This is a genomic window from Streptomyces sp. NPDC059452 (genome assembly GCF_042750035.1).
In the GTDB taxonomy this organism is placed as follows: Bacteria; Actinomycetota; Actinomycetes; order Streptomycetales; family Streptomycetaceae; genus Streptomyces.
The window spans coordinates 55,519-137,262 of the sequence record NZ_JBHYVE010000019.1 but is presented as its reverse complement, the minus strand read 5'-3'; the positions used below and the strand labels follow the sequence as shown (position 1 = coordinate 137,262).

General features: G+C 71.9%; 87 protein-coding genes and 1 pseudogene (1 of these 88 only partly in view). 48 read left to right on the top strand and 40 right to left on the bottom strand.

Going from position 1 to position 81,744, the window contains the following annotated elements; translation table 11 throughout:
• Window positions 1-157: 157 nt before the first annotated feature.
• From ACFW9Z_RS24385 to ACFW9Z_RS24375, 3 genes are all read right to left on the bottom strand, one after another.
• Complete coding sequence (locus ACFW9Z_RS24385; protein ID WP_384644387.1) at window positions 158-1,162, bottom strand: sporulation-delaying protein SdpB family protein; 1,005 nt, start codon at window positions 1,160-1,162, stop codon at window positions 158-160.
• Window positions 1,162-1,755, bottom strand: a complete 594-nt coding sequence (locus ACFW9Z_RS24380; protein ID WP_384644385.1) for an SdpA family antimicrobial peptide system protein — start codon at window positions 1,753-1,755, stop codon at window positions 1,162-1,164. Before ACFW9Z_RS24380 ends, ACFW9Z_RS24385 begins: the two co-directional genes overlap by 1 nt.
• A 140-nt stretch (window positions 1,756-1,895) precedes the next feature.
• Window positions 1,896-2,543 carry a hypothetical protein gene (locus ACFW9Z_RS24375; RefSeq protein WP_384644383.1) on the bottom strand — a complete coding sequence of 216 codons (648 nt, stop codon included), beginning with the start codon at window positions 2,541-2,543 and terminating at the stop codon, window positions 1,896-1,898.
• 517 nt (window positions 2,544-3,060) lie between these two features.
• Between ACFW9Z_RS24375 and ACFW9Z_RS24370 the strand changes: the two are divergent.
• The 3 genes and pseudogenes from ACFW9Z_RS24370 to ACFW9Z_RS24360 all read left to right on the top strand — a co-directional run.
• Window positions 3,061-3,342 (top strand): annotated as a pseudogene (locus ACFW9Z_RS24370) (alkene reductase); the annotation flags it as partial.
• A gap of 98 nt (window positions 3,343-3,440) precedes the next feature.
• A complete protein-coding gene (locus tag ACFW9Z_RS24365) occupies window positions 3,441-3,851 on the top strand; it encodes a RidA family protein (protein WP_384644381.1) in 411 nt (136 codons plus the stop codon).
• A 222-nt stretch (window positions 3,852-4,073) separates the two neighbouring features.
• On the top strand, window positions 4,074-5,006 hold the full coding sequence (locus ACFW9Z_RS24360) for a phosphatidylinositol-specific phospholipase C (protein WP_384644379.1): 933 nt from the start codon (window positions 4,074-4,076) through the stop codon (window positions 5,004-5,006).
• 29 nt (window positions 5,007-5,035) lie between these two features.
• On the opposite strand, the gene ACFW9Z_RS24355 is transcribed toward ACFW9Z_RS24360, so the two are convergent.
• The 7 genes from ACFW9Z_RS24355 to ACFW9Z_RS24325 form a co-directional block, all read right to left on the bottom strand.
• The gene (locus tag ACFW9Z_RS24355) at window positions 5,036-7,441 is read right to left on the bottom strand and encodes a protein kinase (protein ID WP_384644377.1); all 2,406 of its coding nucleotides are present in this window, start codon (window positions 7,439-7,441) and stop codon (window positions 5,036-5,038) included.
• Between the two features lie 120 nt (window positions 7,442-7,561).
• Complete coding sequence (locus ACFW9Z_RS24350) at window positions 7,562-10,024, bottom strand: protein kinase (protein ID WP_384644375.1); 2,463 nt, start codon at window positions 10,022-10,024, stop codon at window positions 7,562-7,564.
• Window positions 10,025-10,230: 206 nt separating this feature from the next.
• Entirely contained in the window at window positions 10,231-11,628 is a 1,398-nt protein-coding gene (locus ACFW9Z_RS24345; RefSeq protein WP_384644477.1) for an ATP-binding protein, read from the bottom strand.
• Between the two features lie 131 nt (window positions 11,629-11,759).
• Window positions 11,760-12,500 (bottom strand): response regulator transcription factor, encoded by a 741-nt coding sequence (locus ACFW9Z_RS24340; protein ID WP_384644373.1) that lies wholly within the window; start codon window positions 12,498-12,500, stop codon window positions 11,760-11,762.
• A gap of 78 nt (window positions 12,501-12,578) precedes the next feature.
• The gene (locus ACFW9Z_RS24335) at window positions 12,579-13,586 is read right to left on the bottom strand and encodes a S1C family serine protease (RefSeq protein WP_384644371.1); all 1,008 of its coding nucleotides are present in this window, start codon (window positions 13,584-13,586) and stop codon (window positions 12,579-12,581) included.
• Between the two features lie 100 nt (window positions 13,587-13,686).
• Window positions 13,687-14,721, bottom strand: coding sequence for a LacI family DNA-binding transcriptional regulator (locus ACFW9Z_RS24330; protein ID WP_384644369.1), 1,035 nt, complete (start codon window positions 14,719-14,721; stop codon window positions 13,687-13,689).
• Window positions 14,722-14,745: 24 nt separating this feature from the next.
• Entirely contained in the window at window positions 14,746-15,570 is an 825-nt protein-coding gene (locus tag ACFW9Z_RS24325) for a response regulator transcription factor (protein WP_384644367.1), read from the bottom strand.
• 303 nt (window positions 15,571-15,873) lie between these two features.
• On the opposite strand from ACFW9Z_RS24325, the gene ACFW9Z_RS24320 reads away from it, so the two are divergent.
• From ACFW9Z_RS24320 to ACFW9Z_RS24285, 8 genes are all read left to right on the top strand, one after another.
• Window positions 15,874-16,806, top strand: a complete 933-nt coding sequence (locus tag ACFW9Z_RS24320; protein ID WP_384644365.1) for an alpha/beta hydrolase — start codon at window positions 15,874-15,876, stop codon at window positions 16,804-16,806.
• 59 nt (window positions 16,807-16,865) lie between these two features.
• Window positions 16,866-17,120: a MoaD/ThiS family protein gene (locus ACFW9Z_RS24315; protein WP_384644363.1), complete on the top strand. Its 255-nt coding sequence runs from the start codon at window positions 16,866-16,868 to the stop codon at window positions 17,118-17,120.
• A 10-nt stretch (window positions 17,121-17,130) separates the two neighbouring features.
• Complete coding sequence (locus tag ACFW9Z_RS24310) at window positions 17,131-18,540, top strand: hypothetical protein (protein WP_384644361.1); 1,410 nt, start codon at window positions 17,131-17,133, stop codon at window positions 18,538-18,540.
• 193 nt (window positions 18,541-18,733) lie between these two features.
• On the top strand, window positions 18,734-19,420 hold the full coding sequence (locus tag ACFW9Z_RS24305) for a DUF2993 domain-containing protein (protein WP_384644359.1): 687 nt from the start codon (window positions 18,734-18,736) through the stop codon (window positions 19,418-19,420).
• 244 nt (window positions 19,421-19,664) lie between these two features.
• Window positions 19,665-19,745 carry a putative leader peptide gene (locus ACFW9Z_RS24300; protein WP_350240574.1) on the top strand — a complete coding sequence of 27 codons (81 nt, stop codon included), beginning with the start codon at window positions 19,665-19,667 and terminating at the stop codon, window positions 19,743-19,745.
• Window positions 19,746-19,923: 178 nt separating this feature from the next.
• The gene (locus tag ACFW9Z_RS24295) at window positions 19,924-20,763 is read left to right on the top strand and encodes a sulfurtransferase (protein WP_384644357.1); all 840 of its coding nucleotides are present in this window, start codon (window positions 19,924-19,926) and stop codon (window positions 20,761-20,763) included.
• Window positions 20,764-20,800: 37 nt separating this feature from the next.
• Window positions 20,801-21,088: a DUF1416 domain-containing protein gene (locus ACFW9Z_RS24290; RefSeq protein WP_097868095.1), complete on the top strand. Its 288-nt coding sequence runs from the start codon at window positions 20,801-20,803 to the stop codon at window positions 21,086-21,088.
• A gap of 129 nt (window positions 21,089-21,217) precedes the next feature.
• Window positions 21,218-21,475, top strand: coding sequence for a DUF3099 domain-containing protein (locus ACFW9Z_RS24285; RefSeq protein ID WP_384644355.1), 258 nt, complete (start codon window positions 21,218-21,220; stop codon window positions 21,473-21,475).
• A 93-nt stretch (window positions 21,476-21,568) separates the two neighbouring features.
• On the opposite strand, the gene ACFW9Z_RS24280 is transcribed toward ACFW9Z_RS24285, so the two are convergent.
• Window positions 21,569-21,931: a DsrE family protein gene (locus ACFW9Z_RS24280; protein WP_128846292.1), complete on the bottom strand. Its 363-nt coding sequence runs from the start codon at window positions 21,929-21,931 to the stop codon at window positions 21,569-21,571.
• A 115-nt stretch (window positions 21,932-22,046) separates the two neighbouring features.
• Here ACFW9Z_RS24280 and ACFW9Z_RS24275 point away from each other — a divergent pair, with 115 nt between their 5' ends.
• The 6 genes from ACFW9Z_RS24275 (at window position 22,047) to ACFW9Z_RS24250 (ending at window position 26,962) form a co-directional block, all read left to right on the top strand.
• A complete protein-coding gene (locus tag ACFW9Z_RS24275) occupies window positions 22,047-22,817 on the top strand; it encodes a hypothetical protein (RefSeq protein ID WP_384644353.1) in 771 nt (256 codons plus the stop codon).
• Window positions 22,814-23,662 (top strand): hypothetical protein, encoded by an 849-nt coding sequence (locus ACFW9Z_RS24270; protein WP_384644351.1) that lies wholly within the window; start codon window positions 22,814-22,816, stop codon window positions 23,660-23,662. Before ACFW9Z_RS24275 ends, ACFW9Z_RS24270 begins: the two co-directional genes overlap by 4 nt.
• Window positions 23,659-24,549 carry a hypothetical protein gene (locus tag ACFW9Z_RS24265; protein ID WP_384644349.1) on the top strand — a complete coding sequence of 297 codons (891 nt, stop codon included), beginning with the start codon at window positions 23,659-23,661 and terminating at the stop codon, window positions 24,547-24,549. Before ACFW9Z_RS24270 ends, ACFW9Z_RS24265 begins: the two co-directional genes overlap by 4 nt.
• Window positions 24,550-24,867: 318 nt before the next feature.
• Window positions 24,868-25,440: an FABP family protein gene (locus tag ACFW9Z_RS24260; protein WP_384644347.1), complete on the top strand. Its 573-nt coding sequence runs from the start codon at window positions 24,868-24,870 to the stop codon at window positions 25,438-25,440.
• A 58-nt stretch (window positions 25,441-25,498) separates the two neighbouring features.
• Window positions 25,499-25,987 carry a Fur family transcriptional regulator gene (locus ACFW9Z_RS24255; protein ID WP_384644346.1) on the top strand — a complete coding sequence of 163 codons (489 nt, stop codon included), beginning with the start codon at window positions 25,499-25,501 and terminating at the stop codon, window positions 25,985-25,987.
• Window positions 25,988-25,996: 9 nt separating this feature from the next.
• A complete protein-coding gene (locus ACFW9Z_RS24250; protein ID WP_384644344.1) occupies window positions 25,997-26,962 on the top strand; it encodes a YgfZ/GcvT domain-containing protein in 966 nt (321 codons plus the stop codon).
• Between the two features lie 111 nt (window positions 26,963-27,073).
• Here the strand turns inward: ACFW9Z_RS24250 and ACFW9Z_RS24245 are convergent, their stop codons facing one another.
• Complete coding sequence (locus tag ACFW9Z_RS24245) at window positions 27,074-27,280, bottom strand: DUF397 domain-containing protein (RefSeq protein WP_384644342.1); 207 nt, start codon at window positions 27,278-27,280, stop codon at window positions 27,074-27,076.
• Window positions 27,277-28,182, bottom strand: coding sequence for a Scr1 family TA system antitoxin-like transcriptional regulator (locus ACFW9Z_RS24240; RefSeq protein ID WP_384644340.1), 906 nt, complete (start codon window positions 28,180-28,182; stop codon window positions 27,277-27,279). Before ACFW9Z_RS24240 ends, ACFW9Z_RS24245 begins: the two co-directional genes overlap by 4 nt.
• Before the next feature lie 43 nt (window positions 28,183-28,225).
• On the opposite strand from ACFW9Z_RS24240, the gene ACFW9Z_RS24235 reads away from it, so the two are divergent.
• The 3 genes from ACFW9Z_RS24235 (at window position 28,226) to ACFW9Z_RS24225 (ending at window position 30,510) form a co-directional block, all read left to right on the top strand.
• Window positions 28,226-28,711: a hypothetical protein gene (locus ACFW9Z_RS24235; RefSeq protein WP_384644338.1), complete on the top strand. Its 486-nt coding sequence runs from the start codon at window positions 28,226-28,228 to the stop codon at window positions 28,709-28,711.
• Window positions 28,708-28,929, top strand: a complete 222-nt coding sequence (locus ACFW9Z_RS24230) for a hypothetical protein (RefSeq protein ID WP_384644336.1) — start codon at window positions 28,708-28,710, stop codon at window positions 28,927-28,929. Before ACFW9Z_RS24235 ends, ACFW9Z_RS24230 begins: the two co-directional genes overlap by 4 nt.
• 420 nt (window positions 28,930-29,349) lie before the next feature.
• The gene (locus ACFW9Z_RS24225; RefSeq protein ID WP_384644475.1) at window positions 29,350-30,510 is read left to right on the top strand and encodes a methyltransferase domain-containing protein; all 1,161 of its coding nucleotides are present in this window, start codon (window positions 29,350-29,352) and stop codon (window positions 30,508-30,510) included.
• 23 nt (window positions 30,511-30,533) lie between these two features.
• Here the strand turns inward: ACFW9Z_RS24225 and dtd are convergent, their stop codons facing one another.
• Window positions 30,534-30,983 carry a D-aminoacyl-tRNA deacylase gene (gene dtd / locus ACFW9Z_RS24220; RefSeq protein ID WP_384644335.1) on the bottom strand — a complete coding sequence of 150 codons (450 nt, stop codon included), beginning with the start codon at window positions 30,981-30,983 and terminating at the stop codon, window positions 30,534-30,536.
• 115 nt (window positions 30,984-31,098) lie between these two features.
• On the opposite strand from dtd, the gene ACFW9Z_RS24215 reads away from it, so the two are divergent.
• From ACFW9Z_RS24215 to ACFW9Z_RS24205, 3 genes are all read left to right on the top strand, one after another.
• Complete coding sequence (locus tag ACFW9Z_RS24215) at window positions 31,099-31,743, top strand: ABC transporter substrate-binding protein (protein WP_384644333.1); 645 nt, start codon at window positions 31,099-31,101, stop codon at window positions 31,741-31,743.
• A gap of 125 nt (window positions 31,744-31,868) precedes the next feature.
• Window positions 31,869-32,843 (top strand): asparaginase, encoded by a 975-nt coding sequence (locus ACFW9Z_RS24210; protein WP_384644331.1) that lies wholly within the window; start codon window positions 31,869-31,871, stop codon window positions 32,841-32,843.
• A gap of 24 nt (window positions 32,844-32,867) precedes the next feature.
• Window positions 32,868-34,121 (top strand): GNAT family N-acetyltransferase, encoded by a 1,254-nt coding sequence (locus ACFW9Z_RS24205; RefSeq protein ID WP_384644329.1) that lies wholly within the window; start codon window positions 32,868-32,870, stop codon window positions 34,119-34,121.
• 152 nt (window positions 34,122-34,273) lie between these two features.
• On the opposite strand, the gene ACFW9Z_RS24200 is transcribed toward ACFW9Z_RS24205, so the two are convergent.
• Both ACFW9Z_RS24200 and ACFW9Z_RS24195 read right to left on the bottom strand, forming a co-directional pair.
• On the bottom strand, window positions 34,274-35,059 hold the full coding sequence (locus tag ACFW9Z_RS24200) for an ABC transporter permease (protein WP_384644327.1): 786 nt from the start codon (window positions 35,057-35,059) through the stop codon (window positions 34,274-34,276).
• A complete protein-coding gene (locus ACFW9Z_RS24195) occupies window positions 35,052-36,011 on the bottom strand; it encodes an ATP-binding cassette domain-containing protein (RefSeq protein ID WP_384644325.1) in 960 nt (319 codons plus the stop codon). Before ACFW9Z_RS24195 ends, ACFW9Z_RS24200 begins: the two co-directional genes overlap by 8 nt.
• Window positions 36,012-36,142: 131 nt before the next feature.
• Here ACFW9Z_RS24195 and ACFW9Z_RS24190 point away from each other — a divergent pair, with 131 nt between their 5' ends.
• Entirely contained in the window at window positions 36,143-36,919 is a 777-nt protein-coding gene (locus tag ACFW9Z_RS24190) for a TetR/AcrR family transcriptional regulator C-terminal domain-containing protein (RefSeq protein WP_384644323.1), read from the top strand.
• Between the two features lie 66 nt (window positions 36,920-36,985).
• Entirely contained in the window at window positions 36,986-37,843 is an 858-nt protein-coding gene (locus tag ACFW9Z_RS24185; RefSeq protein WP_384644321.1) for a TetR/AcrR family transcriptional regulator, read from the top strand.
• Between the two features lie 49 nt (window positions 37,844-37,892).
• Here the strand turns inward: ACFW9Z_RS24185 and ACFW9Z_RS24180 are convergent, their stop codons facing one another.
• From ACFW9Z_RS24180 to ACFW9Z_RS24165, 4 genes are all read right to left on the bottom strand, one after another.
• Window positions 37,893-38,354, bottom strand: coding sequence for a hypothetical protein (locus ACFW9Z_RS24180; protein WP_384644319.1), 462 nt, complete (start codon window positions 38,352-38,354; stop codon window positions 37,893-37,895).
• Between the two features lie 330 nt (window positions 38,355-38,684).
• Window positions 38,685-39,572, bottom strand: coding sequence for a serine/threonine-protein kinase (locus ACFW9Z_RS24175; protein ID WP_384644317.1), 888 nt, complete (start codon window positions 39,570-39,572; stop codon window positions 38,685-38,687).
• A 43-nt stretch (window positions 39,573-39,615) separates the two neighbouring features.
• Window positions 39,616-41,127 carry an MFS transporter gene (locus tag ACFW9Z_RS24170; protein ID WP_384644315.1) on the bottom strand — a complete coding sequence of 504 codons (1,512 nt, stop codon included), beginning with the start codon at window positions 41,125-41,127 and terminating at the stop codon, window positions 39,616-39,618.
• 124 nt (window positions 41,128-41,251) lie between these two features.
• The gene (locus ACFW9Z_RS24165) at window positions 41,252-41,740 is read right to left on the bottom strand and encodes a MarR family winged helix-turn-helix transcriptional regulator (protein WP_384644313.1); all 489 of its coding nucleotides are present in this window, start codon (window positions 41,738-41,740) and stop codon (window positions 41,252-41,254) included.
• Window positions 41,741-41,967: 227 nt separating this feature from the next.
• On the opposite strand from ACFW9Z_RS24165, the gene ACFW9Z_RS24160 reads away from it, so the two are divergent.
• The 3 genes from ACFW9Z_RS24160 to ACFW9Z_RS24150 all read left to right on the top strand — a co-directional run bounded on the left by ACFW9Z_RS24160 (window position 41,968) and on the right by ACFW9Z_RS24150 (window position 45,483).
• Window positions 41,968-42,624, top strand: coding sequence for a hemerythrin domain-containing protein (locus ACFW9Z_RS24160; RefSeq protein WP_384644311.1), 657 nt, complete (start codon window positions 41,968-41,970; stop codon window positions 42,622-42,624).
• Between the two features lie 52 nt (window positions 42,625-42,676).
• On the top strand, window positions 42,677-44,209 hold the full coding sequence (locus tag ACFW9Z_RS24155) for an MFS transporter (protein WP_384644310.1): 1,533 nt from the start codon (window positions 42,677-42,679) through the stop codon (window positions 44,207-44,209).
• A 284-nt stretch (window positions 44,210-44,493) separates the two neighbouring features.
• Entirely contained in the window at window positions 44,494-45,483 is a 990-nt protein-coding gene (locus ACFW9Z_RS24150; protein WP_384644308.1) for a MarR family winged helix-turn-helix transcriptional regulator, read from the top strand.
• A gap of 48 nt (window positions 45,484-45,531) precedes the next feature.
• Here ACFW9Z_RS24150 and ACFW9Z_RS24145 read toward each other — a convergent pair whose 3' ends face one another.
• Both ACFW9Z_RS24145 and ACFW9Z_RS24140 read right to left on the bottom strand, forming a co-directional pair.
• The gene (locus ACFW9Z_RS24145; RefSeq protein WP_384644306.1) at window positions 45,532-46,665 is read right to left on the bottom strand and encodes a winged helix DNA-binding domain-containing protein; all 1,134 of its coding nucleotides are present in this window, start codon (window positions 46,663-46,665) and stop codon (window positions 45,532-45,534) included.
• Window positions 46,662-47,249: a DinB family protein gene (locus ACFW9Z_RS24140; RefSeq protein WP_384644304.1), complete on the bottom strand. Its 588-nt coding sequence runs from the start codon at window positions 47,247-47,249 to the stop codon at window positions 46,662-46,664. Before ACFW9Z_RS24140 ends, ACFW9Z_RS24145 begins: the two co-directional genes overlap by 4 nt.
• Before the next feature lie 176 nt (window positions 47,250-47,425).
• On the opposite strand from ACFW9Z_RS24140, the gene ACFW9Z_RS24135 reads away from it, so the two are divergent.
• Entirely contained in the window at window positions 47,426-48,535 is a 1,110-nt protein-coding gene (locus ACFW9Z_RS24135; RefSeq protein WP_384644302.1) for a helix-turn-helix transcriptional regulator, read from the top strand.
• A gap of 45 nt (window positions 48,536-48,580) precedes the next feature.
• Here the strand turns inward: ACFW9Z_RS24135 and ACFW9Z_RS24130 are convergent, their stop codons facing one another.
• Window positions 48,581-49,507: an LLM class F420-dependent oxidoreductase gene (locus ACFW9Z_RS24130; protein ID WP_384644300.1), complete on the bottom strand. Its 927-nt coding sequence runs from the start codon at window positions 49,505-49,507 to the stop codon at window positions 48,581-48,583.
• Window positions 49,508-49,700: 193 nt separating this feature from the next.
• Window positions 49,701-50,651 carry an NAD(P)-dependent oxidoreductase gene (locus tag ACFW9Z_RS24125; RefSeq protein ID WP_384644298.1) on the bottom strand — a complete coding sequence of 317 codons (951 nt, stop codon included), beginning with the start codon at window positions 50,649-50,651 and terminating at the stop codon, window positions 49,701-49,703.
• Window positions 50,652-50,700: 49 nt separating this feature from the next.
• Between ACFW9Z_RS24125 and ACFW9Z_RS24120 the strand changes: the two genes are divergently transcribed.
• On the top strand, window positions 50,701-51,051 hold the full coding sequence (locus ACFW9Z_RS24120) for a winged helix-turn-helix transcriptional regulator (RefSeq protein WP_384644296.1): 351 nt from the start codon (window positions 50,701-50,703) through the stop codon (window positions 51,049-51,051).
• A gap of 109 nt (window positions 51,052-51,160) precedes the next feature.
• Here the strand turns inward: ACFW9Z_RS24120 and ACFW9Z_RS24115 are convergent, their stop codons facing one another.
• Both ACFW9Z_RS24115 and ACFW9Z_RS24110 read right to left on the bottom strand, forming a co-directional pair.
• Entirely contained in the window at window positions 51,161-52,312 is a 1,152-nt protein-coding gene (locus tag ACFW9Z_RS24115) for a protein phosphatase 2C domain-containing protein (RefSeq protein ID WP_384644473.1), read from the bottom strand.
• Window positions 52,313-52,433: 121 nt separating this feature from the next.
• Window positions 52,434-53,240: a DUF5710 domain-containing protein gene (locus ACFW9Z_RS24110; protein ID WP_384644294.1), complete on the bottom strand. Its 807-nt coding sequence runs from the start codon at window positions 53,238-53,240 to the stop codon at window positions 52,434-52,436.
• A gap of 293 nt (window positions 53,241-53,533) precedes the next feature.
• Here ACFW9Z_RS24110 and ACFW9Z_RS24105 point away from each other — a divergent pair, with 293 nt between their 5' ends.
• Window positions 53,534-55,120, top strand: coding sequence for a RodZ domain-containing protein (locus ACFW9Z_RS24105; protein WP_384644292.1), 1,587 nt, complete (start codon window positions 53,534-53,536; stop codon window positions 55,118-55,120).
• A gap of 59 nt (window positions 55,121-55,179) precedes the next feature.
• On the opposite strand, the gene ACFW9Z_RS24100 is transcribed toward ACFW9Z_RS24105, so the two are convergent.
• Window positions 55,180-55,977 (bottom strand): hypothetical protein, encoded by a 798-nt coding sequence (locus ACFW9Z_RS24100; RefSeq protein ID WP_384644290.1) that lies wholly within the window; start codon window positions 55,975-55,977, stop codon window positions 55,180-55,182.
• Between the two features lie 108 nt (window positions 55,978-56,085).
• Between ACFW9Z_RS24100 and ACFW9Z_RS24095 the strand changes: the two genes are divergently transcribed.
• The 3 genes from ACFW9Z_RS24095 (at window position 56,086) to ACFW9Z_RS24085 (ending at window position 57,813) form a co-directional block, all read left to right on the top strand.
• Window positions 56,086-56,616 carry a helix-turn-helix domain-containing protein gene (locus ACFW9Z_RS24095; RefSeq protein ID WP_384644288.1) on the top strand — a complete coding sequence of 177 codons (531 nt, stop codon included), beginning with the start codon at window positions 56,086-56,088 and terminating at the stop codon, window positions 56,614-56,616.
• A 34-nt stretch (window positions 56,617-56,650) separates the two neighbouring features.
• Window positions 56,651-57,337, top strand: a complete 687-nt coding sequence (locus ACFW9Z_RS24090; RefSeq protein WP_384644286.1) for a hypothetical protein — start codon at window positions 56,651-56,653, stop codon at window positions 57,335-57,337.
• Between the two features lie 134 nt (window positions 57,338-57,471).
• On the top strand, window positions 57,472-57,813 hold the full coding sequence (locus ACFW9Z_RS24085; RefSeq protein WP_384644284.1) for a DUF2516 family protein: 342 nt from the start codon (window positions 57,472-57,474) through the stop codon (window positions 57,811-57,813).
• Window positions 57,814-57,872: 59 nt separating this feature from the next.
• On the opposite strand, the gene ACFW9Z_RS24080 is transcribed toward ACFW9Z_RS24085, so the two are convergent.
• The 3 genes from ACFW9Z_RS24080 to ACFW9Z_RS24070 form a co-directional block, all read right to left on the bottom strand.
• Window positions 57,873-59,432, bottom strand: coding sequence for a PP2C family protein-serine/threonine phosphatase (locus tag ACFW9Z_RS24080; RefSeq protein WP_384644282.1), 1,560 nt, complete (start codon window positions 59,430-59,432; stop codon window positions 57,873-57,875).
• A 216-nt stretch (window positions 59,433-59,648) separates the two neighbouring features.
• Window positions 59,649-60,788 (bottom strand): NlpC/P60 family protein, encoded by a 1,140-nt coding sequence (locus ACFW9Z_RS24075; RefSeq protein ID WP_384644280.1) that lies wholly within the window; start codon window positions 60,786-60,788, stop codon window positions 59,649-59,651.
• Window positions 60,789-61,077: 289 nt separating this feature from the next.
• Window positions 61,078-61,863 (bottom strand): class I SAM-dependent methyltransferase, encoded by a 786-nt coding sequence (locus tag ACFW9Z_RS24070; protein ID WP_384644278.1) that lies wholly within the window; start codon window positions 61,861-61,863, stop codon window positions 61,078-61,080.
• Between the two features lie 309 nt (window positions 61,864-62,172).
• Between ACFW9Z_RS24070 and mshA the strand changes: the two genes are divergently transcribed.
• The 3 genes from mshA (at window position 62,173) to ACFW9Z_RS24055 (ending at window position 65,210) form a co-directional block, all read left to right on the top strand.
• Entirely contained in the window at window positions 62,173-63,525 is a 1,353-nt protein-coding gene (mshA, locus tag ACFW9Z_RS24065; protein WP_384644276.1) for a D-inositol-3-phosphate glycosyltransferase, read from the top strand.
• Between the two features lie 42 nt (window positions 63,526-63,567).
• Window positions 63,568-64,080, top strand: a complete 513-nt coding sequence (locus ACFW9Z_RS24060) for a YbjN domain-containing protein (RefSeq protein ID WP_384644274.1) — start codon at window positions 63,568-63,570, stop codon at window positions 64,078-64,080.
• A 308-nt stretch (window positions 64,081-64,388) separates the two neighbouring features.
• Window positions 64,389-65,210: a hypothetical protein gene (locus ACFW9Z_RS24055; protein ID WP_384644272.1), complete on the top strand. Its 822-nt coding sequence runs from the start codon at window positions 64,389-64,391 to the stop codon at window positions 65,208-65,210.
• Window positions 65,211-65,287: 77 nt separating this feature from the next.
• Here ACFW9Z_RS24055 and ACFW9Z_RS24050 read toward each other — a convergent pair whose 3' ends face one another.
• Both ACFW9Z_RS24050 and ACFW9Z_RS24045 read right to left on the bottom strand, forming a co-directional pair.
• Entirely contained in the window at window positions 65,288-65,530 is a 243-nt protein-coding gene (locus ACFW9Z_RS24050) for a hypothetical protein (protein WP_384644270.1), read from the bottom strand.
• Complete coding sequence (locus tag ACFW9Z_RS24045; protein WP_084748079.1) at window positions 65,527-65,775, bottom strand: hypothetical protein; 249 nt, start codon at window positions 65,773-65,775, stop codon at window positions 65,527-65,529. Before ACFW9Z_RS24045 ends, ACFW9Z_RS24050 begins: the two co-directional genes overlap by 4 nt.
• Window positions 65,776-66,020: 245 nt before the next feature.
• On the opposite strand from ACFW9Z_RS24045, the gene ACFW9Z_RS24040 reads away from it, so the two are divergent.
• Complete coding sequence (locus ACFW9Z_RS24040) at window positions 66,021-66,422, top strand: hypothetical protein (RefSeq protein WP_384644268.1); 402 nt, start codon at window positions 66,021-66,023, stop codon at window positions 66,420-66,422.
• 74 nt (window positions 66,423-66,496) lie between these two features.
• Here the strand turns inward: ACFW9Z_RS24040 and ACFW9Z_RS24035 are convergent, their stop codons facing one another.
• The 5 genes from ACFW9Z_RS24035 to ACFW9Z_RS24015 all read right to left on the bottom strand — a co-directional run bounded on the left by ACFW9Z_RS24035 (window position 66,497) and on the right by ACFW9Z_RS24015 (window position 69,165).
• Window positions 66,497-66,709, bottom strand: a complete 213-nt coding sequence (locus ACFW9Z_RS24035) for a hypothetical protein (RefSeq protein WP_384644266.1) — start codon at window positions 66,707-66,709, stop codon at window positions 66,497-66,499.
• An 85-nt stretch (window positions 66,710-66,794) separates the two neighbouring features.
• Window positions 66,795-67,079 carry a hypothetical protein gene (locus ACFW9Z_RS24030; RefSeq protein WP_384644264.1) on the bottom strand — a complete coding sequence of 95 codons (285 nt, stop codon included), beginning with the start codon at window positions 67,077-67,079 and terminating at the stop codon, window positions 66,795-66,797.
• A gap of 14 nt (window positions 67,080-67,093) precedes the next feature.
• The gene (locus ACFW9Z_RS24025) at window positions 67,094-67,318 is read right to left on the bottom strand and encodes a cold-shock protein (RefSeq protein ID WP_384644262.1); all 225 of its coding nucleotides are present in this window, start codon (window positions 67,316-67,318) and stop codon (window positions 67,094-67,096) included.
• A 389-nt stretch (window positions 67,319-67,707) separates the two neighbouring features.
• Window positions 67,708-68,223 carry a hypothetical protein gene (locus ACFW9Z_RS24020; protein ID WP_384644260.1) on the bottom strand — a complete coding sequence of 172 codons (516 nt, stop codon included), beginning with the start codon at window positions 68,221-68,223 and terminating at the stop codon, window positions 67,708-67,710.
• 180 nt (window positions 68,224-68,403) lie between these two features.
• Window positions 68,404-69,165 (bottom strand): phosphoglyceromutase, encoded by a 762-nt coding sequence (locus tag ACFW9Z_RS24015; protein WP_384644258.1) that lies wholly within the window; start codon window positions 69,163-69,165, stop codon window positions 68,404-68,406.
• Window positions 69,166-69,371: 206 nt separating this feature from the next.
• On the opposite strand from ACFW9Z_RS24015, the gene ACFW9Z_RS24010 reads away from it, so the two are divergent.
• Window positions 69,372-70,718 (top strand): MDR family MFS transporter, encoded by a 1,347-nt coding sequence (locus ACFW9Z_RS24010; RefSeq protein ID WP_384644256.1) that lies wholly within the window; start codon window positions 69,372-69,374, stop codon window positions 70,716-70,718.
• A gap of 221 nt (window positions 70,719-70,939) precedes the next feature.
• Here the strand turns inward: ACFW9Z_RS24010 and ACFW9Z_RS24005 are convergent, their stop codons facing one another.
• Both ACFW9Z_RS24005 and phoU read right to left on the bottom strand, forming a co-directional pair.
• Window positions 70,940-71,089, bottom strand: coding sequence for a hypothetical protein (locus ACFW9Z_RS24005; RefSeq protein WP_384644254.1), 150 nt, complete (start codon window positions 71,087-71,089; stop codon window positions 70,940-70,942).
• 252 nt (window positions 71,090-71,341) lie between these two features.
• Window positions 71,342-72,019 carry a phosphate signaling complex protein PhoU gene (phoU, locus tag ACFW9Z_RS24000; protein ID WP_384644252.1) on the bottom strand — a complete coding sequence of 226 codons (678 nt, stop codon included), beginning with the start codon at window positions 72,017-72,019 and terminating at the stop codon, window positions 71,342-71,344.
• Between the two features lie 197 nt (window positions 72,020-72,216).
• On the opposite strand from phoU, the gene ACFW9Z_RS23995 reads away from it, so the two are divergent.
• Entirely contained in the window at window positions 72,217-73,497 is a 1,281-nt protein-coding gene (locus tag ACFW9Z_RS23995) for a sensor histidine kinase (RefSeq protein WP_384644250.1), read from the top strand.
• Window positions 73,494-74,174, top strand: a complete 681-nt coding sequence (locus ACFW9Z_RS23990) for a response regulator transcription factor (protein ID WP_003968183.1) — start codon at window positions 73,494-73,496, stop codon at window positions 74,172-74,174. The genes ACFW9Z_RS23995 and ACFW9Z_RS23990 overlap by 4 nt, the downstream gene beginning before the upstream one ends.
• A gap of 251 nt (window positions 74,175-74,425) precedes the next feature.
• On the opposite strand, the gene ACFW9Z_RS23985 is transcribed toward ACFW9Z_RS23990, so the two are convergent.
• Window positions 74,426-75,103, bottom strand: coding sequence for a DUF461 domain-containing protein (locus tag ACFW9Z_RS23985; RefSeq protein WP_384644248.1), 678 nt, complete (start codon window positions 75,101-75,103; stop codon window positions 74,426-74,428).
• 685 nt (window positions 75,104-75,788) lie between these two features.
• Between ACFW9Z_RS23985 and ACFW9Z_RS23980 the strand changes: the two genes are divergently transcribed.
• The 7 genes from ACFW9Z_RS23980 to ACFW9Z_RS23950 all read left to right on the top strand — a co-directional run.
• Complete coding sequence (locus tag ACFW9Z_RS23980) at window positions 75,789-76,271, top strand: CarD family transcriptional regulator (RefSeq protein WP_003953493.1); 483 nt, start codon at window positions 75,789-75,791, stop codon at window positions 76,269-76,271.
• 394 nt (window positions 76,272-76,665) lie between these two features.
• Window positions 76,666-77,433: a 2-C-methyl-D-erythritol 4-phosphate cytidylyltransferase gene (gene ispD / locus ACFW9Z_RS23975; protein ID WP_384644246.1), complete on the top strand. Its 768-nt coding sequence runs from the start codon at window positions 76,666-76,668 to the stop codon at window positions 77,431-77,433.
• Entirely contained in the window at window positions 77,423-77,941 is a 519-nt protein-coding gene (gene ispF, locus ACFW9Z_RS23970) for a 2-C-methyl-D-erythritol 2,4-cyclodiphosphate synthase (protein ID WP_384644244.1), read from the top strand. The genes ispD and ispF overlap by 11 nt, the downstream gene beginning before the upstream one ends.
• Before the next feature lie 292 nt (window positions 77,942-78,233).
• Window positions 78,234-78,638 carry a PPOX class F420-dependent oxidoreductase gene (locus ACFW9Z_RS23965; protein WP_384644242.1) on the top strand — a complete coding sequence of 135 codons (405 nt, stop codon included), beginning with the start codon at window positions 78,234-78,236 and terminating at the stop codon, window positions 78,636-78,638.
• 165 nt (window positions 78,639-78,803) lie between these two features.
• The gene (gene cysS / locus ACFW9Z_RS23960) at window positions 78,804-80,204 is read left to right on the top strand and encodes a cysteine--tRNA ligase (RefSeq protein WP_384644240.1); all 1,401 of its coding nucleotides are present in this window, start codon (window positions 78,804-78,806) and stop codon (window positions 80,202-80,204) included.
• 112 nt (window positions 80,205-80,316) lie between these two features.
• Entirely contained in the window at window positions 80,317-81,273 is a 957-nt protein-coding gene (rlmB, locus tag ACFW9Z_RS23955) for a 23S rRNA (guanosine(2251)-2'-O)-methyltransferase RlmB (protein ID WP_384644238.1), read from the top strand.
• A gap of 241 nt (window positions 81,274-81,514) precedes the next feature.
• Window positions 81,515-81,744, top strand: partial view of a DoxX family membrane protein gene (locus ACFW9Z_RS23950; protein WP_384644236.1) — the beginning only. The gene runs 1,408 nt beyond the window's last position; only the first 230 of its 1,638 coding nucleotides appear in the window; it begins with the start codon at window positions 81,515-81,517; its stop codon lies off the right edge, out of view.

Below are 81,744 nucleotides of genomic sequence, written 5' to 3'. Positions count from 1 at the left end.
TACCCCGTGGCTGTGCTCGCCGGGGTTGTGGGGCTGGCGGTTGTTTTGGTACGGTTTGGGTGGGTGGCGGTTGGGTGGGGGCGGCTGGGGCGGGTCGGGGAGGCCCGGGCCCGGGCCTCCCCTTCCGACGTGCTGCTCGCGTTGCGCGCGCGTCCGGTCAGACCCGTACGGGGGAAGCAGGGTCATGGCCGGTGCCGGTGCCGGTGCCGGTGTTGGGCGTGGCCTCGGCCTCGGCTTCGTTGGAGTCCTTCGGGCGGGCCGGCTCGGGTGCCGGTGGGGCAGGCGACCGGCGCCGGGTGATCGTGGAGCCGTGGGGCAGGCACAGCACGATGAGCCCGCCCGCCATGGCCAGACCGAAGCTCCAGAGCCCCATCATCAGCCCGATCGAGGCGTGGAAGAGCAGCCCCGCCCACAGCGCCTGATAGCGGATCCGCTGCGGCAGCAGCAACGCGGCGGCGAGCGAGAGCTCGATGAGCAGCGGCAGCCACGTCATGAGGGCGACCCCCAGAGACGTGGAGACGACGGGGCGTACGAAGGCATCCAGCCACGGCGGGGCCCCGAAGCTCGCGTTGGTGGACCAGTACCACATGGCCGAGCCGTCGTACCACTCCGCGTGGGGCAGCTTGGCGACGGACGCGTTGAAGTAGACGAGCGACATCTGCAGGCGCAGCATCACCAGGCCCGAGGTGCCGATCAGGGCCCAGCTGCGGTAGGCGGAGGTGTCGGTGTGCGGCGGCGGCGCCTGCCAGTGCCAGCGGCGGGGGTCGCCCAGGGCGGGCAGGACGAAGAGCATCGACAGGACGAGGCCGATCTGGTCGCCGCCGTCACTGATCGCGATCCCGGAGAAGACGCTGTAGTTGACGTAGGCGTGCGGAAGGGCCGTGAAGCGGGGCCGCCATCCGGAGGCCGCGATCAGCAGGACCAGCACACACAGCCACTTCAGCCAGGTGAGCCCGCCGCTGTCGCCGTCGGCGAGACAGAACACGGAGGCGGAGGTCGCCCCTTCACAGGTCGGGAAGGCGCCGATCGTGGCGACGGGCCGGAAGAGGGTGTCCGCGCTGGAGAGGGCGAGGGTTCCCGCGGTGCCGAGGGCGACGAGGGTACGGGCGACGCCGTACACGTTGGTCCACGGCGGGGTGACGAGACGGTCGGCTGCCGTCATCAGCACGTCACCTCCCACACAGCGGCGCGTACGGGGGTGTGGGTCAGGGGAAGCAGGTCGCGCCAGGCCCAGGGGACGGGCTTCATCTCGACCAGGGCCGCCCGCCCGCAGATGGTCGGCGACGGCGAACGGTTCGTCATCTTCCGGGTCACCGGGGCGTCCTTGAGGCAGTCGGCGGCCGTCGTGTCATCCCCGCAGTCCCGCCAGACGATGCCCTTCTCGTGCAGCAGCAGGGCTCCTTCGATGCCCTGGGAACGGGAGGCCCGGTCGAACCCGAAGGCGTTGGAGGGCTTGGCATGGGGAGCCAGTCGTACGTCGCGCCAAGCCCCGTCCCGGAAGCGGAAGGGCACGAACTCGGTGCTCTTGGCGGACTTGGTGAAGAAGGCCCACCCTTGCGGTGCCACCACCAGGGCCGCCTCGTGCACCGTCTCCTGTCCGGGGAAGTGCAGGACGTTCTTCGGCAGGAACACCTGGGCCGTGTACAGAACGACCAGGACCCATACGCCGACCACCGCGATGAACCGGGAACGCGGGACGGGGACACGGGATGTCGACTCGGTGGTCTGTAGGGGTATGCGTTCGATGAATCTCATGGGCAGGTGACTGGCTTTCCCACAGGGCACGCGGTGGCGAAGGGGCAACGGACACGTGCGGAACGGGCAAGGGCGGCCGGACCGCCCCCGGTGGCCCCGGGGACGGTCCGGCCGATGGTCAGCGGGCGGGGTGGGACACGTCAGACGGCAACGAGCCGGGTGATGTCCGCGACCTGCTGTTCCTTGGTGATGTCGTAGTCCCCGCCGCTGGGTGCGACGGAGGCGTTGACGACGTACTTCCACGCCTGGAGGTTGATCGCGACGGAGACGTTCACGGCGCCACCCGCGTTCACGACGATCAGCACGTTCAGCGCCAGGACGGCGCAGTAGCCGGTCCCGGCACCGATGTCCTTGGCGTTCCCGGCCTCCTCGGCGTCCACCGTGACCTTGGTCAGCAGCTTCACCGCGGCGTTCATACCGGCCTCGACCTTGCGCGGGTCGCCGGAACGGAGCTGGGAGGAGAAGGTGGAGAAGAAGCCGCTGTCCTTCGCGGCGATGATGTCGAGCAGCTCGCCGACGGCCTTGCGGGACTCGGCGTTGGCGTTCTCGCGGTAGGCGTCCTTCGCGCCGGTGTACGAGCGGAGCTCGGTGAACTTCTTGCCGGTCTCGCCCTGGAGGAAGAACAGGCCGGCGAGCAGCTCGCGGCCGTCGGCCTCGGTGCCGACCGCCGAGCGCGACGCCTCGGCGGCGGCCGCGACGGAACCGGTACCCACGGAGGGGACGGGCGCCGCGTTCGCGGCGGACACGCCGAATACGCCGACGAGGGCGACAGCTGCGACGGCGCTCACTGCACGTCTGTTTATCACGTTGCTCCTTCATGAATGACTGATGGGCAGGCGGCAGCAAGGGGTCGATTAACCCCCCTGCCGCCTTGGTGCGGACCAAATCTCTCCGAGGGGGTGAAGCGATTCAAGGGGTTTGCTGCTCGGTTAAATTCCCTGCTTTTTCGCCTCGGTCGGGAATATCTGAGGCAGGGCATGGGTGAGTGCGCACGCGTGTGGCTCGGGTCATTTCCGGACCGGCGTGGGGTGGGGTGGTGATGGCGCCCAGAGGGCTGTGGCAGGCATGAAGGTGCTGGTGGGATGGGGTGGAGGGAGAGTGGGTGAGGGTGGGGAAGCTGTCTCGAAGTGGAGGAACACAAGCTTCGTATATTGGTGTGGTCGGGCATCTCGGGGTGAATGGACAATTCCGGTATGCTGAATTCCGTATTCCGTGCCGGATGCCCCGCCGGAGTGCTCGGGAGAGGGTCGAATGGTGGGAAAACAGGCCCGTCGCAGGGTCTTGCGGTGCGCCCGGGCCGTGGCCATCAGTGCGACGGACACGACCGGGACGGTGCCGGTCGGGCCCTCGGTCGTACCGGCGTCCGGGGACGTCTTCACGCCGACCGGGCCCCAGCCCGTGCCGGTGCCGTGTGCCCTGGCCACCGAAGAAGTGCCCGAGCGCGCGGAGTCGTACGCGGCCGCCGCCCGCCGGGCCGTCGACGCCGGGTTCGACGGGGTCGAACCGCACGGCGCCAACGGCTACTTGATCTCCCGGTTCCTCTCCTCCGACGCCGACCGGCGGACCGGCCGGTACGGGGGTTCCGTAACCCCGACCTGGTCGGGCGGTTGCGGGGCGGGCTGCCGCTCGCGCCGGTGGCGGGAAACCCCGTGCGGGGCGGCGGCGCGCTTGGCAGACTCGGGGGCATGACGGAGAAGATCACCCGCATCAATCCCGAGAACATGCATGAGACACCCGGCTACCACCACATCACCGTCGTGGAGGCCGGTCGTACGGCCTACCTGTCGGGGCAGTGCCCGCTCGACATGGACGGCGATGTCGTCGGCCGGGGCTCCCCCGAGAAGCAGGCGGACCAGGTCGCCGCCAACGCCCTCGCCGCCCTGGCAGCCGTGAACGCCGGGCCGCACGACGTGGTGCGGTCGGTGATCTACGTGAAGAGTGACCACGGGCCGGTGCTCACGTCGGTGTGGGCCCGGCTCAACGCCTCCGGCCTCGGCCCGGCGTTCACCACCGCGAGCACCCTCCTGGGCGTCGCACAACTGGGCTATCCCGGGCAGATCGTGGAGGTGGACCTGACGGTGGCGCTGCCGGACTGAGGCCCTGGGCGCGAGCCCTGGTGGGCGGAAGACGCAGAACTCGTTTCCCTCCGGGGCGGCCAGAGCCGTCCATGGGAGGTCGCCCCAACCCCTGTCCACAGGGTGTGAACGGAAGTTGGAGTGCCAGGGGGCCTCAAGTCCCCGCCGCCTCCCCCTTCCCGGTGTGACGTGTGCGCGTCAGAATCCAAGGGCCTGCCCCCCACGGCCCTTGGAGGCGCCCCCATGTCCACCGCTCCCGAACGCCCCGCGCAGTCAAGCGCGTTGAGTACGCGCAGAGGCTTCCTGGCCGGTGCGCTCGCCGTCTCCGCCACCGCGATCGTCGGGGCCGCCCCCGCCGTCGCCGCCACCCGGTCCACGGCCCGGGCCGCCGTCCGGGGAACGCAGGACTGGATGGGCGGCCTCCCCGACGGCACCGCGCTCCAGCGGCTCACGATCCCGGGTACGCACGACTCGGGGGCGCGGTTCGGCGGGCCGTGGTCGGAGTGCCAGAACACCACGATCGCCCAGCAGTTGCAGAGCGGCATCCGCTTTCTCGACGTGCGGTGCCGGATCACCGGGGGCTCGTTCGCGATCCACCACGGGGCCGCGTTCCAGAACATGATGTTCGGCGATGTCCTCATCGCCTGCCGGGACTTCCTGGCCGCGCGGCCGAGCGAGACCGTACTGATGCGGGTCAAGCAGGAGTACTCCTCCGAGAGCGACGCCGCGTTCCGGGCGGTCTTCGACGACTACCTGGACGGGCGCGGGTGGCGGTCCCTGTTCCGGCTGGACCCCGCGCTGCCCTCGCTCGGCGGGGCCCGGGGCAAGGTGGTGCTGCTGGCGGACAACGGCGGTCTGCCCGGGGTGCGTTACGGCGATCCGGCCGTTTTCGACATCCAGGACGACTACATGGCCGAGCCGTTCGCCAAGTACCGCAAGATCGAAGCCCAGTTCCGCAAGGCCGCCCAGCAGCCGGGCAAGTTCTTCATGAACTACGTCTCCACCGCCGCCCTGATGCCGCCCCGCTGGAACGCCGACCGGCTCAACCCGCAGGTGCACTCCTTCCTGGAACGTTCCGAGACCGCCGGGTGGACCGGGCTCGGCATCGTCCCGCTCGACTACCCGAACAACCGGTCCCGGCTGGTGGAGTCGCTGATCCGGCACAACCCGGCCTGATCGGGGCGGAAGCCGTCGGGTGTCCGGGCTCAGGGGGCGTACACGGAGAGCACCGTGCCGTCGTCGAAGGTGGCGAACAGGGCGCCGCCGGACAGGATGACGGTGGTGGGGCGCTCGGCGGCGTCCCGCTCCTCCCGGGGCCAGTCGTTGTACGCGAGCGAGCGCGTCTCCTTGCCGGTGGCGAGGGCGAGGAGGCGCGCCCCGGACCGCCCCAGCGTCAGTACGGTGTCCCCGGCCACCAGCACCGGGTCGTCGGACGCCCATGGCATCCACCACTTCGCCCGCCCGGTCCGCAGGTCCACAGCCTCCAGGTAGGGAGAGCCCTCCCGGACTCCCGTGCCCCGGCCGAGGGCGACGCCGTCACGGCTGACGGCGTACGGCAGGCCCAGCCGCGCGTTGCTGACCTTCTTCAGGGTGGCCGCCTCCCGTACGTCGTCCGGGCAGAAGGCGTGCACCGCGCCCCGGGAGGGGAGTTGGCAGTGGTCCGGCACCTCGGCCAGCGACTTCCCGGTCGCCCGGTCCAGCGCGTGGCTCCCCGTCGGGCCGTCCACCCAGACGCGGTCCCCCACGACGCCCAGGGACTGCGCGAAGGCCCCCGGGATCACGCGTTCCCACTGCTGCTCGCGGTCCCGGAGCGCATGGGCCCGGAGCAGGACCCGGGTCGATGGACCCTCGCCGTCCCGCTCCACGTACGACACGAAGACCTGGTCCTCGTGGACCCGGGCGTGCGACGGGCGGTAGCCGCTCCGGCCGGGCAGTTCGGCCACCTGCTTGCCGGTGTCCAGGCTCAGTACGGCGAAGCGTTCCCCGTCCGCCGACGACACATAGGCGTGCCGCGCGTCCAGGTCGAGACCGCTCACCGAGGTGTTCCCGGTCGTCGCCCCCTCTGCCGGGTAGCGCCACAGGGCGCTGCCGTCGGACGCGTCCCGGGCCTCCAGCCACAGCAGCCGTCGGCCCTCGTCGTGCAGCCGGCAGACCAGGACCGTACCGCCGAGCATGCACTCCAGCGGTTTGCCCGCGCCCTCGAAGGAGGAGGACCACGGCGACCAGCCCTCCGGGAGGTGGTTACGGTCCCGGGCTCCGGGGCCGAAGTCGGTCATCGTGCTGGCCACGGCCGGGGCGGCGGGCGGGGCGGGTTCGGCGGGGGCGGAGCTGCGGGGAGAGGCGCTTCCCGTTCCCGTTCCCGCGCCCGGGGGCGCGCTCGCGCTGCCGCCCGTGTCGCCCGCGCTGCCCGCGCCGGGCAGCAGTGGCGGCACCAGTACGGCGGCCAGGGCGGCGGCCACCAGCCCCGCGCCGATGCCCAGGGCCCACCGGAGGCGGCGGGAGCGGCGGGGGCCGGGCGGCGGCGGGGTACGGGGCGCCTCCGGGGCGTCCGATGATGCGGGCGATCGCGCGGGCGCGAGTCCGGGTGCGAGTCCGGGCGTCTCCGGGGCGTCCGATGGCGCGAGTCCGGGCGCAGGCGCAGGCGGTCCGGGCGGGGGCGGAGGCGCGATCAGGGCCCGGCCGACGGCGTACTCGTACTCCCCGATCACCGTCCGCACCCCGTCCGGCCAGCCGAACGGGCCGGTGGGCGGGGGCGGCGAGGCTCCGGGGCGGGGTGCTGCCGCCGCCGGGTCGAGCGCCCGGATCAGCTCGCCGGTGGTCGGCCGCCGCGCCGGGTCCCGGTCCAGACAGGCGCCGACCACCTCCGCCAACTCGTCCGGCAGCCGGGAGAGATCGGCGTTCCCCTGGGCGATGCGGTGCACCACGGCAGCCAACTCGCTGTCCTGGAAGGGTCCTTGACCGGTCGCGGCGAAACAGAGGACGGCCCCGAGACAGAACACGTCCGACGCGGCCGTCACCGAACGGTCGCCCGCCACATGCTCGGGCGACATGAAGCCCGGCGAGCCCACCATGATCCCGGTCGCGGTCAGCGCGGTCGCGTCGTACGCCTGGGCGATGCCGAAGTCGATGAGGCGCGGGCCGTGCGCCCCGAGCACCACATTGGCGGGCTTCAGGTCCCGGTGCACCAGCCGGGCGCCGTGGACGGCGGCGAGGCCCCGGGCGAGGGCCACGCCGAGCTTCCGTACGACCGGTACGGGCAGGGCGCCCGCCCGGGTCACCGCCTCGTCGAGCGAGGGGCCGACGACGTACTCGGTGGCCAGCCAGGGCCGTTGGGCCTCCGGGTCGGCGGCGACGAGCGCCGAGACGTACGGGCTCCGCACCGCGCGGGCCGCCTGCGCCTCACGCCGGAAGCGGAGCCGGAAGTCGCCCTCCAGCTCCAGGTCCGCGCGGACCGTCTTCAGGGCCACGAGGTCATCGGGGCCGCCGCCGGGAGGAAGGGCGAGGTGGACCGTGCCCATGCCGCCGGAGCCGAGACCGGCGAGCAGCCGGTAGGGGCCGACGTCGTACGGGGCGTGGGCGTCGAGCGGGCGCAGCACGGTGGGCGGCTCCAAGTCGCGTGCGATCAGGTGGACTTCAGCGGGACGTCGGTGGGGCGGGCGCGGTTCCGGCAGGCGTACGTACGGTGGGGGCGCGGGTGCGGTCCTGGCAGAGGCCGCCCCCCCCCGCCCCCGTCAGCTAGGGATCTCCATCGAGCGCAGGGTCCCGTCGTGGAAGGCGAGGAAGAGCACCCCGCCGAGCGAGAGAAGCTGCGGGTCCCAACTCTGTGCGGCGGTGTCGTCGAAGTCGCCCGCGTCGCCCGCGTCGTCGGCGGGGTCGGCCGGACCGTCGCCCGGCGCCCCCTCGATCCCGGTTCGCCTCCGCTCGCCGCCCTTGACCGGCAGCGTGTACAGGTAGCGGTTGTCGGCGAACATCGCCGTGGCCCCGGCGATCGTCGCCTCGGAGCTCCCCCCGGTGGGGGTGCCGAGACTGCGCGGCCCGCCCTCGGAGGGCGGGACGCCCAGGGCGGTGAGGGTCACCTCGGAAGAGGATTCCCCTTGCCCCAGCCGGTACTGGCCGGAGCCGGTCGAGATCGCGCCCCGGGCCGGTGCGGCGGCGTCGCCGAGCTTCCGTTCCGCGATGGGCACCTGCTTCAGCGTCTTGGCGTCGAGCACCTTGGTGCCGTCGCCCTCGACATCGCACAGCACCCGGCCGTCGTGTTCGCGGACCGCCGTGCAGTCGGCGCCGCTGGGGAGGGACAGATAGGTCGGCTTTCCGGTCCGCGCCTCGAAGGCGGTCAGCCCGCCCTCGGTCCGGGCGATGAGCCGTCCGGCCACGAACGAGTCGGCCGCGTACATCCCGTCCGCGGCCCGCGGGCCCGCGGCCGAGGCCAGGGAACGCGTCCAGAGCTCCTTGCCCGTGGCGGCGTCATAGGCGGTGACCCCCTGGCTGCCCACGCTGACGGTGCTGAAGAAGGCGACGCCGTCACCGAGGAAGACGTCCGGGGCGTAGCCCGTGTCCTCCTGCCGGGGGTCCGTGCTCAGGTCCTTCTCCCAGCGGACCGTGCCGTCCGCCACGTTCCTGCCCCGCAGGACCGTCCCCTCGGCGGAGACGACCGTGTCGGCGTGGATCACCGGGTGGGTGGGGTTGCCGGGCAGGGCCAGGCCACGGGTGCCCGTCATGATCGGTCTGTCGCCGGGAGAGGACGAGGGCGCCGTCCAGAGCGGCTTGCCGTCGGACGCGCGCACGGCCTCCAGGCCGCCGTGGAAGGTCCGGCAGACCAGGGCCTTGCTGTTGAGCGCGCAGGACCAGGGGCGGCCCTTCATCTTCGTGCCCCACGCCTGCCAGCCGTCCGGGCGGGCGGCCTTGTCGGCGGGGAAGTACCGGGTGCGTTCGGCGCCGTACTGGTCCACGCCCGCCGGGGGCGCGGGGGCCCGGGAGGGGGACGGCCCGGCGGCGGGCGGGGTGGCGCCCGCGTCGTTCCGGTTCTCCCGGCTGTCCTGCCACGATCGCAGGCCGACCGCGCCGAGCACGCCGACCACGAGGGCCCCGGCGACGACGACCGCGACCGTACGGCGGCTGAAGCCACGGCGGGCCGGGGCGGCCGGGGGAGCGGTGGCCGGTGGCGGGGGCGGGCCGGTGACGGTCTGCGCGCTGTGGACCGGGGCGGCGCCCGGCATCGTCGGGACGACGGGTCCGGCGAGCGGGCCCGCCGAGGCGACGGTCCGGGCCAGGTCGTCCTCGTACCGCGTGATCAGCGCCGCGACCTCCGGCGGCCAGACGAGGGCACCGTCCGTCCCGGCCCCCGCCGCCTCCTCCGCCGCCCGGAACCGGGACTCCAGGACGGCCGCGTCCGGGCGGGACGACGGGTCGGGGCTCAGGCAGTCCTCGATCAGCTCGCGCAACTCGGCCGGTACGTCGGTGAGTTCGGCCTCCGCCTGCGAGATCCGGTACAGCACCGCACCCACCGGGCCGCTCCCGAACGGGCTCTCCCCGGTGGCGGCGAAGCAGAGCACGGAGGCGAGGCAGAAGACGTCCGACGAGGCGACCACATGCTGTCCGCCGAGGACGTGCTCGGGGGACATGTAGCCCGGCGAGCCGATCATCGCGCCGGTCGCCGTCATCGTGGTGGCGCCGAACGCGCGGGCGATCCCGAAGTCGATGACCTTGGGGCCGTCGGCGCCGAGGAGGACGTTCGCCGGTTTCAGGTCGCGGTGCTGGACCCGGGCGTGGTGGATGGAGCGCAGGGCGCGGGCGAGCCGCAGGCCAAGGCCCCGGACCGTCGCGAGGGGCAGCGGACCCGCCACGCGTACCGCCCGGTCCAGCGTCGGGCCCGCCACGTACTCGGTGGCCAGCCAGGGCACCGGCGCGTCCGCGTCACCGGCCAGCAGCCGGGCGGTGGAGCGGCTGTCGACGGAGCGGGCCGTCACGATCTCGCGGCGGAAGCGGTCGCGGAAGGCGGGGTCGTCGGCCAGCTCCGCCCGGATCGTCTTGACGGCGGCGAGCCGGGGCCCACCGCCCGGACCGCCCGCCTGCCCGGGGCCGGGCCGGAGGTCGGCACCGAGGTGGACCTCGCCCATGCCGCCCGCCCCCAGCCGCGCGAGGATGCGGTACGGGCCGACCTGGCGCGGGGAGCGGTCGCCGAGCTCACCGATCATGGTGGCGCACCGCCCGGTCGCGCGAGGTGTGCTGGTGGTTCCTGCTGCCCCGGTCGCACGCGGAGCGGCCGGTGGCCGTTCCGGCCCCGGTGGTGCGGACGCGCATACGACATCCCCCTGTTGACGATGTGTCCGGTGATCTACCTTCACATCCGTCGGGGGCCCAGTCCAGGGCAGGGCCGGGGGCGATGCGCCGCCCCCGGGACCTACATCCCCGGCGGAGGCGTAGGCGCCCCCGGCAGCCTGATCGCCGCGACCGTGCCGGGGCCGCCGTCCGGGGCGGGGCGCAGCGCGATCTCGCCGCCCGCCTGCTGGACCGTACGGGCCACGATGGACAGGCCGAGACCCGAGCCGGGGAGCTGCCGGGCCGAGGGCGAGCGCCAGAAGCGTTCGAAGACGTGCGGGAGCTCCTCGGCGGGGATGCCGGGGCCCCGGTCCCGTACCGTCAGCTCGCCCCGGTGCAGGTGCACGTCGATCGTGGCGCGGGGCGGGCTGAACTTCACCGCGTTGTCCAGGACGTTGACGATCGCCCGCTCCAGGGCCGCCGGTTCGGCCCGTACGTACCAGGGGGCCAGCTCGTCGGTGATCGTCAGCTCGGGGCCGCGCAGACGGGCGCGCTGGAGGGCGGTACGGGTGATGTCGTGCAGGGCCACCACCTGGAGCGGGCCGGGCTGGGCGGCGTCGGGGCGGGCCAGCTCCTGGAGGTCGCCGATGAGGGCGGCCAGCTCCGTCATCTGGGCCTTGACCGAGGCCATCAGCGCCTTGCGGTCGTCCGGCGGGATCACCCGGCCCGTCTCGTCGCTGCGGGCCAGCAGCTCCACATTGGTCCGCAGCGAGGTGAGCGGGGTGCGCAGCTCATGGCCCGCGTCCGCGATCAGCTGGGCCTGGCGGTCGCGGGAGGAGGCGAGCTGCGCCGCCATGGAGTTGAAGGAGTTCGACAGGCGGGCGATCTCGTCCTCGCCGTCGACCGGGATCCGTACGGTCAGGTCCTCGGTGCGCGCCACGTGTTCGACGGCCTCGGTCAGCTCGTCGACCGGGCGCAGCCCCGCCCGCGCCACCCAGAGCCCGGCCGCTCCCGCGCCGATCACGCCGATGCCGCCGACGAGGACCAGGACCCAGGCGAGCGTGGAGAGCGGTGCGTCGATCTCGCTCAGCGGGCGGGCCACCGAGACCGCGAGCCGGTTGTTGGCCGAGCCGGTGCTGATCACCGGGGGCAGCTTGCGGGTGTAGACCCGCATCTCCTGGCCGTCGTCGTTCTCCGTCGTGTGCAGCGCGTCGGCCTGCCTGCCCGCCGCCACGGAGACGTCGTCCGGCCGGGCCGGGACGGGCGTGGTGTTCGGGGCCGTGCAGTAGCTGCCGTCCGCCGCGACGATCTGCACGGTGTACTGGCCGGGGAACTCCTCGGCAGGCAACTGCCCGCCGCTCAGGCACGCGGTCAGCAGCTCGCGCATCGCCATGTTGTCCATCTTGGCGTTGCGCAGCGAGTCGTCGAGCTGCTGCTCCAACTGGGCCCGGGTCACGAACCAGCAGGCCGCCGCCACCGCCGCGACCGCCACCGCGACCGCCGTGGCGACCAGCATCGCGAGCCGGGAGCGCAGGGGCAGCGCCCGGAACCGGCGTACGAGCCCGCCCCGGGCCTTCCGCCCGGGCTCCGCGGAGGAATTCGCGGAGGAATTCGCGGAGGAATTCGTGGAGGAATTCGTGGAGGAAGAGGAAGAGGAAGGGGACAGGGTGCTCACGCCTCGCCGTTCCCGCCCGTGCGGAGCGCGTAGCCGACACCACGCACGGTGTGGACGAGGCGCGGTTCGCCGCCCGCCTCCGTCTTGCGGCGCAGGTACATCACGTACACATCGAGGGAGTTGGAGCTCGGCTCGAAGTCGAAGCCCCACACCGCCTTGAGGATCTGCTCCCGGGTCAGCACCTGTCGCGGGTGGGCCAGGAACATCTCCAGGAGCGTGAATTCGGTACGGGTCAGCTCCACCCGCCGTTCGCCCCGGGTGACCTCGCGGGTGGCCAGGTCCATCCGCAGGTCGGCGAAGGAGAGTACGTCGTCGTCGGGTGCCTCCGCGCCCGCCGCCGCTGCCGACGCGTACGAGCTGCGGCGCAGCAGGGCCCGGATGCGGGCGAAGAGTTCGTCCAGCTCGAACGGCTTGACCAGGTAGTCGTCCGCGCCCGCGTCGAGCCCGGTGACCCGGTCGCCGACGGTGTCGCGGGCGGTGAGCATGAGGATGGGGGTGGTGGAGCCGGTGGCGCGGATGCGGCGGGCGGCGGTGAGGCCGTCCATGCGGGGCATCTGGATGTCCAGGACGATGAGGTCGGGGGCGTACGCCTCGGTCATGGCCAGGGCGTCGTACCCGTCGACCGCGACCTGGGTGCCGTACCCCTCGAAGGCGAGGCTGCGTTGCAGCGCCTCCCGTACGGCCGGTTCGTCGTCGACGATCAGGATGCGCTGGGGATCGTCTTCGGCGGGGCTCATCGCTGCTGGTCCTCTTCTCGTGTCGGCCCGGTCTGCGGGGGTGGTCCCAGCCTCGCACGGGGCGTGCCGTGCGCGGGATCAGGAGCCGTCGCCCGCGCGCAGGGTGTCCAGGTCGGCCTTGAGTGTGTTCACCGGGATCGCGAAGCCGAGGCCCACGCTGCCCGCCGTCGAACCGCTGCCGGACGCCGACGAACTGGGCGAGTACATCGCGGAGTTGATGCCGATGATCTCGCCGTCCATGTTGATCAGCGCACCGCCGGAGTTGCCGGGGTTGAGCGAGGCGTCGGTCTGGAGCGCCTTGTACGTGGTCGTCCGCTCGCCCGTGTCACCGTTGAACTGCTGCCCGCCGAACTCGAAGGGCCACCGGTCACCGTCGCCTCGGCCCGAGCTGCCGGAGTCGTCCTTCGCCACCGTCACGTCCCGGTCCAGCGCGGAGATGATCCCGCTGGTGACCGTCCCGGTCAGCCCCTCAGGCGAGCCGATCGCCACGACCTGGTCGCCCACCTTGACCTGCGAGGAGTCGCCGAGCGTGGCCGTCTTCAGCCCGCTCGCGCCGCGCAGCTTGATGAGCGCGAGGTCCTTGTCGGGGTCGGTGCCCACGACGTCGGCGGTGTAGGTCTTCCCGGTGGAGAGGGTGACCTGGATCTGCTGGGCGCCGGAGATCACGTGGTTGTTGGTGACGATCTCGCCGTCCTCGGTGATCACGACCCCGGACCCGGTGGACTTGCCCGCCGACGAGGCCGCGCCGATCTCGACGATGGCGGGGGAGACCGCCTCGGCCACGCCCGCGACCGTGCCCTTGCTGCTCTGCGAGACGGTGGTGCCCTGGACCACCCCGGACGAGCCGGTGGCCTGGGGGCCGCCGCTGTTCAGCTGCCCGACGAGGGCCGCCGTACCGCCGCCGATCATCGCCGCCACGAGGGCGACCGCCGTCAGCAGCACCACCGGCCGCTTCGCCCGGCGCTGGTGGCGCCCGGGGGCGTACGGGGGCGGCGGCGGGTAGCCGTCGTACGCAGTCGAGTACGAGTACGGGTTGGGGTCCTGGTCCGTCGTGTACGCGCCGCTCGGGCGAAGGTTCTCCGTCATGTCCACCAGGCTGGCCAGCGAACATGAGAAGGACCTGAGTGCGTCCTGAGAAGCCCGGAAGAACGGCGTATGCCCGCTGTAAAGACCGACGTTCCCGAGGCTACGGCGTCGGCTCCCCGCAGCCGCACGAGCGCCGGATCACCAGCGCCGAGGGGAACTGCTTCAGCCGCTCCCGCCGCGAGCCGACGACCCGGAGCGAATCGTCGAGCACCAGGTCCACGGCGGCCCGCGCCATCGCCGGGCGGTCGGAGAAAACCGTGGTCAGCGGCGGATCGGTGAGACCGGCTTCCTTCACGTCGTCGAAGCCCGCGACCGCCAGGTCACCCGGCACGTCGATGCGCAGTTCACGGGCGGCGCGGAGCACCCCGATGGCCTGGTCGTCCGTGGCGCAGAAGATCGCCGGGGGGCGGTCCGGGCCGGAGAGCAGGCCGAGGGCGACCTGATAGGCGTCGTAACGGTTGTACGGGGCCTGGAACAGCCGGCCCTCCGTCGAGCGGCCGGACTCCTGCATCGCCCGGCGCCACCCCTCGACGTGGTCCGCGACCGGGTCGCCGACCGCCGGGGTCTCCTCGGTGCCGCCGAGGCACGCCACGTACGGGTGGCCGTGCTCCAGGAGGTGGCGGGTGGCGAGCTGGGCGCCGCCGACGTCGTCCGTGACCACCGCCACGTCGTCGATCGCCTCCGGGCGCTCGTGCAGCAGCACGACCCGGGCGTCCCAGGCCTCGATCTCGGCCGCCGCCCGCTCGCTGGGGCCCTGGCTGACCAGGATCAGCCCGGAGACGCGCATCCCGAGGAAGGCGCGGAGGTAGTGGACCTCGCGCTCGTCCCGGTAGTCGGAGTTGCCGACGAGCACCATCTTCCCGCGCTCGGCGGCGGCCTGTTCGACCGCGTGCGCCATCTCCGCGAAGAAGGGCTGCCGGGCGTCGGGGACGATCATGCCTATGAGGTCGGTCCGCCGCGAGGCCATGGCCTGGGCGACCCGGTCGGGCCGGTAGCCCAGCTCCTTGATCGCGGCGAGCACCCGCTCGCGCGTGGCCGGGGCGACCGGCCGGGGTCCGTTGTTGATGACGTAACTGACCACCGCGGTCGACGTACCCGCCAGTCTCGCCACATCGTCCCGCGTCACCTTGGCCACGCGCGGCAGTCTACGCGGATGGACCTATCCCTTGGCAGCCCGGACCGGGGCTTCTTCCGCTTCGGTGGCCGGGGCCGACTGCTCCGAACGGGCGACGGCTTCTCCGGCCCGCCGCTGGGCGGCCGCCCGCTCCTTCGCCTCCTCGGCGGCGCGGGCCTCCTCCGCCGCGCGCTCCACCTTCTCCGGGGTGACGAAGCGGTAGCCGACGTTACGCACGGTGCCGATCAGCGACTCGTGCTCGGGGCCGAGCTTGGCGCGCAGCCGCCGGACGTGGACGTCGACCGTCCGCGTACCGCCGAAGTAGTCGTACCCCCAGACCTCCTGGAGGAGCTGGGCACGGGTGAAAACCCGGCCCGGATGCTGGGCCAGGTATTTCAGCAGTTCGAATTCCTTGAAGGTCAGGTCCAGGACCCGGCCCTTGAGTTTCGCGCTGTAGGTGGCCTCGTCGACGGAGAGATCGCCGTTGCGGATCTCCATCGGGGAGTCGTCGGAGGTGATCTGCTGCCGGCCGGTGGCCAGCCGCAGCCGGGCCTCGACCTCGGCGGGTCCCGCGGTGTCCAGGAGGACGTCGTCGATGCCCCAGTCGGCGGTGACGGCCGCGAGGCCGCCCTCGGTGACGACGAGGATCAGCGGACAGCCCGGCCCGGTGGACCGCAGCAGCTGACAGAGCGAGCGGACCTGGGGGAGGTCGCGGCGTCCGTCGACGAGGATCACGTCGGCGCCCGGGGTGTCCACCAGGGCCGGGCCCTCGGCGGGGGCCACCCGCACGCTGTGGAGCAGGAGCCCGAGCGCGGGGAGCACCTCCGTCGACGGCTGGAGTGCGTTCGTCAGAAGCAGCAGTGAACTCATCGCCGCCCACCTGCCTGGTTCGGTCGATCGTGTTGCACGGTTCGCTCGCCCATTACGTCGGTCCTCCTCGTTCCCTGCGAGAGGGGCACTCCCGGGTCGGACCCGGGGGAGTATGCGGCACTGCTTCGTACGTCATGCGTTCTTGCGTTCGTCATGCGTTCATGCGTCATACGGGTTTTACGGTGCGGTCCCGCGCCCTGGGACCGCTGAGCTTGTCGAAACGTCTCCGTAACAACGTCCGGGAAGCACAAAAGGACCCGGGGGCTGCATTGCCCAGGTCCTCTTCGCAGCAGAATAGCCCACATGAGTTCTGGGTCCGAGGGTCGTTTCGTGAGTTCTTCTGTTCCCTTGCTCACGCGGGTCCCACGATTCGCCACATTGCTGACCGATGACGGCGTACCGGTCGAGGCGGTGTACGACCCGTGTACGGGAGGTTTCGGGGCGCCGGGCGGCGGCCCGGGTGCCCCGGTGGCGGACACCCCCGTGATCGTGGTGGCGCACGGCTTCACGGGCTCGGCCGACCGCCCCGCCGTACGCCGGGCCGTCCGGGTGTTCTCCCAGCGTGCGGCCGTGATCACGTTCTCGTTCCGGGGGCACGGACGGTCCGGCGGGCGGTCCACGGTGGGCGACCGCGAGGTGCTGGATCTGGCCGCCGCGGTGGCCTGGGCGCGGACCCTCGGGCACACCCGGGTCGTTACGGTCGGGTTCTCCATGGGCGGTTCCGTGGTGCTGCGGCACGGCGCTCTGTATACGGACGGTTCCGGGGCAGAGGACGCGGCCGTACGTGTTCCGGTGCGCGACCGGCGCACGGAGGAGCGCTTGGGGGCGCACTTCGGTGCCCATGCCGATGCGGTGGTTTCCGTGAGCGCCCCCGCCCGCTGGTACTACCGGGGTACGGCCCCGATGCGCCGACTGCACTGGGTGGTCACCCGGCCCTCGGGGCGGCTCGTCGGGCGGTACGGATTCCGTACCCGCATCGCCACCGAGGACTGGGACCCCGTCCCGCTCTCCCCGGTCGAGGCGGTGCCGCTCATCGCCCCGGCCCCGCTGCTGCTCGTGCACGGCGACCGGGACCCGTACTTCCCGCTGGACCACCCGAGGATGCTGGCCGGGGCGGCGGGGCCGGGCGGTGCGGAGCTGTGGCTGGAGCGGGGGATGGGGCACGCGGAGAACGCGGCGGACGACGCCCTCCTGGCCCGTATCGCCGACTGGGCGACGGCGCCGCCGCCCGCGTGACCCATCATGGAGAGCTGACGTACGACATCGACTCACGAACCGACCGAAGGAGTGGCGCCATGGCAGCGGGGACGATCCGCTACTGGGCCGCGGCCAAGGCCGCGGCGGGCACGGCGGAGGAGCCGTACGCTGCGGCGACCCTCGCCGAGGCGCTCGCCGGGGCGCGGGAGAGGCACCCCGGCGAGCTGAGCCAGGTGCTCCGGCGGTGCTCGTTCCTGGTCGACGGCAATCCCGTCGGTACCCGTGGGCATGAGACCGTACGCCTTGCCGAGGGCGGCACGGTCGAGGTGCTCCCGCCGTTCGCAGGAGGGTGAGCCGCAGGCCATGAGCAGCAGCGACCAGCAGTACCCGTATCCGTACGACCCCCAGCAGCAGCCCCAGCAGCCGTACTGGCCCGACGGGACGGCCGGGCAGTCCGCCGTACCCCAGGAGCCGGGCGCGTACGACCAGGGCGCGACGCAGACGTGGCAGGCGCCGACCTGGGACACGCAGTACCAGCCGACGATCCGGCGGGGCGAGGAGCCGTACCAGGGGCAGGAGCAGGGGCAGGTCCAGGCTCAGGGGTACGGGCAGCCGCAGCCGGATGCGTACGGGACCGGGCAGCCGGATCCGTACGGGGCTCCGCAGCCGCGGTACCAGGAGCCGTACCAGGAGGCTCCGCAGCCGCAGTACCAGCAGCCGTACCAGGAGCCCCGGCAGCCGCACCCCGGTCATCAGCTCCACCAGCCCCAGCAGCCGTACGGGTCCGACACCGGGGCCGCCCACCTGCCCCCGCAGACCCCCTCCTCCGGCTCCCTCCCCCTCCCGCCCGAGGTCCCGGCCGCCGCCGCCCCCGTACCCCCGGCCGTACAGCAGCCACAGCCGGGTCAGCCGTCGCACCCGGGACAGCCAGGCCACCCAGGCCACCCAGGCCCGCCGTCGCAGCCCGGACTCGACGCCTCCGGGTACAGCGCCCCCACCACCCTCGGCAACGCCCGGATCACCGACGCCCAGCGGGCCCGGGCCGAGGGGCGGTCGCCGATCATCGCGCCCGGGACGCAGCCCGCCGCGCTCACCGCCGTGCTCGGCCTGCTCCTCGCGGGCGGCGCGGCCATCGGCTCGTACGCCCTGCTCGTCCCGCTCGTCCTCCTCCAGGCGGTGACGGCGGCGGGCTGGTTCCGGCTCAACGGCATGTGGCCGGCCCGCCAGGGCATCGCGCTCGCCTTCGCGGGCGGTCTCGTCGCCGATGTCGCCCTCCTCGCGGCGGGCCGGGAGCACGGGCCCGCCGCCCTCCTGGGCACCCTGGGGGTCTGGGTGCTGCTCACCGTGGTGCTCCAGCTCCGCAGCCACGCGGACGCCGACGACCGGCTGCACGGGCTGATGGCCACGGTCGTCTCGGCGGCCCTCGCGGTCCTCGCCGCCGGGCACCTCGCGGCGGCCCCGGACGCGGTGGTGGTCGGCGGGATCGCGGTCGCGGCGGCCACCCTCGCCCGCGCGCTGCCGCTCCCCGGCGCCGCCTCCGTCGTGGTGGCGCTGCTCGCGGGCGCGGGCGCCGGTATCGCGGCGGGCGGCCTCACGGAGTACGGCACCGAGGGGGCGCTGCTCGGCCTCGCGGCGGCCGTCTGCGCCCTGATCGGGCTGCGGGTGGCGAGCTACGACTACCCGTCGCGCTTCGTCCACATGACGGCGGGCGTGGCGCTGCCGCTCACGGCGGCGGCCCCGGCGGTGTACCTGATCGGCCGCGCCCTCGTCTGACGCGTACGCGAACGGGTCCGACGGCCCTCGACCGGTATCTCCCGCCTGACGTGCCCTCACCAGGGGTACCCGCTCCGGGAACCGATCGGGGGCCGTCGCTCGTCGATCACCCAGGGGGGGTCCCCTGCCGCCGCAGTAGGCTCGCGGACGCCGGGGGGACCGACCGTACGGCCGAGGTGGGGAAACGACACACATGCGCGCACTGCGAATACTGCTGGTCCTGCTGGTGGTGGTCGGCGGTCTCTTCGTCGCCGTCGACCGGGCGGCGGTGTACTACGCCGAGTCCGAGGCCGAGGACCGGGTCAGCATCAGCGGTGGCGCCGGGACGACCGAGATAGCGATCAAGGGGTTCCCCTTCCTCACCCAGCTCGCCGCGTCGGAGCTCGACCGGGTCGACATCACCCTCACCGACATGAAGACCGAGGCGGCGGGCCGTGCGATACGGGTCGGTGAGGTACGGGCGCGGCTCCACGACGTGAAGCTCGGCTCCGGCTACTCCACCGCCACGGCGGCCCGCGCCACCGGCACCGCCGTCGTCTCGTACGAGGACCTGACGGCGGCGGCGGAGGACGGCGTCACCGTCGCGTACGGCGGCGACGGCAAGGTGAAGGTCACCGGCTCGGTCACCGTCCTCGGCACCCCGGTCTCCCGCAGCGTGCTCTCCACCGTGACCCGGGTCGACGGCCGGACGATCGAGGTGCGCGCGGACGAGGTGCCGGGGGAGGGCATCCCGGGGATCGAGCGACTGGTGCGGAGCAGGACGGACTTCGAGGGCGAGGTCGACGGTCTGCCGAAGGGCCTGGAGCTCCGGCAGGTCCAGGTGACCGAGAACGGCCTGGAGATCGAGCTGAACGGCTCGGACGTCTCACTGACGGGCTGACCTCTCGCTGACGGGCTGACCTCGTCACCGACGGGCTGACCCCCGCGTCCGAACTCACCCACGGCGGCCGATCCGGATAGTGAGACGCCGGTGTCCGGTCCATAGATGGGTGGCGGGCGAAGTGCGACGCGGAACCGGCCGCGCGGCGTGCCTCCCCTTCTCGTGTCTCGCATCATGGATGATCGCGTCTCACCATGCGACACGACGGTGACATCTCCGCCCGTACCTCCCTACGATCGGACCCATGAAGCGACAGGCGGATCTCACGAAGCGGCGGGCAGTAGACCTGTGCCGCGTCGCCGCCATGCTCTGTCGCACCTCCTGAGCGGGGCGTTCGTTCCGCCCCGCTTCTCCCTGGCCCTTCGACCACTGTCAGGGCCGGACCCCGTGCCCCGTACGCGCCGCGCTCCGTCCATCCGCGTGTATACCCGCACCCCCGCACCACCACTCCGCATCTCGCACTTCGCACCACCCCGCCGCAGACTGCCCCGGAGGAGAACAACATGAGCCGCAGCGACGTCCTGGTAGACGCCGACTGGGTCGAGGCCCACATCGATGACCCGCAGGTCGCCATCGTCGAGGTCGACGAGGACACCTCGGCGTACGAGAAGAACCACATCAAGAACGCGATCCGGATCGACTGGACCAAGGACCTCCAGGACCCGGTCCGCCGTGACTTCGTGGACCAGGCCGGCTTCGAGAAGCTGCTCAGCGAGAAGGGCATCGGCAACGACACGCTGGTCGTCCTCTACGGCGGCAACAACAACTGGTTCGCGTCCTACGCCTACTGGTACTTCAAGCTCTACGGCCACGAGAACGTCAAGCTCCTCGACGGCGGCCGCAAGAAGTGGGAGCTGGACTCCCGCGACCTGACCGACGCCGTCCCGACGCGCCCGGCCACCGAGTACAAGGCCAAGCCGCAGGACGAGTCGATCCGCGCCTACCGCGACGACGTCGTGAAGGCCATCGGCAGCCAGAACCTGGTCGACGTGCGCTCGCCCGACGAGTTCAGCGGCAAGCTGCTCGCCCCGGCACACCTCCCGCAGGAGCAGTCGCAGCGCCCCGGCCACGTGCCGAGCGCCCGCAACATCCCGTGGTCGAAGAACGCCAACGACGACGGCACCTTCAAGTCGGACGACGAGCTCAAGGCCCTCTACGAGGAGGAGCAGGTCGACCTGTCGAAGGACACCATCGCGTACTGCCGCATCGGTGAGCGCTCCGCGCTCACCTGGTTCGTGCTGCACGAGCTGCTGGGCCAGGAGAACGTCAAGAACTACGACGGTTCCTGGACCGAGTACGGCTCCCTCGTCGGCGTGCCGATCGAGCTCGGCGCCAACAAGTAACCGACCAGCACCACTTCGACCCGAAGGACAGAACCCCATGTGTGGAGCACAGGCCGGCGGCCCCGACGCTTCGACGATCAAGCCCGGTGAGACCACCATCCAGGGCAGCGTGACCCGCGACGGCGAGCCCGTCACCGGCTACGTGCGTCTGCTGGACTCGACCGGCGAGTTCACCGCCGAGGTCCCGACCTCGGCGACCGGACAGTTCCGCTTCTACGCGGCCGAGGGCACCTGGACGCTCCGCGCCCTGGTCCCGGGCGGCAGCGCGGACCGCACGGTCGTCGCGCAGACCGGTGGGCTCGCCGAGGTCGCGATCGCCGTCTGATCCACGGCATGGCCGGTCCACGGCACAGAACGGCCGGAGGGCCGCACCCCAGGGGGTTGGACGCCACCTGACGCGGGGTGCGGCCCTTCGTGCCGTCCGGAAACCGTCCCGCGGTTCTACGCTGGAGGCATGTACGCCCGACGCCGGCGCGGCTACATCTGGATGATGGGCGGCTGCGTCGCCCTCTTCGTCTCCGCCTGGGCGGTCGTCCGCCTGTGGTCGATGTCGGCCGCCGTCGCGATGTGCCTGGTCGCGATGGTGATCCCGCCCGTCGCCGCGGTGCTGGCCAACCGGCGGGGCCCGGAGGACGGTTGGTGGGACGACCCCTCCGGCGACCCGAAGTCCGACGAGTGGTGGGACGAGCTGGACGGCAGGAAGCGGTACTGACGGCCGTCACCGACAGCAGTACGGGCCGGGCTCACGCCGCTCGGGCCGGGCTCACGCGGTACGAGCCGGGCTCACGCGGTCCTGGGGGCGGGCTCAGTAGACGAGCGCCTGCGTCCCGTCCGTCATGGCCTCCTGTACGAAAACCTGCGCGCCCGCGATCCGTACGCCCTCCAGCACGTCCTTCTCGGTGATCTCGCGCCGCGCCGCGCACTGCGTGCAGAGGGTGACCCGCCCGCCCGCGAGGATCGAGTCGAGCAGATCGGGCAGCGGGGCGGCGTGCGGCAGCTCGAACTCGGCGGCCCGGCCCGGCAGCGCGAACCACGAGGACTCCCCGGTCAGCCAGAGCGAGACCTCCACACCACTGGCGACGGCCACCGCCGCGACGGTGAAGGCCTGCGAGCAGCGCTCGGCGGCTTCGGGCCCGGCGGTCACCTTGATCACGAGCTTCTTCGGCATATACCGAATATACCGAACTGTAATCGTCCGGGAGGCAACCTCCTTGCTGCCCTGGGGGTCACTTGTGCGCGCAGGTGAGGGAAACCCGCGCCTCAGGTCATTCAGGGGGGCCCTTTTGGAACCGAACGACACCATTCCCGCACCGCCCGTGCGCCGCAGGCCACGCGGCCGTACCACGCTGATCATCACCGCGGCCGCGCTGCTCGGGATCTCGGGCGGCGCGGCCGTGGGCTACGGCATCCAGGCCGAGCGGCCGCCGACGCCGCTGCCCGCCCTCTCCCAGCCCGGTCTCGGCTACCCGGCGAAGCCGCTGCCCACGGCCCCGGCCCCGCTGCCCGCCGCCCAGGACCGCCAGGTCACGACCGACGGCGACCTGCGCAAGCTGCTCGTCGACCGGCCCAAGGGGGCCAAGAAGCCGCTCGCCGGTGAGCTGGGCATCGGTGACGGCTGGGCGAGCCTCCCCGAGTACGCCCAGACCTACTACGACGACCCGAACTACATGTTCGAGACGTTCGCCGGGGCCGATCTCCGGCGGGTGGCCTCGGTCGGGTGGCGGCAGGGGCAGCACCGCACGATCAACGTCCAGCTGATCCAGTTCCGGTCCGGCGACACGCTCGGAGCCTCCGACCACCTCGCCGGCCAGCTGGACTACATGGACGAGGAGGAGGACGGCGCGGGCAACCCGGGCCAGCCGGTCAAGGGCAGCGGCGAGGGCCGCTCCTACCTGTTCCCGGTCGAACGGAAGGCCGGGTACCTCCCGTCCTACCGGGCCCGTGCCCTGGCGGCACGCGGAGACATCGTGCTGGACATCAACATCTTCGACACCGTCCCGATCAAGGCGAAGGACATCCGGACGCTGGCCGAACGACAGCTGGAGCGGCTGTGAACGACGAGACGAACCGCACCCCGGAGCCGACGGCCGCCCCCTCGGCCACCACCCCCTCGTCGGTCCCTTCAGCCGTTCCCGCGGCCGTCCCCTCGCCCGCCCCCGCCCGCCGGGTGCGCCGTGTGCTGCTGACCGCGCTGCCCGTCGGCCTGGTGCTCGCGGCGATCGGCGGTGCGGCCGGCTACACCAACGCCACCGTGGGAACCGCCGACCGGAAGGTCACGACGACCGTCTGGGACGAGGACCACGCGCCGACCGGGAAGGACCCGGCGGGCGCCCCGTTCCGGGGCCGCCACGACACCGAGCTGTCCAGGCTCCTGCTGCCGGTGCCCCAGGGCTACCGGCTCGGCCCGGACATCGGCGAGCACGGCAACGACAACGAGATCAGCGGCGCGAAGGCCGCCGCCGCGATGAAGGAGACGGGGCGCGGTCTGGCCGGCAAGGACCGCCGGAAGCTGGCCGAGCTCGTCGACCGGCTCCGTATCCAGGGCATCGCGCAGCGCTCGTACACCTCGGAGGAGAACGACCTCGTCGCGAACATCCAGGTCGTGAAGATGGAGGACAGGCAGGCGGTGCGGAAGTCCTTCACGGAACGCAAGGCGCTGATGGACTCCTTCGGCGTCTTCCGTAAGGGGCCGAGGATCGAGGGCCACAAGAACGCCGTCTGCCACCGCCTGCCCAAGGGCGACAAGGACACCCTCGACGGCGTTTTCTGCTTCGCGTACGAGGGCGAGGTCTCGGTCTCCTTCCAGGCGCAGGGCAGCAAGCCCTTCAGCCCGTCCGACGCCGGGGACCTGCTGAAGGACCAGCTCGACCACATCACGTCCCCGGGGGAGTACATATGAACGAGCAGACCGTGACGCCCGGGGCAGCCGGGGAGGCCGAGGCCCCCGCGGTCCCCGAAGCGGCCCCCGCGACCTCCGACACGCAGGTCGCGCCCGAGGCCCAGGCCGAGCCGGCACCGGTGCCCAAGCCGCCCCGGCGGGTGCTGCGGGCCGTGGGGCGCTGGACGGCCGCCGTGCTGGCGCTCGGGGTGCTCGGTACCGGTACGGCCTTCGGGATCGCCTCCCTGGAGCGGACGGACGTACCCGGGCTCGCCACCGAGGGCGACGGCCGCTGGGAGTACCCGAAGCTGTCCCTGCCCGCGCTCCCGGCCGGGTCGCCGCGCCCGTTCAGTACCGGCAACACGGCCGAGATCCACCACGCCGACCTGCGCGACCTGCTGCTGCCCGCCCCGGCCGGAGCGGTGCCGGACAAGAAGCTGACCGGCGGCTGGATCTCCACGGAGACCTTCGCCGCCGCCTACCGGCCGCAGAACCGGCCCTCGGTGGCCCAGCTCCTGAAGGACGCCGCCCCGCGTCACATCGCGGCGCGCGGCTGGACCATGCCGGACGGCACGGTGTCCCGGGTCTATCTGCTGCGCTTCAACTCGACGGCGTTCGCGACCCGCCTGCTCGACGACCTGTACGTCGGCTCATCGGTCGGTACACCGCTGGACCGTACGGACGCCATGGAGCTCGACGACACCTGGGGTTCGGCCAACGACATCGAGAACCTCTCGTCGTTCGTCTTCAACGAGCAGGCCCCCTTCGGAGCTGAGCACGTCCGGCAGGCGTACACCCTGGCGGGCGACACGGTCGCGCTGATCGTGCACGAGCGCCCGGGCAAGCAGGAGGCGGAACGCGTCCCCTTCCAGCAGACGGTGATCCTCCAGAACCAGCTGCTCGCCTGAGAGCCGGAGGCGCGGCCGGAACCGGAGCCCGGGCGCGGCCCGGCCCCGGGCCGCGCCCGCAGCCGCCACCTGGACGAGAAGGCCGGGCCCCCACCCATTAGGCTGGGGTTCCGGCCCTGTCACCGCCGTCACCCGCTCGTCACGAGGAGCCCCCTGTGCTTGAGGCATTCTTCTCCGCCCTGCTGATCCTGGTCTGCGTGGGCGTCATGGCCTTCACGGTGGTCGCCGTGAAGAAGCTGTACCAGGGCCAGCGCTGACCGTCGGCCCCGCCGCACCCGATCCGTTCCACCCCTCCCTCACAGATCGTCTGAGCAGCTCATGATCGAGATCCCGTCCGACCTCCACCCGGACCTCGTCCCGCTGGCCTTCCTCATCGGCAAGTGGGCGGGCGCGGGCGTCTCCGACTTCCCCGGCGCCGAGAAGTGCAACTTCGGCCAGGAGGTCACGTTCAGCCACGACGGCCGTGACTTCCTGGAGTACGTCTCCCACAGCTGGGTCCTGGACGCCGAGGGCAACCAGGTCCGCCCGCTGGAGTCGGAGTCCGGCTACTGGCGCATCGACAAGGACCGCAAGGTCGAGGTCGTCATGGTCCGCGACCAGGGCGTCGTGGAGATCTGGTACGGCGAGCTCGCGCACCAGAAGCCGCAGATCGACCTGGTCACCGACGCGGTGGCCCGGACGGCGGCCTCCGGCCCGTACAGCGGGGGCAAGCGCCTGTACGGGTACGTGAACAGCGACCTGATGTGGGTCGGCGAGAAGTCGACCCCCGACGTCGAGCTGCGGCCGTACATGTCGGCACACCTGAAGAAGGTCGTCACCCCCGAGGAGGTCGCCGAGATGGCGCGGAACCTTGAGGACATGCCCGACGACGGCATCGCGTTCTTCAAGTAGCCGGACCGATCGGCCCGAGGACTCCTGGCCGGTGCTCACCCCGCCCTACACTGGGCCTGTGGTGAGCACCGACTGGAAGACCGATCTTCGACAGCGTGGCTACCGGCTGACGCCCCAGCGACAGCTCGTCCTGGAGGCCGTCGACGCCCTGGAGCACGCGACTCCGGACGACATCCTGTGCGAAGTGCGCAAGACCGCGTCCGGGGTGAACATCTCCACGGTGTACCGGACCCTGGAGCTCCTGGAGGAGCTCGGGCTGGTCAGCCACGCCCATCTGGGCCACGGCGCCCCGACGTACCACCTAGCCGACCGGCACCACCACATCCACCTGGTCTGCCGGGACTGCAAGGACGTCATCGAGGCGGACCTCGCCGTCGTCACCGAGTTCACCGAGAAGCTGCGCGGCGACTTCGGCTTCGAGACCGACATGAAGCACTTCGCGATCTTCGGCCGCTGCGAGGGCTGTACGGCGGCCAAGCAGGCCGCGGAGGCGGGTACGGACGCCGATACGAACACGGCAGCGGAGGACGCCTCCGCCAAGTCGTAGGCTGGGCGCATGAAGAGCCCCCTGCTGTCCCTGCCCGGCGCGGTCGCCGCCGAGGGCCGCGACGAAGGTGTCGCCGCGCACTACGGTGACCTGTTCCGCGAGCAACGCGCCCTCGCCGACGGCACCGGCCTCGTCGACCTCTCCCACCGCGGTGTCGTCACCGTCACCGGGGACGACCGGCTGAGCTGGCTGCACCTGCTGCTCACCCAGCACGTCAGCGACCTCGCCCCGCACCAGGCCACCGAGGCGCTGATCCTCTCCGCCAACGGGCACATCGAGCACGCCATGTACCTCGTCGACGACGGGGCCACGGTGTGGATGCACGTCGAACCCGACACCCAGGGCGACCTCATCGCCTACCTGGAGTCGATGAAGTTCTTTTACCGGGTCGAGGTCGCCGACCGCACCGAGGACACCGCCGTCGTGCACCTCCCGGCCGGTTCCATCGCCCAGGTCCCGGAAGGCGTCACCGTACGGGAGACCGCACAGGGCCGGGACGTCTTCCTGCCGCGCGCCGACCTGGAGGCGTACGCCGCCGCCAACGGCCCGGCCGTCGGGATCCTGGCGTACGAGGCCCTGCGCGTCGAGGCGCACCGCCCGCGCGTCGGCTTCGAGACCGACCACCGCACCATCCCGCACGAGCTGGGCTGGATCGGCACCGCCGTCCACCTCCAGAAGGGCTGCTACCGGGGCCAGGAGACCGTCGCCCGCGTCCACAACCTGGGGAAGCCGCCGCGCAGGCTCGTCTTCCTGCACCTGGACGGCAGCGAGGTGCACCTGCCCGGCCACGGCACACCCGTACGGCTGGCCGCCGACGGCGAGGAGGGCCGCCAGCTCGGCTTCATCACCACCTCGGCCCGCCACCACGAGCTGGGCCCGATCGCCCTGGCCCTGGTCAAGCGGAACGTGGCGGTGGACGCGGAGCTGATCGCCGGGGACACGGCGGCGGCCCAGGAGACGGTGGTGGAGCCGTAGGCCCCGCCGGGGCCCGCGTCCTGGACGGCCGGAACGCCCCTCTTCGAGCCTTCCGGCGGAGTCCGTCGGCTCGGGGAGGGGCGTTCTGCTGTGTGGCGCCGGGGGCGGGGGTCAGAGGGACGCGGCCTTGGCGAACTCCACCAGTCCTGTCCACGCCGCTCCCGAGACGGCCAGGGAAGGCCCCTCGGGGGCCTTGCTGTCGCGGACGGGGACGATGCCGGTGACGGCTGCGGCAGCGGGAGCCCACTCAAGGCACTGTCCCCCGTCGCCGCCGCTGTAAGTGCTCTTGACCCACTCGTGGGTACGGGTGTCGGTCATGCTCGGTGGCCCTCCATGATCTTGTGAAGTCGAGTCAGGGACTCTTCTTCGTTCAGCGCGTGCATGCGTAGCCGGTCAAACATGCTGACCGCAGCACCCACCACGCTAGCCGCCTCGTCCACCTGCCCACCCTGAGTGGCGGTTTCGGTGTAGACCGCGTGCGAAGTGCCGTTCTTGGAGAGAAGCGTAAACGGCAAGTGGCTTGGCGCGGCGCCGACTTCGAAGGGGAGAACCTGGACGGTGACATGGGGTGTCGCCATGAGCGCGGCCAGGTGTTCAAGCTGAGCGATCATGACCGCTCGTCCGCCCACGCGGGCGCACAGAACCGCTTCGTGGGCCACCACCCACAGAAGTGGCGGATCAACCCGTTCGAGGACTTTGCGCCTCAGTAGCCGAGTCTCGACACGACTCCGGATCTGGTCCTCCGACTCCCGGGGATGGTGGGATCGGAAGACGGCAGTCGCGTAGTCGGGAGTCTGAAGGAGGCCCATCAGGAAAGTGCACGAGTAATCGGTAACGGCACTGGCGGACTCTTCCAGCGTCACGTACGGCACGAACCATTCAGGATGGCCGCCACGCCTGCTCAGTCGGGCTCTCAACCGCGCGTATACCCCCGGAGTCCCAGCAAGCTTGTCCATAGCCGCTGCGAAGTCTTCCGAAGCGAAAGCGTGTCCGTTCTCGACCTTGCTCACCTGCGCCTGTTTGTAGCGGAGTTCGGTCGCGAACGGCTCCTGAGCCAGCCCCAACGCTTCACGGAGAGCTTTGACCTCCTCGCCGAAGTATCGGGCGGCATTAGCTGGTTGGTTTCCCTGATCGGCCTTTTCGCTCACCTGTTCAACTCCCCTGTATTCCAGTTGGTTTGGAATGGCGTCAGGCTTTTCAGAGTACGTCCAGGTGGTCACGCTGTATCCACAGAGAGCGGAGATCCCCACCAGGAGTGCTCACATGACCACCGCCCCGCTGCCGGACACCCCGTCGGAACTCACCGAACCCACCGAACGCACCGATGACGACGCATCTGCCACGGCCACCCGGCTCGTTCGGGCGCTGCGCGGCTGCGGCATCTTCCTGGAGCGGGTTGTCCCCCGTTCGGTGGGCGGGCGGACCGTGGTCGCCGTTCACGGGCACATCAACGTCCACGCGGCCGGACGTCTGGCGGCCCGGCTGGAGTCCTTGGCGCATCGGCCGTCGATGCCGCTGGAGGCGTTGCGGCCCGAGGGGACCCTGCCCCTGGAGGTGCTGCCCGACCAGGTCAGGGTGGGGGACCACCTGCCCCTCGAAGACCGCTGCTACCGCATCCGCAACATGAGGGGCGCGAGCGGGAGCAGCCGGATTCTGGAGCTTGAGGGGCGACGGTTGCCGTGGATCATGACCGGTCCCCGCGTCGTCTTCAGGCGGGCCGATCAGTTCCAGTTCCCGCTGCCCGCGTGAACCTCCACCGGGTCACAGGGCCCTGCTGGCTCGGCTGCCGCCGTGAGCACGTGGGCGTCAGGTGGTTCGGGCCCGTCCGGACGGCAGCGGGTGACGGGGACATGTTCGCCTGCGACGACTGCCTGTCGGAGGTCGAACGGATGGTCTCCGAGCAGCTGGCCCGCAGGGACGGAGCGGACCTGGTGGCCCGCTCCACGATCGGCCGTACGTATCTGTGAACCGTGCAGAAAGGCACCGGCCACCCACCTGAACGCCGACTCTGCCGCAGAGTGGCTGACCGGGCCGCCCCTCCCAGGGCGGCCTCTCGGCCCCGGCAGAGGCGGATGCCGCGTCTCCCTCGCAGGGAAGCCACCCCTGCCCGGCCCCTGCGAGGGAGGCATCCACACGCCGACGCGACCGCGTCGGGGACAGACACCCACGAAGGAAGCCTCGATGAACGGAACACTCGCTTCTCCGGATTTCTCCGCCGATGGAGTCGATGGAGGGGACAAGCTGCCGGGGAGCCCCTACCCCGGCCCGCACCCCGCGCCCACCCCCGACGGCGGGCCCGGCGTTCCCAACCCGCCGAAGGCGCGTAGGTGAGCGGCGGCCGCAGCCAGGAGCACCGGCCCAGCCGTACGGAGCTGGAGCGCGCCCTCATGGCCGGGGGCGTCCTTTCCGCGGGCTGGGCCCCCGCGTTCGCTGCCGTACCCCGGGCCGCCTTCCTGCCGGAGGTCGTCTGGCCCTTCGGCATGGAGACCGGTGAGGCCGTGACCGTCTCCCGGGTGGATGACCCGCGGGCGTGGCACGGCTACGCGGACTCCGACGTTCCTCTCGTCACCCAGTGGGACGACGGGGTCCCGGCCGGATGTGACGATGGCCGGGCGCCCGGAGCGGTGGCCACCTCGTCGTCATCCATGCCGAGCGTCGTCTTTCCGATGCTGGAAGACTTGGACGTGCGGCCGGGGGACCGTGTCCTGGAGGTCGGGACGGGGACCGGGTGGACCGCCGCGCTCATGGCCCATCGGCTGGGCGTCGCGAACGTCGTCACGGTGGAGGTCGACGGCGCCGTGGCGGACCGGGCCCGGGTCGCTCTGCGCGACTTCGGGCTCCCGGTGAAGGTCGTGTCCGGTGACGGGCTCAAGGGGTATCCGGAGGGAGGCCCGTACGACAGGATCATCGCGACCTGCGGTGTCCGCGGGATTCCCGGCGCCTGGCTGCGGCAGATCCGGCCCGGCGGGATCATCGTGGCCCCCTGGGGGACGCGTTACGGATACGGGGACGCCGTGGCCCGTCTCGTCGTCTCGGACGACGGGCTGAGCGCCACGGGGCCCTTCGCCAGGCCGGTGGAGTTCATGAAGGCGCGGTCCCAGAGGTTCACGCCCCAGGAGCACGCCACGTACGTGGACCACCCCTCCGCGATCGTGAGCAAGGAGAAGGAGGAGACTGTGATCACGGAGAACGAGTTCCTGGGGGAGAGGTTCAGCCCGCAGCGGTTCGTCCTCGGGCTCAGGCTCCGGGCCTGTACACACGCGGTGGCGGAGAGGGCCGAAGGAGGAAGGGCCTTCTGGCTGTACAGCCTCACCGACCGTTCATGGGCCTGTGCCGCGTTCCGGGGCGGGGCGGTAGCCACGGTGTGGCAGTCCGGCCATCGTCGGCTCTGGGACGAGGCGAGGGCCGCCTACGCGTGGTGGGTCGACCAGGGCCGCCCCGGGTACGAGCGGCTGGGCCTTACCGTCGATGCCGGAGGCCAGCGCGCCTGGCTCGATGACCCCGCCCACTCCTGGCCGCTCCGGGCCGGTGCGGGGCCCTGTCCGTAGAGTCCGGTACCGCCTTCGTACGGTCACACCTCGATGATCACCGTGAACGGGCCGCTGTTCGTGAGCGAGACGCGCATGTCCGCTCCGAACCGGCCCGTCGCCACCTCCGCGCCCAGCGCCCGCAGCTGCGCCACCACCTCGTCCACCAGGGGTTCGGCGACCTCGCCCGGGGCCGCGGCGTTCCAGGTGGGGCGGCGGCCCTTGCGGGCGTCCCCGTAGAGGGTGAACTGCGAAATCACCAGGAGGGGGGCATTCACATCCGAACAGGACTTCTCGCCCTCCAGGATGCGGACCGACCAGAGCTTGCGGGCGAGTTGCGCCGCCTTCTCCGGGGTGTCCCCGTGGGTGACTCCGACCAGCACACACAGGCCTTCGCCGATGATCTCGCCGACCACTCCGGCCGCCGAAGGGTCCTCGCCCGTCCCGGCCGCCGAGACGCTCGCGCCGTCCACTCTCTGTACCACTGCACGCATACAGACCAACCTATCTTGGGCTGAACGGGTACAGAGTGTCTGCGGGGGCACCTCGCAGGGTGACACCATGCACGATGGCGGTGTGCCGACGCACCGGTCGAGGGGACGGAACAGCATGAGTACCTATGGAGCCGGACAATCTCCCGGGCCCGTACCGGGCGCCCGTACCGGCGCCGGTGGCGGCGCCCGTACGCATACCAGCACCCTGCGCTCACCCGTACGGCCCACTCTGCCCGGGCGCGCGTCCGTGCCGGAGCAGGGCGGCGGCGAGGCCGGGTTCGTCGGGCTGCGGCTGCCGGAGCTGCGGACGCTGCGGCGGGACGCGCAGCGGGACGAGGCCGATCTCAGTTACGTACGCCGACTGGTCCAGGGCCGGATCGACATCCTCCGCGCCGAACTGGCCCGCAGGCGGGACCCGCAGGCGCCCGTCCCGGAGACCCCGGTGGTGGACCGGCTCTCGGAGATCCTGGCCGATGCCCCGTCCCGGCACCGCACCTCCGCCCGGCACGTCACGCTGACGACGCCGCGCGGTGACGAGTTCCGGCAGCTCGCCGCCGAGAACCTCGCCGAGGTCGAGCTCTCGGACCTGGCCGCCCGGACGGACGAGGAGCTGCACGACGCCATGGGCCGCCTCGTCCGCTGTGAGCAGCAGGTTTCCCGGCGCCGCCATGAGCTCCAGCGCACGACCGACGATTGCAGCGCGGAGATCGCCCGCAGGTACCGTGACGGGGAAGCCCAAGTGGACGACCTGCTCGCCTGAAGCGATCCTTCCGGACGGCGGGTCCCGCACCCCGCCCGTCCGGCCGATCCCTCCGGACGGCGGGTCCGTACCGACCCCGTACCGACTCGGTACCCGACCGTACCGACCGTCTCCGGAAGGCCACCATGACGTCGACCGACGCCCCTGCCGCGATAGCCGCCGCCCCGCCCGTGCTCGCCGAGATCGTACGGTCCGGGTTCACCGAGGGGCACCACCGCGGTTCGCTGGTCCTGCTGGCCGCCGACGGGAGCGTGGAGCGGACGCTCGGAGACCCGGACGCGCCGGTCTTCCCCCGGTCCTCCAACAAGCCGATGCAGGCCGCCGCGATCCTGCGGGCGGGGCTCGACCTGTCGGGCGAGCGGCTGGCGCTGGCCGCCGCGAGCCATTCGGGGGAGCCCTTCCACCTCGATCTCGTACGCGACATGCTCGCCGAGCACGGGCTGTCCGCCGCCGACCTTCAGACCCCGCCCGACCTGCCGCTCGACCCGGTCGCCGCCGAGGCCTACCTCGCCGCCGGGAACGTACGCGAGCGGATCACCATGAACTGCTCCGGCAAGCACGCGGCCATGCTCGCCGTCTGCGTCCGCAACGGCTGGGACACCGCGAGCTATCTGGACCCCGCCCACCCGCTCCAGCAGCTGGTGGGCCAGGTCGTGGCCGAGGCCGCGGGCGAGCCGGTCGCGGCGGTCGGTACGGACGGCTGCGGGGCCCCGCTGATGGCGATCGGGCTGACCGGCCTGGCCCGCGCCTTCCGGTCGTTCGTGCTGGCGGAGCCGGGCAGTGCCGAGCGCCGGGTCGCGGACGCGATGCGCGCCCACCCGGAGTACGTGGCGGGCACCCGGCGCCCGGACACCTGGCTGATGCGCGAGGTCCCCGGGACGCTCTCCAAGATGGGCGCCGAGGCGGTCCAGGCGGTGGCCCTGGCCGACGGGCGGTCCCTCGCCTTCAAGATCGACGACGGGGCCACGCGGGCGCTCGGCCCGGTCCTGGCCCGCGCCCTGGAACTGCTCGGCGTGGACGCCCCCGTGGTCGCCCGGATCGGGCGTTCGCCGCTGCTCGGCGGGGCGGCGGAGGTCGGGGAAATTCACGCGACATTCTGAGAAGCACCTGCTTAGCGTGGGGGGATGAGCCTCGATATCCGTACCGTCACCGCGTCCGCGTACCCCGACTGGCTGCGGGCGGTGCAGAACGGGTTCCTGACGGCCGGTTCACCGGACGAGGAGCATGTGGCGGAGCGGCTGGCCGACACCGATCTCTCCCGCGTCCAGGGGGTGTTCGAGGCCGGGCGGTGCGTGGCGACGTTCCGTTCGTTCGCCCAGGAGCTGACCGTGGTGGGCGGGGCCACCGTGGCGTCCGACGCGATCACCGGGGTGACGGTGGCGCCCACCCACCGCCGGCGCGGACTGCTGAGCCGGATGATGGCCACGGACCTGGCGGCGGCCAGAGAGCGCGGCGAGGTGGTCGCCACGCTGATCGCCGCCGAGTACCCGATCTACGGGCGGTACGGCTTCGGCCCCGCCGCCTGGACCGCCGAGTGGGAGGTCTCCGTACACCGGGCGGGGCTCGACCCGCGCCGGTCGGGGCAGCCGGAGGGCGGCGGCCGGGTCGAGCTGGTGGACGGCGCCGACGTCCGTAAGTACGGCCCCGAACTGCACGCCCGGCTGGCGGCCCGCCGCCCCGGGATCGTCAGCCGCAGCGAGCGCTGGTGGAAGCTGCACACGGGCGCGGCGGCCACCTACCCGGCCCACGACAAGTGGACCGAGCCGTTCTACGCCATCCACCGCGACGCGGACGGCGAGGTCGACGGCCTGCTGGTCTACGGCACCGACGACAGGTGGGGCGACGCCAACCAGCCCCTGAACACCGCGACCGTACGGGACCTGATCGCCCTCACCCCGGCGGCCGAGCGGGCGCTGTGGCACTTCCTCTGCTCGGTCGACTGGGTCACCACCGTCCGCTCCGGCTACCGCGCCCCCGACGATCTGCTCCCCCTCCTCCTCCCGGACCCGCGTGCGGCCAGGCCGGTCACGTACTCGGACTGGCTCTGGCTGCGGCTGCTGGACGTGCCCCGCGCCCTGGAAGCCCGTACGTACGGGAGTGAGGCCTCGCTCGTCCTGGACGTCCGGGACGGCGGGGGCGTGGCCGAGGGGCGCTTCCTGCTCGACGCCTCGGCCGCCGGGGCGCGCTGCACCCCGACCACCCGGAGCGCCGATCTCGCCCTGGGTGCGGGGGAGTTGGCGGCCCTGTATCTGGGCGACGAGTCGGTGCGGCGGCTGGTGGACCTGGGGCGGGTGGAGGAGCTGCGGTCGGGGGCGGCGGCGCGGGCGGACGCCGCCTTCCGCACGGGGCGGCGGCCTTGGTGCCCGGACATCTTCTGAGCCGACGGCCGGGGTGGGCCTGTCGACGGGGGCTTTGGGCCGTGTGCTCGCGGGGGTTTGAGCCGTGTGCTCGCGTGGGCTTCGGGCCGTGTGCTCGCGTGGGCTTGAGCCGTGTGCTTACGCGGGCTTGAGCCGTGTGCTCGCGGGGGCGGTCAGCGTGTCCGTACGCGGAACAGCACCCCCGACGCGGCGATCGCCACGGCGAGCATCCCCCCGGCCCAAGCAAGCGCGATCCAGGGCGTGTTGCCCACGTCCTGGCCCAGCAGCAGCCCGCGCAGGGACTCGATGGCCGGGGTGATCGGCTGGTGTTCGGCGAAGCCGTGCAGCCAGCTCGGCATCGACTCGATCCGGACGAACGCGCTGCTCGGGTAGGGCAGGAACGACATGAAGAACGTGAACCCGCTCGCCGCCTCCGGGGAGCGGGCCAGCAGGCCGATCGCCGCCGAGATCCAGGACAGCGCCACGATGTAGGCGACCAGGACCGTGGCCGCGAGGAGCCAGCCGTCCCAGGAGGCCGCCGGGCGGAATCCGATCAGCAGGGCGACGCCGAAGACGACGGTGGTGGCGACCAGGTTGCGGACGGTGCTGGCCGCCACATGCCCGGCCAGGACCGGCGTACCGCCCACGTCCAGCGAGCGGAACCGGTCGATGATGCCGCCCTTCATGTCCTCACTGACTGCGGTGGCGGTGGTCGCGGCGCCGAACCCGGCGCACAGGAGGATGACGCCCGGGACGACGTACATGACGTACGAGTCGTAGAGCGTCGACGTCTCGATCGCGCCGCCGAAGAAGTAGACGAAGATCAGCATCAGCATGATCGGCAGGGCCAGCGACATGATCAGCGCGTCGGTGTTGCGGCGGCTGATGCGCAGGCTGCGGCCGGCCAGGACGGCCGCGTGGGTGGTTCCTCCCGTGCGGACTGCGGCCGTGTCAGACATGGGCGGGTACCTCCGAGGTGAGGGCCAGGAAGACATCGTCGAGGGTCGCGCTGTGCAGGGTGAAGCGGTCGATCTCGCCGCCCGCCGGGTCGATCTCGTCGAGCAGGGCGCGTACATGGGCGGCGCTGCCGTCCGTGGGGAGCCCGAGCGTCAGCGTCTCGGGGGAGTGGTGGACCGCGCGCCCGGCGAGGCGGAGGTAGGCCTCGCGGCTGGTGAGGACCAGGTCGAGGCGGTGTCCGGCGACCCGGCCCTTGAGGTCGGCGGCGGTGCCCTCGGCGGCGATCCGGCCCTTGTTCAGCAGGGCGATCCGGTCGGCGAGGCGGTCGGCCTCCTCCAGGTACTGCGTGGTGAGCAGCACGCTCGCCCCGCGCGCGGCCAGCTCGCGGACGACCTGCCAGAGCTCCTGACGGCTGCGCGGGTCCAGCCCGGTCGTCGGCTCGTCCAGGAAGAAGACGCCGGGCTCCGGTGAGCCGGTGAGCCCGGCGGCCAGGTCCAGGCGGCGGCGCATGCCCCCGGAGTACGTGGAGACGGTGCGCCGGGCCGCCCCGGTGAGCGCGAAGCGCTCCAGCAGCTCTTCGGCCCGGCGGCGGGCGGCGGGGCGGGAGAGCCCGGTGAGCCGGGCCATCATCCGCAGGTTCTCCTCGCCGGTCTGCGTCTCGTCGACGGCGGCGAACTGGCCGGTGAGGCTGATCGCCCGCCGCACCGCGCTCCGGTCGGCGACGACGTCGTACCCCGCGACCCGGGCGCTGCCGGAGTCGGCGGCGGTGAGCGTCGCGAGGATGCGTACGACGGTGGTCTTGCCCGCTCCGTTCGGGCCGAGCAGGGCGAAGACGCTGCCGCGCTCGACGCTGAGGTCGACGGAGTCGAGGACGCGGACGGCGGGCTTTCCGTAGGACTTGGTGAGGCCGTACGCCTCGATGGCGTACCCGTTCTCTGTGGTCGGACTGGGCATGACTGCCTGACCCCCTTCTGCGTATGTCATACGCGTTATTGCGTAAGCATTACGCATCTCTAGGATGGGGTCAAGGCGCATGGGGGTGCACGGAACGAGGGCGGCGTGGGCGACGCGGGCAAGGGGATGCGGTGACGGAGAAGAGCAGCGGCTCGGGCGGCGGTGACCTGCCGGCCTCCATCGAGGCCGCGTGGGGGCTGCGGGAGCGCCCGGCCAAGGGGCCGAAGCCCGGGCTGAGCCTGGAGCGGATCGTGGCGGCGGCGGTGGCCGTGGCGGCGGCCGAGGGGCTGGCCGCCGTGTCGATGGGCCGGGTCGCGAAGGAGGTCGGCGCCTCCACGATGTCCCTCTACCGGTACGTCTCCGCCAAGGACGAGCTCTACGTCCTGATGCAGGAGGCGGCGATCGGCCCGCCGGACCCGCTCGCCGCCCTGGAGGCCGGGGCGGGGTGGCGGGAGGCCCTCACCGAGTGGGCGGCCGCGCAGCGCGGGCAGTTCCTCGCCAACCTCTGGGTGCTCCGCATCCCGATCGGCGGCCCGCCCGCCACCCCGAACTCGCTCGCCTGGTGGGAGCAGGGGCTCCAGGCGATGGAGGGCAGCGGGCTCGGTGAGGGCGACAAGATCTCGGTGATCCTGCTGATCTCCAACTTCGTGCGCAGCGAGGCGCTGCTGATGAGCGACCTGTCCGCCGCCGTCACCGCACGTGGTGTCTCCCCCGAGGAGGTGGTGGCGGGCCATGAGCGCACCCTGCGGCGGCTGGTCGACCCGGAGCGCCACCCCGCCATCCACCGGCTGCTGAGCTCCGGAGTGATGAGCGAGCCGGACGACCCCGACTACGAGTTCACCTTCGGCCTGGCGACCCTGCTGGACGGGGTCGAGGTGCTCATCCGGAGCACGGCCGAAAACAGCTAGCGGGCCGCTTCTGTCGTGCCCGTGACATCAAGTCCCCTCCAGGTCAAGGGCGTACGCTTCATGGTCATGAGCGGAGAGAAGGCCGGCGGCGGGAACGGAAACGGAAGCGTCGCCGGGGCGGTGGAGCGGGAGCCGGGACCGGGGCCCGGGGCGGGGTCGGGGCCCGGGTCGGGACCCGGGTCGGGGGCGGGGTCGGGACCCGGGCAGGGGCGGGGACGGGAGCGGGCGGGTGCGTCGGCTCCGGGGCTCGCTCCGGGGCCTGCTCCGACTTCGGGGCCTGCTTCGGCTTCGGCTCCTGAGCGGGCCCCGGAGCCGGTTCGGGTCAGTCTGCGGGAGCGGAAGAAGCAGCTGACGTACCGGGCCATCTCCGACGCGGCCATCGCGATGTTCCTGGAGCGCGGCTTCGACAAGGTCTCCGTGGCGGAGGTGGCGGCCGCGGCGGACATCTCCAAGCCGACGCTGTTCCGGTACTTCCCCGCCAAGGAGGACCTGGCGCTGCACCGGTTCGCCGACCACGAGGACGAGGCGGCCCGGGTGATCGGCGGGCGGGGGCCCGAGGAGAGCCCGCTGGACGCGCTGCGCCGCCACTTCCTGGCCGCCCTGGACCGCCGCGACCCGGCGACCGGCCTCAGTGACGCCCCCCAAGTGCTGGCGTTCCACCGCCTGTTGTACGGGACCCCGGCGCTGGTGGCCCGGCTGTACGCCTACCAGGGACGCTCCGAGGCCGCCCTCGCCCGCGCTCTGGGCGGCGGGCTCGCGGACCGGCTCGCGGCCGGGCAGATCATCGCCGTCCTGCGCATCCTGGCCGAGGAGAACTGGCGCCGGATCGACGCGGGGGAGAGCGCGGACAGCGTGTACGGGGGTGCGGTGCGGGCGGCCGATTCGGCGTTCGTACAGCTGCGGAGGGGGCTGGAGGGGGCTTAGGGCCTGCCGTCGAACTGCCGCCTGCCGGGCGGTACCTGGGTCTTGGGTCTTACGTGTCCTCCGGGACCGCCTGCACGGCCGCCTCGGCGATCTCCGTCGCCTCCTTCTCGCAGCCGGCGGCCGGGTGCCGGTCACCGGAGAGGCCGACGTACACGATGAGGTTCGCCGTACGGACGGAGAGGGCGCAGGTCCTCGGGTCGTCGGCGGACATGGTCTCCCAGAACGCCTCGTCGGCGAAGCCGGGACCGGTCGCGGGGCGCCCGGCCTTCGCGTCGTCCGCGAAGGTCTTTTCCTGGAGCCTCGTGGCGTTCTCGGAGTAGCCGACGGAGCGGAGCAGGTGCCAGCGGACCTCGGCGTGGAAGGTGGGTTCCCAGCCGCTCACCAGGTGCTCGTTCCTCTCGTACCAGTAGCAGCGGGTCTCGGCCATGGAGGTGTTGGTGTGGGAGTTGTCCGCGTCCTTCCGCCGCTCCGGCAGGGGGAGCCTCGGCGTCGCCTCGGCGCAGGTCGGCATCGTCAGGTACCGGTCCGGGGGCCCGGCGCTGTCGTCATCGTCGCCCTGTACGTACCACCAGACTCCGGCGGCCAGCAGGCACAGGGAGACTCCGGCCGAGACCGCGGCCGGAAGCCAGGACCTCCGTCGCCGGGGGGCCGGGGGAAGGTGCGGGGGTGGGGGCCGGGGCGGACAGTTGGGTGACGACGGCCGTGGCGCCGACCGACGGCGGTAGGACCACCGTCCGTTCGGAGCCGGAGCCGGAGCCGGAGCCGGAGCCGGAGCCGGAGCCGGAGCCGGAGCCGGAGCCGGGGCCGGAGCCAGAGTTGGAGTCGGGGTGGGTGCCCTGGGTCAGGAGGCCGTCGACGCCCGCCCGCTGTTCGGCGATCGCCGCGTGGACGGCAGGCGGCCACTGCCCGGTGGTGGCGGGCTCCGCCGATCCCAGGGCGGCGAGGAGCTGCGCGGGGCTCGGGCGGGCCGCCCGGACGGGTCCTTGGCGAGGCAGGCGGCGACGAGCCCGCGTAGCCCCGGCGGTACGGCGGTGAGGTCGGGCTCCTCGTGGACGACGGCGTACAGGAGCGCGGGGACCGAGCCGCCGTCGAAGGGCGGCCTGCCCGTGCAGGCCACGGCCAGGGTGGCGCCGAGCGCGAACACATCGGCGGCGGGCCCGGGTTCCCGGCCCTCGATCTGCTCGGGCGCCATGAACGCGGGGGAGCCGACGAGGGCCCCGGTGTGGGTGATCCGGGTCGCGTGGTCGGCGGCCCGCGCGATGCCGAAGTCGACGACCCGGACGCCGTCCTCGGTGAGGAGGACGTTCGACGGCTTCAGGTCCCGGTGGACGAGCCCGGCCCGGTGGACGTCGGCCAGCGCCCGGGCGAGCCCGGCGGCGAGCCTCCGTACCGTCTCCTCGGGCAGGACCCCGGCCTCCCCCAGCGCCTCGCTCAGGGTGGGCCCCGGCGGGAACAGCGAGGCCAGCCAGGGTGCGGGGGCGTCCGGGTCGGCGTCGACCACCGGAGCCGTGTAGGCCCCGGAGACCCGGCGGGAGGCGTCCACCTCGCGCCGGAACCGGGCCCGGAAGCCCTCGTCATGGGCGAGGTCGGCGTGCACGCGCTTGACGGCGACGAGCTGCCCGTCCGGGGCCGCGCCCAGCAGGACCCGGCCCATGCCTCCCTGGCCGAGTACGGCAACTGTCCTGAAGGGGCCTATATGTGACGGGTCGTCGGGCCCCGCTGCCTGCATGCCGCCGCCTCCCCCGAGAAGCCCCCCTGACCGGTACGCGATCCTATGCCTCCGCCCCTGCCCGCCCTCCAGCGGTGGCGGGCTCCCGGCGCAGCATCAGGAACGCGACCGCGAAGGCCGTGGCGAGGAGCGCCGCGCCGACCGTGAACGCCAGCCGGTAGCCGCCGGTCAGCGCCTCGGCCGAGGTGCTTCCGGAGGCGCGGAGCGCCTCGGTCCGCCCGGCGGCCAGGGTGGTCAGGACGGCGACGCCGAGCGCCATGCCGATCTGCTGGGTGGTGTTGAAGAGCCCCGAGGCGAGGCCCGCGTCGTCCTCGCCCGCGCCCGACATGCCGAGCGAGGTCAGCGCCGGGAGCGCGAGCCCGAACCCGGCGGCCAGCAGCATCACCGGGAGCAGATCGGTGACGTACTCCGCCCGCACGGGCACCCGGGAGAGGAGGCCGAGGGCCCCGATCAGCAGCGCGATCCCGGTCAGCAGGACGGTCCGTTCACCGAAGCGGGCGCAGAGCCGGGCCGAGAGACCGAGCGATACGGCTCCGATGACGACGGCGGCCGGAAGCATCGCGAGACCGGTCGCGGCGGCCCCGTAACCGAGGACCTTCTGGAGGTGGAGCGCGACGATGACCTGGAACGAGAACAGCGCGGCCACCATCAGCATCTGGACCGCGTTGGCCCCGGACACCTTGCGCGAGCGCAGGATGCGCAGCGGCATCAGCGGGGTCCGGGCGGTGGCCTGGCGGAGGACGAACCCGGCCAGCAGGACGAGGGCGAGGGTCCCGAGGCCCAGCGTGCGGGCCGAGACCCAGCCGTAGGACTCCACCCCGACGACGGTGTAGATCCCGAGCATCAGACCGGCGGTGACGAGCAGGGCGCCCGCCACGTCCGCCCCGGCGGCGAGCCCCTGGCCCCGGTCGGCGGGCAGGACGCGTACGGCGGTCAGCAGGACGGCGAGGCCGATCGGCAGGTTGATGAAGAAGATCCAGTGCCAGCTGAGGGCGTCGGTGAGGACGCCGCCGAGGACCTGCCCGATGGAGGCTCCGGCGGCGCCCGTGAAGGAGAACACGGCGATGGCGCGGGCGCGTTCGGCGGGCTCGGTGAAGAGGGTGACCAGGATGCCGAGGGCCACCGCCGCGCTCATCGCGCTGCCGACGCCCTGGGCGAACCGGGCGGCGATCAGCACGGCGGGCGAACCGGCCGCTCCGGCCACCAGCGAGGCCGCGGTGAACAGGCCGATGCCGAAGAGGAACACCGGCCTGCGGCCGACCAGGTCGCCGAGCCGTCCGGCGAGCAGAAGCAGGCTGCCGAAGGCGATGAGGTAGGCGTTGACCACCCAGCTGAGCCCGGCGGGGGTGAAGCCCAGGTCGTCCTGGACGGCCGGCATCGCGACGGTCACGATCGAGCCGTCGAGCACGATCATCAGCATGCTCGTGGCGATCACTCCGAGGGCCATCGCCCGCGCCCGGGTGGCGAGTTGGGGTGGTGGCGGGGAGCCGTGGGTGGCGGGGGAGGTGGGGTGCGGGGCGGCGGCGGAGGTGGGGTGCGAGGCAGCGGGGGACATGGGCCTTCTCCTGTCGGTGGATGCGACAGGTGTGACCGTAGCAGATGGTTTTGTTGCGGACTATTTCTTTCGGTCCCTCTTCCTTCGGGGTGCGGTCCCGTGGGGTTGCCGCCGTGCGCGCCGGTCAGTTCTTGGCCTGGCGTGCCCGGCGTACCTGACGGGGGGCCTCCGAGGGGGTGGCCAAGTGGCCTGCGGCCAGGGCGTTCAGGGCCCGGAGCAGGACCTCGCGGTCGCTCGCGGCCAGGGAGTCCAGGGCCTCTTCGTGGACCCGGTCGACGATCGCCTGGCTCCGCTCGGCGAGCGCGGCGCCCTTCTCGGTGACCGCGATGATCCGGGCCCGGCGGTCCCGGCTGGAGGGGCGCCGCTCGGCGAGCCCGGCGCTCTCCAGGGCGTCCACCGTCACCACCATCGTGGTCTTGTCCATGTCTCCGATCTCGGCGAGCTGGATCTGGGTGCGTTCCTCCTCCAGGGCGTGGACCAGTACGCAGTGCATCCGGGCGGTCAGGCCGATCTCGCCGAGCGCTGCCGACATCCGGGTCCGCAGGACGTGGCCGGTGTGGTCCAGGAGGAAGGAGAGGTCGGGTGCGGGGCGCGAGGGCGTCATGGCGGTCATGCGGCCAGCGTAACCATTCGATCCGTGGCGGATCATCCAGAAAGGGACGAGGTGGGCGGGCGGGGCGGGAGGCTCAGGTGCGGGGCAGGGGCGTCGCCGAGCTTCTGATTGGAGTGCTGATGGTTATTACTCTTGATAGATAAGCAAGTTGACGATAACTTCCTCCGCATGGACCGGACATGTGCCCGGCCAGGTGCCGCGACGCGTGCAGGGAGAGGGAAGAGACCATGGGCGACTTCAAGAACCTCGACATGACGATGATGTTCGCCATCCACGACGCGCTCCGCCGCGAAGTGGAGCGCATCGCACGGATCACCGCCCGGGCCGACGAGGACCCGCGCCAGGTGCTGGGCACGGCGGTCGGCTGGGAGCTGTTCAAGACGTTCCTGACGGCCCACCACACCTCCGAGGACCTCACCGTGTGGCCGGTGATGTACGCGGCACTGGCAGGGCGCGGCGACTCCGAGATCGCCCTTCTCGACGCGATGGAGGCCGAACACGCCGTTATAGAACCGCTGTTGGCGGACATCGATGCGGCGCTGGCCGACCGTGACTCGGGTGCCGAACGGCTCGGCGGCCTCGTCGACACGCTCCGCACCGGCCTCCTCGCCCACCTGGACCACGAGGAGCGGGACGCGCTCGCGCTGATGGACCTGACCCTGAGCCAGGAGCAGTGGGCGGCCTTCAGCGCCGAGCAGCGGGACCGGATCGGGAGCGATGCGAACCGCTACCTCCCGTGGCTGCTCGACGACATGGACGCCGCCCGCGCCGCCTCCGTACTCGCCAGGATCCCGCCGCCCCTGCGCGCCGCGTACGAGACGGAGTGGCGGGCCTCCTACGAGGAGCTGCGCATCTGGACCGCGAAGGACGGCGCGGGCCGCTGACCTCGCCCGGCTGCCCCGCCCATCAACTCAACGTCAACGTACGGAGACGTTCATGCCGATGCAGGACAGAACCAGAACCGAAGCCGCTCCACCGAGCCCCGCCGTGCCCCCGGTCCCCGCCAGTGACCGCCTCGGTCTCGCGCTCGTCGTCATCGCGGCCGCCCAGCTCATGCTGGTTCTCGACAACACCATCGTGGCCGTCGCCCTGCCGAGCATGCGGAGCGCGCTGGGACTCTCCGACGCCGGCCTCGGCTGGGTCATCACCGCCTACGCCCTGGCCTTCGGCGGACTGCTGCTGGCCGGTGGCCGGGCGGGCGACCTCTTCGGGCGCCGCCGGGTGTTCCGTACCGGACTCGTCGTCTTCACCCTCGCCTCCCTCCTCGGCGGCCTCGCGGGCAGCGGCGAAGTGCTGCTCGTCGCCCGGGTCCTCCAGGGTGTCGGCGCCGCCGTCGCGGCGCCCACCGCGCTCTCGCTGCTGGCCGCCACCTTCCCGGCGGGACCGGCGCGCAACAAGGCGCTGGGCGTGTACGGGGCGATGGGTGGGCTCGGTTCGGTCGTCGGGCTGCTCCTCGGCGGCGCGCTGACCGAATTCCTTGGCTGGCGCTGGGTCATGTACGTCAACGTCCCCATCGCCGTTGCCGTGTTGATCGGCACCACGGTCCTGAAGGAGGGCGAGCGCGAGCGCGGCACGGTGGACGTGCCCGGCGCCCTGAGCGCGACCTTCGGGTTCGGCTCCCTCGTTTACGCCGTCACCCGCGCGGGCGAGAAGGGCCTCGGGGACGTGGGCGCCCTGACGGCCCTGGGCGCCGCGATCGTGCTGCTCACCGCCTTCGTCGTCATCCAGCGCACCGGCCGCGCGCCGATGGTGCCGAGGGGACTCCTGGCGGACCGGGGCCGGGCCGGAGCCAACGCGGTCATGTTCCTGGTCGGCGCGGGCATGATCGCCACGTTCTACTTCCTGACCCTCTACATGCAGATCGTGAAGGGGTACGAGCCGATGGCCACCGGCCTCGCCTACCTCCCGTTCGCCGTCGGCATCGGCGTCGCGGCCGGTGGCGTCGGGCCGCGACTGCTGGCCAGAGCCCCCGAGCGCTCGGTCATCTCCGCCGGGCTGGTCATCGGCATCGCCGCCATGGTCTGGCTCAGCTTCCTGAAGCCCGGCCAGAACGCCCTGGCCGTCCTCCTCCCCGCCCAACTGGTCTGCGGGTTCGGCCTCGGGCTGGTCTTCGTCACCGTCACCGCCATCAGCGTGCGGGGCGTCTCCCCGCAGGACACCGGGATCGCGGCGGGCCTGATCAACACCAGCCAGCAGATCGGTGGCGCGGTCGGCCTCGCCGTCCTGGCCGCGACCGCCTCGGCCATCACGGAGGCGCGGCTGCCCGGGGACCGGCTCCCCGAGGCCCGGCTTTCTGGAGACCGGCTGCCTGGGGACCGGCTTTCCGGGGACCGGGCGGAGGCGCTTACCGCGGGCTACTCCTCCGGGCTCCTGATCGGCGCGGGTATCTACCTCGTGGCGCTGATCGTCACCTTCACCACCATCAGGGCCACGGCCCACGGTCCCGGTCCGGCCCCGCAGCCCCACTAGCGGAAGCCACGGTCACGACCCTGGCCCGCAGCCGCAGCCGCAGCCGTACCTCAGCCGCAGCCGCGCCGCAGCCCCGCTAGCCGATTCATGCCGCCCACCAGCGGACCGGAGACGGTCCATCCGCCGCCCCGCCCGGGCCCCCTCCGGGCGGGGTTCCGGCGTCCGGAGGAGCGGTGGGCGGTTGGCGGGGGCGTCGGGCCGGTGCGGGGGTGGCGGGCCGGTGATCGGGGCCCGGTCGGGCGGGGCTGCCCGCCGTATACTCGGTCACCCGGTTCCGAAGGGGAGTGACGATCGTGCGAGTCGAGCCCGACGCGACGCGAGGCCCCGTTTCGGAGACCGGGGCGGACGTCTCGGCCGAGGCCACGGCCGAGGTCGCCGGGGCTCTGCCCGAAGCGCTCACCGGTTTCGTCGGCTATCTCCTGCGCCGGGTGTTCGCCCGGTTCACGGCCCGCGCGGACGGACCGGAGGACGGCTCCCGGGACTTCCTCGTCCTCGACGCCCTCACCGGAGGCGACTGGGTCTCCCAGCTCGACCTGGCCGAGCGCCTCGGTATCAACCGGACCATCATGGTCGGCGTCATCGACCGCCTGGAGGGCCGGGGCCAGGTGGTGCGCACCCGGAACCCGGACAACCGCCGCCAGTACATCCTCTCCCTGACCGACGCGGGCCGCTCCGCCGTGGCGACCGGCCGCCGCGCGGTCGCCGAGCGGGACGCGCGGCTCACCGCCGCCCTCAGCGTCGAGCAGGTGTCCCGCCTCGACACCCTGCTGGCCCGGCTGCTCCCGCAGGGCACCCAGGACCTCGTGCAGGGCACCGGCCACCTCGTCGAACAGGCCCACCACCGGCTGCGCAGGCTCGGCGACGAGAAGCTGGCCGGGACCGGGCTGCGGGTGCGCCACTACGGCCCGTTGTCCGTCCTCGCCACCTCCGGCCCCTGCCCGCAGCAGCGGCTCGCCCAGGAGCTGGCCATCACCGGGCCCGCCACCTCACAACTGGTGGACGAGCTCGTCGACGGCGGCCTGGTCCACCGGGGACGCGACCCGCACGACCGGCGCCGCCACGCCCTGGAGCTCACCGAGCTCGGGCACGCCCGGCTGAAGACGGTCGCGGAGGCGGTGGACCTGCTGGCGGCGGAGGTGGCGGAGCTGCTCGGCCCCGGCGGCGAGGACGAACTGCGCGCACTGCTCGTCCAGCTCCTGGAACCCGCCCACCCCGGTGTCGCCGACACGACCGGAGCGACCGGAGCGACCGGAGCGACCGGAAGGCGCGGCTGAGACGGCTCGGGCAGCACCGGCTCACACGTGGGCCCAGCCACCACCGGCTCACGCCGAAGCGGCCACCCGTACCCGCCCGCTCTCCCCGTCCGAGAGGAACGCCGCCAGCTCCCGCCCCTCCTCGGCGACGGCGTCCCGGTCGGCGCGGGAGAACGACCGCAGCGGCACGACCGTCACGGTGCCCGTCTCCGCCTCCACGTCCCAGGTCCCGGCGGTCCGGCCGTCGACCAGGACGATCCGGGCACCGGTGACCGACAGGCCCCGGTCGGCGTCGTCGATGATCCGGGTGCGGTCGTCGTAGCCGAGGACTGCATTGTCGAAAGCGGGCAGAAACCGTACGGGAGCGGGGGTGTCGGGGTCCGGGCGCGGCGCGTCGGGCAGGTCCAGCAGCTCCCGGCCGCGCTCGTCGCGGAAGGTGACCAGCTCGCCGCGGAGGGCGGCGACCGCGCCCGGCAGCCCGGCGAGACCGGACCAGGCGCGTACGTCGGCGGTGGCGGCGGGCCCGTACGCGGCGAGGTAACGCCGTACCAGCGCCTGCCCCACCGGGTCCGAACCGCCGTCCGGGTCCGAACCGTCGTCCGTGGGCAGCGGATCGACCTCACGCCCCAGCCAGTCCGAGACCAGCGCGTTGCGTACCCCCGCCTTCGTACGCCACACCCCGCGCGGCGGCAGCTGCACCATCGCCAGGACGCCCGCCACCAGCATCTCGCCCAGGGGCCGCTTGCCCGGTTCCGGCCAGCGGTCGGCCACCGCGCGGGCGAGCTCGGCCATCGACCGGGGCTCGCCGTCGGCCAGCACCGCCCGCCCGGCCGCCGCGAGTTCGTCGAGGTCGACCCCTTCGAGCTCGCGGCGGTAGACGCCGAGCACGCGCTGCCGCAGCATGGCGTTGTGCCGGGCCCGCCAGGCGAGGACGTCCTCGGCGGCGACGAGGTGGACGGTCCGGCGCATGAGATGGGTGCGTACGACGTGACGGTCCATCAAGAGGCCTGACAGCTCTGCCGCTTGGAAGCCCCGCAGTCGTGACCACAGCCCGGTGAACGGCTCCTGCGGCTCCTGGGCCTGGAGTCCGCACAGGTGCGCAACCGCGTCGAGGGGCGGTACGTCGGCCCGGTCGAGCAGCAACTGCCGTGCGAGCGTTGCCCGGTTGAGCGCCCGGGTGCTGAGGACGGGCGTGCGGCTCATGTCGAGGTCTGCCCGTCGAGCGCCTCGCGCAGGATGTCCGCGTGCCCGGCGTGCTGGGTCGTCTCGGCGATGACGTGCAGCAGTACCCGGCGCACACTGCGTACGGCCCCGGGCTCGTTCCAGGGCGCGTCGGGCAGCGGGTGCGTCGCGGACAGGTCGGGGAGGGTGGCGACGGTCTTCTCGGTGCGGGCGGCGACCTCCTCGTACCGGGCGAGGATTCCGGCCAGGGTCTCGCCGGGCAGCACCTGGAAGTCGTTCTGCCGGTCGATGGCCCACTGCGGATACGTATGCGCGGTCCCGGCTGCGAAGTCCTCCCAGGTCACGCCCTCGGGCAGGTCGAAGGACATCGCGGAGGGGCCGTCGACGACGAAGCGCAGCCAGCTCTCCTCGGTGGAGGCCACGTGCTTGATCAGCCCGCCCAGGCAGAGCCCGCTGACGGTCGGCCGCTCGGCGATCTGCTTGTCCCCGAGCCCGCGCACCGTACCGGTCAGGGCGGCTCGCGCGTCGGCCAGCTCGGCGAGGAGATCGGCGCGTTCGCCGTCGACGACAAGGGGGTGGGCGGGGGAGGAGGAGGTCATGGTCATCGGGCCCTTCCGGTCATACGTGTTATGCGTGTTCTGCGCGTTCTGCGTGTCTTACATGTCTTGCGGTGCCTTCATGTCTTGCGGTGCCTTGCGTGTTCTCCGGATTTCCGGTGTGGGACCACCATCCCAAGAGAAGAGGACAGATAGTGTCCGCTACTCCGTGCACCATGGATGTCATGCCGAAAACTTCTGCACGGCTGCTGTCGCTGCTCTCCCTCCTCCAGGCGCGCCGGGACTGGCCGGGGGCGCTGCTGGCCGAGCGGCTGGACGTCAGCCCGCGTACGGTGCGCCGCGATGTGGACCGGCTGCGCGAGCTCGGCTACCCGGTGCTGGCCACGAAGGGCCCGGACGGGGGGTACCGGCTCGACGCGGGCACGGCGCTGCCGCCGCTGCTCTTCGACGACGAGCAGGCGGTGGCCCTCGCCGTCGCGCTCCAGATCGCCACGGCCACCGGCGCGGGGATCGAGGAGGCGGCGGCCCGCGCGCTGAACACGGTCCGCCAGGTCCTGCCCGCCCGGCTGCGCCACCGCGTCGACAGCCTCCGGGTCACGGCGGTCGACCGTGCGGAGGACCGCCCGGCGCCCCCGGTGGAGAGCGGCGTGCTGATGGCGATCGGCGCGGCGGTCCACGCGCGGGAGGTGCTGCGCTTCGACTACAGGCGGGTGTCGGTGCCGGGGCCTGGGCCTGGGGGTGGACCCGGACCCGTATCTGCGCCCGGGCTCGAACCCGTATCCGTACCGGTATCCCCCTCCTCGTCCCCGCCTCCGCCCCGCCGGGTCGAGCCGCACAATCTCGTCACCTGGGGCAGGCGCTGGTATCTCGTCGCCTGGGACCTGGAACGCGACGACTGGCGGACCTTCCGCGCCGACCGGATCGCCCCGCGCACCCCCACCGGCCCCCGTTTCACCCCGCGTGAGCTGCCCGGAGGGAGCGTGGCGGCCTTCGTCACCGCCCGGTTCCGGGGCTCCGCCGCCACCGGCACCGCCGACGGCCTCGACGGGTGGCCCTGCCGCGGGGAGGTCATCCTCGGCCTCCCCGCCGCCGACGTCCTGCGCCACCTCCGCGACGGATTCGTCGAGGAGCTCGGCCCCGACCGCTGCCGGCTGGTGCTGGGCTCGTGGTCCTGGCCCGGCCTGGCGACCGCGATCGGGAGGTTCGACGCCGACATCGAGGTCGTCGGCCCGCCCGAACTCGGGGACGCGTTCGCGCACTTGGCGGTCCGTTACGCGGCTGCGGCCGCGGCCGCAACGGCGACGGGCGCCCCCGGCGGGCAGCCCGCGCCCTGACGGTCAGCCGCCTCTGCCCCGACGGTCAGCCGGTCGCTCCCTCGATCAACCGGCTGCCAGCTCCCCGAGGAGGGCCCAGGTGCGGCGCCGGTCGGCGTCCCCGGCGACCTCCGTTCCCGCGAAGACCACCTCCGTGGCGCCCGCGTCCCGGTAGCGCCGTACCTCCGCCGCGACCGTCTTCTCATTGCCGATCACCGCCACATCGATGGCCTGCCGGCCGCCGGAGAGCTCGATGGCGCGTATGTAGGACGGGATCTTCTCGTAGAACGCCAGCCGTTCGGCGGCCTTCTCCCGTACGGCGTCGACGTCGTCGGTCACCACACCGTTGACCAGCGCGACGATCCGGGGCGCGGGCCGCCCGGCTGCCTCGGCCGCCGCGGTGACGGCCGGGACGATGTGGTCGGCCAGGGCGCGCGGACCGGCCAGATAGGGCAGGATCCCGTCTGCCAGCTCCCCGCTGACCCGGAGCGCCTGGGGCCCCATCGCGGCGACGAGCAACGGCACCCCGGCCTCGGCTCCCGGGACGCGGGCCGGGATCGGGGTGGCCGCGGTGAGCAGCTCACCGCGGAAGTCGGCGGTGCCGGTCTCCGTCAACTGCCGCAGGGCGATGAGGAATTCACGCAGGCGGGCGATGGGCCGTTCGAAGGGGATACCGAAGCCGCCCTCGACGAGGTGCCGGGCGCCGAGCGCGAGCCCGAGGTGGTAGCGGCCGTGGGTGGCGGCCTGGGCGGTCTGGGCCTGGCTGGACACCAGGAGGGGGTGGCGGCCGAAGACGGGGATGGCAGAGGTCCCCACCTGGAGGCCCGGCACCTCCCGCCCGACGATTCCGGCGAGCGCGGGCGAGTCCACGCTGAAGCGCTGCCCGAACCACGCCGACCGCAGCCCGGCGGCCGCGGCCTCCCGGGCGAGCTCCACGGTGGCGTCGATCTCGTTGTCGGCATCGGATGCGTTGAGTGCTACTCCTATGGCCATACCGGTACCAACGGGCGGCTGCCGGGGGTGCATTCCGTACGGGTGTGACGTCTGCTTGTCAGTCGTGTGAACGGGCTGCTGCGGCCTCGGGCCCGGGAGCCGAGCGGGCCGGGAGTCGAGCGGCCCGGGAGTCGAGCGGCCCGGGCGCAGCGCACCCGGCCCGCTCGACCAACGTAAATCTGAAGCCACTTGCTCAGCTCCGCCCCAGCAGCTCCGCCACCCGGTGGAACCCTTCGGCGCCATGGCCGCGTCCGATGGCCTGGCGGGCGAGGCCCTCCGCCGCGCGCATCACGCCCGCGTCGATGCCGTGGGCCTCGGAGGTGTGGATGACGTGGGCCATGGTCGAGGCCGTGGAGGTGAGCGGGCTGCCCTCGTCGGAGAACTCCCCCCGGTCCACCTCCTCCGCGACCCCTTCGAAGACCGCCGGGAGGATCGCGCCGATCCCCGCGGCGAAGGGGGCCAGCTCCCGGGCGGTGATCCCCTCGGCCCGGGCCACCGCCAGGGCGTGGTTGAAGCCCGCCATCGCGGTCCAGAAGATGTCGAGCAGCGCGATGTCGTAGGCCGCCGCCCGGCAGATCTTCTCGCCGAGGTGGGTGTGGGTGCCGCTCAGTGTGTCCAGCACGGTCCGGTGCTCGCGGTAGAGGTCCTCGGGGCCGCTGTAGATGAAGACGCCGTTCGGCGTACCGATGGTCACGGTCGGCGTCATGATCGCCCCGTCCAGGTAACGGACACCGTGCTCGGCCGCCCACGCGGCGGCGTCCCGGGCCCGGTCCGGGGTGTCGGCCGTCAGGTTGACCACCGTGCGCCCCTTGAGCGCGGCGGTGACCGCGTCGCGCCGCAGAATGCCGTCCACCGCGTCGTAGTTGACCACGCAGACCACGGTCAGCGCGCTCGCGGCCACGGCCTCCTCGGCGGTCCGGGCGCTGATCGCCCCCCGTTCGACCAGCGCCCGGTCCCGCCCCGGCGTCCGGTTCCAGACCGTGGTCCGCACCCCGGCCGCCAGGAACGCGCCTGCCAGGGCCCGGCCCATCGGCCCCAGCCCGATGACGGTGACGGCGGCATCGGCTTTGGCATTGGCATTGGCATCGGTATCGGCTTTGGCGGACTGCGTGGGCTGTGCGTCTCGTTCGTTCGGTAGGGACATGGCTCAACTCCGTAAAATGATCGGTGACTTGTCGATGAAGGGGGCGAAGATGACGCGCAGCCGTGCCCAGGACGTGAACGTCTGTGGGGTGACCGCCGCGATCGCGGTGATCGACGGGAAGTGGAAGACGTCCCTGATCTGGCAGTTGGAATCCGGCCCGCGCCGCCCCGGCGAACTGCGCCGGGCGCTGCCGGGCCTCAGCGAGAAGGTGCTGACTCAGGCGCTCCGCGAGATGGAGGCCGACGGGCTGGTGCACCGGCAGGTGCACGACGTGCTGCCGCTGAAGACGACGTACTCCCTGACCGGGAACGGCCGGGAACTCTCCGAGCTGCTCAACTCCCTCTCGGACTGGGGCCATCGCCGCCTGGAGGGACTGACGGAGACCCGCTCGGCCTCCTGAAGCACTCTTCTCCTCCGCTCCCTTTCCTTGCCGCGTCACCCCTGGTCCGAACGCCCTCCTCCAGGATGGTTCGACCGGCGACGACTGCCAAGTACCCACAAAAAAGTGGCTACTCCTGGGTCTCCACGACATCGGCGACCACGCAGCTGACGTTGTCGGGGCCGCCGGAGCCGTTGGCGAGGGCGACGAGTTCGCGGACGGCCTGCTCGGGGTCGCCGGTCCCGGAGAGCACGCGGTGGATCTCCTCGGTGGTCACGACGGTCGACAGTCCGTCGGAGCAGAGCAGGTACCGGTCTCCCCGACGGGCGTCGTGGAGGTGCAGATCGGGGCGTCCGCCGGCGCCCGGGCCCAGGGCGCGCAGCAGCAGCGACCGCTGGGGATGGGCGGCGGCCTCCTCCGGGGTGAGGCGCCCTTCGTCGACCATCGACTGCACCAGGGTGTGGTCGTGCGTCATCTGGAACAGTTCTCCGTCCCGCAGGAGGTGGACGCGGGAGTCGCCGATGTGGACGAGGGCGAGCTGCGACCCGGTCCAGAGCATCGCGGTCAGCGTCGTACCGACTTCTTCGGGAGAGGCGGGAGAGGAGGACGAGGCGGCAGAGGTGGTTGATGCGGATGTGGTGGTCCCGGCCTCGGCTCCGGTCCCAGTCCCACTCCCGGCGGAGCCGTTCACAGCATGCTGGGCCAGCTCGACGGCGTCTTCGAGGACATCGAGGAGACTCCCCGCCGGGAGGCCGTCCGTTTCGAGGTGCCTGAGCGCGTCGACGGCGGCCGCGCTCGCCCGGGCCCCTTCGCTGCCGTAGCCGTCGGCGACGGCGAGCAGGCGGGCACCGGCGTGGACGGTGTCCTGATTGCCGCTGCGCGCGAGGCCCGGGTCGGACAGGGCGGCGTAACGGATTTCCAGCGGGGTGGTGGCCTGGGACATGGCGGAGTCCTTCCGTGACAGATGGTCGATGAGGAAGGAGGCGAGGTCTCGCCGCGCGGCGGTGTCGGCCTCGACCTGGGCCCAGAACGTACGGATCTCCTGGGCCGCCGCAGCCGGCTCCAGCGTGCCGATGTGCTGGATACGGGCCAGGGGCATCCCCAGCCGGCGGAGCCAGGCGACCAGCCGGGCCCGGTCGAGCTGTTCCGGTGCGTACAGGCGGTAGCCGCTCACCGGGTCGACGCGGGCGGGGGTCAGCAGTCCGAGCTCGTCGTAGAGGCGCAGCGCCTTCGGCGACAGACGGGACGCCTTCGCGAACGTACCGATGGTCAGCAGCCCCATGCCCCGCTCCTCCCTCATGCCGGGCACGTCGCCCGGCTCCACCGATGCTGTGGCCTGCCCCAAGGTGAAGGTCAACTGCCGGGGGAGCGCACCTCTCAGGCAGAGGGGCTGGAGGCGCTGATCAGTTCCCTGAACCGGTCCGCGCAGGGGGTGGCATGCGGTCCGAGGGAGGTACGGGACGAAGGGCTTCGGCCGTGACCTCGGCGTCGACCTGGGCCGGGATCGTGCCGCCGCCCGAACGGAGGGTCTTCTCCGCGACGCGGGCACGGTCCTTCGCCTCGGGGGGTGGGGCGAGGGTGATCCCGGCGTTCGTCAGGATTCCCAGGTCCAGGCTCCAGACGGTCTGCGAGCGCTCTTCCCACAGCGTGAAAGCGTCCCTGACGTGCCGGTGGGCCTGTGACTCGCTCATCCCGGTGACCTTCACCAGATGCGCGAAGGCCTGCGCCTCGATCCCGCGGACCTGCGCGTAACCGAAATGCGTGACCGTATGGCAGTCGGTGCACAGACAGATCAGCCGCTTGAGGGTCTGCACCCCTGCCACGTGGTCGAAGGCCCACCGCTCATGGGCCTCCAGCCACCGCTTGGCCGCGCGGTCCTCGGCGGCCCCGCAGATCTCGCAGCGCCGTCCGGCCCGCCGGGTGATCATGCGGCGGAGGCGTTCCCAGTCCCTCTGGGCCACGCAGGAGCGGACGTTGGTGAACCAGCAGGTGCTGGGCACCAGGTCGACGAAGAGCTCGCTGCCGAGGGCCCGGTTCTCGCCGGGCAGCAGGTCGGGGACGTCCGGGGCGGGCGCCCAGCGCTGAAGTTCCGCCATCCCGGCGCGGGGTGCGTACCAGCGCTTGGCGGCAGGGTCCCAGCGTGCCCCGCCCTTCTTCGCCTCGTCCTTCTCGGCGAAGGGAACGTCCAGCCAGATCCGCTCAACTGCCATGGAATCCCCTCAGGTTGTCTCCGAGATGCTGATGGCGCGATTCGAGATTCGAGATTCGAGATCTGCGATCTGCGATCTGCGATTCGAGATTAACGAACGAAGCTCTGCCCGGGGTGCTCTTCAGGGTGACCGCAGCCGACCGATCAACTCTCTCCGTACTGATGCCAGTTGGCGTACGGCTGGACCTGCATCAGTTGTTTCAGAAGAGATGTTGTGAACTTGGCCGACTCCGGCCCTTCACGATTCCTGTCCGGCGGCGCCGCTATCCTTCCCTGGTCATGGGGGTGATGGGCGTGTCCGCAAGCATCGGGCCGGGTCGGTCGATCGGCCGTGGCCGGTACGTCATCGAAGAGCTGATCGGTGAGGGCGGCATGGCGGCCGTTCACCGTGCTCGGGACACGGAACTCGACCGGGTCGTAGCGGTCAAGACGATGAACTCCGTCGTCGCCGCGGACCCGCAGAGCCGTGAACGGTTCCGGCGCGAGGCGCGGGCCGTGGCCGCCATCAACCACCCGAACGTCGTGGTGATCCACGACGTGGGCGAGGAGGAACTGGCCACGGGCAGCGTCCCGTACCTCGTCATGGAGCACCTCGACGGCAAGCCCCTGGCCGAGTGGCTGCCGCCCGTGCCCGGCGTGTTGCCCCTGACCATGGTGTTGCGGTTCGTGTCCGGCATCCTTGCCGCGCTGGAGGCCAGCCACGCGCGCGGCATGGTCCACCGCGACATCAAGCCGGCCAACGTGATGGTCACGGCGAGCGGCGCGGTGAAGGTCATGGACTTCGGTATCGCCCGCGCCCTCGACCACCAGGGCACTGCGCTGACCGGTACGGGCTTCACCATCGGTACCCCGCACTACATGGCGCCGGAGCAGTTCGAGCCGGGCCGCGCCGTCGACGGGCGCTGCGACCTGTACGCGACCGGCATCGTGCTGTTCCAACTGCTCGCCGGGGCCGTGCCGTTCGACGCCGACTCGGGCTTCCGGATCGGCTATCTGCACGTCACCGCGGAGCCGCCCGCCCTGGCCTCGCTGGGCGCGGACGTACCTCCGGAGGTGGAGGCGCTGGTCGCCCGGTCCCTGGCCAAGGCACCGGAGGACCGCTTCCCGGACGCCGCGACGATGAGGGCCGAGGTCGAGCGGATCCGGCAGTACCAGAGCACTTCGCCCGCGCGGGCGATGGAGGGGACGCCCGCGCCGGTCCCGGTCGATGCCCCGGTAGGTGCCCCGGCCGATGCCCCGATCGGTGCCCCGGCCGATGTGCAGGTCACGCCGACCCCCACCGCCCTGTCCGCCGACGGTATCCACCGCCTGGACACCGTCCCCGCCCCGCCGCGACAGCCCCCTGCGCCGCAACGGGCCGGGGCGGCCGGCCGCCGTAGGCCCGGGTCCCGACTGGTCATCGCGGCCGTCGCCGCCGTCGTACTGGGCGCCGCCGGGTTCGGTGGGGCCGCCTTGCTCAACTCCGGAGGCAGCACCGCCGGGTCCCCGTCGGCCGGGGCGAAGACCTCCACCACCGGAACGGCGGGCCCGACCCCGGACACGACGTCGCAGCCGACCACACCCACGACGGAGGAAGACAACGGCGACGAGGACAAGGGCCAGGGCCAGGACAAGGGCCAGGGCGAGGGCAAGAGCGAGGTCACGGTGACGGCCACCGCCGAGGGCCGCCGCGCGTGGCTCTCGGCGAAGGACAGCAAGGGTGACGTGCTGTACGACGGGCTTTTGGAGAAGGGCGAGACCAAGACGTTCAAGGACACCGACCGGATCGACGTCATCCTGGGCGACTCGGGTGCGATGCGCCTCGTGGTCAACGGCAGGGAGATCACGGACAAGTTCGAGGACAACTTGGTGCAACGCCTCAGCTACACGCCCACCGACTGACCCTGGCATCCAGCTCGAACGGTGCTGACGGTCCCCGACCCACCATTCGGGCAGAAGGCTCAGAGCGTGAGTACAGGCCGAGTGGAGAAGTCCTCGCAGATGCCTTCACCGTCCGGGCCGTACGCGAACTCGGCCATGGCGGGGTTGCGGTTGGCGGTGGCCAGGGGCAGCCATGCCAGCATGCGGCCATACCCCCCGCACACCGACTCGCCACCGTCACCGCCATGGGCCGCGGTGATGTCGCTCGTCAGCTCCGTGCGGTAGGTGTCGTAGGCGATGCGCAGGCCGAAGCCGTTCAGCTGCTCATGCGGGCCGGTGCGGTCTCCGTAGGGGATGCGGTCGAGGGGGCAGTCATTGCCCCACCGGAACAGCGTGTCCGCGCCCGCTCCGCAGGCGTGCTCCCACTCGTCGGAGCTCGGCATCCGCAGACCACGGGCCGCGAGGACGGCCGGCATGTCGGCAGGCGGTTCGGTCAGGTTCTCGTCCTCCACGGCCATGAGCACCGTGGCCAGAATGACGTTCCGGCGGGGGCTGAGCACCTGCGCGAGGTGGGCTCGCAGATCGGGGCCCTGGCCAAAGCCCTGATCCAGGCTCTCCGCATAGTCGGCGGCCTGCTCAGGCGTCGGCTGCCAGGCGTTGAGATCAAATCCGAGCGTCACTGTGCCGCCGGGTATCAGGGCGAACTCCTGACTGTCCCGCTCGATCCGAACCCGGTGCAGCGGAGCACCGAGATGCTCAACGGTCTCCACGGCGGTCACGTGGCCGTCCACCTGGTGCGCGGCCTCTTGGGCGATGCGACGTGCGGCAGGCAGCTCGAAGGACCGCCACTGGTCAAGACTGAGTTCGGCAAGCGACATGGATCGCAGTGTCGCACTCAGGACTGACACGGCCCGCGACGCGTGGTGTGCGACACTTTTGCAAGCATGTGCTTGCAATAGTTAGCAGAGGTGTTGCAGTATCGAGTCATGGCATCACTCAACGTCGGCAATCTCGGTGAGTACCTCCGGGAGCAGCGCCGTGCCGCGCAGCTCTCGCTGCGGCAGCTCGCCGATGCCGCCGGGGTGTCGAACCCGTATCTCAGCCAGATCGAGCGCGGCCTGCGCAAGCCCAGTGCGGACGTGTTGCAGCAGGTGGCCAAGGCGCTGCGGATCTCGGCCGAGACCCTCTACGTACGGGCGGGAATCCTCGACGAGCGGGAGCGGGAGGAGTTGGAGACGCGGGCGGTCATTCTGGCCGATCCGTCGATCAACGAGCGGCAGAAGAACGTCCTGCTGCAGATCTACGACTCCTTCCGCCGCGAGAACGGGTTCGTGCCCGAAGCGGATGAGGCGGATAAGGCGGACGACTCGGACGAGGCTGATGAGATGACCGGCGCGACCGAGACGGATGAGACGGGCAAGGCGGGCGCGGAGCGCGATGCTGGAGCCGGTATCGGCGACGGAGCCGGTGCGGATGCCGAAGAAGACGCCAGGAAAGACGACCACCCTCACAGCTAGCAGCTGGTTCTGATGATCCGGGAGGACCACAGTCATGGCCATCACCGATGACCTGCGCAAGACCCTCACCGACCGCACCCCCCTCTACTTCGCCGCCGGCACCGCCGACCTGGCCGTGCAGCAGGCGCGTAAGGTCCCGGCGCTGATCGAGCAGCTGCGGGCCGAGGCGCCCGAGCGGTTCGAGGCCGTACGCAACACCGACCCCAAGGCCGTGCAGGAGAAGGTGACCACGCAGGCCAAGGAGGCCCAGGCCACCGTGCAGGCGAAGGTCACCGAGGTGTTCGGCTCGTTCGACGCCGCCGACCTGAAGAAGCTCGGCGAGAGCGCTCAGGACCTGGCCCTGCGCAGTGTGGGCATCGCCGCCGAGTACGCGGTGCGGGCCCGGGAGACGTACGAGAAGGTCGCTGAGCACGGCGAGCAGACCGTACGAACCTGGCGCGGTGAGACGGCCGACGAGATCGTCGAGATCGCCGCCGTCGTGGAGGCCGAGCCGAAGCCCGCCGCGACGAAGAGCGAGCCCAAGCCTGCCGCTACCAGGAGTGAGCCCAAGGCCGCCGCCGTGAAGCCGACGGCCGTGAAGCCCGCGCCTGCGGAGGCCGAGCCCGTCGCGCCTGTGGAGACCAAGGCCGCGCCCGTCGAGGCCAAGGCCGCCCCCGCCAAGAAGGCTCCCGCCCCGCGGAAGCCCGCGGCCAAGAAGACCCCGCCGCCCGCCGACAAGTGACCCGGACCCCGCCAGCTCCGTCCGGCGGGTCCGAAGCGTGACCGGGGCGCGGGGCGGGCACCTTTACGGGTGGCCGGTTCGTTGTCCCGGTACCTTGGCCGCAGGGCGCTCATCCACTCACTAGGCGGTACACCATGTTGCTCGCAGGATTCGGCTCACTCATCCAGCTCCTCTATCTGGCGATGCTGGTGCTGGCCGTGGTCGCTTTCGTCTTCGCGGCGACCGCCCGGGAGGACGCCTACCGTGCCGCCGACAAGAAGAAGAAGTCCTTCTGGCTGATCATTCTCGGCGTCGCCATCGCTGTGAACCTCTACCCCTTCTTCCTCTTCCTTCAGCTCGCGGGTGTGGTCGCGTCGATCGTGTTCATGGTCGACGTACGGCCCGCGATCAAGGAGGTCTCGGGCGGTGGCGGCGGTGGCCGCCGGGGCGGTTCCAGCAGCGACGGGCCCTACGGCCCGTACAACGGTGGGCGCTGAGCAGGGCCCCTACGACGGTGGGCGCTGAACAGGCCCCTACGACGGCGGGCGCTGAGCGCTCACGGCAGTAGCGGTTGATACGGGGTCGGGGCGGGGCATGACGCGCTCCGGCCCCGTCGCCGTATCCGCTCCGGGTCGCGGCCCAGCAGCAGCACCGCCACGTCGTCCGTCAGCTCGCCGCCGTGTCGCTCCCGCACCTCGGCGACCGCGGTCTCCAGCAGCTCCTCGCCTGCCAGCCCCTGCTCCAGCCGGCTGTTGACCATCGCGACCATGCCGTCCTGGCCGAGCCGCTGACTGCTGCCCGCCTCCACCCGGCCCTCGATCAGCCCGTCCGTGTACATCATCAGGCTCCACGCCCCGCCCAGCTCGACCTGACGGCGCGGCCACCGGGCGCGCGGCAGCAGTCCGAGCGCCGGGCCGCCGTCCTCGTACGGGAGCAGCAGCGCCGGTCGGCCGTGGCGGGCGAGCAGGGGTGCGGGGTGCCCGGCCAGGCAGAGGCCCGCGCTGCGCCCGTCGGGGGCGATGTCGACCGTGCAGAGCGTCGCGAAGATCTCCTCGCTCTGCCGTTCGTGCTCCAGCACCTGCTGGAGCGTGGAGAGCAACTGGTCGCCGCAGAGCCCGGCCAGCGTCAGCGCCCGCCAGGCGATCCGCAGCTCGACCCCGAGCGCCGCCTCGTCCGGGCCGTGCCCGCAGACGTCGCCGATCATCGCGTGGACCGTGCCGTCCGGGGTGCGGACGGTGTCGTAGAAGTCGCCGCCGAGGAGGGCGCGGCTGCGGCCCGGCCGGTAGCGGGCCGCGAAGCTCAGGTCGGAGCCCTCCAGGAGCGGGGTGGGCAGGAGGCCGCGTTCCAGCCGGGCGTTCTCCTGGGCGCGCAGCCCGGACTCCGTCAGCTGGTGCTGGGCGATGTCGGCGCGCTTCCGCTCGACGGCGTACCGGATCGCGCGGCTCAGCACCCGAGCGTCCAGCTCGCCCCGGAAGAGGTAGTCCTGCGCCCCGACCCGTACCGCCTCGGCCGCCAGCTCCGTGTCGTCCTGCGCGGTGAGCACGAGGACCGCGTGGAGCGGGGCGATTCGGAGTACGTGGGTGAGGACGGCCAGTTCCTCGGCGCGGTGCGGGGTGGGTTCCGGCCGGTGGTCCCCGTCGCCGGACGCGAAGGCGGTGCCGGTCGTCGGCACGGGCAGCGCGAGGTCCAGCAGGATGCAGTCGACGTCGTCGGTGAGCAGCCGCCCGGCCTCGGTGAGGTTGCGGGCGGTACGGATACGGACCCGGGTTCCGGCCGCCGCCGAGAGCTCGGGGCCGGTGATGCTGCCCGCCGGGTCGTCCTCGATCACCAGGACGGTGAGGTCGCCGCCGCCATGGCTGGTCTCCGCAGCGGGAACGTCACGCTGCGGAGGTACGGGTACGGGCGCGGGTGCGGGCATCGGTTCGGGTTTCCTTCCCTCCCCCCGAGGGCGCGGCGGGACGACGAACGACGCCCTGCCAGTCGGGGACGATAGCGTTCCCCGGCCGGGGAACGGAATGGCACAGAGGGACCGGCCCCTGTCATATGCGCCGTCATAAGCCGCGTCCCGGCACGGATCCGGCGGGATGGGGCGCCGTGGGGGCGGCGGAGAGCCCATGACAAACATCACCCGCGCACGCACGTGCGAGGTGGCGCCGCTCACGTACCCGTACGTGTGACGTGGCGGCGCTCCCGTACCCGTACGCGCGAGGTGGCGCCGCTCACGTACCCGCGCCTGCACCCGTACGTGCGCCCAATCCCGTTACCCGCGCCGCATCCCGTACCCGCGCCTGCACCGGCACGCGCACCCAATCCCGTGCGCGCGTCCCCGTTCCTACTTGTCCGGCCGGACCACGCCCAGGATCTTCATCGAGCCCGCGCCTGCCAGGGTGACGTTGCGGCCGGGGCGCGGGGAGTGGACCATCGTGCCGTCGCCGACGTACATCCCGACGTGGCTGGCGTCGGCGTGGTAGATGATCAGGTCGCCGGGGCGCATGTCCTGGATGTCGATGCGCGGCAGCAGCCGCCACTGTTCCTGCGAGGTGCGGGGTATCGGGCGCCCCGCCGCCGCCCAGGCCTTCGACGTCAGTCCCGAGCAGTCGTACGAGCCGGGGCCGGTGGCCCCCCAGACGTACGGCTTGCCGATCTGCGCCGTCGCGAAGGCCACGGCGGCCTTGCCCGCCGAGGTCGCCCCGCTGCCGGCGTTCTCGATGGTCTGGACGGGCCGGGTGGCGAGCCAGGCGGTGTGGGCCCTGCTCGCGGCCTCCCGTTCCAGCTGGCGGAGCCGGGCGCGCTCCTTCTTCTCCAGCCGCGATTCCAGCTTCTTCGCCGCGGCTATCTGCGCGTTGATCTTCTTCTTGGCCTTGGCCTGCTTGACCCGGTTGGTTTCGAGCTTGTGCCAGTTGGTGCTCGCGTCCTGGGTGTACGTCTCCAGGTCCTCCTGGGTCCGGCTCAGCTCGGCCAGGACCGTCTGGTTCGCCTGCTGGCTCTGCCGGACCTTGTTGATGCCGTCCAGGAAGAGCTTCGGATCGTCGCTGAGGACCAGCTGCGCGCCGGGCGGCAGGCCGCCGTTGCGGTACTGCTCGCGCGCCTGGGCCCCCGCCTGGTCCTTCAGCTCGGCGATGCGGGCCTGGCCGTCGACGATCGCCTTGGCCAGCTTCACGATCTCGCCGGACTGCTTCTTGGTCTGCTCCTGGGCGAGGTTGTACGCGTCGGTCGCCGCTCCGGCCTTCCGGTAGAGCGTCTCGATCTGCTCGCGGACCTTCTCCAGCTCCTGGTCCGAGGCGGAGGGGGACGTGGAGGGGGAGAGCGGAGAGGCGGGAGGGAGCGGAGCGGAGGGCACCGTGACGGAAGCGCCGGGAGGGGGCGTCGGCACGTCCGGGATCGGCGCGGCCATCGCCTGGACCGGGACGGTCAGCAGGCCCAGCGCACAGACCACCGTGATGGCGGCAGCGGCACAGCGGCGTCGGTTCACGAGCTCCCCCTCCGGGCTGAAGCCCCGGGCCGGTCTCCGGGGTAAAGCACCAGATAGCGTACGACTGACTTACCGTCAGTAACATGCGAGCGACGTCGCGATCGTGCCACGTCGTCCCGTAAAGCAACAGGGGCGTGCGGCACCTGACGCGTCACATGACGGACCCGCCGGGCCACTTGACGCCCTCTCCCCACCCCCAGGACGAACGACGCACCTGCGACGTTCCCCCGAAGAGCATACTTTCGCCCGAACGGGGAGATGTCCGCGCAGGAGGCTGCCGGGGGATTGTTCAGCGGCCGTTGGGCCGCAGGGCATCCCACCCGACGGTGACCTCGCCCTGCCGCCACCGCCGTACGCCGTCCGCCACCGGCCAGTCGCCCGCCACCGCCCGCACCGCCGCGATCCAGCGCTGCCGGGCGCCGAGCGAGGCGTACGGGGAGGCGGCCGCCCAGGCCCGGTCGAAGTCGCGCAGGAACGCGTGGACCGGCTCGCCCGGGACGTTGCGGTGGATCAGCGCCTTCGGCAGGCGCTCCGCGAGATCGGAGGGGCGCTCCAGCGAACCGAGCCGGGTCGCGAAGGTCACCGTGCGCGGCCCCTCGGGCCCCAGCGCCACCCACACGTGCCGGCGCCCGATCTCGTCGCAGGTCCCCTCCACCAGGAGCCCGCCGGGGTCGAGCCGGGAGCAGAGCCGGGCCCAGACCTCGGCGACCTGGTCCTCGTCGTACTGGCGCAGCACGTTCGCCGCCCGGATGAGCGTGGGCCGCACCTCCAGCGGGATCTCGAAGCCGCCGTGCACGAAGGTGAGGCCGTCCCGCTCGTACGGCTTCGCCGCCGCGACCCGCTCCGGGTCGATCTCGATGCCCGCCACGGCGGTGCGCGGCTCGGCGGTACGCAGCCGGGCCAGCAGCTCGACGGCGGTCCAGGGGGCGGCTCCGTACCCGAGATCGACGGCCAGAGGGGTGTCGGCGCGGCGCAGGGCGGGGCCGTGGGTGGCGGCGATCCAGCGGTCCATGCGGCGCAGCCGGTTCGGGTTGGTGGTCCCGCGGGTGGCGGTGCCGATGGGGCGCTGGCGCATGCGGTGAGCGTATGCGACGGGGGAGGGGCGGGTACGCGGGTGCCCATGGGCCTTTGGGCCTTACGCGGGTGCCCTCGGGCGGTACGGAGCAGGTGTCCACGGACGCGAGAGGGGCCCGGGGCGGGGTGGTCGCCCCTCCCGCGTCCGGGTGGTTGCCCCTCCCGCTTCCGTGTGGTCGCCCCTCCCGCGTCCGTAATGATTTGGCAAAGAGGAAATGAAAGGCGGGATTCCGCTGTTCTCGCCCTTCGGAGGGCCCCGCGCCCCTTCGTGGCATGCCCTGAGTGAGCCTGAGTGAGGAGTACCGACGACGTGAGCCAGTACGTCTCCCGGCTCGGCTCCACCCGGACCGGCCCCCGCATCAGGTTCCCCGGCGGCTTCCCCGGAACCTCCCGCAAGCCGCGCCGCATAGCGATGCTCTCCGTGCACACCTCCCCGCTGCACCAGCCCGGCACGGGCGACGCGGGCGGGATGAACGTCTACATCGTCGAGCTGGCCAAGCGCCTCGCCGCGATCAATATCGAGGTCGAGATCTTCACCCGGGCCACCACCGGCTCACTGCCCCCCGAGGTCGAGCTGGCCCCCGGCGTGCTGGTCCGGCACGTCGACGCCGGGCCGTACGAGGGGCTGGCCAAGGAGGACCTGCCCGCCCAGCTCTGCGCCTTCACGCACGGGGTGATGCAGGCCTGGGCCGGTCAGCGCCCCGGCTACTACGACCTCGTGCACTCCCACTACTGGCTCTCCGGCCAGGTCGGCTGGCTCGCCGCCCAGCGCTGGGGCGTCCCGCTCGTGCACGCGATGCACACCATGGCCAAGGTCAAGAACGCCGCGCTCGCCGAGGGCGACACCCCCGAGCCGGCCGCCCGCGTCATCGGCGAGACCCAGATCGTGAACGCCTCCGACCGGCTGATCGCCAACACTGCCGAGGAGGCCGACGAGCTGGTCCGCTTCTACGACGCCGACCCCTCCGCCGTCGCCGTCGTGCACCCGGGCGTCAACCTGGAACGCTTCCGCCCTGCCGACGGCCGCGCCGCCGCCCGGGCCCGGCTCGGCCTGCCGCAGGACGCGCTGATCCCACTCTTCGCGGGCCGCATCCAGCCGCTGAAGGCCCCGGACGTGCTGCTGCGCGCGGTCGCCGTACTCCTGGACCGGGACCCGTCCCTGCGCTCCCGGATCGTGGTGCCGGTGGTCGGCGGGCCCAGCGGCAGCGGTCTGGCCAAGCCCGAGGGGCTCCAGAAGCTGGCCGCGCGCCTGGGTATCGCCGACGTCGTACGGTTCCATCCGCCGGTGGGCCAGGACCGGCTGGCGGACTGGTTCCGGGCCGCGTCGGTGCTGGTCATGCCCTCGTACAGCGAGTCCTTCGGCCTGGTCGCCATCGAGGCCCAGGCGGCCGGTACGCCGGTGGTCGCGGCGGCGGTGGGCGGGCTGCCGGTGGCGGTACGGGACGAGGTCAGCGGCTTTCTCATACCCGGCCACGACCCGGAGGCGTACGCCCGCGCACTGGAGCGGTTCGCGGACGCGCCGGAGCTGGTCGAGCGCATGGGGGCGGCGGCCGCGGCGCACGCGCAGTCCTTCGGCTGGGACACGGCGGCCTCGGGAACGGCCGACGTGTACACGGCGGCCCTGGCCGACCACCGCCGCCGGGCGCGTACGCACCACGGCTGATCCCCTCCTGCCCGCCGCTTCGGGCTGCCGTACGCTCGCTGCATGGCTGACGTACCCGATGAGACAGCAGCGGCCCAGGTCATCGAGGCGACGCTGAACGATGCCGGGCTCGCATGGGAGAGCCCCGCGCGCGGCAACTACGTCGTCACGCTGCCGGGCACCCGCAAGCTGTCGACGACCTGTTCGCTGATCGTCGGCAGGCACTCCCTCTCCCTCAACGCCTTCGTCGTCCGCCACCCGGACGAGAACGACGCCGAGGTGCACCGCTGGCTCCTGGAGCGCAACCTCCGCCTCTTCGGAGTGAGTTACGCGATCGACTCGCTCGGAGACGTCTACCTGGCCGGCAAGCTGCCGCTCTCCGTGGTCACTCCGGAGGAGCTGGACCGGCTGCTCGGCACGGTCCTGGAAGCGGCCGACGACTCGTTCAACACCCTCCTCGAACTGGGCTTCGCCAGCTCGATCCGCAAGGAGTACGCGTGGCGGGTGTCGCGTGGTGAGTCCACGCGCAACCTCGACGCGTTCACGCACCTGATCGAGCGCGCGTCCGGCGACTGAGGGCGCTGGAGAGCCGGTACGCGCTGCCCAGCTCGGCCCAGTCCAGCCCGGCCCAGTCCAGCCCGGCTCGGCTCGGGCTGGTCCGGCCCGGCCCGGCCCGGCCCGGCCTGGTCCGGCCCGGTCTGGCCCCACAGTGCATTCACAGGATGATCACATCAGAATCACGATCGTGCCGTGGGGGTCGCAGGGCGTGAATCGCTCAGGGGTTCGATCGTAGGGTGAAGGTCACTGCGACGGTCCCTCCCAGGACGGGCATCAACTGCCGTACGGGAAGCGGCGCGTTGCTTCCCGACACGGAGAGATGAACCATGCGCGCCACTGTCGTACGCCGTACCGCCCTCGCCGCCTGCGCGGTCTCCCTGACCCTGCTGGCCACCGCCTGTGGCGGCTCGTCCGACGCCGACACCGACGCCGAGGCCGGGAAGAACGGCAAGACCGGCAACGCGGCGGACTCCAGCAGCTCGGCCCCGAAGGAGCAGGCCAAGGCGCTCGGCGCCGCCGAACTGGAGGCCGTCTCCCTGGAGCAGGGTGACGTCAAGGGCCACAAGGTCACCAAGGCGGGCCCGGACGACGAGGTTCCGGGGGCCGGTCTGAAGGCCGACAAGGAGGCCTGCCTGCCGGTCGTCCACGCCATGTCCGGCGTGGCGGCGGACGGTTCGAAGGCCACCACCAAGCGCAAGGTGGTCGCCGATCCGGTGAAGGGCGCCGAGAAGTCGATCGAGGACATGACGGAAGGCGCGGTCGAGGACGCCATGAAGGCCGCCTTCGACCTGACGTCCACCTTCGTCGCGCTGAACGCGTACGACGGGACGGCGGGCCCGGACGCGTACGCCGCGGTGAAGAAGGCCGCGGCGGAGTGCGCGGGTGGCTTCACCGCCACGGTCGCGGGCGACGAGCAGAAGTTCGTCTCGATCACCGAGGAGAAGATCACTGGCGGCGACGAGGCGGCGGCCTGGACGCTCGTCCAGGAGGACGGCAAGGAGAAGATCGCGTACAAGCTGATGGCGCTCCGTAAGGGGAGCACCGTGGCGACGTTCTTCGCCTTCAACCTGACGGCGGGCGCGGACGGCGGCGCGAAGTTCGCCCTGCCGACGGAGGTTGTGGCGGCGCAGGCGAAGAAGCTCGGCTGACCGGCCCGGCCGCACATCCCCTGCCCTCCGCTCTGACGGCCGCTCCGGTGCCAGGGCGGAGGGCAGGGCGGCGGCCGTCAGGGCAGGGGGACGAGCCGGACGACGGTGACGGTCAGCACGGACCGGGAGACGTAGTAGAGGACGATGGCCCCGGAGACGGTCGCCTCGCGCCGGTCCCGCTCGCGCTTGACGGCGGATGAGGCGTGCCCGTACGGCTCCCTGCCCAGGGTGCGGGCCATCTCGTCCCGGAAGGCCTGGCCGTCACGCATCTTGGCCAGGGTGTCGTCGGCGGGCGGCGCGTAGGAGATGCGGAAGCTCAAGCGACGCTCCGCCTCTCGGCCTCGTCCTGCGCCAGCCGGTCCAGGATCTGTTCGGCCTCCGGATCGGGGACGGCCTCCAGCATCCAGTGCCGCATGACGGCCTGGATCTCGTGGACCCCGGCCTCGTTGATGGCGAGGTCGAACTCCTCGCGTCTCTCCTCGGGCAGCGCGGCCCGGATGTCCGGGATGCTGTTGGGCACCTCGACCTCGGTACCGCCGACGAAGGTCTTCAGAGACTCGCCCATGATCGCTCTCCCCGATCTCCTTGCCCTTGCCCCTTGGTGTGCGTCGCCCTGGCTGGGGGGCTCGGGGCCACCGTAGTGCGTGGGACCCCCGGTTCGGCCTCCGACCGCAGGACCGGTGTACGACCGAAATGTGTTCGGACCGTACGACGGCCGGCTCGGTCCGGGGGCGGGTGCGGTATTACGGTGACGGGGCGGGTGCGGGGTGCCGATCGGGCGAAGGGGAAACGGGGCCGGGGGCGGAGCGGATGGGGAGACGACGGCGGAGCGGTGAGCTCACCGCTCCGGAGGCCGAGGCGATGAAGCGCTACCGGGAGCTGCGGCGACGGGGCATTCCGGGCCCGATACCCCTGGACGGGCCGAGGATCCGGGCGAAGGTGGAACAGGGGTGGCGAGGGGCGAGCTTCCGCGTCTTCTTCCCCGTGGCGGGCTTTCTGCTCTGTGCCGGGGGCGGGCTGACGATCGCGGTCGGCGTGATGCTCACGAACCGCGGCGAATCCGTCCACGCCTCGCTCGTCGTCCGGGGCGTCATCGTGGTGGGCTTCGGCGTCCTGGTCCTGATCGGCCATCCGGTCAAGGTCCTGCTGGCCCGGCGGCGGTGGAAGTACTTGCTCGCCATGGAGGGCAAGGGCGGGAACAGGGAGAGCTGACGTCGGTGGCGGGCCGGGAGCCGAGCCGGGCCGGGTGTCAGGCGGCGGTGTCGGACGCCGCTCCCGGCGGTGTGTCAGGCGTCGACGCCTACGGTCCCGGTGGCGCGCAGACGCCGCCGCCTGATCCGGTGGACGAGCATGTTCACCGCGAAGTGGGCTGCGGTCGCTCCGGCCAGCACCCGGACCCAGAGCGGGGATACGGAGCTCGCCGCCGTCCAGGAACCGGCGATGATGACGAGCCAGTCGAAGGCCGTGGGCTTCTCACTGAACATCTGCCACTTGGCCACGACTTATCCCCCCAGCCATATGATCCGCTCCCCTTGTTCCCCATCTCCTTGCCCCCGTCCCGGTGTTCCCGGTCCCGTTGTTCCATCAGGCAACGGACGAGGCACGGGCGAGAACGAAGCGCGGCCACTCGGCCTCGGGGATGTCCTCCTGGTGGGGGTCGAGAATACCGATCCAACCGTCGACCGCCTGGCTCACCTGGACCTGGAACCCGGGACGGTCGGCGAGCCCGACATGGATCAGGCAGCAGTCCCGCAGTTCGTCGATCTCGAACTCCGCCACGATCCTGTGACCGGCCAGCACGGCCCGGGCCTGCTCGACCAGATGCCGGGCGCGCTCGGTCGCGGAGTTCGCTGAGCTCGCGGAGTTCATGGAGGCCATGAAGGTCACGCGGTCCGAGGCACGATGCTCACGGCGCGGTAGTCGTACCCGTCCTGCCGGAAGCCCGGGGCCTCCCAGGTGAGGTCGACGCGCTGCCCGGCAGCCAACGTACGGAAGCCGCTCGACTGGATGTCGGAGTAGTGGCCGAAGCAACCCCCGGGAGTCTCGGCGGAGTCGAGCACACCCCACCCTTCCTCGTCGTCCCACTCACGAACCGTCGCAGTCACCATGCCGGAACCCTACGGGACCCGCGCTCCGGCCCGGGAAGAGGTGCTGGACATGAGCGGCGTCGGCTGCCCCACCGCTCAACGGCCGATCGCGTACAGGGCCGTTGTCAGTGCCGGCCTCTAGAGTCTCAAGCGCGTGGTCGGCTTCCGGGGGTTCCAGCTCTGAAAGGAATGGTTGCATCCCCGGCCTGTCCGGGGGCGGCCCGGAGAAATCGTCCGGGACCCAACCGACGGCCGGGCTTTGTCGATGGCCAGCGGATGACCTGCCAGAGCCGACCACGCACCCACCCACCCACCCACCCTCCCTCCCACCCTCCCTCCCTCCCTCCCTCCCGGTGGGCATCACCTGATCCGTGGCTGGGCCGGACCGCTGTCATCCACCGTCGTCGATCTCAGCCGTGGATATCGGCTGTCCCGCACTGCCCCCGTCGGCAGTCGTCGCCGCGCTGGTGCAGCCGTCGAAGGTCTTGCAGGGCAGCGACAGGGAACGGGTGCAGCACCCACTTCTCCCGGTATCCGGCCTCGCCGTGAATCCGCAACACCGTCCCGGCGGCTTCCAGTACCGCGTGACTCAGCACGCCGCGAGGCTGTGTGGAGCTCCAGGAAAGGGTGCCCGCCTCGTCGGGCAGGTCCCAGCTCGTCGACATGTCCGGGAACCGGTGGACGGCGATGGCCACGTCTGTTCCCCGGCGCCGGAGGCGCCATCTCAGCTCGGCGGGTTCGAGATCGAACGAGACACGTTGGGCAGGTGAGTCCGCGTAGAGACCGGCCATGGCATGGAGCAGGTCGGCGAGGGCATCCGTGCAGTAGCTGACGGAGTCCTCGTGCTCCGAAGTACCGTCGGCGATCCGGTACGTGGCCCATCCCGAGCCGCTCAGCTCCCAGCCGAACCGGAGATCATCCGCCATGCGCGTCCCTCCCGAGGGGATCATCGTCTCCGCCATCGATGGACGGGAATGTCGTAGACAATTCCGCACAGGGCGGCGGGTACGACGGTGTCCGTCGTCTCCACGGCCGCCGCCCCAAGGCACACAGAAGAGCCCCCTCCTGCTCGCGAAACCGCAGGTAGGGGGCGTCTCCGTGGGCGGTTACTTCTTCTTGCCCTGGTTCTTCACGGCCTCGATGGCGGCCTTGGCCGCGTCCGGGTCGAGGTACGTGCCGCCCGGCTTCAGCGGCTTGAAGTCGGCGTCGAGCTCGTAGGAGAGCGGGATGCCGGTCGGGATGTTGAGGCCCGAGATGTCCTCGTCCGAGATGCCGTCCAGGTGCTTCACCAGACCGCGCAGGCTGTTGCCGTGGGCGGCGACCAGGACCGTGCGGCCGGTGAGGAGGTCCGGGACGATGCTGTCGAACCAGTGCGGGAGCATCCGGACGACGACGTCCTTCAGGCACTCCGTGTCCGGGCGCAGCTCCGGCGGGAGGTCCGCGTAGCGCGGGTCGTCGAACTGGCTGTACTCGTCGTCGCGGGCCAGCGGCGGCGGCGGGGTGTCGTACGAGCGGCGCCAGAGCATGAACTGCTCCTCGCCGAACTCCGCCAGCGTCTGCGCCTTGTCCTTGCCCTGGAGGGCGCCGTAGTGGCGCTCGTTCAGGCGCCAGGAGCGGCGGACCGGGATCCAGAGGCGCTCCGCGGACTCCAGGGCCAGCTGCGCGGTGCGGATCGCGCGGCGCTGGAGGGAGGTGTGCAGGACGTCCGGGAGCAGACCGGCGTCCTTGAGCAGCTCACCGCCGCGGACTGCTTCCTTCTCGCCCTTTTCGGTGAGGTTGACGTCCACCCAACCGGTGAACAGGTTCTTCGCGTTCCATTCGCTCTCGCCGTGGCGGAGGAGGATCAGCTTGTACGGTGCGTCGGCCATGAGTCCGAGCGTAATCGAACCCGCGCTGCCCCCGCGCGCCCGCCCGCGTACCGGACAGGGCCCCGCAGCGGTGTCGGGCGCGCCCGACGATTGACGGCGGGCGTCAATCCGGTGGCGGGTGAGGCGTCGGGGTTCGTAACGTTCGGATGGTCGTCGGGAGCCTTACCCGAGGCGATCTTGCCGTACGTCCCGTGGGGGGAAGCCGCATGTCCGTCGCCGGTCTCAGAACTGCCGTCCGGGAGACCGTCTCCGGGCTGCCCAGAGAGTTCTGGTGGCTCTGGCTGAGCACGCTGGTCAACCGGCTCGGCGGCTTCGTCGCCACGTTCATGGCGCTGTACCTGACCCTGGACCAGGGCTACTCGGCCTCGTACGCCGGTCTCGTCGCCGCCCTCCACGGGCTCGGCGGGGTCATCTCCTCGCTCGGCGCCGGAGTGATGACGGACCGGCTCGGGCGGCGGCCCACCATGCTGATCGCACAGCTGTCGATGGCCGTGTCCGTGGCGGTGCTCGGGTTCATGGAGCACCCGGTCGCCATCGCCGCCGTCGCGTTCCTCGTCGGCATGGCGAGCAATGCCTCACGCCCTGCCGTCCAGGCGATGATGGCCGACATCGTGCACCCCAAGGACCGTATCCGGGCCTTCTCGCTGAACTACTGGGCCATCAACCTCGGGTTCGCCGTCTCCGCCGCCGCGGCCGGGTTCATCGCCGAGTACAGCTACCTCGCCGGCTTCCTGGGCGAAGCCCTGATGGTGCTCGCGTGCGCCGTCGTCGTCTTCCTCAAGGTGCCGGAGTCGCGGCCCGCGCAGGCCGCCCCGGTGAAGACCGCCGGCGGCAAGCGGGCCAAGGACGACGTGCGGATCACCACCGTCCTGCGCGACGGGCGCTTCATGGGGGTCGTGGGGCTGTCGTTCCTGGTGGCGCTGATCTTCCAACAGGGGTACGTGGGGCTGCCGGTGGCGATGGGGGCGGACGGGCTCTCCAGCTCCGACTTCGGGACCGCCATCGCCGTCAACGGTGTGCTGATCGTGGCCCTCCAGATCCCCGTCACCCGCTTCATCCAGCACCGCGACCCGCGCCGGCTGCTGATCATCTCCTCGCTGCTCGCCGGGTACGGCTTCGGGCTGACCGCCTTCGCCGGGTCCGTCGCCGTGTACGCCCTGACGGTCTGCGTCTGGACCCTCGCCGAGATCGTGAACGCGCCCACCCAGACGGGGCTGGTCGTGCAGCTGTCACCGGCTCAGGGCCGGGGCCGCTACCAGGGCATGTACACGATGTCCTGGTCGGTGGCGGCCCTCGTCGCGCCCCTGATGTCCGGCTTCGTGATCGACCACTACGGCGCCGCCTGGCTCTGGGGCGCCTGCGCGGTGATCGGTACGGTGGCGGGCTTCGGCTACTGGCTGCTGATGCGCAACCTGCCGCGCGAGGAGCCCGTCGGGGAGGAGCCGGTCCCTGTCGGGGAGGGGCCCGTCATCGAGCCCGCTCCCGTACCCGCCCAGGCCCGGCCGGACCAGGCCGAGCCCGACCCTTCGGCCGCCGTGAAGCGCGCGGGCTGACCCCCGGCCCCGTAGGAGCGACGAGGACGAAGGCGAAGACGAAGACGACGGCGCTCGCCCGCCTTAAAAGAAGGCGACTGCGCCCGCTCGCCTCAAGAGAAGACGACGGCGCCCGCCCGCCTTAAAAGAACCCGCCTTAAAAGAAGACGACGGCGCCCGCCCGGAGAACCGAACCCGGGCGGGCGCCGTCCGCGAACGCTGTACGAGATGCGCGGCGCCGGTCAGCCCGAGCAGCCGCCGCACTGGCACGGGGCCCCGGACTGGCAGCCGCACCCGCAGCCCGAGCCGCATCCGCAGGCGCCGAGCACGGTCAGGTGCACCACTGCGGTCGGGGTCTCCTGCTGGGGTTCGGTCATGGGGGAATCGGCCATGGTCCCTCCTCAGGGCGTACGGCTGGGCGGCGGACGCCGGTGCGCCGCCGCCGGGGACGTGACGACATGGCGCGCACCTACCGCGTACGGCCATGGCGCCGTCCCCGCCCCATTGCATGCCCAGCCCACCCGGCGCATCAACGGCGCACACGTGCAGGAACGCATGTGCGACTGGTGTGCGCCGGGAGCGTACGGGGTGCCCCGGAGTGACCCCGTACCGGTTACGAGGTGTCCTGCATGGCCCCGTAACGGTTACGAGCCCTCCACCGGCGTCGCCGCCTGGATCTCGTCCGCGTGCTCACCCGTCACCAAGTAGACGACGCGCTTCGCCACCGACACCGCGTGGTCCGCGAAACGCTCGTAGTAGCGGCCCAGCAGCGTCACGTCGACGGCCGTCTCGATGCCGTGCTTCCAGCGGTCGTCCATCAGGTGCTGGAAGAGCGTGCGGTGCAGCAGGTCCATCTCGTCGTCGTCCTGCTCCAGCTGGAGCGCGAGGTCGACGTCCTTGGTGATGATGACCTCGGCGGCCTTGGCCATCAGCCGCTGGGCGAGCTGGCCCATCTCCAGGATCGTGGCGTGCAGGTCGTGCGGGACCGCCGACTGCGGGAAGCGCAGCCGGGCCAGCTTCGCCACGTGCTGGGCGAGGTCGCCGGAGCGCTCCAGGTCGGCGCTCATCCGCAGCGAGGTCACCACGATCCGCAGATCGGTCGCCACCGGCTGCTGACGGGCGAGGAGGGCGATCGCGCGCGCCTCCAGGTCGTGCTGGAGCTCGTCGACCTTCTGGTCACCGGCGATCACGCTCTCCGCGAGCTTCAGGTCGGCGTCGAGCATGGACGTGGTGGCCCGACCGATCGCCGATCCGACCAGCCGGGCCATCTCGACCAGGCCTTCTCCGATCGAGTCGAGTTCCTCGTGGTAAGCGTCGCGCATGGAAGTCCCTCTCCAGTTCCAACTGAGGCCGGGGTCTCGGACCGACCCCCACGGTGACACGGTGGGGCCGCAACGCGTCCGTATCCGGCCCCCTAAGTGAACCGGCTCCATCCCCTCGGTGAACTCTGGGCGACGAGTGTTCGAGATGGCACTCGGACGGCTGGGAGAGTGTCGGCGCACCCGCATAACCTTGAAGCATGGACGTGAACGCGGCGGTCGCCGCAGCTGCAGCGATCGCCGGTCTCTGTACCGGTGTGATCGCCATGCTGGCGTTCCGCTGGAGCGAGCGCGACCTGAAACGGCCCACGCGTACGTCACTGCGGCCGGACAGCAACGCGGCCCTGCCGCCCGGGGTGGACACCGTCCTCTCCGTGCTCAGCTCCTCCGCCGTCGTGCTCGACGAGAGCGACAGCGTGGTCAAGGCCAGCTCCGCCGCGTATGCGCTGGGCCTGGTCAGGGGCGGCCGCCTGGCCGTCGAGCCGATGCTCAACATGGCCCGCGACACCCGGCGGGACGGCGAGATACGGCAGGTCGAGCTGGACCTCCCCCGGCGCGGCACCGGCCGGGGGGACGCCCTCGCTGTCTCCGCCCGGGTCGCCCCGCTGGGCTCGCGGCTGGTGCTGCTGCTGGTCGAGGACCTCACCGAGGCCCGCCGGATAGAGGCGGTACGGCGCGACTTCGTCGCCAACGTGAGCCATGAGCTCAAGACCCCCACGGGAGCGCTCTCACTGCTCTCCGAGGCGGTCATGGACGCCTCCGACGACCCGGAGGCGGTGGAGCGGTTCGCCGGGCGGATGCAGATCGAGGCGACCCGGCTCACCAACCTCGTACAGGAGCTCATCGACCTCTCCCGGGTGCAGAACGACGACCCCCTGGAGGACGCCGAGCCGGTCAAGGTGGAGGTGCTGGTCGCCGAGGCGATCGACCGCTGCCGCCAGCAGGCCGGCTCCAAGCAGATCACCATGGCCTCCGGCGGCACCGAGGGCCTCACGGTCTGGGGCAACCGGGGCCAGCTCGTCGGCGCGCTCGGCAACCTCGTCGAGAACGCCGTCAACTACAGTCCCGCCCGCACCCGGGTCGGTATCGCGGCGCGCCGCACCCCCGGACCGGGCGGGGACCTGATCGAGATCGCCGTGACCGACCAGGGCATCGGCATCTCCGAGAAGGACCGCGAACGGGTCTTCGAGCGGTTCTACCGCGTCGACCCGGCCCGCTCACGGGCCACCGGTGGCACCGGTCTCGGCCTCGCCATCGTCAAACACGTGGCCGCCTCGCACGGCGGGGAGGTCACCGTCTGGAGCTCCGAAGGACAGGGCTCCACCTTCACCCTCCGGCTGCCCGAATCGGGCGTCGTGAGGGAGCGCACCACCGGCGGACCCCTTATCGTCAACGGCGTCAACGGCGTCAACGGCGATGACAAGGGACCGTTCGAGACCGACTCCTATGACCCCTTCCCTGCCCCGGAGGCTCTTCCGTGACCCGAGTGCTTGTCGTCGAGGATGAGGAATCCTTCAGCGACGCCCTGTCCTACATGCTGCGCAAGGAAGGTTTCGAGGTCGCGATCGCCGCGACCGGCCCCGACGGTCTGGACGAGTTCGAGCGCAACGGCGCCGACCTGGTCCTGCTCGACCTGATGCTGCCCGGCCTGCCCGGCACCGAGGTGTGCCGCCAGCTCCGCAGCCGTTCCAACGTTCCGGTGATCATGGTCACCGCCAAGGACAGCGAGATCGACAAGGTCGTCGGTCTCGAAATAGGAGCCGACGACTACGTCACCAAGCCGTTCTCCTCGCGCGAGCTCGTCGCCCGCATCCGCGCCGTCCTGCGCCGCCGGGGGGAGCCGGAGGAGGTCACCCCGGCCGCCCTGGAGGCGGGCCCGGTCCGGATGGACGTGGACCGCCACGTGGTCACGGTCTCCGGCGGCAAGGTCGACCTCCCGCTCAAGGAGTTCGACCTCCTAGAGATGCTCCTGCGCAACGCGGGCCGCGTGCTGACCCGGATGCAGCTCATCGACCGGGTCTGGGGCGCGGACTACGTGGGCGACACCAAGACCCTCGACGTCCACGTCAAGCGCCTGCGCGCCAAGATCGAGCCCGACCCGGGCGCGCCGCGCTACCTCGTCACGGTGCGGGGCCTGGGGTACAAGTTCGAGCCGTAAACCGCGGACGACGACCGACCACGCGAAGGGGCGCTTCCCGACCGGGAAGCGCCCCTTCGCGTGGTGCGCGTGCTGGTGTACGTACGCGGGTGGCGGCGATCCGGAACGTACGCCGCCACGGCGATCGTGACGTACGAGGGTGGCGTCAGCCGTTCGCCCGGGCTCCCGGGCGCGTCAGGCCGGTTGCGTACGCCATCGGGTCAACCAGTCGCGTACGCCGTCGGGTCAGCCGGTCGCGTACGCCGTCAGGGTCAGCCGGTCGAGGTCTCCGGGGAGCCCTCGGTGCCGCCCTGCTGCTCCGTACCGGCCTCCGGGGACTCCGGAGCGCCCGGGGTCTCCCCGGCGGGCGGGGCCGGCGTCTCGGAGCCGCCCGCGGCGGGCGTGTCGCTGGGCTTCGGCGCGGGGGCCTCGGGCAGCGCGCTGGGGCCGAAGTCCTTGTAGTAGCCGGTCGCCGGGACGACCGTCGCGCCGAGTCCGACGTCGCCGGTCCGGCTCAGCTTGAAGACGACCTGCTGGATGTTGCCGTCCTGCGCGGCCTCGCGGCCCTTCTCGATCACGGCGGAGGCGTTGCCCTTGCCGCCGATGACGACCTGGCCGCCGGCCGGGATCTCCACGGGGCCCTTGCCCCCTGCGGCCTGGAGCTTCACCTGGGCGTCGGTGCCGGGCAGCGTGATGCTCTCCAGGACCTCGGCCTCGGTGCCGTCGTTGAACAGCGTCGCCGAGACCACGGCGGGGCCCTCGTCCTCGGGCTCGGCCTGCGTGATCACGTTCACGTTCTGGACCTTGACGGTGCCCACCGAGGTGGCCGCGTTGTCCGGCCTGACCTGGAGGGTCTCCGCGTTGTTGCCCGCTGCGCAGGCGGACAGGGAGACGATCGAGAACGCGATGGCAGTGGCGGCGAGAGCGCCGTGTCGAAGGCTGCGGCTCACGGCGGCGGCAACTCCTTGAACGATCGGACTGCGGACTTCGGACGTCGGGCGGTGGGCTGCTCGCCCCGCGGACGGCCGGCGGGAAGGGGTGACGTAAAGCCGTCCTAAGGGTGTGTCAGCGGCCTTAGGCTACCGAGCCACCACTCCCGCCCCGCACCCGACCCGCCCCTTGGGGCCTCCGGCTCCTCCCGGGGTGCATTTCCGGAGGCTCCGGCGCGGTCCGGGGCGGGGCGTGCGCCGGTCCGGTGTCCGCCCCGGCGGCCGATTCGACATGCGCCGTTCACATAATCGCGGTGATCAATTTCTCCGGCCGCACCGCATTCCGCGCGAAAAGGCGTCGTGGGGAGGGTGCGGGGAGCATGTCTTGATCAATTTCATCGGCCACCCGCACTTACCTCCGTACGGGTGATCGAGAGTCGAACGGCGTACGTAAAGTTCGCCATCCGGAACCCGACAAAACGGGACTTTCGCCCTCTTCTGTGAGGCTTCCGGACTGTGTGACGTGAGTGTTTCCCTCCCGTCGCACAGCCGCTCCGACCTGCGAATACCGTCTTCCGGAAGCCTTCCGCAGCACGTCCGTGTTGCTGTTGTCAAGCCCTGAGATATGCCCTGACCTGCGAAAACGCCATTCAGGAGAGTCGATTCTCGTGTTACTCTGGATAGCCACGGAAGGGGTACCTGTCACATGACGTTCAAGGTTGGCGACACCGTGGTCTATCCCCATCACGGGGCCGCGCTGATCGAGGCTATCGAAACTCGCCAGATCAAAGGCGTGGACAAGACCTACTTGGTGCTCAAGGTCGCCCAGGGCGACTTGACGGTTCGTGTGCCGGCGGACAATGCGGAGTTCGTGGGCGTGCGCGACGTGGTCGGGCAGGACGGGCTGGACCGGGTCTTCGAGGTGCTGCGCGCACCGTACGCAGAAGAGCCGACGAACTGGTCCCGGCGTTACAAGGCAAATCTGGAAAAGCTCGCCTCGGGCGATGTCATCAAGGTCGCTGAAGTAGTGCGTGACCTGTGGCGTCGTGAGCGCGAGCGCGGTCTCTCCGCCGGAGAGAAGCGCATGCTCGCCAAGGCCCGCCAGATCCTGGTGAGCGAGCTCGCTCTCGCGGAGAACACGAACGAGGACAAGGCCGAGGCCCTGCTCGACGAGGTTCTCGCGTCCTGAACCGGATCGCACCGGTCGTAAGAATGTGCCGCGGTGCCCGCTGACCAGCCGTTTGTACGGTGTGTCGTCGGGCGCTGCGGCATGTCCGGACCCGGACCGGAAGCCCGACTTCCGGTAAGGCCGATTGCCGGTACCCGAAATGCCGGTTGCCGGTACCCGACTGCCGGTGACTCCGTTCACAACTCCGTTCACCGTGCACTGCGGATCGCCTGTTGAGTTCGCCGTGCACCGCTGATCGCATGATCGCCGCCGCGACTCCGCTCGATGCTCGACCGGGTGTCACGGAAGGGGCCCGGGTCAAGCCAGAGGGCGTCGCGCCCGGCTTGCTGGGCCCCTACCCACGTCGCCCGTGGAAACAAACCTGCCGAACCCCCGGACCTTCGGAGTGCACTCGATGACCTCGACGCCGCCCCCGCCCGATCGCCCGCGCCCCCCGCGTACCGCAGCCGTGATCCCCGCCGCCGGGCGGGGTATACGGCTCGGCCCCGGCGCCCCCAAGGCCCTCCGGGTGCTCGGCGGCACGCCCATGCTCATCCACGCGGTACGCGCCATGGCGGCCTCCCGGGCCGTCTCCCTCGTAGTGGTCGTCGCTCCGCCGGAGGGCGCGCCCGAGGTGAAGCACCTCCTGGACGAGCACGCCCTGCCCGAGCGCACCGACTACCTGGTGGTGCCCGGCGGGGACACCCGGCAGGAGTCGGTGGGCCTCGGCCTCGACGCGCTGCCCGAGGACATCTCCGTCGTCCTGGTCCACGACGCCGCCCGCCCCCTGGTGCCGGTCGACACGGTGGACGCGGTCGTCGAGGCCGTACGGAACGGGGCGCCCGCCGTCGTTCCCGCCCTGCCGCTCGCCGACACCGTCAAGGAAGTCGAGCCCGCCACGGTGTCCGGCGAGCCGGAGCCGGTGCTCTCCACCCCCGTACGGGCCAGGCTGCGCGCGGTGCAGACCCCGCAGGGCTTCGACCGGGACACGCTGGTGCGGGCCCACGCCGAGGTCGCGCTCGACGGCGAGGGCGCCACGGACGACGCGGGCATGGTCGAACGCCTCGGCAAGCCGGTCGTCGTCGTCCCCGGCCACGAAGAGGCGTTCAAGGTGACCCGGCCGCTCGATCTGGTGCTGGCCGAAGCGGTACTCGCGCGCAGGAGGGCCAACGATGGCTTCTGAGAACCCCGCGGCCGGGGCCCCCGGCGCCCCCGTCATCCCGCTCGTCGGGATCGGCACCGACATCCACGCCTTCGAGGAGGGCCGCGAGCTGTGGTGCGCGGGCCTGAAATGGGAGGGCGAGGGCCCCGGCCTGGCCGGTCACTCGGACGCCGACGTCGTCGCGCACGCCGCCTGCAACGCCCTCTTCTCCGCCGCCGGCCTCGGCGACCTCGGCCAGCACTTCGGCACCGGCCGCCCCGAGTGGTCCGGCGCCGCCGGGGTGACCCTGCTCACCGAGGCCGCCCGGATCGTCCGCGCCGAGGGGTACGAGATCGGGAACGTCGCCGTCCAGGTCGTCGGCGTACGCCCGAAGATCGGCAAGCGGCGCGACGAGGCGCAGAAGGTGCTCTCCGCCGCCGTGGGCGCCCCGGTCTCGCTCTCCGCCGCCACCTCGGACGGCCTCGGCTTCACCGGGCGCGGCGAGGGGATCGCGGGGATCGCCACGGCGCTGGTCTACCGGGCGCGCTGACGTCTCCGGTGTGCTGATGCACACCTGACGTCTCCGGTGTGCTGATGCACAGGGGCGCGCTGCCCCGATCTCGCCCGCATCGTGCGTCCGCGCGCGCCCACGTGCTCGCCCCCCTTCCTTCTGTTCCCGCGTCACCCTTCCGGCGGGACACGGCGAGCAATACGGGTGACGCGGGAGCAGGCAATACGGGTGACGCGGGAACAGAAGGAAGGGTGACGCGGGAATAACCGAGGGCGCGCGCGGTTTGGGGGAGGAACACAGGACCGCATCAGCCACCAGGAGGACGTACGCCATGACCGCCGCACTCTCCACCGAGCTCAAGAACCTGCTCGACACCCCGGTCTTCGTCCACATCGCCACCATCCAGCCGGACGGCAGCCCGCAGGTCTCCCCGGTCTGGGTCAAGCGCGACGGCGAGGACCTCCTGATCTCCACCACGGTCGGCCGCCGCAAGGAGAAGAACCTCCGCCGCGACCCGCGCGTCACCGTCGTCGTCCAGCCCTTCGACGCCCCGTACACCTACGCCGAGATCCGCGGCGAGGCGGAGCTGACCACGGAGGGCGGTCCGGAGCTGATCAACGAGCTGTCGCTGAAGTACACCGGCAAGCCGTACGTGGAGTTCAACCCGGCCTCCGTCGAGGACGACCCCCGGGTCGTGGTCCGGATCACCCCGCGCAAGGTCGTCGGCCGCATCTGAGAGCCCCCGCAGGCCCCGAAGCCCCCGCGAAAGCCCCCGAAGAGACCCCAGAGACCCCCAAAGAGCCGCCCGGGAGGCGGTCCGGACCAGGCCGGTATCAGAAAGTTGTCCCCGCGATCGCCCAAGGGTCGCGGGGCACTGGTGTCGGCCTACTACCCTTGAGACGTGACTATTCGCCTGCACGACACCAGCGCCCGGCAGATCCGTGACTTCGTCCCGCTCACCGCGGGCTGTGTCTCGATCTACCTCTGTGGCGCTACCGTCCAGGCCGCACCGCACATCGGGCACATCCGTTCCGGGCTGAACTTCGACATCATGCGCCGCTGGTTCACCTACCGCGGCTACGACGTGACCTTCATCCGGAACGTCACGGACATCGACGACAAGATCATCAGGAAGTCCGCCGAGCAGGGCCGCCCCTGGTGGTCGATCGGTTACGAGAACGAGCGCGCGTTCAACGACGGCTACGACGCGCTGGGCTGCCTGCCGCCCACCTACGAGCCCCGTGCCACCGGCCACATCACCGAGATGATCGAGATGATGCGCGGCCTCATCGAGCGCGGCCACGCCTACGAGGCGGACGGCAACGTCTACTTCGACGTCCGCTCCCTCCCCAGCTACCTGGAGCTCTCCAACCAGGAGCTGGACGAGCTGCGCCAGCCCTCCGGCGAGGGCGAGACCGGCAAGCGCGACCAGCGGGACTTCGCCATGTGGAAGGCGGCCAAGCCGGGCGAGCCGAGCTGGGAGACCCCCTGGGGCCGCGGCCGGCCCGGCTGGCACCTGGAGTGCTCCGCCATGGCCCACAAGTACCTGGGCTCCGCCTTCGACATCCACGGCGGCGGCATCGACCTGATCTTCCCGCACCACGAGAACGAGATCGCCCAGGCCAAGGCGTACGGCGACGAGTTCGCCAACTACTGGGTGCACAACGCCTGGGTCACCATCGCGGGCGAGAAGATGGCGAAGTCGCTCGGCAACTCCGTCCTCGTCAGCGAGATGGTCAAGCACTGGCGCCCCATCGTCCTGCGCTACTACCTGGGCACCCCGCACTACCGGTCGATGATCGAGTACAGCGAGGAGTCCCTGCGCGACGCCGAATCCGCGTTCGCGCGGATCGAGGGCTTCGTCCAGCGCGTCACCGAGAAGGCCGGGGAGGTCGTCGCCCCGGCCGCCGAGGTGCCGCCCGCCTTCGCCGAGGCGATGGACGAGGACCTGGGCGTGCCGCAGGCCCTCGCGATCGTCCACACCACGGTCCGCCAGGGCAACAGCGCGCTCGCCGCCGACGACAAGGAAGCCGCCGTCGCCCGCCTCGCCGAGGTCCGGGCCATGCTCGGCGTCCTCGGGCTCGACCCGCTCGACGAGCACTGGGCGGGCGAGGGCGACCGGGGCGAGGACCTCCACGGCATCGTCGACACCCTCGTACGGCTCGTCCTCGACCAGCGGCAGTCGGCCCGCGAACGCAAGGACTGGGCCGCCGCCGACGCCATCCGCGACCAGCTCAACCAGTCCGGACTGGTCATCGAGGACAGCGCGAGCGGTCCGCGGTGGACGCTCGGCCCGCGCTGAGCGACCCCCTCTGAGCAGCGCAATGGTGCCGCCCGGCGATCCGGGCGGCACACTGGGACGTACACGGTCTACATCTCCATGTAGATCGCAGATTTACAGGAACAGGTAGGTCATGGCCGGGAACAGCCAGCGCAGGAACCGCCGCACGTCCAACAAGAAGGGCGCGCAGGTCGGCAGCGGTGGCCAGCGACGCCGTGGCCTGGAGGGCAAGGGCCCGACCCCGCCCGCCTCCGCCCGCAAGGGACACAAGAAGAACCGGGTGGCCAACGCCCAGGCCAAGCAGGCGGCCGCCCGCCGCCCCGCGCCCCGGCGCGGCGGGGTGAAGGGCACCTCCGAGATGGTCGTGGGCCGCAACCCCGTCTACGAGGCCCTGCGCGACGGCGTGCCCGCCACCACGCTCTACGTACAGCAGTACATCGACAACGACGAGCGCGTCCGTGACGCCCTCAAGCTCGCGGCCGACCGCGGCAACATCAACCTGATGGAGGCCCCGCGCCCCGAGCTGGACCGGATGACGAACGGCCTGAACCACCAGGGCCTCGTCCTCCAGGTCCCGCCGTACGAGTACGCGCACCCGGAGGACCTCACCGCCGCCGCGTACGACAACAACGAGGACCCGCTGATCGTCGCCCTCGACGGTGTGACGGACCCGCGCAACCTCGGCGCGATCGTCCGCTCGGTCTCCGCCTTCGGTGGCCACGGTGTCGTCGTCCCCGAGCGCCGCGCGGCCGGTATGACCGCCGGTGCGTGGAAGTCCTCGGCCGGTACGGCGGCCCGCACCCCGGTCTCCCGGGTCACCAACCTGACCCGCGCCCTGGAGGGCTACCAGAAGGCGGGCCTCACGGTCGTCGGCCTGGCCGCCGACGGCGAGCACACGGTGGAGGACCTGGAGCAGCTGGCCGGTCCCGTCGTCATCGTCATCGGCAGCGAGGGCAAGGGCCTCGGCCGCCTCGTCGGCGAGACCTGCGACTACCGCGTCCGGATCTCCATGCCGGGCGGCGCCGAGTCGCTCAACGCCGGTGTCGCGGCGGGCATCGTGCTGTACGAGGTGGCGCGCCGCCGCGGATAGCGGAACGGGGTGTCGTACCACCGGTACGGACAGCGGGACCGGCAGCCGGTACGGAAGCGGAACCGGCCGCCGGTACGGCGTTCGCGCGAGACCTGTTACGGCAACGGGCTCGGCCTCCCGCCGAGTTGACGCGCGAACGCCGAACAGGGTTCCAGGATGCCCGAGTTTGGCCGGATCTTGACGGGTCTCGGACACATCGGGCCTGTCAAGGCAGTGTCCTAAAGACCCATCACTCGGTTAGATGAGTGTGGACACCAGAACGCCTCGGTTCGACGAGCAACCCGCCCTGAGCATGACCAAGGTGGACAGCGACCCCGCGCAGGTCATCGTCAACCACGCCAGCTTCCGGGTGCAGCTCGCCCCGGGCCAGCGCGCACGGCTGCGCGGCCTCGCGGACACGGCCCGCATCCCCGCCATGAGCGGTGCCGGCGGCGGACGCAGGCGGGCACCGGTCGTCTGGAGCGGCAGATC

Excerpts from the sequence above, each read along its gene's own strand:
- ACFW9Z_RS24210 (WP_384644331.1), top strand. The coding sequence starts at position 31,869 with ATGACGTCGACCGACGCCCCTGCCGCGATAGCCGCCGCCCCGCCCGTG.
- ACFW9Z_RS24170 (WP_384644315.1), bottom strand. The coding sequence starts at position 41,127 with ATGTCCCCCGCTGCCTCGCACCCCACCTCCGCCGCCGCCCCGCACCCC.
- ACFW9Z_RS24365 (WP_384644381.1), top strand. The coding sequence starts at position 3,441 with ATGACGGAGAAGATCACCCGCATCAATCCCGAGAACATGCATGAGACA.
- ACFW9Z_RS24155 (WP_384644310.1), top strand. The coding sequence starts at position 42,677 with ATGCCGATGCAGGACAGAACCAGAACCGAAGCCGCTCCACCGAGCCCC.
- ACFW9Z_RS24305 (WP_384644359.1), top strand. The coding sequence starts at position 18,734 with ATGCGCGCACTGCGAATACTGCTGGTCCTGCTGGTGGTGGTCGGCGGT.
- ACFW9Z_RS24100 (WP_384644290.1), bottom strand. The coding sequence starts at position 55,977 with ATGTCGCTTGCCGAACTCAGTCTTGACCAGTGGCGGTCCTTCGAGCTG.
- ACFW9Z_RS24335 (WP_384644371.1), bottom strand. The coding sequence starts at position 13,586 with ATGACGGAGAACCTTCGCCCGAGCGGCGCGTACACGACGGACCAGGAC.
- ACFW9Z_RS24265 (WP_384644349.1), top strand. The coding sequence starts at position 23,659 with ATGAACGAGCAGACCGTGACGCCCGGGGCAGCCGGGGAGGCCGAGGCC.
- ACFW9Z_RS24315 (WP_384644363.1), top strand. The coding sequence starts at position 16,866 with ATGGCAGCGGGGACGATCCGCTACTGGGCCGCGGCCAAGGCCGCGGCG.
- ACFW9Z_RS24055 (WP_384644272.1), top strand. The coding sequence starts at position 64,389 with ATGCGCGCCACTGTCGTACGCCGTACCGCCCTCGCCGCCTGCGCGGTC.
- ACFW9Z_RS24175 (WP_384644317.1), bottom strand. The coding sequence starts at position 39,572 with ATGCAGGCAGCGGGGCCCGACGACCCGTCACATATAGGCCCCTTCAGG.
- ACFW9Z_RS24325 (WP_384644367.1), bottom strand. The coding sequence starts at position 15,570 with ATGAGTTCACTGCTGCTTCTGACGAACGCACTCCAGCCGTCGACGGAG.
- ACFW9Z_RS24360 (WP_384644379.1), top strand. The coding sequence starts at position 4,074 with ATGTCCACCGCTCCCGAACGCCCCGCGCAGTCAAGCGCGTTGAGTACG.
- ACFW9Z_RS24080 (WP_384644282.1), bottom strand. The coding sequence starts at position 59,432 with ATGGGCTCTCCGCCGCCCCCACGGCGCCCCATCCCGCCGGATCCGTGC.
- ACFW9Z_RS24385 (WP_384644387.1), bottom strand. The coding sequence starts at position 1,162 with ATGACGGCAGCCGACCGTCTCGTCACCCCGCCGTGGACCAACGTGTAC.
- ACFW9Z_RS24280 (WP_128846292.1), bottom strand. The coding sequence starts at position 21,931 with ATGCCGAAGAAGCTCGTGATCAAGGTGACCGCCGGGCCCGAAGCCGCC.
- ACFW9Z_RS24320 (WP_384644365.1), top strand. The coding sequence starts at position 15,874 with ATGAGTTCTGGGTCCGAGGGTCGTTTCGTGAGTTCTTCTGTTCCCTTG.
- phoU (WP_384644252.1), bottom strand. The coding sequence starts at position 72,019 with ATGCGCGACGCTTACCACGAGGAACTCGACTCGATCGGAGAAGGCCTG.
- ACFW9Z_RS24160 (WP_384644311.1), top strand. The coding sequence starts at position 41,968 with ATGGGCGACTTCAAGAACCTCGACATGACGATGATGTTCGCCATCCAC.
- ACFW9Z_RS24340 (WP_384644373.1), bottom strand. The coding sequence starts at position 12,500 with ATGAGCCCCGCCGAAGACGATCCCCAGCGCATCCTGATCGTCGACGAC.
- ACFW9Z_RS24235 (WP_384644338.1), top strand. The coding sequence starts at position 28,226 with ATGACCACCGCCCCGCTGCCGGACACCCCGTCGGAACTCACCGAACCC.
- ACFW9Z_RS24030 (WP_384644264.1), bottom strand. The coding sequence starts at position 67,079 with ATGAACTCCGCGAGCTCAGCGAACTCCGCGACCGAGCGCGCCCGGCAT.
- ACFW9Z_RS24110 (WP_384644294.1), bottom strand. The coding sequence starts at position 53,240 with ATGGCAGTTGAGCGGATCTGGCTGGACGTTCCCTTCGCCGAGAAGGAC.
- ACFW9Z_RS24045 (WP_084748079.1), bottom strand. The coding sequence starts at position 65,775 with ATGGGCGAGTCTCTGAAGACCTTCGTCGGCGGTACCGAGGTCGAGGTG.
- ACFW9Z_RS24250 (WP_384644344.1), top strand. The coding sequence starts at position 25,997 with ATGAAGAGCCCCCTGCTGTCCCTGCCCGGCGCGGTCGCCGCCGAGGGC.
- ACFW9Z_RS24185 (WP_384644321.1), top strand. The coding sequence starts at position 36,986 with ATGAGCGGAGAGAAGGCCGGCGGCGGGAACGGAAACGGAAGCGTCGCC.
- ACFW9Z_RS24020 (WP_384644260.1), bottom strand. The coding sequence starts at position 68,223 with ATGGCGGATGATCTCCGGTTCGGCTGGGAGCTGAGCGGCTCGGGATGG.
- ACFW9Z_RS24215 (WP_384644333.1), top strand. The coding sequence starts at position 31,099 with ATGAGTACCTATGGAGCCGGACAATCTCCCGGGCCCGTACCGGGCGCC.
- ACFW9Z_RS24140 (WP_384644304.1), bottom strand. The coding sequence starts at position 47,249 with ATGACCATGACCTCCTCCTCCCCCGCCCACCCCCTTGTCGTCGACGGC.
- ACFW9Z_RS24225 (WP_384644475.1), top strand. The coding sequence starts at position 29,350 with ATGGCCGGGGGCGTCCTTTCCGCGGGCTGGGCCCCCGCGTTCGCTGCC.
- ACFW9Z_RS24180 (WP_384644319.1), bottom strand. The coding sequence starts at position 38,354 with ATGCCGACCTGCGCCGAGGCGACGCCGAGGCTCCCCCTGCCGGAGCGG.
- ACFW9Z_RS24380 (WP_384644385.1), bottom strand. The coding sequence starts at position 1,755 with ATGAGATTCATCGAACGCATACCCCTACAGACCACCGAGTCGACATCC.
- dtd (WP_384644335.1), bottom strand. The coding sequence starts at position 30,983 with ATGCGTGCAGTGGTACAGAGAGTGGACGGCGCGAGCGTCTCGGCGGCC.
- ACFW9Z_RS24015 (WP_384644258.1), bottom strand. The coding sequence starts at position 69,165 with ATGGCCGACGCACCGTACAAGCTGATCCTCCTCCGCCACGGCGAGAGC.
- ACFW9Z_RS24200 (WP_384644327.1), bottom strand. The coding sequence starts at position 35,059 with ATGTCTGACACGGCCGCAGTCCGCACGGGAGGAACCACCCACGCGGCC.
- ACFW9Z_RS24165 (WP_384644313.1), bottom strand. The coding sequence starts at position 41,740 with ATGACCGCCATGACGCCCTCGCGCCCCGCACCCGACCTCTCCTTCCTC.
- ACFW9Z_RS24025 (WP_384644262.1), bottom strand. The coding sequence starts at position 67,318 with ATGGTGACTGCGACGGTTCGTGAGTGGGACGACGAGGAAGGGTGGGGT.
- ACFW9Z_RS24285 (WP_384644355.1), top strand. The coding sequence starts at position 21,218 with ATGTACGCCCGACGCCGGCGCGGCTACATCTGGATGATGGGCGGCTGC.
- ACFW9Z_RS24085 (WP_384644284.1), top strand. The coding sequence starts at position 57,472 with ATGTTGCTCGCAGGATTCGGCTCACTCATCCAGCTCCTCTATCTGGCG.
- ACFW9Z_RS24005 (WP_384644254.1), bottom strand. The coding sequence starts at position 71,089 with ATGGCCGATTCCCCCATGACCGAACCCCAGCAGGAGACCCCGACCGCA.
- ACFW9Z_RS24290 (WP_097868095.1), top strand. The coding sequence starts at position 20,801 with ATGTGTGGAGCACAGGCCGGCGGCCCCGACGCTTCGACGATCAAGCCC.
- ACFW9Z_RS24295 (WP_384644357.1), top strand. The coding sequence starts at position 19,924 with ATGAGCCGCAGCGACGTCCTGGTAGACGCCGACTGGGTCGAGGCCCAC.
- ACFW9Z_RS24115 (WP_384644473.1), bottom strand. The coding sequence starts at position 52,312 with ATGGGGCTGCTGACCATCGGTACGTTCGCGAAGGCGTCCCGTCTGTCG.
- rlmB (WP_384644238.1), top strand. The coding sequence starts at position 80,317 with ATGGCCGGGAACAGCCAGCGCAGGAACCGCCGCACGTCCAACAAGAAG.
- ACFW9Z_RS24245 (WP_384644342.1), bottom strand. The coding sequence starts at position 27,280 with ATGACCGACACCCGTACCCACGAGTGGGTCAAGAGCACTTACAGCGGC.
- ACFW9Z_RS24135 (WP_384644302.1), top strand. The coding sequence starts at position 47,426 with ATGCCGAAAACTTCTGCACGGCTGCTGTCGCTGCTCTCCCTCCTCCAG.
- ACFW9Z_RS24070 (WP_384644278.1), bottom strand. The coding sequence starts at position 61,863 with ATGCGCCAGCGCCCCATCGGCACCGCCACCCGCGGGACCACCAACCCG.
- ACFW9Z_RS24350 (WP_384644375.1), bottom strand. The coding sequence starts at position 10,024 with ATGATCGGTGAGCTCGGCGACCGCTCCCCGCGCCAGGTCGGCCCGTAC.
- ACFW9Z_RS24310 (WP_384644361.1), top strand. The coding sequence starts at position 17,131 with ATGAGCAGCAGCGACCAGCAGTACCCGTATCCGTACGACCCCCAGCAG.
- ACFW9Z_RS23965 (WP_384644242.1), top strand. The coding sequence starts at position 78,234 with ATGACCGCCGCACTCTCCACCGAGCTCAAGAACCTGCTCGACACCCCG.
- ispF (WP_384644244.1), top strand. The coding sequence starts at position 77,423 with ATGGCTTCTGAGAACCCCGCGGCCGGGGCCCCCGGCGCCCCCGTCATC.
- ispD (WP_384644246.1), top strand. The coding sequence starts at position 76,666 with ATGACCTCGACGCCGCCCCCGCCCGATCGCCCGCGCCCCCCGCGTACC.
- ACFW9Z_RS23995 (WP_384644250.1), top strand. The coding sequence starts at position 72,217 with ATGGACGTGAACGCGGCGGTCGCCGCAGCTGCAGCGATCGCCGGTCTC.
- ACFW9Z_RS24205 (WP_384644329.1), top strand. The coding sequence starts at position 32,868 with ATGAGCCTCGATATCCGTACCGTCACCGCGTCCGCGTACCCCGACTGG.
- ACFW9Z_RS24195 (WP_384644325.1), bottom strand. The coding sequence starts at position 36,011 with ATGCCCAGTCCGACCACAGAGAACGGGTACGCCATCGAGGCGTACGGC.
- ACFW9Z_RS24145 (WP_384644306.1), bottom strand. The coding sequence starts at position 46,665 with ATGAGCCGCACGCCCGTCCTCAGCACCCGGGCGCTCAACCGGGCAACG.
- ACFW9Z_RS24130 (WP_384644300.1), bottom strand. The coding sequence starts at position 49,507 with ATGGCCATAGGAGTAGCACTCAACGCATCCGATGCCGACAACGAGATC.
- ACFW9Z_RS24060 (WP_384644274.1), top strand. The coding sequence starts at position 63,568 with ATGGCTGACGTACCCGATGAGACAGCAGCGGCCCAGGTCATCGAGGCG.
- ACFW9Z_RS24040 (WP_384644268.1), top strand. The coding sequence starts at position 66,021 with ATGGGGAGACGACGGCGGAGCGGTGAGCTCACCGCTCCGGAGGCCGAG.
- ACFW9Z_RS24120 (WP_384644296.1), top strand. The coding sequence starts at position 50,701 with ATGACGCGCAGCCGTGCCCAGGACGTGAACGTCTGTGGGGTGACCGCC.
- ACFW9Z_RS24010 (WP_384644256.1), top strand. The coding sequence starts at position 69,372 with ATGTCCGTCGCCGGTCTCAGAACTGCCGTCCGGGAGACCGTCTCCGGG.
- ACFW9Z_RS24090 (WP_384644286.1), top strand. The coding sequence starts at position 56,651 with ATGGCCATCACCGATGACCTGCGCAAGACCCTCACCGACCGCACCCCC.
- ACFW9Z_RS23980 (WP_003953493.1), top strand. The coding sequence starts at position 75,789 with ATGACGTTCAAGGTTGGCGACACCGTGGTCTATCCCCATCACGGGGCC.
- ACFW9Z_RS24095 (WP_384644288.1), top strand. The coding sequence starts at position 56,086 with ATGGCATCACTCAACGTCGGCAATCTCGGTGAGTACCTCCGGGAGCAG.
- ACFW9Z_RS24260 (WP_384644347.1), top strand. The coding sequence starts at position 24,868 with ATGATCGAGATCCCGTCCGACCTCCACCCGGACCTCGTCCCGCTGGCC.
- ACFW9Z_RS24125 (WP_384644298.1), bottom strand. The coding sequence starts at position 50,651 with ATGTCCCTACCGAACGAACGAGACGCACAGCCCACGCAGTCCGCCAAA.
- ACFW9Z_RS24300 (WP_350240574.1), top strand. The coding sequence starts at position 19,665 with ATGAAGCGACAGGCGGATCTCACGAAGCGGCGGGCAGTAGACCTGTGC.